Annotated in this window: 94 protein-coding genes and 2 tRNA genes (1 of these 96 cut by a window edge); 38 read left to right on the top strand and 58 right to left on the bottom strand. The window is 67.8% G+C overall.

Annotated elements, in window-relative coordinates; genetic code table 11:
- The 14 genes from K6142_RS00860 to K6142_RS16695 all read left to right on the top strand — a co-directional run.
- A protein-coding gene (locus K6142_RS00860; protein WP_190245213.1) for a tetratricopeptide repeat protein crosses the window boundary here: on the top strand, window positions 1-15 show its final stretch. It extends 351 nt beyond the left edge of the window; 15 of the gene's 366 nt are visible here — the last part of the coding sequence; its start codon lies beyond the left edge, outside the window; its stop codon occupies window positions 13-15.
- Between the two features lie 86 nt (window positions 16-101).
- Entirely contained in the window at window positions 102-857 is a 756-nt protein-coding gene (locus tag K6142_RS00865; protein ID WP_190245214.1) for a hypothetical protein, read from the top strand.
- 19 nt (window positions 858-876) lie between these two features.
- Window positions 877-1,710 (top strand): type III secretion system inner membrane ring lipoprotein SctJ, encoded by an 834-nt coding sequence (gene sctJ, locus K6142_RS00870; RefSeq protein ID WP_015946065.1) that lies wholly within the window; start codon window positions 877-879, stop codon window positions 1,708-1,710.
- Between the two features lie 9 nt (window positions 1,711-1,719).
- Window positions 1,720-2,457 (top strand): hypothetical protein, encoded by a 738-nt coding sequence (locus tag K6142_RS00875; protein WP_190245215.1) that lies wholly within the window; start codon window positions 1,720-1,722, stop codon window positions 2,455-2,457.
- Window positions 2,436-3,053 carry an HrpE/YscL family type III secretion apparatus protein gene (locus K6142_RS00880; RefSeq protein ID WP_190245216.1) on the top strand — a complete coding sequence of 206 codons (618 nt, stop codon included), beginning with the start codon at window positions 2,436-2,438 and terminating at the stop codon, window positions 3,051-3,053. The genes K6142_RS00875 and K6142_RS00880 overlap by 22 nt, the downstream gene beginning before the upstream one ends.
- Window positions 3,054-3,100: 47 nt before the next feature.
- On the top strand, window positions 3,101-4,417 hold the full coding sequence (gene sctN, locus K6142_RS00885) for a type III secretion system ATPase SctN (protein ID WP_015946068.1): 1,317 nt from the start codon (window positions 3,101-3,103) through the stop codon (window positions 4,415-4,417).
- A gap of 3 nt (window positions 4,418-4,420) precedes the next feature.
- Window positions 4,421-4,924, top strand: a complete 504-nt coding sequence (locus K6142_RS00890; protein ID WP_190245217.1) for a type III secretion protein — start codon at window positions 4,421-4,423, stop codon at window positions 4,922-4,924.
- Between the two features lie 11 nt (window positions 4,925-4,935).
- Complete coding sequence (locus tag K6142_RS00895) at window positions 4,936-5,709, top strand: type III secretion system needle length determinant (RefSeq protein ID WP_190245218.1); 774 nt, start codon at window positions 4,936-4,938, stop codon at window positions 5,707-5,709.
- On the top strand, window positions 5,702-6,922 hold the full coding sequence (sctQ, locus tag K6142_RS00900) for a type III secretion system cytoplasmic ring protein SctQ (RefSeq protein ID WP_190245219.1): 1,221 nt from the start codon (window positions 5,702-5,704) through the stop codon (window positions 6,920-6,922). Before K6142_RS00895 ends, sctQ begins: the two co-directional genes overlap by 8 nt.
- Window positions 6,919-7,569, top strand: a complete 651-nt coding sequence (gene sctR, locus K6142_RS00905; RefSeq protein ID WP_015946072.1) for a type III secretion system export apparatus subunit SctR — start codon at window positions 6,919-6,921, stop codon at window positions 7,567-7,569. The genes sctQ and sctR overlap by 4 nt, the downstream gene beginning before the upstream one ends.
- Window positions 7,570-7,598: 29 nt before the next feature.
- Window positions 7,599-7,934 (top strand): STAS domain-containing protein, encoded by a 336-nt coding sequence (locus tag K6142_RS00910; protein WP_190245220.1) that lies wholly within the window; start codon window positions 7,599-7,601, stop codon window positions 7,932-7,934.
- A gap of 14 nt (window positions 7,935-7,948) precedes the next feature.
- Window positions 7,949-8,365 (top strand): ATP-binding protein, encoded by a 417-nt coding sequence (locus tag K6142_RS00915; RefSeq protein ID WP_190245221.1) that lies wholly within the window; start codon window positions 7,949-7,951, stop codon window positions 8,363-8,365.
- Between the two features lie 682 nt (window positions 8,366-9,047).
- On the top strand, window positions 9,048-9,584 hold the full coding sequence (locus K6142_RS00920) for a lytic transglycosylase domain-containing protein (protein WP_223290385.1): 537 nt from the start codon (window positions 9,048-9,050) through the stop codon (window positions 9,582-9,584).
- Window positions 9,585-9,715: 131 nt separating this feature from the next.
- Entirely contained in the window at window positions 9,716-9,934 is a 219-nt protein-coding gene (locus tag K6142_RS16695) for a transposase (protein WP_223290388.1), read from the top strand.
- Window positions 9,935-10,382: 448 nt separating this feature from the next.
- On the opposite strand, the gene K6142_RS00930 is transcribed toward K6142_RS16695, so the two are convergent.
- From K6142_RS00930 to K6142_RS00955, 6 genes are all read right to left on the bottom strand, one after another.
- On the bottom strand, window positions 10,383-11,429 hold the full coding sequence (locus K6142_RS00930; protein WP_190245223.1) for an alginate O-acetyltransferase AlgX-related protein: 1,047 nt from the start codon (window positions 11,427-11,429) through the stop codon (window positions 10,383-10,385).
- Between the two features lie 9 nt (window positions 11,430-11,438).
- Window positions 11,439-12,821, bottom strand: a complete 1,383-nt coding sequence (locus K6142_RS00935) for an MBOAT family O-acyltransferase (protein WP_190245224.1) — start codon at window positions 12,819-12,821, stop codon at window positions 11,439-11,441.
- A gap of 568 nt (window positions 12,822-13,389) precedes the next feature.
- Window positions 13,390-13,465, bottom strand: a tRNA-Phe gene (locus K6142_RS00940).
- A 297-nt stretch (window positions 13,466-13,762) separates the two neighbouring features.
- Window positions 13,763-14,338 (bottom strand): hypothetical protein, encoded by a 576-nt coding sequence (locus K6142_RS00945; RefSeq protein WP_015946076.1) that lies wholly within the window; start codon window positions 14,336-14,338, stop codon window positions 13,763-13,765.
- A 6-nt stretch (window positions 14,339-14,344) separates the two neighbouring features.
- On the bottom strand, window positions 14,345-15,265 hold the full coding sequence (locus tag K6142_RS00950; RefSeq protein WP_223290386.1) for an SDR family oxidoreductase: 921 nt from the start codon (window positions 15,263-15,265) through the stop codon (window positions 14,345-14,347).
- Window positions 15,266-15,489: 224 nt separating this feature from the next.
- A complete protein-coding gene (locus tag K6142_RS00955; protein ID WP_190245225.1) occupies window positions 15,490-16,098 on the bottom strand; it encodes an HPP family protein in 609 nt (202 codons plus the stop codon).
- A gap of 471 nt (window positions 16,099-16,569) precedes the next feature.
- Between K6142_RS00955 and K6142_RS00960 the strand changes: the two genes are divergently transcribed.
- The 4 genes from K6142_RS00960 to K6142_RS00975 all read left to right on the top strand — a co-directional run bounded on the left by K6142_RS00960 (window position 16,570) and on the right by K6142_RS00975 (window position 21,606).
- Window positions 16,570-17,835, top strand: a complete 1,266-nt coding sequence (locus tag K6142_RS00960) for a phenylacetate--CoA ligase family protein (RefSeq protein WP_007526208.1) — start codon at window positions 16,570-16,572, stop codon at window positions 17,833-17,835.
- A gap of 188 nt (window positions 17,836-18,023) precedes the next feature.
- Window positions 18,024-19,490, top strand: coding sequence for a ChaN family lipoprotein (locus K6142_RS00965; RefSeq protein ID WP_411722681.1), 1,467 nt, complete (start codon window positions 18,024-18,026; stop codon window positions 19,488-19,490).
- A gap of 260 nt (window positions 19,491-19,750) precedes the next feature.
- Window positions 19,751-20,158 (top strand): type II toxin-antitoxin system HicB family antitoxin, encoded by a 408-nt coding sequence (locus K6142_RS00970; RefSeq protein WP_190246062.1) that lies wholly within the window; start codon window positions 19,751-19,753, stop codon window positions 20,156-20,158.
- 386 nt (window positions 20,159-20,544) lie between these two features.
- Window positions 20,545-21,606, top strand: coding sequence for an Fpg/Nei family DNA glycosylase (locus K6142_RS00975; RefSeq protein ID WP_190246061.1), 1,062 nt, complete (start codon window positions 20,545-20,547; stop codon window positions 21,604-21,606).
- 200 nt (window positions 21,607-21,806) lie between these two features.
- Here the strand turns inward: K6142_RS00975 and K6142_RS00980 are convergent, their stop codons facing one another.
- Together K6142_RS00980 and murA are read right to left on the bottom strand one after the other, a co-directional pair.
- Window positions 21,807-25,052: a ComEC/Rec2 family competence protein gene (locus tag K6142_RS00980; protein WP_223380715.1), complete on the bottom strand. Its 3,246-nt coding sequence runs from the start codon at window positions 25,050-25,052 to the stop codon at window positions 21,807-21,809.
- A gap of 127 nt (window positions 25,053-25,179) precedes the next feature.
- The gene (gene murA / locus K6142_RS00985) at window positions 25,180-26,433 is read right to left on the bottom strand and encodes a UDP-N-acetylglucosamine 1-carboxyvinyltransferase (protein WP_190245991.1); all 1,254 of its coding nucleotides are present in this window, start codon (window positions 26,431-26,433) and stop codon (window positions 25,180-25,182) included.
- Window positions 26,434-26,632: 199 nt separating this feature from the next.
- On the opposite strand from murA, the gene K6142_RS00990 reads away from it, so the two are divergent.
- Window positions 26,633-26,708 (top strand) — tRNA-His (locus K6142_RS00990).
- 393 nt (window positions 26,709-27,101) lie between these two features.
- Here K6142_RS00990 and K6142_RS00995 read toward each other — a convergent pair.
- Together K6142_RS00995 and murJ are read right to left on the bottom strand one after the other, a co-directional pair.
- A complete protein-coding gene (locus tag K6142_RS00995; protein WP_190245992.1) occupies window positions 27,102-30,725 on the bottom strand; it encodes an ATP-binding protein in 3,624 nt (1,207 codons plus the stop codon).
- A gap of 156 nt (window positions 30,726-30,881) precedes the next feature.
- Window positions 30,882-32,666, bottom strand: a complete 1,785-nt coding sequence (murJ, locus tag K6142_RS01000; RefSeq protein WP_223380716.1) for a murein biosynthesis integral membrane protein MurJ — start codon at window positions 32,664-32,666, stop codon at window positions 30,882-30,884.
- Between the two features lie 434 nt (window positions 32,667-33,100).
- Here murJ and K6142_RS01005 point away from each other — a divergent pair, with 434 nt between their 5' ends.
- The 3 genes from K6142_RS01005 to K6142_RS01015 all read left to right on the top strand — a co-directional run bounded on the left by K6142_RS01005 (window position 33,101) and on the right by K6142_RS01015 (window position 36,661).
- Window positions 33,101-35,092, top strand: coding sequence for a putative bifunctional diguanylate cyclase/phosphodiesterase (locus K6142_RS01005; RefSeq protein WP_190245644.1), 1,992 nt, complete (start codon window positions 33,101-33,103; stop codon window positions 35,090-35,092).
- A 149-nt stretch (window positions 35,093-35,241) separates the two neighbouring features.
- Window positions 35,242-35,697 (top strand): bacteriohemerythrin, encoded by a 456-nt coding sequence (locus K6142_RS01010; protein ID WP_190245643.1) that lies wholly within the window; start codon window positions 35,242-35,244, stop codon window positions 35,695-35,697.
- A 184-nt stretch (window positions 35,698-35,881) separates the two neighbouring features.
- Window positions 35,882-36,661: an exodeoxyribonuclease III gene (locus tag K6142_RS01015; RefSeq protein WP_015946088.1), complete on the top strand. Its 780-nt coding sequence runs from the start codon at window positions 35,882-35,884 to the stop codon at window positions 36,659-36,661.
- Window positions 36,662-36,917: 256 nt separating this feature from the next.
- Here the strand turns inward: K6142_RS01015 and K6142_RS01020 are convergent, their stop codons facing one another.
- Window positions 36,918-37,109, bottom strand: coding sequence for a hypothetical protein (locus tag K6142_RS01020; RefSeq protein WP_015946089.1), 192 nt, complete (start codon window positions 37,107-37,109; stop codon window positions 36,918-36,920).
- A 740-nt stretch (window positions 37,110-37,849) separates the two neighbouring features.
- On the opposite strand from K6142_RS01020, the gene K6142_RS01025 reads away from it, so the two are divergent.
- The 8 genes from K6142_RS01025 to K6142_RS01060 all read left to right on the top strand — a co-directional run bounded on the left by K6142_RS01025 (window position 37,850) and on the right by K6142_RS01060 (window position 46,935).
- The gene (locus K6142_RS01025; RefSeq protein ID WP_190245642.1) at window positions 37,850-38,503 is read left to right on the top strand and encodes a succinate dehydrogenase/fumarate reductase cytochrome b subunit; all 654 of its coding nucleotides are present in this window, start codon (window positions 37,850-37,852) and stop codon (window positions 38,501-38,503) included.
- Window positions 38,504-38,516: 13 nt separating this feature from the next.
- Window positions 38,517-40,340 (top strand): fumarate reductase flavoprotein subunit, encoded by a 1,824-nt coding sequence (locus K6142_RS01030; protein ID WP_190245641.1) that lies wholly within the window; start codon window positions 38,517-38,519, stop codon window positions 40,338-40,340.
- Window positions 40,341-40,354: 14 nt separating this feature from the next.
- A complete protein-coding gene (locus K6142_RS01035; protein WP_190245640.1) occupies window positions 40,355-41,098 on the top strand; it encodes a fumarate reductase iron-sulfur subunit in 744 nt (247 codons plus the stop codon).
- Window positions 41,099-41,831: 733 nt separating this feature from the next.
- Entirely contained in the window at window positions 41,832-42,671 is an 840-nt protein-coding gene (locus K6142_RS01040) for a fumarate hydratase (protein ID WP_190245639.1), read from the top strand.
- A gap of 404 nt (window positions 42,672-43,075) precedes the next feature.
- Complete coding sequence (locus K6142_RS01045; RefSeq protein WP_190245638.1) at window positions 43,076-43,603, top strand: Fe-S-containing hydro-lyase; 528 nt, start codon at window positions 43,076-43,078, stop codon at window positions 43,601-43,603.
- A 65-nt stretch (window positions 43,604-43,668) separates the two neighbouring features.
- Window positions 43,669-44,697, top strand: a complete 1,029-nt coding sequence (locus tag K6142_RS01050) for a hypothetical protein (protein ID WP_190245637.1) — start codon at window positions 43,669-43,671, stop codon at window positions 44,695-44,697.
- An 18-nt stretch (window positions 44,698-44,715) separates the two neighbouring features.
- Complete coding sequence (locus K6142_RS01055; protein ID WP_223290436.1) at window positions 44,716-46,014, top strand: hypothetical protein; 1,299 nt, start codon at window positions 44,716-44,718, stop codon at window positions 46,012-46,014.
- A 438-nt stretch (window positions 46,015-46,452) separates the two neighbouring features.
- On the top strand, window positions 46,453-46,935 hold the full coding sequence (locus K6142_RS01060; protein ID WP_190245636.1) for a FlxA-like family protein: 483 nt from the start codon (window positions 46,453-46,455) through the stop codon (window positions 46,933-46,935).
- A gap of 463 nt (window positions 46,936-47,398) precedes the next feature.
- Here K6142_RS01060 and K6142_RS01065 read toward each other — a convergent pair whose 3' ends face one another.
- Window positions 47,399-48,754 carry a LysR family transcriptional regulator gene (locus K6142_RS01065; RefSeq protein ID WP_223380717.1) on the bottom strand — a complete coding sequence of 452 codons (1,356 nt, stop codon included), beginning with the start codon at window positions 48,752-48,754 and terminating at the stop codon, window positions 47,399-47,401.
- A 239-nt stretch (window positions 48,755-48,993) separates the two neighbouring features.
- Between K6142_RS01065 and K6142_RS01070 the strand changes: the two genes are divergently transcribed.
- A complete protein-coding gene (locus K6142_RS01070; RefSeq protein WP_223380718.1) occupies window positions 48,994-50,556 on the top strand; it encodes an APC family permease in 1,563 nt (520 codons plus the stop codon).
- A gap of 73 nt (window positions 50,557-50,629) precedes the next feature.
- Here the strand turns inward: K6142_RS01070 and K6142_RS01075 are convergent, their stop codons facing one another.
- The 9 genes from K6142_RS01075 to tsaA all read right to left on the bottom strand — a co-directional run bounded on the left by K6142_RS01075 (window position 50,630) and on the right by tsaA (window position 60,560).
- Entirely contained in the window at window positions 50,630-51,151 is a 522-nt protein-coding gene (locus tag K6142_RS01075; RefSeq protein WP_190246115.1) for a hypothetical protein, read from the bottom strand.
- A 58-nt stretch (window positions 51,152-51,209) separates the two neighbouring features.
- A complete protein-coding gene (locus K6142_RS01080; RefSeq protein WP_223380719.1) occupies window positions 51,210-52,007 on the bottom strand; it encodes a dimethyl sulfoxide reductase anchor subunit family protein in 798 nt (265 codons plus the stop codon).
- Window positions 52,004-52,570 (bottom strand): 4Fe-4S dicluster domain-containing protein, encoded by a 567-nt coding sequence (locus tag K6142_RS01085; protein WP_190245576.1) that lies wholly within the window; start codon window positions 52,568-52,570, stop codon window positions 52,004-52,006. The genes K6142_RS01080 and K6142_RS01085 overlap by 4 nt, the downstream gene beginning before the upstream one ends.
- Before the next feature lie 11 nt (window positions 52,571-52,581).
- On the bottom strand, window positions 52,582-54,837 hold the full coding sequence (locus tag K6142_RS01090; RefSeq protein WP_190245577.1) for a molybdopterin-dependent oxidoreductase: 2,256 nt from the start codon (window positions 54,835-54,837) through the stop codon (window positions 52,582-52,584).
- Window positions 54,834-55,601 carry a molecular chaperone gene (locus K6142_RS01095; protein ID WP_190245578.1) on the bottom strand — a complete coding sequence of 256 codons (768 nt, stop codon included), beginning with the start codon at window positions 55,599-55,601 and terminating at the stop codon, window positions 54,834-54,836. Before K6142_RS01095 ends, K6142_RS01090 begins: the two co-directional genes overlap by 4 nt.
- A gap of 283 nt (window positions 55,602-55,884) precedes the next feature.
- Complete coding sequence (gene cydB, locus K6142_RS01100; RefSeq protein WP_190245579.1) at window positions 55,885-56,910, bottom strand: cytochrome d ubiquinol oxidase subunit II; 1,026 nt, start codon at window positions 56,908-56,910, stop codon at window positions 55,885-55,887.
- Between the two features lie 54 nt (window positions 56,911-56,964).
- Window positions 56,965-58,266: a cytochrome ubiquinol oxidase subunit I gene (locus K6142_RS01105; RefSeq protein ID WP_190245580.1), complete on the bottom strand. Its 1,302-nt coding sequence runs from the start codon at window positions 58,264-58,266 to the stop codon at window positions 56,965-56,967.
- A gap of 630 nt (window positions 58,267-58,896) precedes the next feature.
- Window positions 58,897-59,679 carry a molybdate ABC transporter substrate-binding protein gene (modA, locus tag K6142_RS01110; protein WP_190245581.1) on the bottom strand — a complete coding sequence of 261 codons (783 nt, stop codon included), beginning with the start codon at window positions 59,677-59,679 and terminating at the stop codon, window positions 58,897-58,899.
- Window positions 59,676-60,560, bottom strand: a complete 885-nt coding sequence (gene tsaA / locus K6142_RS16620; RefSeq protein ID WP_190245582.1) for a tRNA (N6-threonylcarbamoyladenosine(37)-N6)-methyltransferase TrmO — start codon at window positions 60,558-60,560, stop codon at window positions 59,676-59,678. The genes modA and tsaA overlap by 4 nt, the downstream gene beginning before the upstream one ends.
- A gap of 313 nt (window positions 60,561-60,873) precedes the next feature.
- Between tsaA and K6142_RS01120 the strand changes: the two genes are divergently transcribed.
- The gene (locus K6142_RS01120; RefSeq protein ID WP_190245583.1) at window positions 60,874-62,235 is read left to right on the top strand and encodes a TOBE domain-containing protein; all 1,362 of its coding nucleotides are present in this window, start codon (window positions 60,874-60,876) and stop codon (window positions 62,233-62,235) included.
- 319 nt (window positions 62,236-62,554) lie between these two features.
- On the opposite strand, the gene K6142_RS01125 is transcribed toward K6142_RS01120, so the two are convergent.
- From K6142_RS01125 to K6142_RS01210, 18 genes are all read right to left on the bottom strand, one after another.
- On the bottom strand, window positions 62,555-63,340 hold the full coding sequence (locus K6142_RS01125) for an ATP-binding cassette domain-containing protein (RefSeq protein ID WP_223290423.1): 786 nt from the start codon (window positions 63,338-63,340) through the stop codon (window positions 62,555-62,557).
- On the bottom strand, window positions 63,337-64,044 hold the full coding sequence (modB, locus tag K6142_RS01130; protein ID WP_190245584.1) for a molybdate ABC transporter permease subunit: 708 nt from the start codon (window positions 64,042-64,044) through the stop codon (window positions 63,337-63,339). Before modB ends, K6142_RS01125 begins: the two co-directional genes overlap by 4 nt.
- Window positions 64,045-64,436: 392 nt before the next feature.
- Window positions 64,437-65,645, bottom strand: a complete 1,209-nt coding sequence (locus K6142_RS01135; RefSeq protein WP_190245585.1) for an FprA family A-type flavoprotein — start codon at window positions 65,643-65,645, stop codon at window positions 64,437-64,439.
- Window positions 65,646-65,958: 313 nt separating this feature from the next.
- Window positions 65,959-66,117, bottom strand: a complete 159-nt coding sequence (rd, locus tag K6142_RS01140) for a rubredoxin (RefSeq protein WP_007526280.1) — start codon at window positions 66,115-66,117, stop codon at window positions 65,959-65,961.
- Between the two features lie 123 nt (window positions 66,118-66,240).
- Window positions 66,241-66,615, bottom strand: a complete 375-nt coding sequence (locus tag K6142_RS01145) for a desulfoferrodoxin (RefSeq protein ID WP_015946111.1) — start codon at window positions 66,613-66,615, stop codon at window positions 66,241-66,243.
- A gap of 428 nt (window positions 66,616-67,043) precedes the next feature.
- Window positions 67,044-69,065 carry a methyl-accepting chemotaxis protein gene (locus tag K6142_RS01150; protein ID WP_015946112.1) on the bottom strand — a complete coding sequence of 674 codons (2,022 nt, stop codon included), beginning with the start codon at window positions 69,063-69,065 and terminating at the stop codon, window positions 67,044-67,046.
- Between the two features lie 364 nt (window positions 69,066-69,429).
- Window positions 69,430-72,702: a response regulator gene (locus K6142_RS01155; protein WP_223380720.1), complete on the bottom strand. Its 3,273-nt coding sequence runs from the start codon at window positions 72,700-72,702 to the stop codon at window positions 69,430-69,432.
- A 360-nt stretch (window positions 72,703-73,062) separates the two neighbouring features.
- Entirely contained in the window at window positions 73,063-76,077 is a 3,015-nt protein-coding gene (locus K6142_RS01160; protein ID WP_190245937.1) for an AIR synthase-related protein, read from the bottom strand.
- 581 nt (window positions 76,078-76,658) lie between these two features.
- Entirely contained in the window at window positions 76,659-77,525 is an 867-nt protein-coding gene (locus tag K6142_RS01165; RefSeq protein ID WP_190245936.1) for a phosphate ABC transporter ATP-binding protein, read from the bottom strand.
- A complete protein-coding gene (locus K6142_RS01170; protein ID WP_223380721.1) occupies window positions 77,516-78,472 on the bottom strand; it encodes a PstA family ABC transporter permease in 957 nt (318 codons plus the stop codon). The genes K6142_RS01165 and K6142_RS01170 overlap by 10 nt, the downstream gene beginning before the upstream one ends.
- On the bottom strand, window positions 78,469-79,425 hold the full coding sequence (locus K6142_RS01175; RefSeq protein ID WP_223290458.1) for a PstC family ABC transporter permease: 957 nt from the start codon (window positions 79,423-79,425) through the stop codon (window positions 78,469-78,471). The genes K6142_RS01170 and K6142_RS01175 overlap by 4 nt, the downstream gene beginning before the upstream one ends.
- Before the next feature lie 23 nt (window positions 79,426-79,448).
- The gene (locus K6142_RS01180; RefSeq protein ID WP_190245839.1) at window positions 79,449-80,291 is read right to left on the bottom strand and encodes a phosphate ABC transporter substrate-binding protein; all 843 of its coding nucleotides are present in this window, start codon (window positions 80,289-80,291) and stop codon (window positions 79,449-79,451) included.
- Window positions 80,292-80,457: 166 nt separating this feature from the next.
- Window positions 80,458-82,968 carry an HDOD domain-containing protein gene (locus tag K6142_RS01185; RefSeq protein WP_190245840.1) on the bottom strand — a complete coding sequence of 837 codons (2,511 nt, stop codon included), beginning with the start codon at window positions 82,966-82,968 and terminating at the stop codon, window positions 80,458-80,460.
- Between the two features lie 201 nt (window positions 82,969-83,169).
- Window positions 83,170-84,165, bottom strand: coding sequence for a polyprenyl synthetase family protein (locus K6142_RS01190; RefSeq protein WP_190245841.1), 996 nt, complete (start codon window positions 84,163-84,165; stop codon window positions 83,170-83,172).
- A gap of 130 nt (window positions 84,166-84,295) precedes the next feature.
- Complete coding sequence (gene mqnB, locus K6142_RS01195) at window positions 84,296-85,015, bottom strand: futalosine hydrolase (RefSeq protein WP_190245842.1); 720 nt, start codon at window positions 85,013-85,015, stop codon at window positions 84,296-84,298.
- A 94-nt stretch (window positions 85,016-85,109) separates the two neighbouring features.
- Window positions 85,110-85,259 (bottom strand): hypothetical protein, encoded by a 150-nt coding sequence (locus K6142_RS01200; protein ID WP_015946122.1) that lies wholly within the window; start codon window positions 85,257-85,259, stop codon window positions 85,110-85,112.
- Window positions 85,260-85,295: 36 nt separating this feature from the next.
- Window positions 85,296-85,526, bottom strand: coding sequence for a hypothetical protein (locus K6142_RS01205; RefSeq protein ID WP_190245843.1), 231 nt, complete (start codon window positions 85,524-85,526; stop codon window positions 85,296-85,298).
- 37 nt (window positions 85,527-85,563) lie between these two features.
- A complete protein-coding gene (locus K6142_RS01210; RefSeq protein WP_190245844.1) occupies window positions 85,564-86,880 on the bottom strand; it encodes a nucleotide sugar dehydrogenase in 1,317 nt (438 codons plus the stop codon).
- 202 nt (window positions 86,881-87,082) lie between these two features.
- On the opposite strand from K6142_RS01210, the gene K6142_RS01215 reads away from it, so the two are divergent.
- A complete protein-coding gene (locus K6142_RS01215; RefSeq protein WP_167125086.1) occupies window positions 87,083-87,289 on the top strand; it encodes a DUF2065 domain-containing protein in 207 nt (68 codons plus the stop codon).
- Between the two features lie 161 nt (window positions 87,290-87,450).
- Here the strand turns inward: K6142_RS01215 and K6142_RS16700 are convergent, their stop codons facing one another.
- The 8 genes from K6142_RS16700 to ahbB all read right to left on the bottom strand — a co-directional run bounded on the left by K6142_RS16700 (window position 87,451) and on the right by ahbB (window position 96,484).
- Window positions 87,451-88,614, bottom strand: coding sequence for a ubiquinone/menaquinone biosynthesis methyltransferase (locus tag K6142_RS16700; RefSeq protein WP_190245845.1), 1,164 nt, complete (start codon window positions 88,612-88,614; stop codon window positions 87,451-87,453).
- Window positions 88,615-88,620: 6 nt separating this feature from the next.
- Window positions 88,621-88,827 (bottom strand): hypothetical protein, encoded by a 207-nt coding sequence (locus tag K6142_RS01225; RefSeq protein ID WP_190245846.1) that lies wholly within the window; start codon window positions 88,825-88,827, stop codon window positions 88,621-88,623.
- A 546-nt stretch (window positions 88,828-89,373) separates the two neighbouring features.
- The gene (locus tag K6142_RS01230; protein WP_223380722.1) at window positions 89,374-90,930 is read right to left on the bottom strand and encodes a hypothetical protein; all 1,557 of its coding nucleotides are present in this window, start codon (window positions 90,928-90,930) and stop codon (window positions 89,374-89,376) included.
- Window positions 90,931-91,315: 385 nt separating this feature from the next.
- On the bottom strand, window positions 91,316-91,708 hold the full coding sequence (locus K6142_RS01235; RefSeq protein ID WP_190246075.1) for a cytochrome c3 family protein: 393 nt from the start codon (window positions 91,706-91,708) through the stop codon (window positions 91,316-91,318).
- A gap of 289 nt (window positions 91,709-91,997) precedes the next feature.
- Entirely contained in the window at window positions 91,998-92,789 is a 792-nt protein-coding gene (gene cobJ / locus K6142_RS01240) for a precorrin-3B C(17)-methyltransferase (protein WP_190246074.1), read from the bottom strand.
- Window positions 92,786-94,123 carry a cobalt-precorrin 5A hydrolase gene (locus tag K6142_RS01245; RefSeq protein ID WP_223380723.1) on the bottom strand — a complete coding sequence of 446 codons (1,338 nt, stop codon included), beginning with the start codon at window positions 94,121-94,123 and terminating at the stop codon, window positions 92,786-92,788. Before K6142_RS01245 ends, cobJ begins: the two co-directional genes overlap by 4 nt.
- Before the next feature lie 157 nt (window positions 94,124-94,280).
- Complete coding sequence (gene hemL / locus K6142_RS01250) at window positions 94,281-95,558, bottom strand: glutamate-1-semialdehyde 2,1-aminomutase (protein ID WP_190245647.1); 1,278 nt, start codon at window positions 95,556-95,558, stop codon at window positions 94,281-94,283.
- A gap of 425 nt (window positions 95,559-95,983) precedes the next feature.
- A complete protein-coding gene (gene ahbB / locus K6142_RS01255) occupies window positions 95,984-96,484 on the bottom strand; it encodes a siroheme decarboxylase subunit beta (protein WP_190245648.1) in 501 nt (166 codons plus the stop codon).
- A gap of 448 nt (window positions 96,485-96,932) precedes the next feature.
- On the opposite strand from ahbB, the gene K6142_RS01260 reads away from it, so the two are divergent.
- Together K6142_RS01260 and K6142_RS01265 are read left to right on the top strand one after the other, a co-directional pair.
- Entirely contained in the window at window positions 96,933-97,925 is a 993-nt protein-coding gene (locus K6142_RS01260) for an NAD(P)H-dependent glycerol-3-phosphate dehydrogenase (RefSeq protein WP_190245656.1), read from the top strand.
- A gap of 19 nt (window positions 97,926-97,944) precedes the next feature.
- A complete protein-coding gene (locus K6142_RS01265) occupies window positions 97,945-98,331 on the top strand; it encodes a hypothetical protein (RefSeq protein WP_190245649.1) in 387 nt (128 codons plus the stop codon).
- Window positions 98,332-98,358: 27 nt separating this feature from the next.
- Here the strand turns inward: K6142_RS01265 and K6142_RS01270 are convergent, their stop codons facing one another.
- Entirely contained in the window at window positions 98,359-98,754 is a 396-nt protein-coding gene (locus tag K6142_RS01270; protein WP_190245650.1) for a secondary thiamine-phosphate synthase enzyme YjbQ, read from the bottom strand.
- Window positions 98,755-99,203: 449 nt separating this feature from the next.
- Between K6142_RS01270 and selB the strand changes: the two genes are divergently transcribed.
- Window positions 99,204-101,165, top strand: a complete 1,962-nt coding sequence (gene selB / locus K6142_RS01275) for a selenocysteine-specific translation elongation factor (protein ID WP_190245651.1) — start codon at window positions 99,204-99,206, stop codon at window positions 101,163-101,165.
- 193 nt (window positions 101,166-101,358) lie between these two features.
- Here the strand turns inward: selB and K6142_RS01280 are convergent, their stop codons facing one another.
- From K6142_RS01280 to rimP, 10 genes are all read right to left on the bottom strand, one after another.
- Window positions 101,359-101,622, bottom strand: coding sequence for a hypothetical protein (locus K6142_RS01280; RefSeq protein WP_190245652.1), 264 nt, complete (start codon window positions 101,620-101,622; stop codon window positions 101,359-101,361).
- 377 nt (window positions 101,623-101,999) lie between these two features.
- The gene (gene pnp, locus K6142_RS01285; protein WP_223380724.1) at window positions 102,000-104,270 is read right to left on the bottom strand and encodes a polyribonucleotide nucleotidyltransferase; all 2,271 of its coding nucleotides are present in this window, start codon (window positions 104,268-104,270) and stop codon (window positions 102,000-102,002) included.
- 229 nt (window positions 104,271-104,499) lie between these two features.
- Window positions 104,500-104,769, bottom strand: coding sequence for a 30S ribosomal protein S15 (rpsO, locus tag K6142_RS01290; RefSeq protein ID WP_007526356.1), 270 nt, complete (start codon window positions 104,767-104,769; stop codon window positions 104,500-104,502).
- A 23-nt stretch (window positions 104,770-104,792) separates the two neighbouring features.
- Window positions 104,793-105,719, bottom strand: coding sequence for a tRNA pseudouridine(55) synthase TruB (gene truB, locus K6142_RS01295; protein WP_035068149.1), 927 nt, complete (start codon window positions 105,717-105,719; stop codon window positions 104,793-104,795).
- Window positions 105,720-105,724: 5 nt separating this feature from the next.
- Window positions 105,725-106,717 (bottom strand): DHH family phosphoesterase, encoded by a 993-nt coding sequence (locus K6142_RS01300; RefSeq protein ID WP_190245654.1) that lies wholly within the window; start codon window positions 106,715-106,717, stop codon window positions 105,725-105,727.
- A 263-nt stretch (window positions 106,718-106,980) separates the two neighbouring features.
- Window positions 106,981-107,271 carry a DUF503 domain-containing protein gene (locus tag K6142_RS01305; RefSeq protein ID WP_190245657.1) on the bottom strand — a complete coding sequence of 97 codons (291 nt, stop codon included), beginning with the start codon at window positions 107,269-107,271 and terminating at the stop codon, window positions 106,981-106,983.
- 123 nt (window positions 107,272-107,394) lie between these two features.
- Window positions 107,395-110,658, bottom strand: coding sequence for a translation initiation factor IF-2 (gene infB, locus K6142_RS01310; RefSeq protein ID WP_223380725.1), 3,264 nt, complete (start codon window positions 110,656-110,658; stop codon window positions 107,395-107,397).
- The gene (locus K6142_RS01315; RefSeq protein WP_411722682.1) at window positions 110,655-111,005 is read right to left on the bottom strand and encodes a YlxR family protein; all 351 of its coding nucleotides are present in this window, start codon (window positions 111,003-111,005) and stop codon (window positions 110,655-110,657) included. The genes infB and K6142_RS01315 overlap by 4 nt, the downstream gene beginning before the upstream one ends.
- Window positions 110,914-112,245 (bottom strand): transcription termination factor NusA, encoded by a 1,332-nt coding sequence (gene nusA / locus K6142_RS01320; protein ID WP_190245676.1) that lies wholly within the window; start codon window positions 112,243-112,245, stop codon window positions 110,914-110,916. Before nusA ends, K6142_RS01315 begins: the two co-directional genes overlap by 92 nt.
- 23 nt (window positions 112,246-112,268) lie before the next feature.
- The gene (gene rimP / locus K6142_RS01325) at window positions 112,269-112,949 is read right to left on the bottom strand and encodes a ribosome maturation factor RimP (RefSeq protein ID WP_190245675.1); all 681 of its coding nucleotides are present in this window, start codon (window positions 112,947-112,949) and stop codon (window positions 112,269-112,271) included.
- A 443-nt stretch (window positions 112,950-113,392) separates the two neighbouring features.
- On the opposite strand from rimP, the gene flgF reads away from it, so the two are divergent.
- Together flgF and flgG are read left to right on the top strand one after the other, a co-directional pair.
- On the top strand, window positions 113,393-114,172 hold the full coding sequence (gene flgF / locus K6142_RS01330; protein ID WP_190245674.1) for a flagellar basal-body rod protein FlgF: 780 nt from the start codon (window positions 113,393-113,395) through the stop codon (window positions 114,170-114,172).
- Between the two features lie 349 nt (window positions 114,173-114,521).
- Window positions 114,522-115,304, top strand: coding sequence for a flagellar basal-body rod protein FlgG (gene flgG / locus K6142_RS01335; protein ID WP_015946146.1), 783 nt, complete (start codon window positions 114,522-114,524; stop codon window positions 115,302-115,304).
- The last annotated feature ends 39 nt before the right edge of the window (window positions 115,305-115,343 follow it).

The following is a 115,343-nucleotide window of genomic DNA, read 5'->3' on the forward strand; positions in this document are numbered from 1 at the left end:
GCGCAGGCAGGCTAGCCGTCCGGCTCCGGCGTTCGCGGTGCGCGCCCTCTTGATGGGGGGCGCCTCCGTGGGCGGCTCCGGAAGTGGATGCGGAGGCGCACGTGGACATCGCGGGCATTGGCGCATCGCCCAGCCGGTTGCTTGAGGCGCTGGAAAAGCTGGGAGTGTCGCAGGGGGCAGAACTGCGCAGCCCCGGTGGCCCTTCCGGCATGCCCGACGCCGAACTGGTGCGGGCTTTCCTGGAGGCGCTGGAAGGGCCGGGCGCAGGGCCGGGCGAAGGCCTGGGCGGTGACGCCGCCACCGGCGGCCAGCCGTTTGCCGAAAGCGGCGCGGGGCAGGGGGGCCAGCTTGGCCAGCCTGCGGTGCCGGGGGCGGAAGGCCCGGCCAGTCTGGCAGATCCGGATGCGGCTGTCCGCCTTGACGATGCCGGGGCAGCCATCCGTCCCGTGGACGATCCGTCCCGGGCAGCATCGCCGGACGGGACGCGCGGCGTGCCCGAGCGCATCGACGGCGTGCAGGATGCGCCCCCCGCCGAAGCAGGGGGGCTGCGCGACGGCGCGGGACAGGTGGAACGCGCCGGACGGGCGGAACAGGCGGGACAGATAGAACAGGCGGAACGGGCCGGAACATCCGGACCGGAGGCCGCGCGGGGCGCGGATGCCCCGGCCACGCCGGACGGGCAACTGCGCGAGGTGGCGCAACTGCTCGACCGGGTAGCCAGCGGGCAGGCCACGCCGACGGAACTGTACCGGCTGCAATACATGGTGGGAATGCTGCGCGTGCAGGCATCCAGCGGGGTGCAGGTTTCGCAGCAGGGTTCGCAAGGTATGGAAGCGCTGCTCAGACAGCAGGGATGATGCACCACGGAGAAAGGGCATGAACGGATGGCGCGGCATGTTACACCAGGCCCCGCGCGGGTTGCGCAACGCGGCACTGGCCGTATTTCTGCTCATGCTGCTGACGGGCTGCAAGGCGGAACTGTACAAGGGGCTGAACGAGGAACAGGCCAACACCATGCTGGCCACCCTGCTGCGGCACGGCGTACCCGCCGAAAAGCTGGCGGCGGGCAAGGAAGGCTACGCCCTTTCGGTGGAGCGCGACCAGATCGTGCGGGCGCTGGAAATCCTGCGTGAAAACAGCCTGCCCCGCGAGCAGTACCAGAACCTCGGCAAGGTCTTTTCCGGCGACGGCATGATCGCCTCGCCCTCCGAGGAAAAGGCGCGCCTTGCCTACGCCATTTCCCAGGAACTTTCCGATACCTTCTCGCGCATCGACGGGGTGCTCACCGCGCGCGTGCACGTGGTGCTGGCCAGCAGCGAAACGGCGTCCGAGACCAGGGTGCCCGCGTCGGCGGCGGTGTTCCTGCGCCACGGGCCGGAATCGCCGGTGGTCAATCTGATCCCGAAGATTCGTGAACTGGCGGCCAAGGCGGTGCCGGGGCTGGACTACGAAAGGGTTTCGGTCATGCTGGTGCCGGTGCGTGAAACCGTCACCGTGCCCATGCAGCAGGGGGCGACGCTGTTCGGCATGCCCCTGCCGTCGGAAAGCGGGCCGTCGTACCTGCTGGTTGCGGCGGGTGTGACCCTGCTGGCGGCCCTGGCCGGGTTGGCGTTTGCCGGGGCGCGCACCGGGCTCATCGCCTTTGGCGCGCGGCGTTCCGCGTCGGGCGATGCCCGCGCGGCCCGTGGGCCACAGGGCGGACAGGGCTAGGGCGCGACCATGCACAAGGGCTTCTTTCTCGACGTGCTGCGGCGCAAGCCCGTGCTGTTCGCCGCCATAATGGCGTTCAACGCGCGGGACGGCGCCGTTGGCGACGGGGATGCCCTGGGCCTGCTGCATGCGGCGGTTCCCGGCGCGGGGGACGGCCTGCTGCGTTCGCCGCGCGTGCGGCGCTGGCTGGATCGTTCATCCGGGCCCGAAAGCCCGTCCGGCCCCGCGCCGTTCTGGGACTTTGCCGAGGAATCGCGGCGCATGGCCCTGCTGGATGCGGACGAGGCGGCACGGCTGGCGCTGTTTTTCGGCACGGCGCTGCATGCGCCGGATTTCTCGCGGCTGGTGCGCCGCGACGACGTGCTGGCCCTGCGCGCGGAACTGGGCGCGGACCTGTACGCCTATGGCCTGCAACGGGGGCGCTACCAGCTTGGCGGCGTGCGGCGGCACTTTGCCCCGCTGCGCGAGGCGGAACGCACCGGGTCGGGCCTTGCCGGACGCATCCGCGAGGACGGCGCCCGTGCCCTTGCCCTGTGCGCCGACGCCTGGCCCGATGCGCTGCGCGCGCGCCTGACGTGGCCCGCTGACCTGCTGGTGCCTTCCGGCCCCGGTATTTCCCATGACTTCGGCGCGGCGGACGCGCCCGTGGACGACCATGGACAGGCCGCGTGGCGCGGCGTGTGGTTCGGCCTCAGGAAGCTGCTTTTGAAGGAGGTTGGACCGCAATGGGCGCCCTGTTTCGACTGAATGCCAACGCCGTGACCCCGGCACCCGGCCAACGCGTGTTGAAGGCCGCCGACGCGGCCCTGCTGCACGAGGCGCAGGACATCCTGGAAGCCGCCCGCGCGCGCGCCACCGAACTGGAACTGGCGGCACGGCAGGCCTACGACCGCCGGGTGGAGGAAGGCTACCGCGACGGACTGGAGCAGGGGCGGCTGGAACATGCCGAAAAACTGCTGGAAACGATCATGTCGTCGGTGGAATTCATCGAGGGCATCGAGGCAACCGTGGTCCGCGTGGTGACGGAGGCGGTGCGCAAGGTCATTGGCGACCTTGGCGACGACGAGCGCATCGTGCGCATCGTGCGCACCGCGCTGGTGGCCGTGCGCAGCCAGCAGCGGGTGGTGGTGCGCGTGGCCCCGGCGGACGAGCGCGCCGTGACCGAAGCACTTGGGGCCATGCTGCAATCCGCGCCCGGCTCCGCCAGCTTTCTCGACGTGGTGGCCGACCCCCGCCTGGAGCGCGGGGCCTGCCTGCTGGAAAGCGAACTGGGCGTGGTGGACGCCAGCCTGGAAACCCAGCTGAAGGCCCTGGAGAACGCGTTTCATGCCAAGATCCGCTAACCGCGCCCGCGTGGCGCGCGCCCTGCCTGCCGCAGCGGGAGGCCGCCATGGCCTTTGAGTACATCGGATCCCTGCTGGAAGAGGCCGTGCACAGCGGCCCCACGGTAGAGGTGCGCGGCCGCGTGGAGCAGGTGGTGGGCACCATCATCCGGGCCGTGGTGCCCGGCGTGAAGGTGGGCGAGTTGTGCATCCTGCGCAACCCGTGGGAAAACTGGACCCTGCGGGCCGAGGTGGTGGGCTTCGTCAAGCAGGTGGCCCTGCTGACCCCCCTGGGCGACCTGCAAGGGGTGTCACCGGCCACGGAGGTCATACCCACCGGCGAAATCCTGTCCATACCCGTGGGCGAAGACCTGCTGGGCCGCGTGCTGGACGGACTGGGCGAACCCATGGACGGCGGCCCGCCCCTGAAGCCGCGCACCCGCTATCCCGTCTATGCCCAGCCGCCCAACCCCATGCAGCGGCGCATCATCGACCGGCCCATCTCCCTTGGCCTGCGCGTGCTGGACGGGGTGCTCACCTGCGGCGAAGGGCAGCGCATGGGCATTTTCGCGGCGGCGGGCGGCGGCAAGAGCACGCTGCTGTCCAGCATCATCAAGGGCTGTTCGGCGGATGTGTGCGTGCTGGCCCTTATCGGCGAACGTGGCCGCGAAGTGCGCGAGTTCATAGAACACGATCTGGGGCCTGAAGGCCGCAAGAAGGCGGTGCTGGTGGTTTCCACCTCGGACAGGTCGTCCATGGAACGCCTGAAGGCCGCCTATACCGCCACGGCCATTGCCGAATATTTTCGCGACCAGCGCCGCAGTGTCTTGCTCATGATGGATTCCGTGACCCGCTTTGGTCGCGCCCAGCGCGAGATAGGCCTTGCCGCGGGCGAACCGCCCACGCGGCGCGGTTTTCCGCCGTCGGTGTTTTCCACCCTGCCGCGCCTCATGGAGCGGGCGGGCAATTCGGACAAGGGGTCCATCACCGCGCTGTACACCGTGCTGGTGGAAGGCGACGACATGACGGAGCCCATCGCCGACGAAACCCGGTCCATCCTCGACGGGCACATCGTGCTTTCGCGCAAGCTGGCCGCCGCCAACCACTATCCGGCCATCGACGTGCAGGCCAGCGTCAGCCGCGTCATGAACGCCATCGTGGACAAGGAGCACAAGGCCGCTGCGCAAAAGCTGCGCAAGGTGCTGGCCAAGTACGCCGAAGTGGAGCTGCTGGTGCAGATCGGCGAGTACAAGCGCGGGTCGGACAAGGAAGCGGACGAGGCGCTGGACCGGGTGGCCGCGGTCAACGCCTTCCTGCGCCAGGGACTGGACGAGCGCAGCGGGTTCGACGACACGCTGGCCGCCCTGCGCAAGGTGGTGGAATAGTTCGTGGCAACGCCCTATCCGTTGCAGCCGCTGCTGAACGTGCGCCACTTTCGCGAGAACGGGGCGCGCAACGCCCTGATGACGGCGGAAGGCGTGCTGCGCGATGCGATGCAGGCCGCGGAGGACCGCCGTGCCGAACTGGAGCGCTATCGCGCCTGGCGGCCCGGCGAGGAAGAACGCCGCTACGATGCCATCATGGGCACGTCCATGGCCATGGAGGACCTTGACCGGTTCAAGGCGGGTCTGGCGGCGCTGGCGCAGGCGGAATTGCGGCACGAACAGGCCGTGGCCGACGCCGACCGCCGCGTGGAGGAATGCCGCAAGGCCGTGGCCGATGCGCGCGCCGCCGTGGCCAAGGCCCGGCGCGAGGTGGCCAAGATAGCGGCGCACAAGGACATCTGGAGCGAGGAGATGCGCCGCGAGACCGAACGGCTGGCGGACATCGAAATGGAAGAGTTCAAGGCCGTGCCCGTGACCACGTCGGACGACGATGACGGGATGGCGTGACGGAGAGCACCATGGCCGATTTTCTGAAAGTGGATGCAGGCAGGCTGGCCGAGGCGGCCGCCGCCCAGGCAGGCGCGCAGGGTGCGGCCGGACGGCGTGATGCGCCGCCGCAGGAGCGCGACGTGGACGCCTTCGACCGGGCCATGGGTGATACCCGGGACGGTCAGCCCGGCTCCGGCGTGTCCGGTGACCGGGGTGACCGGGACGCATCGGGCGACAGGCGGGTTGCCGGTCGCAATCAGGACGACCGCAGGAATTCCGAACAGGGCGGCAAGGGCGGCGACGACATCGACCAGATGGACGACGGGGTGTCCGCATCGCCGTTCCAGTTGCTGGGCGGGGCCATGGAAGGGATGCTCCGCCGCGTCGGCCCCGACGGGGCCGATGGCGCACAGGCCGCCGCGCAGGCTTCCGCCCCCGCCGACCCCGCCGACATGGACGGGCTGACCTCCTCGCTGGTCGAGCGCATTCTGGTCTCCACGCCCGAATCGGGCGGCAACGAGGTGCGCATCCTGCTGGGCGACGCCCTGCCCGGCACCGAAATTCGCATGACCCGAGGCCCCGACGGCATGCTCATGGTCGATCTGGCCACCGACGACGCCAACTCGTTCCAGACCCTGGTGGCCGCCCGCGCAGAGCTGAAGGCCCGGCTGGACCAGCTGGAAAAGGGCGGCGTGCGGGTGGAGGTGACGGACAACGCCCGGCAGGACGACGGCAACGCCGACCGCAGGTCGGCGGGCTACATGGACTACGACCCGGACAACCAGAGAGGACGGCGTGGCTGAACACCTGCACCAACCCGAGGCCGCCGCGCCACAACCCTTTGCGGCCCACCCGCTGGCGCCGGGCGCGGCGCGGCTGCTCAACGTGCTGTGCACCCGCAGCCAGCCGTGGCCGGTTGCCGTGGGGCTGGCCGCCTGTCGCCTTTCCGTGCCGGTGCTGCCGCCGGAAGCCCCCGCGTCGGAGTACGGCCTGCGGGTACGCTGCGGCGGACATGCCTGGAGGCTGGACGTGGGGCCGGGGCTGCCGCTGGGGCTGCACCCGGCACTGGCGCAGGCCGCCGCCGCCGCCCTGCCAGAAGAGGTACGGCTGGCGGTGGTGGAACTGCTGGCCGCGCCGCTGGCGGAGGCGCTGGGGCGCTTTCTCGGCACGTCGGTGACGTGTGAGGCCCTTGCCGGTGACAGTGACGCCGAGGCCGCGCAACCTGCCGGGGATCTGCCCTGCCGGGTGGGCCTGCTGCTGGAGGTGCCCGGCGATGACGGCGGGCACACGCCCGTGCCCCTGACCCTGCATCTTTCCGACGCCGCGTCGGCCATGCTGGCCGAACAGTGCCTGCGCCTGCCGCAGCGGCACGAGGCGCGCGGCCACCTGCCGGTTGACGCCGTGGTGGAGGCCGGGCGCATGTGCCTTGCCGCCGCAGAACTGGCCGACCTTGCCCCCGGCGACATCCTGCTGCCCGACGACTATCCGGCCCACCGGGGCCGCCTGACCCTTGCCGTTACGGACCCCGCAGGTCCGGCCCAGGCCAAGGCCCCGACCCTGACCGTGCCGTGCGCCGTGGCCGATGGCCGGGCCACCGTGCTGGACATCGTGCGCAACGACGCAACCCCCATGGAGACCACCATGTCTGATACCACGCCCACCCCCCAACCCGACGGCACCCCGGCGGCGGATGCCGCCTCAGATGCGGCAGGTTCCGCAGCGGCAGCCGGAGCGCCAGCAGCGGAAGGGACCTCTGCGGCAGCCGCCACGTCCATCGACGTGAACGCCCTTGGCGTGACCGTGGTGTTCGAACTGGAGCGCCGCCCCATGACCGTGGGCGACCTTGCCGCGCTGGCCCCCGGCTACACCTTTGCCTTGGGGGCCGACCCGCTGGGCCCGGTCACCCTGACCGTGGGCGGCAGGGCCGTGGGCACGGGCCGCCTGGTGGACCTTGGCGGCACGCTGGGCGTGCAGGTGCTGCGCATGGGCCAGGCTGGGGAGGGTGACAGGCCGTGACCGGCACCATGCCGCTCTATTACATAGCGGGCATGGCGCTGCTGGGGCTTGCGCCGTTCTTCCTGATGATGGTGACCTCCTACGTGAAGATCGTGGTGGTCACCTCGCTGGTGCGCAACGCGCTGGGCGTGCAGCAGGTGCCGCCCGCCATGGTCATGAACGGCCTGGCCATCATCCTCAGCATCTTCATCATGGCCCCCATGGTGGAAAGCACCCTGGACATCCTGAAGACGGTGCGGGTGAGCGAACAGCCGGAGCCGCGCGAGGTGGTGGAACTGCTGGACAGGGCCTCGCCCCCCCTGCGCGACTTTCTTTCGCGCAATGCCGACGACAAGGTGATTACCGCGTTCATGGGCACGGCCAAGCGCATCTGGCCCAAGGAGCGGCACGACACCATCCGGCGCGAGAACCTGCTCATCCTCGTGCCCGCCTTCACCATTTCCGAACTGACCAAGGCCTTCCAGATAGGCTTTCTGCTGTACCTGCCCTTCGTGGCCATAGACCTGATAATTTCCAACATCCTGCTGGCCATGGGCATGATGATGGTTTCGCCCATGACCATTTCGCTGCCCTTCAAACTGCTGCTGTTCGTCACCCTGGACGGGTGGCTGAAGATCAGCCAGGGCCTGCTGCTCAGCTACAAGTAACCGGCGCCAGCGCGCCATACGGAGCACCGATGCAACATACCAGTACCGACCGGGGCGGGGTGACCGTTCTTGCCTTTTCGGGCCGCATGGACGCCACCACCGTGGCCGCCTTCGACGAGGCGTGGCGCGCGCGGCTGGAAGCCGGGGCCAACCGCCTGGTCATCGACCTGGGCGGCATAGAGTACATCAGCTCGGCGGGCCTGCGCGGCATTCTCGGACTGCTCAAGGCCTGCAAGTCGGGCGGGGTGGGGCTGGCCTTCTGCGGCATCGGCGAGATGGTGGGCGAGGTGTTTCGCATTTCCGGCTTCACGGGAATGCTGTCCATCCACCCGACGGCGGACGCCGCCGTGGCCGCCCTGGCCTAGGCGCGGAGGCTCGCATGGCCACGCTTTCGGTTCCGGCCAGCCTTGAACAACTGGGGGCCGTCAACGAGTTCATCGCCGGGCAGATGCCAGAGGGACTGGCCGCGCTGCTGCCGCAGGTGGAACTGGCGGCGGAAGAACTGCTGGTCAACGTGTTCAGCTACGCCTACCCCGGGGAGCCGGGAAAGGCCGAGGTGGGCTGCCGCATGGTGCGTCTGGACGGCGTTCCGTTCTTCTGCCTGGCCGTGCGCGACTGGGGCGCGCCCTTCGACCCGTTCAGCGAGGCGCCGGAGCCGGACACCGCGCTGGGCGTGGAGGACAGGCCCATCGGCGGGCTGGGCGTGCACCTCATCAAGTCCATGGTGGGGCACTACAGCTACAGCTACCATGACGCATCCAACTGCATCGAACTCTACTTCGCCCTGCCGGAATGACGTGCGGGGTGGAGGGTCCGGTGCCTTCGGGACCGGCCGCGCGCCCGCCCTTGCGGCGGCCCTCTTGCTTGTGGCCTTGCTGCTGGCGGCCCTGCTGCTTGCGGCCATCCCCGTGGCGGCGGCGGACCCGGCTGCGCCCGTCGGGTCGGGAATCCTGCAGGAGGAAGTGACCACCTCCGAACGCGCGGCGGTGCGCCTTGTCCCGCTGCGTGCCCGGCCCGGCCCGGCAGGGCCGGTTGGCGAGGGGGCGACGCTTGCCGTTCCACCCGCCGGGGGGCCTGCGCCATTGCCTGCCGCATCCTCTGGCAGGCTTGCCGCATCGCCTGAGAGAACTGCCGCATCGCCTGTAGCATCGCCCGTCGGTCCCGGGACCACTGACGACTCAGGGCCTGGCATCGGGTCCGGTGTTGGGCAGGGGGCCGCAAGGGACGCTATAGCAGCCTCCGCATCATCCCCCCAGGTGCCCGCCGTGGCGCCCCCCATGGAGTCCGCTATGCCGCTAGGCATACCGGGCGGGACACAGGGTGCGTATCCTGCCGATGTGCGTGCGGTGCCCGTTGCGGTGCCGCCAGCGGCAGAGTCCGCCCCGCAGGGTCCGACCGGGTCAGTTTCCCGTGCTGACGGGTCCATTTCCGGGGCGGATGCGGGCGCTGCCAAGGTGGACGCTCTTGGCGCGCGACCCGTGCCGCACCCCGTCGCCTTTTTGCCCCCTGCCGGGCACCCCCCTTCGGAAAACCTGCTGGACCGCATGGACGTGTATGCCCTGTCGCCGGACGCAGCCAAGCTGGCCCTGCCCCGCATGGTGCCGCTGGTGATGGTGGAGCGGGTGCGCGCAGGCAGGCTGCCCATGCCCGCCTGGGACGGAATCATTGCGCGGGCCAGCCGCCTGAGCGGGCTGGAAGAGCGCCTCATTGCCGCCGTGGTCCGGGCGGAATCGGGGTTCAACGTGGGGGCCGTGTCCCCCAAGGGGGCGCGGGGGCCCATGCAGATCATGCCCGCCACCGGACAGGAACTGGGGCTGGATGATCCCTTCGATCCGCAGGCCAACGTGGAGGCGGGCAGCCGCTACCTGCGCCAGCAACTGGACCGCTTCGGCTCGCTGGAACTGGCCCTTGCCGCGTACAACGCGGGCCCCGGCAACGTGGAACGCTTCGGCGGGGTGCCGCCGTTTGCCGAAACCAGGGCGTTCGTGAACAGGGTGTTGTCCGGGCTGGATTGATGGTGCGGGTGCGGGGCACCCGGAAAAGGCAGACGAAAGGCGGGAAGCGCAAGAAGGGAAAAGGCTACCGTGGTGAAACGAAACGACCGACAGGGGAAATGCTGAGGAGGCTGCGCGAGTGAATGGGGCATATGGTAGAGGCGGAGTGCTTCCAGGGTCACATTCATATGCGGATTGAAATGTCCAAGAAGATGAGCGTGTCCGGAATGGTGAGGAGCCTGAAGGGCAAAGATGCTTCAGTGCTGCATGGCCAGCTTGGCAATCTCAAGTTCAAGTGTAGAAACAAGGAATTCTGGTATCGTGCCTGTTGTGTTGGTGTAATAGGAAAGAACACCCCGCAATATTCATGAATGCATCAAGGATAAGCTAGATTCTGATAGGCTTGATGGCCATTTGTTCCTGCCCTATCCCGGAAGCCCGTTTACGGGCCGCAAGCAGCAGCTATGCAGCTGCCAGATCATAAATGCGCCTGCCAGGCGCTACGGGTAACAGGGCCTGCCAGGCACATATGAAATACCACCGGCTATGCTGGTGGATTTTTATTTTCTGTCGGTATTCTACGACTAGGTTGCCTTGGTCCTGGAGAATTCGGATGTACTGGAATAAGGACAAGCAATCAGTCGGGCGCGCGGTCTTCCGACTGTATATTCGGCGGGGTAAGGCTGGCGCGCCGTGTGTTCTGGTGGTTACTGCTGCGCAGTGCCCCAGCCTGCGACCTGGTCACGGTTTCGTCAACGTGATGACATGAGAGAGTCAGGCAATGGTGCAATGACGCAAAATTGCAAATATCTACAAATTTTATTGGGTAAAATTTCTTTCAACTATAACCCAAAGAATTATATCCGGCTTGGAAGGTTGAGAATAAAGCGATTCCTCGAACTCGGCATGTTTAAAGAATCGAACTTCTTTGAATTCTGCTGCAATGTACGGTTTGAGTGCTTCGGTGAATGAGTCCCCAAACACCCATGCCGTCTTGTTGCTGACGGCATTGATATTCTTGGTAAGTCCGCCTTCTTCCCGAAGTTCCGCAGGAACACTCCAGCGCAGTGTGAAGTTGTCCCCAGCGGACAGGGGAAAGCTTCGATACCCTCCGATGTCCACCAGGTCGCCGCGGTTCGGTGGGCCTTCTGCCAAGGAATAGGCTGGCAGGGCTGGCAGCCCGGCCCACTCTCTAAAGCCTTCAAATGCTACATGCGCCCCGCGGGTGTTCCAGTGGGTGTCCGTTCTGTAATAGAGGATGCCAGAGGTTTTTGCCTCATGCAGACGTGTCGTCGGATCGTAGACCTTGACCCCGGTTTCGCTCAGGGCATCCACAAGAGGGGAAATATAGCGCCGTTTGGCTGGCACGACTATCGGTGGCAGGTATTCAGGGTAGATGCTGGATTTGTTCGGCCCGATGAACAGGAAGAACTCTGCTCCGTATTTTTCCGCAGCGTCACGAATCTTCACATAGGTTTCAGTTTGCCTTTTCAGATTTTCTCCAGAAAGTTCAATCCTGCCTGTGAGTTTGTCCACACAGCGCCCGTAGCTGTTGCCAAGAAACAGCCAGTTTTCTTTGCCTCGATAGCCTTTGTCCATGTCCAGGGTTTCGCCGCCAAGCTCATGCAACGCCACTGAAAGCCCCAGCAAATGTGACCGTAAAGGAAAATGATCCGCAAAAAAGGAATCAATGCCCTGAAAGAACCGTTTGAATCGGCTGGGCCGAAATTGTGACGGCAATTCCGGAAATGTGGCAACCTTTCGGCGTTCACTTTCCAGATTGCCCGTTTCCGGCACGACAAAAGCGGCGACAGGAACAATAAAGAGGAGTGCGGCGAGCAGGCAGGACATAAAAAACTTGTTCATGGCCGTCATCTAGAAATCAAAGTAGATAAAAGGATTGCGCGCCCCTGTGAGAAGCAAGGCGATAGAAATTACCGCCAACAATGCCTGCAGCCAGTATGCGCTGGCGGGAAATGCCGAAGCCTTGTGGCTTGTGGGATCGGGAAGGAACTTGTCCGGCAGCAGACACAGAGCCCCGCCCACAGCCAGGGCCACACATGCCGCCGTGTGGTATGTCAAGGTAACCGGAGATAGAGAGAATGCGAACAACTCTTTCAGGTATGTCCAGGCGGCACCAATATTCTCTGCGCGGAAAAAGACCCACCCCACCAGTACAACGACCAGGGTGTAGGCGCGGGCAAGGAGCGTCGGCATTTTTCCAAGAAGGTGCCCGACGGGGAGCCGTTCAATGACCAGAAACAGGCCGTGCCATAGCCCCCACACAATGAAGGTGACGTTCGCGCCATGCCACAACCCACAGAGGAAAAAGACGATCAACAAATTTATGTAGGTAGCCTGCCTGCCTTTCTTGCTCCCTCCTAGGGGAATGTAAAGGTAGTCGCGAAGCCATGAAGAAAGCGAAATATGCCAGCGTCGCCAGAATTCCCGAATGCTGGTGCTGGAATACGGACGCCGGAAATTTTCCTCAAAGTGGAACCCCGCCATGGCGGCCAGCCCTATCGCCATGTCGGAATATCCTGAAAAGTCGAAATATATCTGTATGGCATAAGCTGCGATGCCAAGCCAGGCATCAAAGAAGTGCAGATTGCCAGGTCCGGACATGGAAAAGGCGGAATCCGCCATAACGGCAACCGAGTTGGCGATAATGACCTTTTTGTTGAGCCCCACAAGAAAACGGTAGAGCCCGAAGGAGAACAGCGCCTTGTCTGGCCCGCGTGCGGAAAGATCATCTTGCACCTGAGCATAGCGCACGATGGGTCCGGCGACCAGGTGGGGAAACATGCAGAAGTAGGTAAGGAAATCAAGCGGCGTCTTTGCTGGTTGAATATGGCGACGATATACGTCTGCAAGATAGCTGATGGCATGAAAGGTAAAGAAACTGATCCCCAGCGGCATGGATGCTTTTTTGCCGTCTAAGGCTGGCAGGATGAACGATAAAAGCCAGTGCGCATATTTGAAACCAATCAGTACGGCCAGATTGGCTGCCACAAAGAGCGCCATGCAGGCCCGTGGATTCTTGCTTCTATTCAGGTGAGTTGCGGCTACGTAATTGCCCACGCCAAGTGCAAGAAGCAAAAAGACATTGGCCGCTTCTCCCCATGTATAAAACACCAGACTGACGAAGAGCATTGCGGCATTGCGCAACGTTCCCGAGTTGGCGCTTCGGGCAGAAATGTCAAGGGCAAGAAAGAGGGGCAGGAGTAGGAAGATGAACGACAGGGAAGTGAAAATCATATCTTCGATCAATCCGCCTTGGCGGTATTTCGGGCAAATTGCACCTGCCCGCTGGGGCTAGGGTGTTACAGCGAAAATCATCGCGACTCAACCTCAATGGCGGTTTTCGTAACTGGCTTGTGGGGCTTGCAGGCTGAATGGGTAGCGATGTGTATTGGAATCCGTTCGGAGGTGGGTTGGCTGCCATTGCCCGCCGGGCAATACGGTACTCTCCCTTTTTCAGGCGGACTGGAAAGTGACGGATATATGGCGGATGTGTGGCGGACATCGGTTCCTGCCTCGGGGGGTATGCGCTGCAACCGGATCTGTGTCGCCAGGGCAAAAGGCTGCCTTCGAAGCCGGGGGTGCCACGGGAGGAGTCGGGTTGGGCGGCGAGAGCGGCCTTGGGCAGCTAAGGGCATTTTCTGGCCATCTGGCCGGGCATCGGCGCTTTGCGCGTTGGATGCGGCCTTTCTTTGTTCTGTCGAGCCCGAGGTGGATGGTCTGTAGGCAAAAGTGCGGGAAATGTGGTGGGAAAATTCGGCAAACGAAAAAGGCTTCAGCTGTTAAGCTGAAGCCTTTGAATTCGTGGTGCCGAGGGAGAGAATTGAACTCCCGACACGGGGATTTTCAGTCCCCTGCTCTACCAACTGAGCTACCTCGGCGTCGCGGAGAACCTGAATAGGCAAAATGGCCGGGCTTGGCAAGCACTTTTTGTCGCAAGGATGATTTTTTCGCCGGACGGGGAGCAGGGGGCTGAAAATCCCCGGTTCTGCATCCCGGTTCCGGTCCAGTGTCGGTCCCGCGCTGGCTCGGTCCCGGCCCGGTGTCGGCCCGGTGTCGGCCCGGTGTCGGACCGGTGTCGGACCAGTTCCTGCCCGGTTCCGGAAGGCAGGGCAGGCGTGCGCATCGCGTGCCATGCCGTGCCCGTCTGCCGTCTCTTTCGCCCTTCGCCTTTCCGCCTACAGCAGCATGCGCTTGGCCTGGCGCATGGCGTTGCGGCAGTCGCACACGAAGCGGAAGGCCGCCCGGTGCCGGGGGGTGGCGTCGCGCGGCAGCACGCCCGTTTCGGCCCACGCGAACAGTTCGTCCATGGGCGCGGCCACGCTGAACCAGAAGCCCTGTTCCATGGGCACCGGGCTGTGCGCGTAGTGGCCGAACAGGATGCGGTCATCCACGATGATGCACGGCGCGCAGGGCAGGGCGTGGGTTTCGTACACCTCCACCAGCCCTTCGTGCCGGGCGGCCAGTCGCACGATGAAGTCGCGCGAGGCGGCGAATTCGTGCTCCATCTGCACCGCCGTCAGGTCCGGGCGCAGGGCGTGCAGGAATTCGTCCACCCAGTTCCGGCGCGACGCAAGCGGCACGGTGATCATCTGCAAGCGGCGGAAGGTGGGCTGGGCCAGCGCGGTGCGCAGCGCCTCGGACAGCGCGGGCATGCGCCCGAATTCGGCGTACAGGGCCATGTGCAGCACGATGCGCTGGCGGGCTTCCGCCAGTACCTGCGGCAGGCTTGCGGTATGCAGGCCGACGTACATGCGGGGTTACTCCTCGTAGATCATCCGGCGGGTCATGCCGCCGTCCACCAGCCAGTTCTGCCCTGTGACGAACCCGGCGTCATCCCCGGCCAGAAAGGCCACCAGCGCGGCCACGTCGCGCACGGTGCCCACGCGGCCCACGGGGTGCTGGGCGCGGTCGGCATCCGTATGTACCGGCGTTTCACGGTGGGCCGCCTTGCGCAGGTGGCGCACCTCTATCCAGCCCGGCGAGATGCAGTTCACCCGCACCTCCGGGCCAAGGCTGACGGCCAGCGCATGCGTCAGGGCCACCAGTCCGCCCTTGGACGCGGCGTAGGCCTCGGTGTGCGGTTCCGACTGCACGGCGCGGGTGGAGGCGATGTTCACCACCGCCCCGCGCGAGGCCCGCAAATGGGGCACGGCGGCGCGCACCATGCGCATGGGGCCGGTCAGGTTCACGTCCAGCATGCGCTGCCAGCGGTCCATGTCCATGGCTGCCACGTCGGCGGGGCCGGAATGGGGATTGGCGATGCTCGCGTTGTTCACCAGCAGGTGCAGTCCGCCGAAGCGGGCCACCGTGGCGGCCACGCAGCGGTCCGCGTCGGCCTGGTCGGCCACGCTGCCGTGCAGGGTCAGCAGGGGGAATGTTGGGGAATCGGGCGTAGCAGAGGCATCCGGATGCGCGGGTAACGAAGCGTCGTTGTCGGCGGTCAGTTCGGCGGCCAACGCGGGGGACAATGCCCCGGCCAGTTCGGCCAGCGCCTCGGCGTCGGCATCCATGGCGGCCACGCACATGCCACAGGCCAGCAGATGTTCCACGATGCCCCGGCCAATGCCCTGCGCGCCGCCGGTGACCAGGGCCACGCGGCCCGCCAGCGGATGGGCTGCGGAGAGGAGACGGGCGGGGCCGGGGGTATCGGCGTTGGGGGGCGGGGCGTGATGTTCCATGGGACTCCTGCGGTGACGGGGACTCCTGCGGTGGCGGGGGCTGACGCGGTCAGGGAGCGCAGGCTTTTCAGTCTTGCCGCGACGCGCCATCGGCGCTCGGCCAGTCTAGCCCGCCCGCATCGCCGTGGCAACCGTGCGGCCCTTTGCCACCAGTCGCCGCCAGTCGTCTTCAGTCTCCACTAGCTCCGCGCGTTCCCCACCTCCTGCCCCACCGCCCCTGCCCTTTACCACCAGTGCCTGGGGTAGCGCCGCCCGCGCGGAATGTTGTTCACCAGCAGGGCCACCACCAGCAGGGCGGCGGCCCCGGCGGCCACGGGCACCAAGGCGTACTTGTAGCCCAGCGCCTGGATTTGCGGGCTGCCGGTGACGGCGATGAGCGCGGTGGCCCCGCCCGGCGGGTGCAGGGTGTCGGTGAGGTGCATCAGGGCGATGGCGGCGGCCACGGCCACGGCAGGGGCCAGCCATGCGGTGGAGAGAACCTGCGCCTCTGCCCCCGGCATTCCGGCCAGGCCCGGCACGCCCAGATTGCGCGCCACGAACACCCCCACCAGCGCGGACAGCACATGCCCGCCCAGCAGGTTGCGTGGCTGTGAAAAGGGCGCGCCCGGCGCGCCGTAGGCCAGCACCGCCGAGGCTCCGAACGAGCCGATGAGCACGAAGCCGTCGCCCGGAGAGGCCACCCGGTCGCACAGCCACGCCACCACGCCGATGCCGCACAGCGCGCCGATGAACGACCACAGGGTTTCGGAAACATCAGGTTTGGGCAGCAGGCCCAGCAGGCCGGGGCGGCAGTTGTCGCGGCCGCAGCCGCACATCTTGCGAAAATAGTCCATGGTGTGGTCGCAGGCAGAAGGGTGTGGGGTGGGCGGCGCCGCAGGACGAAACGCCGCACCCGGAAGTGTGCAGGCTACCGTAGGTCCGTAGCGCCCGTCGTGATCGGGGTCACATTCCCGAAAGAGAACACTGGTGCAAGTGCATCATGCTGTAATCATGATGGTTGTTATCATTTTTTTGGCCGCGCAATGGCGAGGCCCCGGCCAACACCCGGACATCTGCCGGACACTCATCGGTAACCTGCCGCAATGGTGTCTCTTTCATCGTACTGCGGCGAGAGTCGAATTTTCCACAAGCATAATCAACATGTGTAAAATTCTGTATCATGCAGGTATGAAAGGAGATAAAAAAATATTCTTGCCAACCCCATGCGCGCGGGCTATGGGCGAATCCTGCAAATGCATCGGGCGCAGCGTTCCTGTTCCGGGGGCCGCGCGCACCGCACGCCATGATACCAAGGAGCCCACCGCATGACCCGCAAGGACCGTACCGAAGGCATCTACAGCCGCCGCGAAGTGCTCGACGAGAGCGAACGCAGGCAATACTACCTCATCCAGCTGAAAGACCTGCTTTCCTACGCCTATCGCTATTCCGAGGACGTGAAGAAGCGCTTCGACCGCGCCCAGTTCAACGTGGAGAAGTTCAAGACCCTCACGGACCTCAAGCACATTCCCATTCTCAAGAAGAAGGAACTCATCTTCCTCCAGTCCATGGGGCCGCGCCTTGGCGGGCTGCTGACCAAGGACCTGGGCGAGTTGAAGCGCGTGTTCCTGTCGCCCGGTCCCATTTTCGACCCCGAAGACCGCGCCGACGACTACTGGGGTTACACCGAAGCCTTCTATTCCGTGGGCTTCCGCCCCGGCGACGTGGCCCAGATCACCTTCAACTACCACCTCGCCCCGGCGGGCCTGATGTTCGAGGAACCCCTGCGCAACCTTGGCTGCGCCGTGGTGCCCGCCGGCCCCGGCAACGCGGCCACGCAGCTCGAGATCATGTCCAAGCTGCGCGTGTCGGGCTATGTGGGCACGCCCAGCTACCTGCTGCACCTTGCCCAGAAGGCCGAGGAAAAGGGCATGAACCTGCGCAAGGACCTGTTCCTTGAAGTGGGCTTCGTCACCGGCGAAAAATTCTCCGAAAAGCTGCGCGCGCAGCTCGAGAAGAAGTTCGACCTCATCATGCGCCAGGGCTACGGCACGGCGGACGTGGGCTGCATCGGCTACGAATGCTTCCACAAGACCGGCCTGCACATCGCCAACCGCTGCTACGTGGAAATCTGCCATCCGGACACCGGCATTCCGCTGAAGGACGGCGAAGTGGGCGAAATCGTGGTTACGGCCTTCAACAAGACCTACCCGCTGATCCGTCTGGCCACCGGCGACCTGTCCTACATCGACCGTTCGCCCTGCCCCTGCGGCCGCACCAGCCCGCGCCTTGGCTCCATCGTGGGCCGCGTGGACACCACTGCGCGCATCAAGGGCATGTTCGTGTACCCGCACCAGGTGGAACAGGTCATGTCGCGCTTCGAGGAAATCAAGCGCTGGCAGATCGAGGTCACCAACCCCGGCGGCATCGACGAGATGACCCTGTTCATCGAGGCCAGCAACTTCAAGCGCGAGGACGAACTGCTCCACCAGTTCCGCGAGAAGATCAAGCTGCGCCCGGAACTGAAGATCCTTGCGCCCGGCACCCTGCCCCCGCAGATTCGTCCCATCGAGGACAAGCGGGTATGGGACTAGCCGGAACCCGGCATATGAGCGGACGCGGGGCGGGAAGTTTCCTGCCCTGCGTGCCGCTGCTTCTGCTCGTGCTGCTTGCGGGCGGCTGCGCCGTGGCGCGGCCGTCCGACAGCGGCGGCACGGCGCGTGCGCCCATTGTAGCACCGGCGAGGGCGACCGCGACCGCAACCGCACCGGGGGACGCGCGCATGGGCATGACCATCCCTCGCCTGCCCGACGGCACGCTGGTGACGGTGTCCCCGGCGGGCGAAATCCGCGCCATGGACCCGGCGGACGCCGCCCGGCTGGCCCTGCGCCACGACTACATCCTGCTGGGTGAATCGCACACCAGCGCGTGCGACCACCGGGCGCAGGCCGCGTTCATCACCGCCCTGCTGGCGGAGGGCGCGCGCCCGGCCATCGGGCTTGAAATGGTGCCCCGCGACGGGCAGCCCGCGCTGGACGAGTTTTCGCGGGGGGCCACCCTGCTGGACAAGCTTTCCGATGCCCTGGACTGGCCGAAGACCTGGGGCTACGACTTCGCCTTGTATAAGCCCGTGTTCGCCGTGGCCGACTGGGCGCGCCTGCCCGTGCACGGCCTGAACGTGCCGCAGCGCGTGGTGCGCCAGGTGAGCCGGGGCGGGCTGGAATCCGTGCCCGAGGCCGACCGGGGCTGGCTGCCGCCGTCCATCATCGCGCCCGCGCCGGAACAGCGCGCCACGCTGACCGCCATCTTCCGCGAGCACGCGGCCATGCGGGCGGGGCGGGCCGAGGGTGCGAAGGGCGTGACCAGGGATGCCGCGCCGCAGGGCGGAACCCCCGCCGCGCCGCAGGGTGCGCCAGCCACCAATCCGGCACTGGCCGTGCCCGCCGCGCCGCCTGTCGCGCCGTCTGCCCCTACCGTGGCTGGCCCTGTCGTGGCTGGCCCCGTCCCGGCAGCGGACAACGACGCCGCAGCCCTCGAACGGTTCCTGCTGGTGCAGTCGCTGTGGGATTCGGCCATGGCCCATCAGGCCGTGCGGGTGCGCGTGGCCCACGGTGGCCCGGTGGTCATTCTGGCGGGCGGCGGACATGTGGAGTTCGGCTGGGGCATTGCCCGGCGCATCCGTCTGCTGGACCCGGATGCCCGCGTGCTGCTGGTGATGCCGTGGCGCATCGCACCGGATGCGGCTGCCGGGCCCCCGGTGACCGACGCCAAGGGCGCGCCCGCTGGTGCGTCCGCGAATGTTTCCTCCCCTTCCTCCGCTCCTGTCGGCCCTGCCGCTCCCGTCCCTCCCGCTTCCGGACAGGGCGACACCCCGCCCGACGCGGCGCAGGCCGATATCTTCTGGGTGTGCCGGGCCGAGCCGGAACCGCCGCGCCCCATGCCCGGCATGCCCGGAACCGCCATGCCCGCCGCGGGCGGCCCCGCGCGGCCCCGGCTGGGACTGCTGTTGCAGCAGGAAGCGGACGGCGCGCGCGTGCAGCAGGTGGAGCCCGGCTCCGTGGCCGAGCGCGCCGGGTTCCGCCCCGGCGACCTCATCCTGCGCGTGGGTGACCGCCCGGTGGACTCCATGCGCGTGCTGCACGAGGCGGGCGCGGCAGCCGTGGCCGCCGGGCAGGACGTGCGCTTTACCGTGCGCGGCCCCGGCGATGCCGACGCGGAACGGGTGCTCACCGTACCCGGCCTGAAGTAGGAATTTTCCGCAGCCGCCCGCGCTGCCCCCGTCCCATGGCGTTTCGGCCACGGATGGCGACTGCGCAGGGGAGGGTTGCGTTGCGGAATCGGACGAATTGGAGTTTGATTGCGCCGCCCCGAATACCCCCAATGCGCCGGAGCAGCGGGACACGCCGTACCGGACTGCGCCCCCTTTGGGCATGGGAATCCGGGTGCCGACGCCACAAATCAGAAGCACAATCCGCGAGCATGCGCCGGATACCCCGGCCGGAGGATGGAATGCTGTATTGCGCCGTGCTGACCCCCCTTGGCGATGACGGATTCGCCGTGGACTTTCCCGATTTTCCCGACGCCGCCCCCGGCGACGTGGGTGCCGATACTCTGTGCGAGGCCTATGGCGTGGCCGAGGAAGCGCTGGCCGAGCACGTGCGCGGGCTGCTGGCCCGTGGCGAAACCCTGCCCGAACCCACCCCGCCGGACCGGTTGCCCGTGGCCCCGCCCGCCGGTGCCGCCCTGTTCATGGTGCCCGTGCGTCTGGAGCCGCGCCGGGTGGTCAAGGTAACCCTGACCATGACCGAGCAGGAAAAGGAAAAGCTGGATGCCGTGGCCGCCGACTGGAACATGAGCCGGTCGCAGGTGGTGGTGGCGGCGATTCGAGATCTCTGCGACCGGATGGGCTGCCCTTAGCGTTTGCCGCGTCTTCCGACCGATAGCTGCGTCAGGCGGCCCTGACGTATCGGGCGAATACGAGAAGAGCGCGCTGCGGTCGCCACTCGTAATGCTCGAAGACGCGCATAACGATTGCCGCTATGCGCCCTCACGTCAGGGCCGCCTTCCTTGCTCTCGGCACGAAATCCGCGCCAAACGCAAGGTCGCGCCTTGGGCTGGAAAGATGATGACGCCGGGACAAACGCCCTCGCGGGCTGTGCCACGCGGTGGGATGCGGCCTTCCCTGTTCCCTCGCCAATTCCGCCCCGTCATGCGCGGGCCTGCTGACAGGCCGCGTCGGCGTGCCTATGGTGTGCCGATGCGGCGTTTTTCGTTCATCGCACGCCAGTTACGCGGAGTTGCCCATGCCTGAGTTGCCAGAGGTGGAGACCATTGCCTGCGGTTTGCGGCCCCAGTTGACGGGGCGGCGCATCGTGTCCGTTTCGGTGCGCAACGAAGGGACGGTGCAGGGCGATGCGGCGGCGTTCGCCCGGTGCGTGCCGGGGCGTGTCATTGCCGGGGTGGGGCGGCGTGGCAAGTTGCTGCTGATGGAACTGGCCCCGCCGGGCGGCCCGGATGCCACGGGCGGTGGAGCGGGCGGGACGGATGCGGCACGGTCCGCCGGGAAGGGGACCGATGTTCCGCCCGATGCTCCGCCCGATGTTCCGCCAGACGCGGCAGACCTGATGGCCTGCCGCGACGCGGCGGGCAAGATGGCCGGTTCCGGCGCGTCCGGCGCGACAGGCGCGTCAGGCGCGACAGGCGCGTCAGGCGCGACAGGCGCGGCGGGCGGCAACCGCGAGCCGCATCTGCTGGGCGTGCATCTGAAGATGACCGGGCGGCTGTTTGTCTACGGGCCGGAGGTGGCGCCCAACACCCACACCCGCGTGGTCTTCGGGCTGGATGACGGCAATCGGCTGTTTTTCGACGATGCGCGCAAGTTCGGTTACGTGCGCACCCTGTCCGACGCGGATCTGGCCACGTGGGACTTCTGGCGGTCGCTGGGGCCGGAGCCGCTGGAGATTGCCGCGCCGGACTTCGCGGCGCTGTTCCGGGGGCGGCGGGGGCGCATCAAGGCGCTGTTGCTGGACCAGACGGTCATCGCGGGCATCGGCAACATTTACGCCGACGAATCGCTGTTCCGGGCGTCCATCCGGCCCGATGCGCAGGCCGGGGAGCTTTCGCCCGAGCGGCTGTGCGTGTTGCACGGGCATCTGGTGGACGTGCTGCGCGAATCCATCGCCGAGTGCGGCAGTTCCATCCGCGACTACCGCGATGCCCACGGCGATGCCGGGGCCTTCCAGAACCGCTTCCGGGTGTACGGCAGGTCCGGGCAGCCGTGCGTGGCCTGCGGGCGCACGCTGGCCACGGGCAAGGTGGCCGGGCGCACCACGGTATTCTGCGAACACTGCCAGAAGTTGAAATAGCCAGAAGCCGAAATAGCCGGAGAGGGACAGGGCGGGGCAGGGCAAAGGGCGTGCCGTGCAGGCCGTGGTCGGCATTACGCGATGTGGCCGCGCAGCCACCCGGTACGGGGGAATCGAAGCCACATTCCGACCCCGCACCTTCGGTATATTTTGCGTAGAGGGCAGAGGCCTGTTCGTCAAGGCTGGCCGTTTGCCTGGCGTTACTGTCCGCCGTCGGCGTCGCCGCCGTCCCCGTCGCGGGCGGTGGTGACGGTGGCCGGGCCGGGCCAGACGCGCGTTTCGGCCATGTCGCGCGCCTTTTCTGCGTCCTTCGTTCCCCTCGCATCCCACCGGGCCTGTATCTGGCCCGATTCCGCCGTCACCAGCAGGGGGATGTTCCGGGCCGCCAGCGCGGCGCGGGTGTCCGCCACGGGAAATCCCCAGCGGTTGCGGTAGCCCGCACTGGCCAGGGCCACGGAGGGACGCACCGCATCCAGCAGTTGCGGCAGCAGTTTGCGCCTGCCGCCGTGGTGGGGCAGCACCAGCACTTCCGCCGAAAGGTCCGTGCCCGCGTCCAGCAGGGCGCGGATGGCCGGGTCGCCCGCATCGCCGGGAATCAGCGCCAGGCCGCGCCGTCTACCACGTCCGTCCTGCCCATTTGGCCCGCCTTGTCCATTTGGTCCATCCGGTCCATTCAGTCCATCCGGTCGATTCGGCCCGTCCTGCCGATTGCTGTCGTCGCGCGCCGTCAGGCGCAGCACCAGCGAGGCGTCGTTGCCGTCAAAGGCGGGGCCAGCCGCCTCCGGCAGGGGTGGGTGCAGCACTTCCAGTTCCAGGCCGTCTGCAAGGGGAATGCGCTGCCCGGCATGCCAGCGTTCCTCGTGATGTCCGACCAGTCGGGCATGGCGCAGGATGGCGGCCAGCCGCGCGCCGTCCTCGCCGTGCGGCGGTTCGCCGTTGCCCGCCACCCGGCGCACGGCAAAGGCGTCGATGACGTACAGAAGCCCCCGCAAATGGTCGCGGTCCGGGTGCGACCAGACCACCGCGTCCAGCCGGGGCGGGCGGTTGTCGGTCAGCGCCGGGGCCACCACGCGGCGTCCGGTGTCCCACGAGCGCGAGGCCGTGCCCCCGCCATCCACCAGCATGCGGCCAGCGCCCCAATCCAGCGCCACGGACTGCCCCTGCCCCACGTCCAGCACGGCCAGCCGCACGGCAGGGTCCGTGGCGGCGGCAAGGCGCGGCCACACCGGCCCCAGCATCAGCAGCGCCCCGGCTGCCAGCAGCAGGGCGGCGCGACGGCGTGTGGAGCCTGTTGCCTGACCGGTCGCGCCCCCGGATGTCTGGTCCGATACCCGCTCCGATACATGCAGCACCGCCGCGCCCAGCAGCACCCACAGCCCCAGCATGGCGGCGGGGTGGGGGCGCAGCAACTGGGGGTTGCCCAGCAGGCCCGCGCCGTCCAGCCAGCGCAGCGAAACCAGCAACAGATCGAACGGCCAGCGGGCCACCAGCAACAGCCATCCGGCCACCTCCGGAGCCGCGGGGGCCATGGCCATGCCCGCAAGGCCCAGCGGCAGCGCCACTCCGTCGATGAGCGGCAGGAACAGCAGGTTCAAGGCGAACCACGGGCTGGACGTGCCGAATACCCGCGCGGACAGGGGCAGCAGGATCAGCTGGATGCACAGGGTCACCCACAGGGTGCGCGCGGCGTACACCATGAGGCGGGAGCGCCACGGGTGCGCGGTGCGCCGGTGCATGCGATGCGCCGGTGCCGTTGCGGTGGGGCCGCCGTATCCATCATGGCTGGCCGCACCGCCCCGTTCGGCCAGACCATCCTGTTCGCCCACCCCCCCCAGCCCACCCAGTTCACGCAGTCGACGGGGCAGCAGGGCGGCCAGCGGCCTGGCCAGGGCAATGCCCGCCACGGCGCAGGCGGAAAGCTGCAACGACAGGTCGTCCGCCGCGCCGGGGTCGAACAGCACGATGACGCACACCGCCCACAGCAGGCCGTCCAGCAGCACCTGCGGCCTGCCCCGCCAGTACAGCCACGACCAGAACACCAGCATCAGCGCCGCGCGCACCAGCGAGGGCGGCGCGCCGCCCAGCCAGACATAGGCCAGCGCGGGCGGCAGCGAGCAGGCCAGGGCCAGCTTGCGGCGCGGAATGCGCAGGTACACGCCGGGGGCCATGCGTCCGGCCAGCAGGGCGACTGCGGCGCCCAGCGCGGCGGCGGCGCACAGGTGCATGCCCGACAGGGCAATGGCATGGATCAGCGAGGCGCGGGCCACAAGGTCCAGGTCGCGGCTGTCCAGATGAAAGCGGTCGCCCAGCACCAGCGCGGGCAGAAACGCCCCCGCCGGGGTGGGCGGTTCGGGGGCGTGGCCGGGCTCGGCGGCAGCGGCGGATTCCGGCGCGGGCGCTCCCGGCCCGAATGGCTCCTGTCCTGACGCGCCCTGCCCCGACGGTTCCTGCTTGGGCCCCCCCGATGGGAATGTCCCCGATACCGGCGCCCCCGCTCCGGACGCCTCTGCCGTGGCCTTGCGGCGGAGCTTTGCGCCGGTGCCCTTTTTGGCGGGCGTCTCCGTGGCAGCGGCTGTCGTCGCGTCGCCGTTTTTGGCGTCCGGCCCGGCTGCGGCGTCCGATCTGCCGTTCTCCGGCGCGCCGTGCAGGGCAATGGCCCGCAGCATGGCGGTGCGCAGGTTCTCGCGGAAGCTCCATCCTGCGGATGGGGTTCCCTCCACGCGGGGCATCCCCTTGGCGTGGGTGGTCCAGGCGCGGAAGCGCACATCGCGAGAGGCCCAGAACGCCGCGCTGTCGTCGCCGCCGGGGTTGGCCAGCCCGCGCATGGGGGCCACGGCGGCGGTGACGGTCAGGCGGGTGCCTGGCGCGGGCCGCAGTGGCGGGCTTTGCCATGACAGGGCCAGCAGCCCCGGCAGTGCCGGGTGCTCCATCGGTTCCGTTGGGGCGGGCGATTCGGTGACGGGCAGCAGTGCTCCCGGCGTGTCATCCGGTGTCGCGCCCGGTGTCGCGCCCGATGCCGCTGCGGACGCTGTTGCAGCGGAGCCGAACGGCGCGGCAGGTCCGCCAGCGCCGTTCGCCTGCCGTGCGTTCGTCTCTGGCCGCACATCGCGCAGCAGCAGCCGGATGCGCCCGTCGGTGGTGGGGGTGCACTCGGCCACCGTGCCGCTGAAGCGCACCGGGCGGTCGGTGTCGGCCCAGGCGGGTGTTGGCGGGGGCGGTCCGGGTTCACGCAGCCATGCCGCCCCCAGCCCCACGCAGAAGCACAGCGCGTATACGGCCACCCGCGCCGCCCCCCGCGCCCGCGCGCCCATGCCCAGCCACAGCAGCGTCGCCGCCGTGACGGCCCAGACGGGTTCGCCCCGTGGCGGCAGCGCGGCCAGACCGGCCAGCGCCGCCAGCAGGCAGGCCTGCCGGAACAGCAGCGGCGGCAACAGTGGCGGAGCCAATGGTGGTTCCGGTCGGGGCTGAGGCTGCGAGGACGGCTGGTGCATGGCTGGCGCTGCCTGCGGGGTTTTCCGGGTGCAAAAAAAGGCGGGCCGCGCCGCGTGGCGGGCCCGCCCGGAAGGCGTGCGGCTATTCGGGCATGCGTGTGATGCGCGCGCCCACGGCGTTCAGTTTTTCCTCGATGCGCTCGTAGCCCCGGTCCAGGTGGTAGATGCGCTGGACGTGGGTTTCGCCCTGCGCGGCAAGGCCCGCCAGCACCAGCGAGGCGCTGGCCCGCAGGTCGGAGGCCATGACCGGCGCGCCGATGAGCTTCTGCACGCCGCGCACCATGGCGGAGTGCCCGGACAGCTTGACGTCCGCGCCCATGCGCACCAGTTCCGGCACGTGCATGAAGCGGTTCTCGAAGATGGTTTCCTCCACCACGCCCGCGCCGCTGGCAATGGTCATCAGGGCCATGATCTGGGCCTGCATGTCGGTGGGAAAGCCGGGGAAGGGGCGGGTGGTCACGTCGCGGGCGCGCAGGTGGCCGTTGTGGGTCACGCGCACGTCGCGGGTGCCTTCACGCTCGATGATCAGCCCCATGTCGCGCAGCTTGGCGATGACCGCCTCCAGTTCCTCGAAGGGGCAGTCGGTCAGCAGCAGGTCGCCGCCGGTGATGCCCGCCGCCACCATGAAGGTGCCCGCCTCGATGCGGTCGGGCATGATACGGTATTCGCACCCGCCAAGGCGCGGCACGCCCTGCACCTTGATGATGCTTGAGCCGTGCCCTTCGATCTTCGCCCCGCAGGCAATGAGGAAGTTGGCCAGGTCCACCACTTCCGGCTCGCGGGCAACGTTTTCCAGAATGGTCTCGCCCTCGGCCAGGGTGGCGGCCATGAGCAGGTTTTCGGTGCCGCCCACGGTGGGGAAGTCGAAGTGGATGTGCGCGCCGCGCAGCTTCTTGCAGCGGCCCTGGATGTAGCCGGAATCCAGGTCGAAGGTGGCGCCCATCTTTTCCAGTGCGGTCAGGTGCAGGTCCACGGGGCGCGCGCCGATGGCGCAGCCGCCGGGCAGGGCCACGCGGGCCTCGCCCAGGCGGGCCAGCAGCGGGCCAAGGCACAGCACCGAGGCGCGCATGGTCTTCACCAGGTCGTAGGGGGCTTCCGGCTTCAGGTCGCACGGGGTGACGGTGACGGTGTGGCCGTCGAATTCCGCCGGGCAGCCCAGGATGGCCAGCAGCTTGTTGGTGGTGAAGATGTCGCGCAGGCGCGGCACGTTGGTGTAGGTGATGGGTTCTTCGGCCAGGATCGAGGCCATCAGGATGGGCAGGGCGGCGTTCTTGGAGCCGCTGACGGCAATGGCGCCGCGCAGGGGCACGCCGCCTTGGATGACAAGCTTGTCCATGTGGTCGTGGGTATCCTTTACGGGTAGTCGCGGCGGAAATGTTCCGCGCGGGTGATGGCTTTGGCTGCGCCGCGTCGGGTTGTCCCGTGGCGGCATGGGGGCATGGTCGGAAACGGGCGTCAGTAACGAAAGGGGCCGAAAGGGGGCGATTGCCTCTTGACCGGTCCCCGCGCCGGGTGTATATGCGCTCTCTCTTACGGCGGATGTAGCTCAGTTGGCAGAGCACCTGGTTGTGGCCCAGGTGGCCGTGGGTTCAAGTCCCATCATTCGCCCCATTGATTCCGTGCCCCGCGAAAGCGGGGCTTTTCTTTTTCCGGAACCCGGCCCGACTTGTCCGGTGTGACTTGTCCGGGCGTGACTTGTCGGGGCGTGACTTGTCCGGGTGAGGACGCCCGGCGCGTGCCGGAGCTGATGGGTGGAATTTCCTCTGCGCATGTCGGGCGGACCATACCCCTACCGGCCCCGGAACGGAACCCCGTCCATGGGGGCAACCGCTGGCGTGCGGCGCGGCCTGCCGTTTTCCTTCACGAAATTTGTGACGGTGCGCCGTGCGGCGGTGGAGCAGGCAGCCCGGGCATGCCCGCGCGTGCGGTGCGTCGGCCTGCTCCGCCCGATTGGCCTGTTCCGCCCGTTTCGTTTGTCCCGCCGGTCCGCTCCCGTTGGCCCTGTCAGCCGCCGTGGGTGTCCAGCAGGGTATGGATGCTGCGGCAGGTGGTGCGAACCGCCGTGTCAAAGCGTTCCACAAGGTCATGCACGGACGCATGTCGTGCGTCCTCCGCATCCCCTTCATTCTCCGCGTCCGGGGGCAGGTCGCCCGCCAGCAGCAGCCCCAGGCGCTCCAGGGCGCGGGCGGCATCGTGCACCTCGTGGGCGGATATGCTGCCCGCCGCGCCCGCCATGGCGTGTGCACGCTCCGACAGGGCGCGCCAAGCGGCGGCGTCCGGTCCAATGGCGTTCGGTCCGGTCGTGTCTGGCCCAATGGTGTCCGGCCCGATGGTGTCCGGTCCCATGACGTCCGGCTTGGCGGTGGCCACCAGCCCGCGCATTTCCTCGCCCGCTCCGGAATAGGTATTCACAAAGCTGCCCAGCACCCGCAGGTACAGCCAGGCCTTGCCGTTCATGCGGCGCACGCCGCTGGCCACGTCCAGCCCCGGCAGGGATGCGGGCAGGTCTTCCGGCGCGGGGCGGTGCCCCGTGGGGGGCTTGCCGTTGCCCGTCTGCGGTCGGGATGGCGCTTGCGCGGGCCGTGCAGGGGCGGCAGCCGTCGGGTCCGTTTCCGCCTGCGGTTCCGCTACGTTCGCAACCGGCTTGGCGGGCAGGTGGTGGTGCAGGGTTGCCAGCAGTTCCTGCCGGTCCACGGGTTTGGGCAGCCTGCCGACAATGCCCGCCCTGTGCAGGGCCTCTTCGTCCTCGCCCTCCACCCGTGCGGTAAAGGCGATGACCGGCGCGCCGGGCCGCAGCCGCAGGCCGCCGGAGGCATTGCGCGCCCGGATGGCGGCAGCGGTCTGGTAGCCGTCCATGCCCGGCATCTGGATGTCCAGCAGCACCGCGTCGAAGGCAACGTCCTGCGTGTCCTTCTTGCGGACGTCCGCCCTGTCTGGCTTGTCTGGCCCGTTTGGCCTGTCTGGCCTGTCTGACCTGTCTGGCCTGTCTGGCCTGTCCGGCTCACCTGGCTCACCCTGCTCACCGGGCCCATAAGCGGGGCGGGCGCTGCGGGCCAGGGTGTCCAGCGCCGTTTCGCCCGAGGGGACCGCCTCCACCTCCACGCCTGCGGCATGCAGCATTTCGGTGGCCACGGCGCGGTTGATGGGGTTGTCGTCCACCAGCAGTACCCGCGTTCCGCGCAGGTCCGGAACCGGCTGGGCCGGATCGGACCCGACCTGATCGGGTCGGGTTGAATCAGGCCGAACCGGATATGATTGGACCTGATCTGGCCGAACCTGAGATGGCCGAACCTGAGATGGCCGGGCCTGATCTGGTTGGACTGGGGCGCTCCCGCCGGGGGGCGCGTGGCCGGTGGCGGCCTTGGCATTGCTGTTCCTGGCCGTGGCGGCAGCCTGCCCGGCGGCGGATTTCGCGCCGCGCGTGCCCGTTCCGGCGCATTGTTCCGCTGCGGGGCTGACGGCGCGCAGGGCGGCCTCGCGCAGGGCGCTCAACTTCACCGGCTTGATCAGCACGGCCAGCACGCCGAGGCGGGCGGCGGTTTCCGCATCCGGTTCGCGGCCCATGGCGGCGGCCACCAGCAGCGGCGGCACGGCCACCCCTTCCTCGCGCAGGTGCATGAGAATGGTGGAGGCCGCGCAGGCACTGGGTATGTCACCCGGTTCACCCGCGCATTCCGTTGTCACGGTATTGGACGCCCCGGCATTGGTGGCGCCGATCACCGGCAGGTACAGGCCGCAGAGCACGAAATCCCAGGCGCCCGGCGTGGGGCGGACATGCTGCCCCGTGTGCGGGGCTTGCTCCGCGTGGACCGCCGACCGGGTATCCATGGGGTCCGTCACGTGCTCAAGGGCGGTGACCGGCGTGGGGCCGTGATGCAGCGCCGTGCGCAGGGCGGCCACGTCGGGCGCCACCTGACAGCGTACCCCCAGTTGCGCCAGCAGCCGGGCCAGTACGCGCGCGCAGGCGGGGTTGGCCTCGGCCACCAGCGCCTGCTTTCCCGCCAGTTGCGGCGGGGGCGGGACGGGGGCTTCCTGCTCCTGCGGCAGTCCGAACCGGGCGGTGAAGCGAAAGGTGCTGCCCCGGCCCGGCTCGCTGTCCACACCCACGTCGCCGCCCATGAGCTGCACCAGCGCCCGCACTATGGACAGCCCAAGGCCGGTGCCGCCGAAGCGGCGCGACACCGAAACGTCGGCCTGGCTGTACGACTCGAACAGCCGTTCGCGCGCTTCCGGGGCGATGCCGATGCCCGTATCGCGCACCGAAAAGGCCAGTTCCACGCCGTTGCCGTGCGCGCCACCGGCCCGCGTGCTGTCCGTCGTGCCGTCCGCCGGTGCTGCCGGAATGCTTTCCACCCCGGCCCCCGCGTCCCTCCACATGTCTGGCTCCGTGTCGGCCCGCCCCACGCGGATGACCACCTCGCCCCGTTCGGTGAACTTGAAGGCGTTGGCGGCCAGGTTCACCAGCACCTGCCGCAACCGCAACGGGTCGCCCACCAGCACAGGGGGCACGCCGGTGTCGATGTCCACCACCAGTTCGATGTCCTTGATGGCCAGGCGGTCGTGGAACAGGTCGGTGACCTCTTCCAGCAGGTCGCGGGTGCGGAAGGGGATGGCCTCCAGGGCAAGCCGCCCGGCCTCCAGCTTGGAAAAGTCCAGCACGCCGTTCACCACGCCCAGCAGCGAACGCGCCGACGAGCGGACCAGATTCAGGTATTCCCGCTGCTTGGGCGCAAGGTCGGTGCCAAGGGTAATGTCCACCATGCCGATGACGGCATTCATGGGGGTGCGCAGTTCGTGGGTGACCCCGGCCAGAAATTCACTCTTGGCGCGGCTGGCGCGATCCACGCGGGCCTGCGCGGTGTCCAGCGCCGTGGTGCGTTCGCGCACCATGCGTTCCAGTTCGGCCTGCTGCACGGTCAACTGGCGTTCGTGGCGTTCCACCTGTTCGAGCATGGTGTTGAAGGCGTCCACCAGCCGACCGATCTCGTCATGGCCGTGTCGGGCGGCGCGCAGGGCGTAGTTGCGTTCTTCCGCCACCTTGCGGGCAACCTGGGCCAGCCCGGCCACGGGCACCACCACCGTGCGCCGCAGGATGAGGATGATCAGCACCACCAGCACGAAGCCCACCAGGGTCACGCGCACGGCGTTTTCGCGCACCATGGCGGACAGGGCGTCGTGGATGCCGCGCGGCGAGACCATCACCACCACGCTGCCGAGTTCTTCACCCTGGTAGGCCAGCACTTCACGCTCGGTGACGAAGTCGCCGCCTGTGGCGCCGCTCCAAGGCACGGGGCGCCAGTTGCCGTCGCGCTGCATGCCGCCGAGCAGGGTGGTGCCGTCGCGTTCGAACAGGGCCACCGCATACACCCGCTGGTCTTCCATTTCCGCCGCGATGACGGAGGAGATGGATACGGCGTCCAGGTTCCACGCGGGCACCTGAAGCTGGCGCGCCACGCGCACGGCCTGCCGCCGCGCGAAGTCCTCTATGTCGCGGTGCAGCTTGCCGCTGGCGGCGGTGTAGTCCATGACCATGAACACCACCAGCATGACGGTGGTGACCAGCGTGATAAGCAGGCCGAGCCGGGTCTGGATGCCGGTGAGCAGATGGCGTGGGGCCTTTTGGGGCATGCGGCGTCCCTTGTGCGTGCCTGGTGCGTGCCTTTCGTGTGCGCGCCATTCGTGCGCGGAAGGAGCGGCTGCCGGAGCGTTCCGGTTGCGTCGTTTCCGTGCGGTTGGCGCCTTCCGCCGCAAGGGGCGGGGCGCAAGGCGGGCATACCGGCCAGCCTAGCCTGTTTTCTTGCGTCGCACAACGCGCAGCAGCGCGCGGGCGTCCCGGCTGCGGCAGCACAGCGAAAGGGCCAGGTACAGCGCGGCGGCCAGGGGCACCCCCAGGGCCAGACGCACGGCGGGGTGCAGCGCGGGCGCGGCCCATGCCGCGCCTGCCCCGGCACCCGCCAGCCACCATGCGGGCAGGCAGGCCGCGCAGGCCAGCGCCGCGTGCAGCAGCGCGGAACGCGGGTACAGGTCCACGGGAATGCCGCCGCGCCGCAGGGCCAGGACCAGACAGGCGGTGTTGACCCATGCCGCGCAACTGGCGGCCAGGGCGGGTCCGGCGACCCCCAGCGGCTTCAGCAGCAGCGCGCCAAGGGCCAGCGTGACCACCACCGACACCAGCCCCGCCGCCACCGGGGCGCCCGTGGCCTGGCGGGCGTTGCAGGCGGCCAGCAGCGGGCGGGTGACGGCAAAGGCGGGGATGCCGGGGGCATAGGCCAGCAGCGCCGCCACCGTGGCGTCCACGGCCTGACGGTCGAAGGCCCCGTGCCCGAACAGCAGGGCCACCAGCGGCACGGCCACGGCGGCAAGGCCCAGGGCCGAGGGCAGGCTGATGAACAGGGAAAGGCGCAGGGCATCGCCCAGCACCCGGCGGAATCCGTCGTGCGGGTGCGCGGAGCCAGCTGAGCCAACTGAGCCAACTGAGCCAGATGAGCCGGATGCGCCAGTTGGGCCGGACGTGGCCGGTTGTCCGGCCTGTGCGGCCTGTGCGGAAAGGACGGGCAGGGCGGCCACGCCCACGGCCACGCCAAAGACCCCCAGCGGAAATTCCATCAGCCGCTCCGCGTAGTACAGCGCGGTGACGCTGCCCTCGGACAGGAACGAGGCCAGCAGGGTGCAGGCCAGCACGTTGAGTTGCTGGGCGGACGCGCCGAACACCCCGGCGGGCAGGGCGCGGGCCGCGTCACCGGCCTGCGGGTCGCTACGGGGCAGGGGGGCGCGCCAGCGCAGCCCCAAGGGGTGCAGGGCGGACAGTTGCAGGCCCAGTTGGGCCACGCCGCCCGCCAGCACGCCGCAGGCCAGCAGGGTTGCCGCATCGCCGAACCCGGCCAAAGCCAGTCCGCCGGTGGCCATGACGACCAGATTGAGCACCGCCGGGGCCAGCGCGGGGGGCAGAAAGCGACCGTGGGCGTGCAGCATGCCAGCGCACAGTGCGGCGCAGGTGGCGGCCACCCCGTAAGGTAGGCAGATGCGCAGAAGGTGGGCGGCCCGGTCCGTCATGCCCGGGGGGGCACCCTGCGCGCCAAAGCCGGGGGCCAGCAGCAGGGCCAGGGGATGGGCCAGGGCCATGCCCGCAAGGCACAGCAGGGCCAGCGGCAACAACGCGCGCAGCACCACCCCCCGCCCGAAGGCGAAGGCCCGCGCGTTGCCCTCGCCTTCGCGCAGGCGCACGTAGGCCGGGGTGAACGCCAGTGACACCGCCCCTTCGCCGAGCAGGCGGCGCATGAGGTTGGGCAGGCGAAAGGCCACGAAAAAGGCGTCGGCCCCGGCGCCCGCGCCCAGGATGTGCGCGGTCAGCGCGTCGCGCGCGTAGCCCAGCACCCGCGACACCAGCGTGGCCCCGGCCACTGTGGCGGCGTTGCGGGCCATGGAAGTGTTGTCCGGTGACGTGTTGCCCGGTGCCGAACCGTCCGGTGCCGAACCGTCCGGGGGCATGCCGTCCGGGGGCATGCCGTCCGGACCGGCGTTGGCGGAATGCGTGCTGGCCGGTGCGGCCTGGGCTGTGGGTGGCGTCATGCCGGATCCTTGCGTACGGGGCGACGTTGGTGATGGGGCGTGCGTAGGGGACGGGGCGCAACCGCCCGGCGCGCAGTGTAGCGCAGCGCCCCCGGCCTGGGAACCCGGCGGACCTTGCCGGAATGCGGGTGGCGGATACCGGAAAACCGTCCGGAAATTCCGGATTGCCATGCCAAGCGGTGAAGGCGGATGTGCGGTCTTCGTGAATACGTCATGAAACAAGCGTGTTGCGTGGCAAGGTGGGCGCGCCCCCGCCCATCTGCGGGAGTTGTTATTTCCGGCTGCTTGTATTACGCCCACGTGACGGGTCGTTGCGGCCCCGTCGAATAGTCGAACAGTCGAACAGACGAGCACTCATCCTTCGGCCGCCCGCGTGGTGGGCCGCACGCGCGTGGCACGCGCGGCAAGCTGGCAAGGCATAGGGGGTATGCCGCGTGAGCGACCAGAAGGGACAGGACTCTGCGGAAAGCGTGTGGCACGCCGCAGCCACCGGACACGGCCAGGCGCCGGGTCCGTCGAACAGGCACGACCCGCGCTCCGGCGGCACGCCGCCTGATTCCGGGCGGGACCCCCTGCCCGACCTGCCCCCGCCCGCCGCCCCTCTTTCCGTAGTGGCTTCCGCCCACGCCCCGCCCGCCTCGCCGCAGATTTCCCCGGAACCCGCACCGTACGACGACGCCCCCTCCCGCGCCCGCCACGCCGTGCCCTTTCCGCATGCGCCGTCCCCACTGCCCGATGGCGACACCGCGCAGAGCTTCCGCGTGCTGGCCGATCATCTGGCCGACTGGGAAAGCTGGGAGGACGCCGACGGCAAGGTGGTGTTCGTCACCCCCGCCTGCCAGCGCATCACCGGCTATTCCCTGGAATCGTTCCGCGCCAATGCCCGGTTCATCGAGGGCATCATGCACCCCGAGGACCTGCCCCTGTGGCGCAAGCACCGCGAGATGGTGGCGTCCGGCGCCGAAATGGTCGAGGTGGAGGTGCGCGTGCGCACCCAGGATGGCCGCGAACGCTGGCTGGCCTGCACCAGCCGCCGCCTGCACGACGCCGAGGGCACGTCGCTGGGGGTGCGTTTCAGCGGGCGCGATGTCACCGACCGCAAGATCATGCTTACCCAGATGAAGCACCAGGCCTGGCACGACCCGCTCACCGGGCTGCCCAACCGCGCCCTGTGCCTGGACCGCATCGACCGTTCGCTGCACCGCGCCCGGCGCGGGGTCGACAACGTGTGCGCCGTGGCCTTCCTGGACCTGGACCGCTTCAAGGTGGTCAACGACTCCATGGGCAACTCCGCGGGTGACCAGGTGCTGCGCGAGGTGGCCCGGCGCCTGGCCGAGAACACCCGCACCATCGACACCGTATCGCGCCTTGGCAGCGACGAATTCATCCTGCTGCTGGACGAGGTGCGCTCTGAGGAAGAGGCCCTGATCACGGTGCAGCGCATCTGCACCTCGCTCGAGCCGCCGCTGGAGGTGGCGGGCCGCCAGATCCGCATTTCCGCCAGCGTGGGCGTGGTGATGAACCGGGGCGGCGGCAACGCCGACGAGATGCTGCGCAACGCCAACATCGCCATGCACCACGTGAAGGAACACGGCGGCGACGGCATGGCGGTGTTCCAGCCTTCCATGCTCGAACAGGCCATGAACCTGATGCAGCTGGAAATCGACCTGCACCGGGCGCTGGACAACAACGAATTCTTCCTGGTCTACCAGCCCATCATGTCGCTGCACGACCGCAGGCTGACCGGGTTCGAGGCGCTGGTGCGCTGGAACCACCCGGACCGGGGCATCGTGGGGCCGTCGGAATTCATTCCCGTCTCCGAATCCACCGGGCAGATCCACCAGGTGGGCCACTGGGTGCTGGCAGAGGCGTGCCGCGCCCTGGCCGCATGGCGCGAACAGCAGCCCTCCATGCGCGGCGTGATCATGCACGTGAACCTTTCGGCGCGGCAGCTTTCGCAACCGGGCCTTGTGGAGCAGGTGGCCGCCGTGCTGCGCGAAACGGGCCTGCCCGCCAGGTGCCTGAAGCTGGAAGTGACCGAAACCATGCTGATGGAAAACCCGGACTACGCCAATCTGGTGCTGCGCAGGCTGAAGGAAATCGGCGTGCGGCTGTGCATCGACGACTTCGGCACCGGCTATTCCTCGCTCAGCTACCTGCAACAGTTCCCCATCGACACCCTGAAGGTGGACCAGAGCTTCGTGGCGCGCATGTGCCGCGAGCCGGGGCACTTCAAGATCGTGCAGGCCGTTGTGGCGTTGGCGCACAGCCTTGGCCTGGACGTGGTGGCCGAAGGCGTGGAGGAAGAGGAACAGCGCATCATGCTGTCCGAACTTTCGTGCGAGGGCGGCCAGGGCTATCTGTTCTCGCGTCCGGTGCCGGGCGAGGACGTGCCCGGCCTGTTCGTCGATCGGTCCAGACACTAGGGGCTGCCCCGGCCCTGCCGGTACCGCCACGGGGCGTTTCCCCCATGTGCTTTCGTGACTAACCCCCTTTCGCAGCGGCTCTTCCGCAGTGTATGCTGGCCGGACGCGGGAAGGAACTGTACCCCGCGCCACGCATCCAAGGAGCCGTCATGCGTCATGTGGAGTGGTCGAACCGGTTCAGCGTGGGCATTACCGAGCTGGACGCCCAGCATGCCCGCATCATCGAACTGCTGAACGACATGGCCGAGGCCGCCGCCAGCCCGGAGGACGGCAGCCGCCTGCGCGCCGTGCTGTCCGGCCTGAAGGCCCATGCCGCCGCGCATTTTTCGGCGGAAGAAGCCGTGGTGGGCCAGGTGGCGCCGGAGTTGCTGACCTTTCATCAGGGCGAGCACCTGAAGTTTCTTTCGCGGGTGCGCGAATTCACCCTGGCGCTCGACGCGGACGCGCACCCGCCCATGCTGCCGCTGGAGATGTTCCACTTCCTGAAGTCGTGGTTCGAAGACCACATCCTGGGCGTGGACATGCAGTACGCGGCGCGGTTGCGCCACGGATTCGACGAGGCGCACGAACCCGCCACGGGGACGGATTCCGGCCCGTCGGCATAGCCGCCCCGCCTCGCGCTGTCCGCACCGCATGCGCCCCATGTGTCCATGCGCCCCATGAGCCGGAAGGGCGCATGAACCGGAAGGGGCCATGATCCGGAAGGGCCGTGCTGGCGGTGCAGAGCGTGCCGCCGCCCATTCGTCATCTCCTCACCACATCCGTCACGTCCGCACGCAGGGAGGCCCCGTGCTGCTCAAGCTGTATTCCTGGAACGTCAACGGCATCCGCGCCCTGAGCGGCAAGCCGGAATGGAACTGGTTCGCCGGGTGCGACGGCCACATCGTGGGCTTGCAGGAAACCAAGGCCGAGCCGGAACAGGTGCCCGCCGCCCACCGCGATCCGGAGGGCTGGAAGGCATGGTGGCTGGCCTCGCGGGTGAAGAAGGGCTACTCCGGGGTGGCCGTGTTCAGCCGGGTGGAGCCGCTGGCCGTGCATCTGGACATGCCGGACCCCGCCTGGCAGGGCGAAGGCCGGTGCATCCATCTGGAATTTCCGGCCTTCCACTACTTCAACATCTACTTTCCCAACGGCGGGCAGGGCGAGGAGCGGCTGAACTACAAGCTGGGCTTCTACGACGCCTTCCTGAACCACGCCGAAGACCTGCGCCGCCACAAGCCCATCGTGGTCTGCGGCGACTTCAACACCGCGCACCGGCCCATCGACCTTGCCCGGCCCAAGGACAACGAGGACATTTCCGGCTTTCTGCCCATCGAACGGGCATGGATGGACCGCTTCACGGCGGCGGGCTACGTGGACACCTTCCGGCTGGTGCAGGGCGACACGCCCCACGCCTATTCGTGGTGGTCGTACAAGACCCGCGCCCGCGAGCGGAACGTGGGCTGGCGCATCGACTATTTCTTCGTATCCGAGGAACTGCGCGGCGCGGTGCGCGACGCGTGGATAGACATGCACGTCATGGGGTCGGACCACTGCCCGGTGGGGCTGGCGCTGGACGTGGACATGTAGCGGGCGGGATTGGCGACGGAACTGGCGGCACGGTTGGCGGTGCGTCTGGCCGTGGTCTGGCCGTGGTCTGGCCGTGCCCGGTCGGCTGGCCGCATGGCCTCCGGCCTGCGGGCGCACTGACGCGCACGACGGACCGACGCGGGGCGCACCAGTGCGGCGCAGCCCGTGCGCCGTGCGCAAGGGTGCGGATTACACGAGAAAAATCAAGGGGCATGCCCGTCATGATGGCGACGGGCATGCCCCTTGTTTGCGTGCGCTATTTGCAGGCGGCGGGAACGGCAACCCCGCCGAGCCCGGCGAGGATGTGGTTCAGCGCTTCGCACAGGTCGGGCGACAGGTGCGCGTCGCTGCCCAGCAGTTGCACCACCTCGGTCACCGAGGCGTCCACCGGCACGGGCAAGCCCGATTCACGGGCCAGCCGGATGAGTTCTTCACGTATTTCGCGCATTGAGGCCCCCCTCAAAACGATATCTCCGACGGATGCGGACCGCAGGCGAACCGCAGGCGAACCGGGCGGCGTCGGGGCAGGCCGTGGCGGTCTGCGCATGCTGGCCATGTCCTGCTGTTGCGGCCCGCTGGTGTCGGGAAATTTCCCCCCTATCCGCAGCCGCCGCGAATTGCAAGTGCCCGTGATTTTCGGGCCGTGGCCGACAACAACTTTTTCCGGGGCCGGGGGCTTGCCTGCCTTCCGTTCGCAAGCACCCCGCCCCGGCCCGCGAGCGCCCCGGCCTTATGGGGTGCGCGGCAGCGTTGCCGACCGGTGCATCTCACATGCGCCCGGCACCGCCCGTCAGGTACCGCCCGTCAGGCAACCTCTGGCGGGCACAGTCCGCCCGGCACCGCCCGTCCGGTACCCGACGACGGCAGGCGGCAAACAGGCCACATCCTTCCATGCCCCCCGCATGATTTGACATGCACGGGCGCGTCGGCCATAGTCCAGCGCACAGGAAAAGGTATGGAAATTGGGTGGTTGGGCAGTCAATCCGCCGCATTGCAGTGGATGCTGTCCGACCCGGTCGCGCGCGCTTCGCCGCTTGTCCGCCTGTACCGCGCGCCCGGCATCGGCATCCGTTTCCCTGCCCCGCCGCCGTCATCCTCATGTCCGGTCCTGCCCGGCCCTGCCAAGCCTTGCCCCGCGTTGCTTGGTATTGCCCGGCGTCGACCGTCTCAGGTTCGCAAGGAGGCTCAATGGAAACGGACTGCATCGCCCCGGCCCGGCCACGCTCCCGTGCCGACGGCTGGCTCGACTGGGTGCAGATGGCCACGGGGGCGGCGCTGGCGCTGTTCGCCTGCATGCACATGATCTTTCTTTCCAGCGTGCTGTTCGGCCCGGGTGCCCTGAACGGGCTGTCCGGCGTCATGGACGCCCTGCACCTGGAAACCGTGGGCGGCGTGCTCATCGCCATCGTGTTCTGCGTTCACGCCACGGTGGCCGCCCGCAAGATTCCCTTCAAGGCCGCGCAGGCCGCCACGGCCTGGCGTCACGCGCGCCTGCTGCACCACCCGGAAACCTGGGCCTGGGTCGCGCAGGTGGTTACCGCGTTCATCCTTGCGGTGTTCATCACCATCCACATCTGGACGGGCCTTACCGACCTGCCGGTGCAGGCGCTGAAAAGCGCGGTGCGCGTGCAGCATGGCGGCTGGTTCTGGGTGTTTCTGCTGGTGCTGCCCGCGCTGGCGCTGCATCTGGTCATCGGGGCGTGGCGCGCCGGGGTGAAGTGGGGCCTGATTACCCGCGAAAACCGTGCGGACATCACCCGCAAGGGCCTGTACCTGCTGGGCGGGTTCCTGTGCCTGTCGCTGCTCACCCTGCTGCGCTTCCGGCTGCTGCCGCTGGAATAGGAGACCCACGCCAATGCAGATCATCCACACCGATCTTCTGACCATCGGCGCGGGCCTTGCCGGAGAGCGCTGCGCCATCGAAGTGGCGGGCGCGGGCTTTTCCGTGGTCTGTCTTTCACTGGTGCCCGCGCGGCGCTCGCATTCCGTGGCCGCGCAGGGCGGCATGCAGGCGGCCCTCGGCAACGCCATCATGGGCGACGGCGACAGCCCCGACGTGCACTTTCTGGACACCGTGAAAGGCTCCGACTGGGGCGCGGACCAGGAAGTGGCCCGCATGTTCGTGGAAGCGGCCCCCATCGAAATGCGCCGCCTGGCCCACTGGGGGGTGCCGTGGAACCGCGTTGTCGCGGGCACGCACACCTACTGGAAGGGCGGCAAGCCCTTCGACGCCACCGAAAAGGCCGAAAACCACGGCCTCATCCACTCGCGCGCCTTCGGCGGCACGGCCAAGTGGCGCACCTGCTACGCATCCGACGGGGCTGGCCACGCGGTGCTGTACACCATGGACAACCGCGCCGCGCAGCTTGGCGTGACCGTGCACGACCGGTCGGAAGCCGTCTCGCTGATCCACGACGGCGAAACCTGCCACGGGGCCATCGTGCGCTGCCTGCGCACCGGCGAGTTGCGCGCCTACCTCGCGCGGGCCACGCTGATCGCATCCGGCGGGTACGGGCGCATCTACCGCGCCTCCACCAACGCCATCATCTGCGAAGGCACGGGCCTGTCGCTGGCGCTGGATACCGGCGTGGCGAAGCTCGGCAACATGGAGGCCGTGCAGTTTCACCCCACCGGCACCGTGCCCACCGATATCCTGGTCACCGAAGGGTGCCGGGGCGACGGCGGCACCCTGCTGGACCGTGACGAATACCGCTTCATGCCCGACTACGAGCCGGACAAGGCGGAACTGGCCTCGCGCGACGTGGTTTCGCGCCGCATGATCGAGCACATGCGCACCGGCAAGGGCGTGCAAAGCCCCTACGGCGAGCACCTGTGGCTGGACATCCGGCACCTTGGCGAGCAGCACATCCGCACGAAACTGCGCGAGGTGGACGAGATATGCCAGAACTTCCTGGGCATTGATCCGCTGCACCAGCTCATCCCCGTGCGGCCCACCCAGCACTATTCCATGGGCGGCGTGCGCACCGACAAGACCGGCGCGGCCTATGGCCTGAAGGGCCTGTTCAGCGCGGGCGAATCCGCCTGCTGGGACCTGCACGGCTTCAACCGGCTGGGCGGCAATTCGCTGGCGGAAACCGTGGTGGCGGGCGGCATCGTGGGCCGCAACATCGCGGAATTCTTGCAGGGGTACGACACCGCCTTTTCCACGGCGCACGTGCGCGAGGCGGCAACACGGGACGAGGCGCGCATCGGGCGCATCGTCTCTGGCGCGGACGGCAAGGAAAGTGTCTACGCCGTGCGCGAGGCCATGTACGACATCCTGGAACGGGCGGCCTACGTGTTCCGCAACGGCAAGGACCTGACGTGGGGCGTGCAGGCCCTGCAAGAGGTGCACGAGCGGGCGCAGCACATTGGCCTTGCCTCCGACGGGGTGGGGGCCAACGCGGAACTGGCGCTGGCCATCCGCATGCCGGGCATGGTGCGGCTGGCGCTGTGCGTGTGCCACGGCGCGCTGATGCGCACCGAAAGCCGCGGCTCGCACACCCGGGAGGACTTCCCGGAACGCAACGACCGCGACTGGCTGAACCGCACGCTGGCCTCGTGGCGTCCGGGGGCGGATTTGCCGCACCTCGACTACGAACCGGCCACCAGTTACGTCGAGTTGCCTCCCGGCGACCGGGGTTATGGCGGCGGCAAGATCATTCCGGCAGCTTCCTGAGGGGGACCACGCACATGCAACGCTCGCTGACCTTCAACATCTTCCGCCACAATCCGCAGGACCCGGCGTCCGTGCCGCACATGGACACCTACCGTCTGGACGAGACGGACAGCATGACGCTGTTCATCGCCCTGCACCGCCTGCGCGAGGAACAGGACCCCTCGCTGAAGTTCGACTTCTGCTGCCGCGCCGGGGTGTGCGGCTCGTGCGCCATGGTCATCAACGGGCGGCCCGGCCTGGCCTGCCACACCAAGACGCGCGACCTGCCCGCCACCATCACCCTGTTGCCCCTGCCGGTGTTCAAGCTGGTGGGCGACCTGGCGGTGGATACGGGCACGTGGTTCCGCGCCATGTACCAGCGCACCGAATCGTGGATTCACACCCGCGCGGAATTCGAGCCCGCCGCGCAGGAAGCGCGCATGGAAAACGAGGTGGCCAACGCCATCTACGAACTGGACCGCTGCATCGAATGCGGCTGCTGCGTGGCCGCCTGCGGCACCGCCAACCTGCGGCCCGACTTCCTGGCCCCGGCCGGGTTCATCCGCGTGGCGCGCTTTGCCGCCGACCCGCGCGATGAACGCACCGACGCGGATTTCTACGAGATCATCGGTTCCGACGAGGGCATCTTCGGCTGCATGGGCCTTCTGGCCTGCGAGGATGTCTGTCCCAAGCACCTGCCGTTGCAGAACCAGTTGGGGTATCTGCGGCGCAAGATGGGGCTGACCGTGCTGAAAAAGCTGCTGCCGTTCGGGGGGTAGCAGGACGTAAGGGGAGAAGGCGGAAAAAGAAGGGAGCGGGTAGTGCCCTGTCGGACGGGCTTCTACGAATGCACGCCAGCAGATAACTTGCCGCTTGATTTCGTTATATTGCGAGGGGCTGCCAAGGGGAACCTGCGGTTCCCCCTGCGAGCCAGCGTTGCTATCGTCATCCGTAAGATTCGCGCGTTGCGTTCATCTAACGGCTGACGTCCTCGCGCTCCCCGCCGCCCCCCTCCCTTTGGCCTCATGCGCGCATTCCCCGTGCCGGGCAGCTTCCCTGCGGCGCAGGGCGCCTTCGGGTGATCTGACCGGCGGGAATGCCATGCGCGCGGTGCTCCCGCCGCCTTGGCCCCGCGCGTGCGCGTGTCTTGTCCGCAGCATTGTTCCCGGTGCGCCCGCCACGCCGGAGCTTCCGCCGCTTGCGCGGCGGTGATCTCCGGCGGCGGGCGCAATCCGTTCGGCGGTTGGCGCTGCCGGGTGACGCGGGAAAGACCGCATACCCGCCACTGCTTGCGCTGCTGTGCGGTTGCGGTGGTTGCTTCGGCCCGTACCGTGCGCGGACGTCCGGGGTGCTGCGCAGCCTTGTTGCGGTGGGCACTCAAGGCTTGCTAGGGTGGCGCGGCGGCAACAGACAGGGCCGCATGGACGCAACGTCCGCAGCCGAATCGAAAGTATGGAGGCACGGGGCCATTCCCCGGTTCTCCCCCGTTCATACCGGACAAAGGAGCCAGACATGCGCCGCATACCGGCGACACGAGTTGTGGAGGAAGTGGCGCGGCTGTGCGTGGAGTGCAACCGCTACCTGCCCAAGGACGTGCGGTGGGCCTTCTGCCGCGCGCAGGCGGAAGAGGAAAGCGACGTCGCCAAAGAGGTGTTCCGGCAACTGCTGGAAAACGCCGACCTGGCGGCCACCACCGGCCTGCCGCTGTGTCAGGACACGGGGCTGGCCGTCTTTTTCGTGGAGCTTGGCGAGGACTGTCGCGTGGACGGCATGACCCTGCGCGAGGCCATCACCGAGGGCGTGCGCATCGGCTATGCCGAAGGCTTTCTGCGCAAGTCCGCCTGCGACCCCATGACCCGCAAGAACACCGGCGACAACACTCCGGCGGTCATCCACATGGACCTTGTGCCCGGCGACCGGCTGCGCATTGCCTTCATGGCCAAGGGCGGCGGCAGCGAGAACATGTCGCGCGTGACCATGCTGGCCCCCGCGCAGGGGTGGCAGGGCATCAAGGACTTTGTGGTGCAGCGCGTGCGCGAGGCGGGGCCCAACCCCTGCCCGCCCACCATCATCGGCGTGGGCGTGGGCGGCACCTTCGACTACGCGCCCATCCTGGCAAAGAAGGCGCTGCTGCGCCCGCTCACGGACATCCACCCCGACCCGGACATGGCCGCCAAAGAGGCGGAACTGCTGGCCGCCATCAACGAACTGGGCATCGGCCCCATGGGCCTTGGCGGCAAGACCACCTGCCTTGGCGTGAAGATGGCCTTTGCCCCGTGCCATCTGGCCAGCCTGCCGCTGGCCGTGAACGTGCAGTGCCATTCGGCCCGGCACGGCGAGATAGAGTTGTAGCAGAGGCGACGAGCCGGGACGTGGGCTGGGCGGAAAAGTCGGGCGGAATAGCCGGGCAGAGCAACCCGGCGGACGCTTTCCGGCAAGTGCTCGGCAAGCTGCGCAACTGTTGCGGATTTGTTGCGGCACATGGCGCAGCACGGTCGTAAGCCGGTTGCGGTGACGTTGCGGCAGGGGTTCGGGTCACCTGCGAGTGAGCTGCGGCCCGGTTGAGGCCCGGTTGTTGTCCAGCCATTACCGGATGGCGCGGGATTGCGAACCTACCCGACGCGGGTGCCACGCACGGTGCGGATGCCCGCACCTCGCTGACCGATGCGGCGTGCGGCAACGCAATCGTCAGTCATCCACAATAGCCTCATTGCGGTCCCGCCTCGGGACATGTACGGAAATACAAGGAATCAGATATGGCTACCCACCACCTTACCACCCCCCTGACCGATGAGGCCGTGGCACAACTGCGCAGCGGCGACGTGGTCTTTCTGTCCGGCACCATCTACACCGCGCGCGATGCGGCCCACCGCCGCCTTGCCGAATCGCTGGACCGGGGCGAAGACCTGCCCTTCGACCTGCGCGGTGCGGTGATCTACTACGTTGGCCCCAGCCCGGCCCCGCCCGGACGTCCCATCGGTTCCGCCGGTCCCACCACCAGCTACCGCATGGACAGCTACGCCCCCCGCCTGCACGCGCTGGGACTGAAGGCCACCATCGGCAAGGGGCGCCGCAACACCGAAGTGCGCGACGCCCTGAAAGAACATACCGGGGTCTATCTGGGGGCCACCGGCGGCGCGGGCGCGCTGCTTTCGCAGTGCATCACGGCCGCCACCGTCATCGCCTACGACGACCTTGGCCCGGAAGCCATACGTGAATTGACCGTGAAGGACTTCCCCCTGCTGGTCATCAATGACTGTGTGGGTGGGGAGTTGTATGTATAATTTTGAGAACTATTATAGTGTGTGCGTTGCCAGGAGTTGTTTAAGAAATAGTACGTGGGATAACTATGGAAAAAAATATTTCTCAAGCTTTGAAAAGAGTGCATGAATGTGTTGAAAGTGATGATGTTGAAGGCGCTACAATGGTCTGTCTTAGGATTGCGCGGTATATAAATGATTACTTGAACGCTGCTGTGTTTATGCAGGAGCTGTGTTTTGGGATGGAAGATACGGTGAGGGCGATATGCGATATGGCTCCGCAAATAGAAAAGGAGACTCAAAAATTTATATGGGAAAGATCGAAGGCGCGATGGAGGGAAATACATGACATGGGTTATCTCTTAACAGGAAGGCGCTCTAAAGAAGAGGATTGTCAGGTGCTTGCCGTTGCAGCGGGAGAAATTGAGTCTGAACTTAAATGCTATCAGGCAATGATTGATGATATGACTCCTCCGCAAGGGATGCATCACTTTGATGTTGCAAAATTTTATCATGAAAATGTAGGGCCAAAAGTACAGCTGAGGCAGCGCATGCAAGCGCTTAATAGATTAAAATCAAGGATAAAAACGCGTTGTTTAAATTATGCGATTCTCGTTGAATCGCACCAGCAGCCAAAAAAAATAAACGCATCTCCACTTTGGAAACTCCAGGACAGTGTGGATGCACATTTCAAACAAAATTCAAGGGTTGTGTTTGAAAAATTACAAAAAGTATCGGTGCTTGCTTCTTCGCAGGAAGGAGAAGACTGTGCATTGCTGCTCACCGAGGTTAGGCGAACTTTGAGCGCTGTGGCAGATATGTATTATCCAGCGTCACGAGACACGATCGTCTGCTCTGACGGTCAAGTGCGGAAACTCACAGAGGATAGATGTCTAAACAGGCTTGAAGAATATTTGCGTACAGAATGTCTGTCCACAACATCTACAGAATTAGTTCAAGCAGAGTTGAACCTGTTGGCTAATTTTATGCGTAAACTTTATGGCCTAGCTTCGAAGGGAGTCCATGCCGATGTAACTCAAGAAGAAGCACACCAAGGCTTTGTCGGAATGTATCTCTTTTTATCCACCTTCATTCGACTAGCAAAGAAAACAGGCTAACCAACACGGAGGGGCATAGTGTCTGTCGTTTTGGCTAATTGTCCCGCCGACGGCGTAGCCCCCGACAACTACCACGCCACGTCCATCTATCCGGAGTTCGTGCAGGTGGAACCGGGGCGCTGGGTGCTGCTTGCGGAGTCGCGCATGGATTGCGTCATCCGCAAGAACCCGGACGGCACGCTGGAGGTGGTGGAGTTCCGGCGGCTGAAAAAGGGCGATCTGGTGGCGGTGGGCCGGGGCGAAAACGGCGAGGACGGCATCTATGTGCATGCCGGGCCGCTGGACCGGTTGCCGGACTTTCTGGCCGGGTGGACTCCGGCCAACGTGTCTGGTCGCATGTCTGGCCCCATGTCTGTCGATGCTCAACCGTCAGCTTCCCAAGCTGACACTCAACCGGCAGACAACTTCGCCACGACTTCCGCTGGGCATCTTGCGGACGGTGCCGCCGCGTCTGGCGCACCCGGCTTACCCGGCACATCGGGCGCATCCGCCTCATCGGGCACTGTCACCGCCCCATCCGCATCATTCGCCTCGCCTTCCCCTGCCGCTACTGCCGACAAGTTCGCCTTCCGTACCGGCGTCAGCCGCGAAACGTCCTTTTCGCTCGATTACGACACCCTGTACGAAGTGCTGCGCCACGACAGGGAGCACGGCCACATCGTGTGGGTGGCCGGGCCTGCCGTGGTGTTCGATGCCGACGCCCGCCGCGCCTTTGCCGGGCTGATCGACGCGGGCTACGTGCATGGGCTGTTGGCGGGCAACGCCCTTGCCACGCACGACCTGGAGGCCGCCCTGTACGGCACCGCGCTGGGGCAGGGGCTGTACGACAAGCGGCAGGCCCCGCGCGGGCACTACCATCATCTGGACGCCATCAACACCATCCGGGGCTGCGGGTCCATCCGCGCCGCCGTGCAGTCTGGCCGCGTGCGTGACGGGGTGATGCACGCGCTGGAAACGCGCTCCGTGCCCTACGTGCTGGCCGGGTCCATCCGCGACGACGGCCCCCTGCCGGAAGTCATCGCCGACGTGTACGCCGCACAGGACGCCATGCGCGCCCATGTGCGCCGCGCCACCACGGTGGTGGCGCTGGCCACCGCCCTGCACACCATCGCCACCGGCAACATGACCCCCTCGTATCAGGCCGGGCCGGGGGCCAGCCTGCGCCCGGTGCATTTCTTCATCGCGGACATTTCGGAATTCGCGGCGGGCAAGCTGGCGGATCGTGGATCGCTGACCTCGCGCTCCATCCTCACCAACGTGCAGGACTTCGTGGTCAACGTGCACCGGGCGCTTACCGGTGCGTGCCGCACGGAATAGCCAGGTATTCCAATATATTCCAGGGTGTTTCGGGCGATGATCCGCCCGGTGCATGCCTGTTGCGCACTGATTGCGCATTGATGCCGGGTGTGCAGGCTGCCGTCATATTTGCCGTCCCGCCCCCGTCACGCCTGTCTTCCTTCCTGTCGTCCCACCCAGCCGCGCTGCGCTGCGCCCTTGCCGTGAATGCGGGGTGGCGCGCACGTGAAGCGGTCGCGTCCTTCCCTTCCGCCGCTTTGCGCGGTTACTCGGCGTAGTCCTTCAGCGCCGTGCTCGCTGCCGTCCGTCCCCTTCCTTCCGCCTTCCGCCGTCCGCCTGTCATGCAATCTTCGGCAATGACAGTGCCGCGTAAGGAAATGTGAGCGGTTGCTGTAAACTCTTCAGGCAAGCCGTCGATAGGTTGACTGAAGGTCGCGCATCCGCGCGAAAGGAGGTCCCATGGTCGAAGCACTGGACGGAACCCAGGTCGGCATCGCCTACAGCACCTTGCAGGTGCAGGCGGGCACGGAACGCACCGGCACGTTGCGCACCGCATCCACTGAGGGCGCGGAAAGCGGCGGCGACACCGTGACCATCTCTGACGAAGGGCGTCAGAAGGCGGCGGGGATGGCCAGCAGCGGCGCGGGCGGCGCCGCGTCCACCGAGGAGTCGGACTCCAGCGAGGAACTGGCGTCGCTGAAGGAGCAAATCCAGAACCTGCGCGAACAGATCAAGGAAAAGCAGCAGGAAATGGAGGAAGTCCAGCAGGACGCCAACCTGGACGACGAGCAGCGGCAGCAGCAGGTGGCCATGAAGATGTCGGAAGTGACCATGCTCCAGAGCCAGCTGACGGAACTGCTGGAACAGAAGAGCAAGCTGGAATCCGCCAGCGGATCTTCCGGCTCTTCCGGCGGGGCAGCGGGCGTCAGCATCAACGTGTAACGGATGCTGGTCATGACGGGGCGCGAGCACGGCGCGCCCCAGAGGGTGAGGGGGGCCTGACGGGGTGCCCGACGTGTCCCCGGCAGCGTGTCCCGGCATCATTGTATCGTGTGCGGCTGTGGCCGTACGGAATGAACGCGGTTTTCGCCTTGGCGGGGGCCGCGTTCGGCGTTGCGGGGGCACGCAGCGCGCGACGCCGTGAGAGGCGGGGGCGTTACGGAGTGAGCGTGGCTGTGGAAGCGGGGTGAACAGGGTGCAGGGCGACGCGGGGGAAGGCACCGCGCAGGGCATCATGCCTTGGCGGGTTCGGTCGGGCCGGAACTAGTTGAGCCGGGTTGAGCCGGTGTGGACCGGGTTGAGCCGGTGCGGATCAAGGGGGCGGGGTGAACAGGGGCGACGTGCTGAACAGGGGCAGCGCGGGGAAAAGAGGGAGAGACAGGTGCCCCCGCGTCCGGCGGCGCGTCTACTTCCACACGGCGCGGGCGGCCTCCACCAGCGCGCGCAGGGCCGGGTCGTCGCTGCGGTCGATGCGGTGGGCGATGCACAGCGGCACGGACAGCGGCTCCGGCCACACGTACACCCCGTGGTCGCGCACCATCTGGGCGGTTTCGTCGGCGCGCAGCACGGCCACGCCCTTGCCGGTGGCCACCAGCTGCTTGACGATGGGTTCGTCGATGGCAACCGCCGCCGTGCGCGGACGCAGGCCGTAGGGGGCCATGCGCGCGGCCACGGTGCGGTGAAAGGGGCAGTCGCAGGTGGGCCAGATCCACGGCAGCTGCGACAGGGCGTGCCAGGCGTTGGCATCGTGCACGGGCAGGCGAGGCAGGTCGGACGGTGCGTAGTCCGGCCTGGGCGCGGGCATGCCGCCGTGGCGGGCCAGCAGCGCGGCCAGCAGGCCGGGGCCGTTCTCATTGGACACATTGGACGCATTGGGCGCAGCGGGGGCGCCGTCCGCGTCATGCTGGTCGGAACCGGTGCCGAACGGCATGTCCGGTCCCGAGGTGCCCAGAGCGGATGTGCTGGAGCCCGGCACGCGCGCATCCGTGGCCTCAGCGAGCTGCGGCGCGCCGTGGCGACGCACGGCGGCGGACCATTCCGGGCGCTCCGGCGGGGGGTGCGATTCCGCGCGGGCACGGCCCTTGCGCGGGGCGCGGACGGAGGCGGCAGCAGCCGCACCCGGCATGGCGGCACCCATGAGCGGGGACGGCACGGGCAGCGCGGGCAGCATGCCCGCCGGAACCACGATGCGGATTTCCACATCGCGCAGGGGGTGCTCCACGATGTCGGGCGAAAATTCCTGTCCGTAGCGGTAGCCCGCGTCGATGGCCGATTCGCGCAGCAATTCCGGCGTGGTCATGGTCTGGGTCATGGTGAATTCCAGCGCCACGTCGGGGCAGGCCGCACCAAGGGCTTCGTGCAGGGCCACCATGCGCAGGAAGGGGGGGTCGGTGTTCAGGCCCAGCACCAGTCGCCCGGTGGGCTGTGCGCGCAGGCGTTCGGCCTTGCGGCGCAGAGCCGTGGCGGCATCCAGCGCCTTTCTGGCCAGGGGCAGCAGGTCGGTGCCCGCGTCGGTCAGGTCCATGCCGCGCGCGCGGCGGCGGAACAGGGTCACGCCCAGGGCGTCTTCCAGCGCGCGAATCTGCCCGCTGAGGGCCGACTGGCTGAGGTGCAGCTCTGCGGCGGCGCGGGTGAGCGTGCCGGATGCGGCCACGGTGGCGAAGGCGCGGAGCAGGTGCAGTTCCATAACGGTGCGCGGGGTTGCGGACGCGGGGGAAAGGCCGGTGACGCCGAAGGCCGAGGGGAAGGGCGGAAGCGCCATGTGATCGCCGGAGAAACCCGGCACATCCAGCCAGACCGACTCACACCGACTCACATCGGGTCACATCGGGCCACATCGCCATATCGGGCCATGCCGGGCCATATCGGGCCAGGCCCGGCCATATCCAGTCGGATCGGGCGGGCATTCGCCCACGCCGAACGCTGCCTTCGGGAAATACCGTTGGATTTCCGGGCGCTATGGGGCCAAGGATGGCACGGAAACAACAGGAGGGCAACCCCATGCGCAGCGCGCAACTTGGACCGTGGCTTCTGGCGGGATTGATCGTGGGGCCGGTATTGGGTTCGGGCATCATCATCCTGCCGCCCGTGGTGCTGGGCGTGGCCGGGGCGTGGGCGCTGCCCGCGTGGCTGGTCATGATCGCAGTGGGGGTGGTGTTCGCGCTGGTGTTCGGCGAGCTTTCCGTGCTGTTCCCCGGCGACGGGGGCGTTTCCGTGGCCGTGGGGCACGCCTTCGGCCCGCAGGGGCGTCGGCTGGCCTCGCTGTACCTGGTGGTGGCGGTGCTGTTCGGCCCGGTGGCCGTGCTGCTGACCGGGGTGCGCTACCTGCCGCTGGGCGGGCTGCCGCCGGTGGGCGTGGCCTACGGGCTGCTGGTGGTGTGCGCCGGGCTGTTGCTGCGGCAGGTGGCCTCGCTGGGCCGGGTGGCGCTGGTGCTGTCGTCGGTGTCGGCGGGGGTGCTGTTCGCCGGGGGTGTGGTCACACTGGGCGATGCGGCGTCCGTGCTGTGGCGGGGTACGGGCGGGGGCATGGCGGCCAGCGCAACGCCGGGTGGGCCAATGTCCGGGGGAATGTCGGGCGGCCTGTCGGGGGGCATGTCGGGGGCGGAAATCCTGTCCGCGTTCGCCCTGCCCGCGCCCGACTGGGCCATGCTGGGGCACGCGTTGCTGCTGCTGTTCTGGATCGTGGTGGGCTGGGAAGTGGTGGGCAACTACAGCGCAGAGGTGCGCAACCCGCGCCGCACCATCCGCAAGGCGGTCATCCGTGCGCTGGCCGCCGTAACGGCTGTGGACCTGGCCGTGGCGGGGGGCATGCAGTGGCTGGCGGTGCGTGGCGCGGCGTCCCCTGTCCTTGGGGCATCTGGGGCATTGGGTGCCTCTGGGGCACCGGGAACATCGGCTAGTGCGGGGGTTGCCGGGACGATGACGGTGACGAACGCGGCTGGCGCGGTTGGCGGCATCGTCGTGCCGCCGGACGGGGTGGCCGCGTTGCTCACGCCGCTGCTCGGCGCGTGGGGCGGCCCGGTGCTGGGGGCTCTTGCGCTGGCCCTGTGCGCCACCACCTACCTGATGTTCGTGGGCGGGGTGGCGCGGTTGGGGGCATCGCTGGGGGCGGACGGCATCCTGCCGCGCGCGGTGGGGCTGCGCGCCCGTACCGGCGCGCCCGCCGGGGGCATAGGGCTTTTGTGCGGCGCGCACGTGGTGGTGCTGGCCGCCGTGGGCCGGGGCGTCATCGACGTGACCGGGCTGGTGGCGCTGGCCGACGGCTTTCTGCTGGCCAATGCCCTGTGCGGGGTGCTGACCGGCGTGCGCCTGCTGCGCGGCCCGCTGCGCTGGGGGGCGGCGATACTGGCGCTGGTGCTGGGCGGGGTGCTGGCCCATGCCGCGTGGTGGGTGCTGGGCGTGGTGGCGGGGCTGGCCGTGTGGATGTACCGCGTCCGCATCGGCAACTGGCTGCGCGCCCTGTGCATGGCGCGGGGGCTGCGCCGCGTGTGCGACCGTGTACTGCCCGACCCGCGCCGCGCGCCGCTGCACGATGCCCGCTCGGTGGAGCGTTCGTTGAAATGAAAAACGGTCCCGCTCAGCGCGGGACCGTGATTTCGATGCGCTCCCCGAACACCTGTTCGGGTGGTGCGCCGCCTCAGGAAATCGGGCCTTCGCGCATGCCGCGCACTTCGATGACATAGGCCCCCGGCTGGCGGGGCACCATGCGCACGGTGCGACCGTCCACGGTGATGTCCGCCGCGTCCGTCTCACGCGGCACGTCCATCTCCTCTGGCACATCCGGCCCATCCGGCCCATTTGGCCCATTGGGCAGGACCTTGCCGGGGCCGGACAGCAGTACCGCCTGCACGGTGTAGGTTCCTTCGGCGGAGCCGCCTTGGGCCACGGGGATGACCAGTTCCTTGCCCACCGCGCCGCGCAGGGGGCCGGGCGGGGTGTGCCGGAAGGCCGTGGCGACAGATGCTGCGGCCTGCTCCGTCTTGATCGCCTGGTCCGTCTCGATCGCCTGCGCTGGCTGAGCCGCCGTGACGGACGGCAGCGTCGCCGCCGCCAGCATCAGGCACAGGATCAGCACCAGCGTGACAGGCCGCGCGCCGGGTAGCGCGCTGGCCGGAACCGTCGGCCATGCGGCCTTCGGGCACGGACTGCGTCCGTTCATGGTCGTGTCCTCGCATCCCCGCCCCGCGTGCAACGGGGCACGCGGGGCGGGGCATTGGTCAGAACGGGTTGCCGATGTTCACCGAAGCGTGCACCGGCAGCATGAAGAACAGCGCCCGGCCCAGCAGTTCCTGCGCGGCCAGCAGCGGCAGCATCCACGCGGGCATGCGCCCGCCGCGCGCCAGCGCGTACGACGCGCCCAGCAGGGCCAGGCGCAGCCAGTACAGCGGCGCGGTCAGGAAGGCCTCGCCGGTCAGGCGCATCACCGTGCCGCCGGAAAGCCATACGCACGGCACCACCAGATTGATGACCAGCGACACCAGCAGGGCCGCGCGCAACGCGCGCATGGCGGCGGGCTGGTGCGCATCGGGCAGGAAGGGGGCCGCCAGCGCCGGTCCCAGCACCGCCGCCGTGAGCAGGAAGAAGACCCCCGGCAGCGCGTTGTTCAGGGCCGGGAAGCCCGCAGGGGCGTAGGTCATGCTGGTGACCAGCACGGCCGTCACGCCCAGCACGGCGGCCACCGTGGTCGCGCCGCGCGCCCGCAGCCCGGGCGACAGGTACCCCGCCAGCAGCAGCGCGCCGGTGGCGCCAAGGGCCAGCCCTTCACGGCTGAGCCACGCCGATTCCAGGTTGGCCAGGGTGCGCACCGCGCCGCCCATGTGGCCCAGATGGAACATGGCGGCGAACGCGCCCAGCGCCAGTAGCGCCACGGCTGTCAGCCATGCCGTGCGCGGGGCCTGGGCCATGCCGGACCCGCCATCGCTCGCCCATTGCCGGGCCGCCGTCAGGGCAACCAGCCCCACGGCGCCCTGGCTGAGCACCGTGAAGATCACGAGGGGAAGTTCCATGGAGTTCATGCGTCGTTCCTCCGTACCTCGCGCGGCTGGCGCGGGGCCTTGAAGCGGGTGGAGGGGTTGAGCCGCCTGGATTCGGGGTAGCCCGCCGGGTACTGCACCCAGCCGTCCAGCCGGGCGGTGGAGATGTCCGCGATGGACAGCGCCCCCACCGGGCAGCTGTGCACGCAGGCCGGGTCCAGCCCGGCGTCGATGCGCTGCCAGCACATGCTGCACTTTTCGGCGCGCTTTTCCACGGGGTTCATCCTGGGCGCGCCGTACGGGCACGAACGCACGCAGTTGCCGCAGCCGATGCAGGCGTCCTGGTCGTGCACCACGATGCCATCCTCGCGCTTGGTGTACGCCTTTACCGGGCACTGTTCGAGACAGACCGGGTTTTCGCAGTGGTTGCAGGCCAGCGAAAGCCACGCCCGTTCGCGGTGGGGGTAGATGGATTCACCCATGGGGTGCACCTGCCGCCACACGATGCCCTTCTGTTGGTGGTACACGTTCTTGCATGCCATGGCGCAGGTGAAGCAGCCGATGCACTTTTCCGTATCCACGAGGAAACCGAGTTGCTTTTTCATGATTCCCGCTCCTAGACGCGCGCCACGTCGGCAAACTGGTCATGGATGGCCACGCCGGGCGCCCCGGTCTTCCACGCGCCCATGTCGGCGCTCTCCTCGTCCACCAGGTTCTGGCAGTTGTACGTGTTGTTCCGGAACCACGCCTCGTACAGCAGGATGTGGTCGCGCGGCATGTTGCCGGTCAGCCGCGCCCGCAGCCGGGTGGCCCCGGTGCGCGCCTTGACCTCGACCATGTCGCCGTCGCGGATGGAGCGGGCCGCCGCCGTTTCCGGGTGGATGTACACGATGGGTTCTGGGTTGAAGTCTTCCATCCATTCCAGGTTGATGAACTGCGAATGCAGGCCGAACTTGGCGTGCGGGGTCAGCACCCGCAGCGGGCCGAAGGGCTTGCGCCCGGGCACGTACACCGGCAGGGCGTTGAAGCCGTTCTTGGCGCAGATGTCCGACTTGAACTCGTACCTGCCGGAGGGGGTCAGGTACTTGCCGTCGGACCACGCCGGGCCGGGCTTCCTGGCCTTGGCCGGGGCCTTCAGCAGGTCTTCCATGGAGGCTATGCCGAAGTGGTCCCTCATGGCCTGGCCGCATTCGGCCATCAGCAGGGCGCGCGGGTCCGCGTCTGCCGGGAAGGTGCAGAAGCCGGGCGACAGCTGGTTCAGCCGCGTGGTGAGCAGTTTGGCGATGTCCACCTGGCACTTGGCCTCGTGCAGCGGCTCGATGGCCTTTTCGTTGATGCCCACCCAGCGGTGCCAGTAGCCGGCGTTGGCGTTCCATTCCTCGAACAGGGTGGTCACGGGCAGCACGATGTCGGCCTGTTCCACGGTCTGGTTGAAGAACAGGTCCACCACCACGGTCATTTCCATGCGCGCCAGGGCCTTCAGCATCTTCTGGTGGTCGAATATCTGCGAGACGGGGTTGCACCCGGTGACCCACAACAGGCGCACGGGCGGGTTGTCCGCCGTCAGCAGCATTTCGGCCATCTTGTTGATGTTCAGCATGCGGCGGGCGTTTTTCACGCTGCCGTCGGGGGCGGTGGTCTGCACCCCCACGGACCCTGCGGGCGGCTGGAACGCGCCGTGCGCCCCGGTGAACACGTAGTTCAGCAGACTGCCGTAGCGCGCGCCGCCACCGGTGACGCCGATGTTGCCGGTCATGGCGCACAGGGCGTCGATGCTGCGGATGGTGGCCCCGCCGTTGGTGTGGCGTTGCAGGCCGTAGCCCATCCAGATGGTGGCGGGTTTCGCCGTGGCGAATTCCTCGGCCACGGCGCGGATCTTGTCCTCGGGGATGCCGGTTTCCTTGCTGGCCCATTCCACGGTGACGTTGTCGCGCAGGTAGGCCACGAATTCGTCGTAGCCGCTGGCGTTGGCGGCCAGCCAGCTCTGGTCGGCCAATCCCTTGTCCAGGATGTGGCGGCACATGCCCAGCGCCAGCGCGCCATCGGTACCGGTGCGTATCTGCCAGTATTCGTCGGCCTTGGCGGCGGTCTGGGTGAACACCGGGTCGATGCACAGGATCTTGGCCCCGCGTTCGCGGGCGGCGTAGACGTACTTCATGGAGTGGATGGAACAGTATGCCGGGTTGCCGCCCCACAGGATGACGTAGCGCGATTCCGGCATTTCCTCGGGGTCGTCGGCCAGCATCTTGCCCATGTCGTACGACTGGGCGTCGATGCCCGCGGGCCAGCACGGGGTGCCCACCAGCCGGGTGATGTAGCCCATGGAGGCGAACATGCCGTCAGCCACGTTGGGGGTGACGCCCTGGTGCCCGGAGAGGCGGTTCAGCCCCACGCCCAGCAGCGAGCCGTCCTTCTGTTTGCACTCGACGATCTTGCGGGCGATCTTGTCGATGGCCTCGTCCCAGCTCAGGCGCTTCCACTTGCCGGTGCCGCGCCCCTGCTGCTCCATGGGATACTTGATGCGGTCGGGGCTGTAGGCGCTGCCCACGTACGAGTTGCCCTTCACGCACAGCCCACCCCCGGTGAAGGTGCAGGCGGTGTCGCCTTCCACGAACTCCACCCGCCCGTCCTTGACGTGGGACAACATCATGCAGGTGTCGTAACAGTTGCGCGGGCACACCTGCCGGTGCACGGCATAGCCGCCCGCGTAGCCGCCGCCCTTCAGCGGGGCCGCCTGCGCCGGCCGCAGCAGGCCGCAGGGGCCGGAGCCCAGTGCGCCCAGCGCGCCCAGCGTACCCATGGCGGCCGTCCCCTTGAGGAAGAAGCGCCTTCCGTTGTCGCAGCCGCGTGCTGCCCGATCGGTCTTGTTCATGCTGCTCCTCGCTTGGTGACCGGTTGTTCCGGTTGAGCAAAGGCCCCGCACCCCATGGACACGGCGTCGGCAAGCCAGCGGGCCAGGTCGTCGCCCGCGCGGCCCATGACGGCGGACGTTGCGCCTGCCCGGCGCAGGGCATCGAGAAATGACGGCACCCACACGGCCATGTGCCCGGCCACGAAGGCGTCCCACCACGGGGCGAGGTCTTCGGGGGCGGGCTTGCGCGCGCCAGGGCCGGATGGTGCGGACGGTGCGGATGGTGCGGACGGTGCGGATGTGGCGGATGTGGCGGGGGCCGGGGAATCCGCCGGGCCTGCCGCATCCGGCTGCAGGGCGGCGAACACGGCCAGGACGGCGTCCAGTTCCAGGCCGATGTGGTCGTCGGGCAGCGACCCCTGCCACGGCGAGGCAAGGCCCAGCGCCGCGTAGGCTTCGCGGGCGAACAGGGTGGCCTCGCCCATCAGGCGGCGCTCCGTCTCCAGATAGACGGAGGCATAGGGCGGCGCGGCCACCGGGCCCGGACCCACGAACAGCCGGTTGAACAGGTATTCCTCTTCATCCCACGCAGGCACGGGCGGCAGGGGCGGGGAGCCCGGCAGGGCCAGTGCCTCGAAGGCCCGGCGCAACGCGGCGCCGGCGGTGGCGAAGAAGAAGTCGCGCAGGGCGGAGCCGCGCCGCGCGAAGGCCTCGGCGTCCGTCATGCGGGTGCTGGCCGGGGCGGGCGCGGGCGGGGAGGGGACGGGAAAAATGGTGGGCGACATGGCATTCCTGCTGCGATGTGCGGTTCAGGCCCCGTTGCTGGCGCGCGGGGGCCGCCACCGGAGTGGCTTTAATTTGCGTAATACCATGTCGATTGGGGCGTGCAATGATTGTCGGATGCTGTAGGAAGTCTGTAGGACGCGTCCTACATGCGGCGTTGCGGTGACGTTGGCGCCGTGGGCCGGAAAACGCCATTGATGTCCGGGAAATAAAACGGGGAGCCCTTGCGGGCTCCCCTGTGCATCCGATGTGTTGCGTGCGGCGCGTGTCGCGCCGCTTCACCGTCTAGTAGGCGTGCTCGTCTTCCAGGTCCTCGTCGGTGATCTTGTGGGTGAACACGGAATACACCCACGCCTGATACGCCAGCACGATGGGCACGAAGATCGCCACCACGGTGAGCATGATCTTCAGCGTCAGCGGGCTGGACGCGCCGTTGGCGATGGTGACGCTGAAGGCCGGGTCCATGCTGGACGGCAGCAGCGCCGGGTACATGCCGAACACCCCGAAGAAGGTCACGCACACGATGAACACCGCGTTGCACACCCAGGCCATGCCCACCGAGTTGGAGGCGATGAAGAACCGGGTGGTCAGCAGCGAGGCCACGGCCAGGATGGGGAACACCAGCAGCGGCGGGAACTTCATGTAGTTGACGTACAGGCTGGTGTACACGGCGGTGGCCGTCAGGAAGGCCAGCGCGGCGCACAGCAGCAGCGGCCAGATGCCGCGCGCCAGGGCCACGGCCCTGTCGTGCAGGTCGCCCGTGGACTTGATGGCCATCCACAGCGCGCCGTGCAGGGCGAACATCAGCACGAAGAACACGCCGCCCAGCAGGCCGTACAGGTTCAGCAGCTTCAGCAGGTTGCCGTGGTACACGCCGTTGCCGTCGACGGGAATGCCCATGAACAGGTTGGCGAAGGCCACGCCGAACAGCAGCGCGGGCACGAAGTTGCCCAGGAACTGGAACACGTCCCACACCTTGCGCCAGCCGGGGCTGTCGATCTTGTTGCGGAACTCGAAGGACACCGCGCGGAAGATCAGCGCGAAGAGCAGGATCAGCAGCGGCGCGTACAGCGCGCTGAACATCACCGCGTACGCCTTGGGGAACGCGGCGAAGGTGACGCCGCCCGCGGTGATCAGCCACACCTCGTTGCCGTCCCAGAACGGACCGGCGGCATTGTAGATGGTACGGCGCTCGGCTTCGTTGCGCGCGGCGAAGGGCAGCAGGGTGCCCAAGCCGAAGTCGAAGCCGTCAAGGACGAAGTATACGGCCCACAACAGGCCCCACAGGACGAACCAGATTGTCTCCAACATGTTTCCGATCCTCTCGGTTAGCTGTTCATGCGGCTATGCGGCACGTCGTGCGGGCTAGGCTGCGGGGCCTTTGCGCGCGTACTTGCGAAGCAGGTAGATGTCGAGCACGCCGAGCAGGGTGTACACCGCCCCGAACGCCAGCAGCGATACGGCCACGGACGAGGCGGGCACCGGCGACACGGCGTCGGTGGTGCGCATCATGCCGTATACGATCCACGGCTGGCGGCCTATTTCGGCCACGGCCCACCCGGCCATGATGGCCAGGTACGGCAGCGGGATGGCCCAGGGCAGCGCCTTCAGCAGCCACGGCTTGTCCTGAAGGCGGTTGCGGAACAGGAAGGCGGCGCCGGCCAGCAGCGGGAACAGCGTGCCAAGGCCCACCATCACGCGGAAGTTCAGGAAGGTCAGCAGCACGGGCGGGCGGTCTTCCTTGGGGAAGTCCTTCAGGCCCTTCACTTCGGCGGAGGGATCGTTGAAGGCCAGCAGGCTGAGCACGCCGGGAATGCCGAAGGCCTGGATGGCGTTGCCTTCCGCGCTTTCGTTGGGCACGGCCAGCAGGTACATGGGCGCGGACTTCTGGGTTTCCCAGTGCGATTCCATGGCCGCCAGCTTGGCGGGTTGCAGCCTGGCCACGGTGTTGCCGTGGTTGTGGCCCTGCAACGCCACCAGAAGGGCCAGCGCCAGGGTGAACCCGGCGGCCAGCTTGAACGAGCGGTTGAAGAAGTCTTCCTCGTTGCGACGCAACAGGTGCCAGGCAGAAATGCCCAGCACGAAGAAGCCCGCCAGCATCCACGAGGCGAACATGTTGTGGAAGAACTGGCCCCATGCGTAGGGGTTGCTGAGCACGGTGAAGAAATTGTCCAGTTCCGCGCGGTTGTTGCGGATCACGTAGCCCACGGGGTTCTGCATCCAGCCGTTGGCCAGGATGATCCACAGGCCGGACATGTTGGAAGCAAACGCCACGGCCCAGATGGCGAACAGGTGCATCTTTTTCGAGACGCGCTCCCATCCGAACACCCACACGGCCAGGAAGGTGGATTCCAGAAAGAAGGCCAGGGTGGCTTCAATGGCCAGCAGCGAACCGAAGATGTCGCCCACGTATTCCGAGTAGCGCGACCAGTTGGTGCCGAACTGGAATTCCAGGGTGATGCCGGTAACCACGCCCAGGGTGAAGTTGATGAGGAACAGCTTGCCCCAGAACTTGGCCATGCGTTTGTAGGTTTCGTTGCCGGTGCGGTAGTAGATGGTCTGCATGACCGCGATGAGCACCGAAAGGCCCAGTGTCAGCGGCACGAAGATGAAATGGAAAAAGACGGCTACCGCGAATTGCAGCCGTGACAGCATGACGACATCCATGCTTTCCCCCTTTGCAGCGGGTCCGGCGGTGTGGCCGCCCGTAAGCCCGGCAAGGTTAAACGGTGAAATAGGCGCGTTGCCCGGTCTGCTTCCGCCGAAGGCCGGCAACGTGTGTGCATCAAGCGATAATGGTTGCTACTACCATTTTTCCGCCAATATGCAAGCATGGTGGAAGATTGCAGCCAGCGATAACGGAGGGACTGTGCGTAATCTAGCACGGTTGCGGAGAAACTGTCAGCAAAAAATGCATGGCGGCGGCAAGTTGGCGCTGCGGGCCGTTTTGCGGGGGAACCGGCCCGGACAGGGGAGCAGGACGGGGCGAGCGGGATGGGTCGAGTTGGACGAGTCGGGCAGGACGGGCCGGACGGGATGAACCGGACGGGATGACTCGGGCGGGATGGGGTGGCCAGCATGGTCGGACAGGGCGGGTCGGGCAGGACGGGCCGGAGGGGGGAGCTGGCTAGGCCGGGCCGTGCGCATGCACGGGAGCGGAGTGTGCGGATCTGCCCGTACTGCCCGCATGGGGCAGGGACCGTTTGGGGCGCACGCCGTGCACCCACGCGCAACGGGCGTCGGCCATGTGGTCGGCGCCCGTTGGTGTTGGCGAGGGAATCCGGGGGGATGCTGCCGCTACGGCTTGCCGAAGCCGTACTTGTCCAGCACGGCCATGCCTTCGGGGCCGGTGACGTACTTGATGAACGCGGCGGCGGTGGCCTTGTCCCTGGCCCCGGACAGGACGGCGATGGGGTAGGTGATGGGGGCGTGCCCCTTGACGGTGGCCACCACCTTCACCTTGTCGCCCGCGATCCTGGCGTCGGTCATGTACACGAAGCCCGCTTCGGCTTCGCCGCGCGCCACGTAGTCCAGGGCCTGGCGCACGCTTTCGGCCAGCACGGACTTGCCGGAAAGGGCATCCCACGAACCGGCGGCGGTCAGGGCGGCCTTGGTGTAGCGGCCCACGGGCACGGAGTCGGGGTTGCCCACGGCGATGCGGTGCACGTCGGCCTTCTTCAGGTCATCCACGGAGGCGATGGCCAGCTTGGAATCGGCGGGCACGATGAGCACCAGGCTGTTGGACACGAAGTCGATGCGGGTGGCCACGTCGATGAGCTTGCTTTCCACGGCCTTGTCCATGGTGGCCTGGTCGGCGGAGGCGAACACGTCCACCGGCGCGCCTTCCTGCATCTGCTTCAGCAGCGGGCCGGACGCGGCGAAGTTGGTCTGCACCTTGCTGCCGGGGTTGGCCTTTTCGAACATGCCCTTGATGTCGGTGAAGGCGTTGGTCAGGCTGGCGGCGGCGGACACGGTGATCTCGCCCGCCTGGGCGGCAAGGGGAGCGCAGACCAGCGCGGCCAGAACCAGTGCGGCAAGAACGCGGCGGCCGGTGCGAAACGGACGGAATCCGGAAATCATGAGGCGCCTCCTGTCTGAGGTTGAGTGGTGTCTGCGGGGACGAAACGGTCGTCGGCCCTGCACTGCACGGCGTTGTCCGCCACGGTGGCGAACCAGCCCGTCCTGTCGGCGTCCCAGACGTCGAAGGTGGGGACGTACGGCTTGATGTCCAGCACCGGGGTGCCGTCCAGCATGTCCACGTTTTCCACGTGCAGCCTGTTGCCGGTCACGCCGGTAAGCCGCAGGACGGAAATGCCGATGGGGTTGGGCCTGCGCGGCGAGCGGGTGGCGAACACGCCGTGCTCGTCGTTGTCCAGAAAGGGCTTCACGCGCAGGGTGAAGCCCTTGCATTCGTGCAGGTGGTAGATGACGAGGAGGTGCGAGAAGCCCTCGATGTCGGCGAGGCCTTCGGCGAATTCGGGCAGCACGTCGATGCTGCCCGCAACCCCCTGCGCGCCCACGGGCTGGATGGGCATGCCGCGCACGTTGGTGAACGGGGTGCGCATGTGGGCCACCGGGGCGTAGGAAATGTGCGGGGTTTTCGGATCGGCTGCCTGCTGCGGGGGCGAATGGGGCGCGGCATGGGCGGCGGCGGGGCCGCGCAGCAGGTGCAGCGCCGTGGCCGTGGCCAGCAGGGCCACCCCGGCTTCCGGTTCCGGCCACAGCAGGGGCACGCCCAGTCCGGCCAGCATCAGGGCCAGCGGACCGCCGCACAGTTCACGCAGGCGCAGGCGCATGGCCGCGTCGCGTCCCGTCGTCAGCCCCAGTTCGCCGTCATGGGCGTTGCCGCGCGGCGCGCATCCGGTCTCGAAGGCCAGCAGCACGGCCAGGGCGGCCAGCGCGAGCAACAGCACGGGCAGCACGGGAACAAGCACGGCGGGCAGGAAGGAGGCGAAGGGCATGGGCATCTCGTCGGTGGCGCAGGGAAGCCGGGAAACAGGCCGCCCGGTGGATGCCGGTGGCATTCCGGGGGCGATGAAGGCGGCACGGGGTGCCGGCCCGGTGCGCATTCCGGGCCGGACCTCGTCGGGGCACCGGCGCGGCAGGCACGTGCGACCGGGGCCCCTTCCATCTTCCGGGTAGCTGCTGCCCGCACGGCAGGCAATACGGTCACCTGGGTTGTTTTTTTCGTGACTGTGTTCCCTTTCCGGCCAAAACCGACCAAGACTTCCGGCAGGGTGGCGGCGGCAACGACACTGCGGAGGCAGATCGACCATGCATGCTCCTTTGGCCGGTATCGTCGGCGCACTGGACGAGACACAACTGGAACTGATGCGGGCCTGCATCGAACGGGAACTGGAGGCGCGGCTTGGCGGTGGCGTTTCCGGCTTGCCCGTGGAATCCGGCGCGTCCCCACTTGACCCCGCAGCCGATCACGCGGGCGCGGACGGCCTTGGCGCGGCAACCTTGCACTCCATCGTCACCGCGTTGTCCGGCGTGCCGGGCATGGGCGGCGGTGGTGCCTGCACGCGTGGCGCGCTCCGTGAAGGGGCTGGCGCAGATGGCGCGGGCGCATGCCCCCGCCCAGCACCCAAGGCAGCGGACGTGCCCTGTCCTGCCCAAAGCTTCGAGGTGCCGGAAGGGGTCAAGCACCTTACGTCGGAACAGCTCGACGAACTGACGGCCACCTTCCTTGCCTGGTTCGGCGCGGCGTCCACGCCGGTGCAGCGCCGTTCGCGCGGGCGGCTGTGGGTGGCCTTCCTGATGATGCGCCACGGCGCCCTGCGCCTTGGCGAGGTGCTGGCCCTGGACGATGCCGCCGACCTTGACCCGGTGCGCCAGCAGGTCATCGTGCGCGGGCACGGCGGGCGCGAAATCCAGCTGCCCGGCCCGGTCATGCGCGAGGTGCAGCGGGTGCTGGACGACCCCATGATGTTCGGCCTGCGCGGGCGCGTCTTTCGCATGGATCAGGGCTACGTGCGCCGCAAGTTCTACGAGCGCGCCGCGGAATGCTCCATCCCCAAGGAATACCTGAACCCGCGCGTCATCCGGCATTCGCGGGCCGTGGAACTCTTGCGCGGCGGCGTGCCGCTGAAGATCGTGCAGGGTATCCTGGGCCACCAGAGCATGAACCAGACGGCCAGCTACCTGCGCTTTTCAGACGATGACGTGCGGCGTATCGTGCATCATTACCTGAACAAGGAGACCCGGATGAAGACCAGCGCACGCAACGCGTTCACCGGCAGGGTCACGTCCGTCGTCAGGGACGGGCTGCTGGTGGAGGTGGAACTGACCACCAACAGCGGGCTGAAGGTGGTTTCGGTGATTACCGAGGAAAGCGCCCAGAACCTGGGCGTGGGCACCGGCAGGGTGATGACCGCCACGGTGAAGGCGCCGTGGGTGATCCTGGCCCGCGAGGAAAACCGGCTGAAGACCAGCGCGCGCAACCGCTATGCGGGCAAGGTGGCGCGGGTGAACCTTTCCGAGATCGCCGCCGAGGTGGTGGTGGACCTGCCCGAAGGCACCACCGTGTGCGCCCTGCTGACCGTGGAAAGCGTGAAGGCGCTGGACCTGGCGCCGGGCACGGACATTCTGGTGATGTTCAAGGCGTTCTCGGTGATCCTGAACGTGGAATAGCGCGGTGGAAAACGCCCGGATTTGCGGGCATGGCATGTGAGCATGACGTGCGGGCGCATGCCGCCCGCCTGCGGAAAGAGCCGCCGTCTCCCGAGGGGACGGCGGCTCTTTCACATGGAGGGGCGGACGGGCGGATGGCGGTCTCCGAAGGCCCGTGGGAAACCGGACGCGCGAGGCGGCGCGTCGGCAAGCCCGCCCGGAACCATGTTGACGCGCATGGCCCGGCGGGAAAGGAAACGCGGGGAGCAAAAAGCGGGCGTCGGGTAATTACCCTGAAGCGTTCAATGCATCTTCGCCTGGTTCGTCACCGGTTCGTCACCTAGTTCATCAGGGCCATGAGCAGCCCCAGCGCAGGCCTTCCTTCCGCCCGCAGTTCGCGGAAGTTCAGGCGGTGGCGGATGCGTCCGTCCTCGTACAGCACCAGGGTGTCGGCAAATGCGTCCACGTCGTCCGGGTCGTGGGTGATGATGATGGCCGGAATGTCGAAGTGGGCGAACAGCCGGGTGAACTCCTTGCGCATGCGCACCCGCAGCAGCGGGTCCAGGGCAGAGAACGGCTCGTCCAGCAACAGCGCGCGCGGGTTGGTGGCCAGGGCGCGGGCCAGCGCGGTGCGCTGGCGCTGCCCGCCGGAAATGTTGCCCGGCAGGTTGTGGGCCACGTGGTCTATCTCGAACAGTTCCAGCAGTTCGTCCACGCGTTGCTTGCCGCTTGCGCCGTCGGCCCCGCTTCCCTTCCCGGCTCCTGACTGCCCGGCAACGGACGCGCGCCGCCCGGCCCCCAGGCCGAACTCCACGTTCTTGCGCACCGACAGGTGCGGGAACAGGGCATAGTCCTGAAACACGTAGCCGATGCCCCGGTCGCGCGCGGGCATGTCGATGCCCGCCGCCGTGTCCAGCAGGGTGGTGCCGTTGATGACGATGCGCCCCTCGCGCGGGTGCATCAGCCCGGCGATGGCTTGCAGGGTCAGGGTCTTGCCCGAGCCGGAATGGCCGAACAGCACCAGGGTGCGGTCTTCTGTGGCGAAGGACACGTCTATCTTGAAGCCCTTGCCGCCCGCGCCCCGGGCCGGAGGCAGGCGGTGGGTGATGGAAACGTCTATCATCATGCCCCCCTGCCGAAGGAAAGCCCGCCGGTGGCCAGCTTGTCCGCAAGGATCAGCACGCCCATGCACAACAGCGAGGTGGCGATGACCAGCGCCAGCGCCTGTGCGTCGTCCCCGGCCTGAAAGGCGGAATAGATGGCCAGCGACAGGGTTTGGGTGCGGCCCGGCAGGTTGCCCGCGATCATCAGCGTGGCGCCGAATTCGCCCATGCCCCGCGCAAAGGCCAGCATGATCCCGGCCAGTATGCCGCGCCACGCAAGGGGCAGCGACACCCGCAGGAACACCTTCCATTCCGATGCGCCCAGGGTGCGGGCCGCGTTTTCCAGGTTGTGGTCCACGGCTTCCAGCGCGGCGCGGGCCGATTTGTAGATGAGCGGAAAGACCACCACCGTGGCCGCCACCACGGCGCCTTCCCACGAGAACATCAGGTTGATGCCGAATTCGGCCAGCCACGGCCCCAGCAGGCCGCGCCGCCCCACCAGCAGGATGAGGTAGTAGCCGATGACCGTGGGCGGCAGCACCAGCGGCAGTGCGCACAGGGCATCCACCCAGGTGCGGCCCGGAAAGGGGCGGCGGGCGATGCACCACGCCGTCAGGATGCCGAGCACGGAGGACACCACCGTGGCAATGCCCGCCACCTTCAGCGTGAGCAGGATGACGGAGATTTTCAGCGTGTCCGCCGTCAGCAGGGGGGAAAGGAAATCCATGGCCCGACTGTGGCGAAAAGGCCGGGGGGCCGCAACAGAGGCACGAAAACTTTCGTCTTGGTGACCGTGGCACGGGGCAGTGACACGAGCCGCCTCGGCGGGTTGCTTTGGTCATCTGTCGATGCACCAGCCAAAAAGGGGAAGGACCGTGTGGCCCTTCCCCGTGTGTCATCATGGCGTGAACATGGCGTCAACCCGGCTTGCTCCGTGCGGCGTGACCGTGGGCGTCGCCATTCCTTCTTCTCTCAGGGGCTGTTTCCAAATTAGGATTTTCGTTCGTTGGCGAGGAAAACGAGCCTGCCATGAGGGAGTATACTCTTCTCGTATTCGACCGACATGGCAGGCGAAGTTTGACGACGCCAACGGGCGAAAGGACAATTTGGAGACGGCCCCTACCCTTCGCACTTGGCGGTCAGCGCGGCGGCCACGGTCTTGCCCAGTTCGAAGCACTTTCCGTAGGTGTCGTGGGTGGGCACGTGCTTCACCTTTACCGGTTCGGCGGGCAGTTCCATGCCCATGGATTCCAGCCATTCGGTGATGGCCTTCACCGATTCGCCGGACCAGCCGAACGAACCGAACGCCGCGCCGATGCGGTTTTGCGGACGCAGGCCCTTCATGTAGGTGAGCATCTTGGCCACTTCGGGCAGGATGCCGTTGTTGTGGGTGGGCGAACCCACGATCACCGCGCCGCAGTCGGCCAGTTCGGTCATCACCGCGCTGTGGTGGTTGGCCTTCAGCCACATGATGCGGGTGGGCACGCCGCCCGCCTCCAGCCCGTCGGCAATGGCGCGGGCCATCTTTTCGGTGGAGTGCCACATGGTGTCGAACACGATGACGGCGCGCTTCTGCGGCTTCTGCTCGGCATAGCGGCGGTAGGTGTCGAAGGCGAACTGCACTTCGTCATGGCCGCGAAAGATCAGCCCGTGGTCGGGGGCCAGCATGTCGATGTCCAGCTTCAGCTCGGCGATGGCGTCCAGCGTCTTCAGCACGATGGGCGAGAAGGGCAGCACGATGTTGTGATAGTACTCCTTCATGGCGTGCAGCAGCGCGGAGCGGTCTATCTCGTCGGCGTAGCGTTCTGTGCTGGCGATGTTCTGGCCGAAGGCGTCGTTGCAGATCAGCAGCTTGTCTTCGGGAATGTACGACACCATGCTGTCGGGCCAGTGCAGCATGCGCGTTTCCACGAAGGTCACGGTGCGCTTGCCGAGGCTGATGGAGTCGCCGGTCTTGACCACCTGCACGGGCCAGCCGGTGATGTCGAAGTGGGCTTCCATGGCCTTCAGGCCCATGGGCGAGCAGAATATCTTTTCGGGCTTGCAACGGGCCACCATTTCGGCCAGGGCACCGGCGTGGTCGGGCTCCAGGTGGTTGCAGACGATGTAGTCGATCTTCTCGGGCTCCACCACCTGGGACAGGCGGCAGAGCAGGGTGGGCAGGAATTCGTGCTTCACCGTGTCGAACAGGGTGACCTTTTCGTCCATGACCACGTAGGCGTTGTACGTGGTGCCCTGCGGCGACAGGGAATAGCCGTGGAAGTCGCGGCTGTTGTGGTCGACGACGCCGACCCAGTGGATGTCCTTCTTTATTTCAAGGGCGTGCATGTTCTACCTCGCGATGCGGGTGCGGTGGGTGTGCGCGGGGGGCGCGGCATGCCGGCGAGCATGCGCAAGAGGGCTGACCAAAGGAGTAAGTAAATTCCGTGGGTGGGGCAAGGGGGGCGATGCCTGATGCGTGGTGCGGGCTGGCGCGCGGGCATCCGGGTGCCGGGCTGGCCGCCATTCGTGTAGCCGTCTGGACTGCCTGCGGGCGGCACCGGCGTGTCGCCTCTGCGGAACCCGAGGGCGCGGACGCAAAGGGGAGGCGCACCGCCCTGCGGCGGTGCGGCCTCCCCTGCCGGTCGGAAGCCGGAACCCGCTAGGCGGGTTCGAATTCGGACTTGGGCGCGCCGCAGATGGGGCACACCCAGTCGGCGGGCACGTCTTCGAAGGCGGTGCCGGGCTTCACGCCGTTGTCGGGGTCGCCTTCGGCGGGATCGTACTCGTAGCCGCAAACGGTGCAGACGTACTTTTTCATGATGCGTTCCTCGTTGTCGGGTGGTTGCGTTGCGGGCGCGCGCCGCGCCCTGTCACCAGGCTGCCGTCCGCCGGGTGCGGCGGGTGGGCGGTTGCCCGTCGGGCAAGGGCCGCGCGGACCGGCCTACGCCTTCCAGTGCCCGTGCAGGTTGCAGTATTCGCGGGCGGAAACTTCGGTGGCCTGGATGCAGAATTCGGCCTCGGGGGCGTCGCCGGGCTTCAGGAACCTGGTGTAGCTGCGACCGTCGGCAATGAGTTCGATCCACTCGATCCAGTGGGTTTCCTCCATGGGATGGGCCACGGAGCCGACCTTCACCTTGTAGCCGGTGGCGGTCTTTTCGATGACCGGCACGTGCTTTTCCTTGGCGCCGTCGCTGGTGCCTTCCTTCATGAACTTCATGGGTTCGCCGCAGCAGACCAGGTCGCCGCCGCCGGCGTGCATGACTTCGACGATGTTGCCACAGTGAACGCACTTGTAGACTTCGAGCATGTTCGGCACGGGATGCCTCCTTGAAGGGCCTTTGGGGCCTGTATCGGCCCGGTGATGTTCGTGCGGTGCCGGGTGCCTGCGCTGGTGCTGGCGGTCCGGGTGACCGTGATGTCCGCTTGACCGTGATGCCCGTTTGACCATGATATCCGGGTGACCGTGATATCGGGGTGACCGTGATATCGGGTGTACCGGGGTGTCTTGTCGCTCCCGCGCGCTCGTGCTCCGTGGTGTTCCGTGCCGCCCCGCAGGGGGCTGGGCCGCCGGTGCGGGTGCGCCGCCCGGGGCGTGCCGCGGGACGGAACGGAGGGAACACGCGGTATCGCCATCTATACATCAGGTCGGTGGACTGTTCAATCATTCTCCGCGAACTGGCGGAAAGATTGCGCGAAATTCCGCCCGCACCCGGACTGCGGGCGCGATGTGGCGCGGCCCGGAACCTACTGGCGGAACCGTTCCACCAGTTCGCCCAGCCGCCGGGCCATGCCGGACACCTCGTTGATGGAGGCTTCCGCCGTGTGGATGCGCTCGGCGATGTCGCGCGACAGGTCGTTGATGCGGGTGACGTTGCGGTTGATCTCGTCGCTGGTGGCCGATTGCTGTTCCGACGCGGTGGCGATGTTGCGCACCATGTCGGCAATGTTCACGGCCCGCCGCACGATGCGCCCCAACGCCTCGCCTGTGCCTTCGGCCTTGTCCGCCGTGGCTTCCACCTGGCCGCGCGTGCGGGTCATCTCGTCCACGGCCTGGGCCGTGCCGGTCTGGATGTCCTTGATGGCGTGCTCCACTTCCTTGGTGGCGGTCATGGTCTTTTCGGCCAGTTTGCGCACCTCGTCGGCCACCACGGCAAAGCCGCGCCCGGCATCCCCGGCGCGTGCCGCCTCGATGGCGGCGTTCAGCGCCAGCAGGTTGGTCTGGTCAGCGATTTCGTTGATCACGTCGATGACCCGGCCAATGTTGTCGGCCCGCGCCGCCAGGTCGTTGAGCGATGCGGCAAGCCCGGCGGCCCGTTCGGCCACCTGGCGGGTTTCGGCCACGGTGGCCTGCATTTCGTTGCCGCCCTGTTGAGCCTCGTTGTTGGCAAGGTCGGCGGCCTCTGCCGTGGCCGAGGCGTTGCGGGTGACTTCCACCACCGTGGCGTTCATCTCGTCCATGGCCGTGGCCACCTGGGCTGTCTCGTCGGTGGATTCCACGACGTTGCGGGCCAGTTCGCCCATGCGCACGGAAAGCTCACCGGCGGCGTCGGACAGGGCGCGTGCCACCCCGGTCACTTCCTCGGCCACCTCCAGCAGGTTGCGGCGCTGGGTCTCTATGCGGACCTTGTCCTCTTCCTCCTGGGTCAGGTCGATCATCACGGTGATGGCCCCCACGGCCTGCCCGGCGGTGTCGCGCAGGGGCGACGCCTCGTAGTGCAGCGGAAAGCCCACCCCGTCCCGCCGCACGAAGCGCAGCATGCCGCTGGTGCTGGTGCCGGTGGACAGCACCTGGGTCACCGGGTCGCATTGCAGGGTGCAGTCCTGCCCACCCTTTTCCAGTACCTCGCGCAGTGAAAGCCCCATCAGGTCCTTGCAGGCGGACCCCAGGATGGCGCACATGGGCTGGTTGGCGAACTCGATGCGCCCCGCCTTGTCCATGACCGCCAACGGCACGATGATGCCGCCAAGTACGGATTTGTTGTATTCCAGCTGGTTGCGGATGGTGGATACCATGGACGCCAGGTTGGCGGACAGCACGCCCAACTCGTCGCGGGACTCGTCGGTGAAGGACACGGCGTAGTTGCCGCGTTCGATCTCGCTGCTTACCCGGGCGATGGTGCGCACCCGGCCCACCACGGCGCGGCGCATGAACAGCGAGAGCACGGCGGTAAGGGCCAGCATGCCCGCCAGCGAAAGGGCCCCGCCCTGCCACTGCCGGGTGCGCAGCAGGGCCGCGTCGGCGGAGATGTCCTGCAACATGACCATGGCCCCCAGGATGGGCTGGCTGGCGCCGTGGCAGTGATGGCATTCCGGCGCATTGGGGATGGTCTTGAGTTCGGTGTAGTACGGCACGCCGCCCAGTTCCAGCAGTTGCCCCTCGTCCACCGGCTTTTGCAGCGCGGTAGTGAACAGCGCGGCAAAGCGCGGATCGCGGACCACGTCCTGCATGGGTTTGCGGGTGGCCTCGTGCCGGGTGGAATAGGTGATGGAGCCCCGAAAATCGGTCAGGTGCACGCTGATGGTGGGATAGCGCGCGGCGATGGCGCTGAACTTTTCCTCGGTGCCTTCGTCGTTGCCCTTGGACATGGGGTCGTTGATGGCCTCAAGCAATATCTGGGCGGTACGGGCGGAGGAATCGTGGATGAGGTGGAGGGTGGTTTCGCGTTGCCAGTAGGAGTTGGCGAGGAACAATGCCGCAAAGACGATGACCGCGGTGCCCACGACGAGCATTTGCACCTTGGCGCCCAGCGAACGGGTGAACAGCATGCGACCCCCCCCGGTTTGTCCTGCGGCGTGAATGCGCAGGGTGCCCGCCCCCGTGTTCGGGGCGGCGTGCCAATGGGTGTCGACGCGCGTGCGGCGGGCGCTTGATGCAGCGCGCCGCGCATGGGGGGGCAGGCTGTGCCCGACTTCAGACCGTCCCCCGCCGCGAGCCGATAAGACCCGGTATGGCGCCGTTCTTGTTTGCTTTCGCTGTACCCAAGGGGAGGGGTTGCGTCAAGCGGGTGAAGGAAAAAACGCAGGTTGTGCGTACAGTTGGATTATGCTTGGCTCGGCATGTTGCAGGACGCGCGAGGTCGGTGCGCACCAGAGGGGATGGGCGGGCAGGCGCCTGCCCGCCCGCAAAGGGTTATGCATGACTGCGCGGCGGGCTGTTCAAGTGGGCCCGCAACCGGGCGTCCAACTGGTCGATTTCGATGGGTTTGGCCAGGTAGTCGTTCATGCCCGCCGCCAGAAAGCGTTCGCGGTCGCCCAGCATGGCATGGGCGGTAAGGGCCAGCACCGGCACCCACGGCGGGGTGGTGCCGGGGGGCACGGCCTCGCGCATGCGAATGTGCCGGGTTACCTCCATGCCGTCCATGTCGGGCATCTGGATGTCCATGAGCACCGCGTCGTAGCGGTCGCGCCCCAGCATTTCCAGGGCCTGCCGCCCGGAGGCGGCGCGGTCTGCGATATAGCCCAGCCGGGTCAGCAGCCGCTGCGCGGTGATCAGGTTCACCTCGTCGTCATCCACCACCAGGATGCGCGGCGGCGTCCCGGCGGCGTCTGGCGTCCGGTTCGCTGGCGCCCCGGGCGTTGCGTCTTCCTTTCCCGCCGCTGCGTCCGCCACCGGTGGCGTTGCCGCCTGGGGGTGGGGCGGGGCAACGTTCGGGGCCACGCCTGGGGCCGCGTCTGGGGGGCGGGCTGCCTGCGCGACCCCGGCGGCTTGCGGGGCAGGGCCTGCCGTGCCCGGTGATGCGCTTGGCGATGCGGTCCGCCGCGCCGCTCGGCTTTCCCTGGGGGGCTCTTCTTCCGCGCGCAGGGGCAGGGTGATGTGGAATTCCGTGCCCTCGCCGGGGGCGGTGGCCACGCAGATGGTGCCGCCCATGAGCAGGACGAGCCGCCGCACGATGCCGAGGCCCAGGCCCGTGCCGTCGGGCCGGGCCGTGGCCGCGCTGCCCGTGGCGTAGTTTTCGAACAGGGTGCGCAGCCGTTCCGGCGCGAAGCCGATGCCCGTGTCGATGACCGCCATGTGGATGCAGGTGCGCTCTGCCTGTCCGCAGCGCGGCAGCGGGTACATCTCCACGCGGACTCCGCCCGTGTCCGTGCACTTGACCGCGTTGGACACCAGGTTCACCAGCACCTGGCGGATGCGCCCGGCATCGCCCGCAAGTTCCGGGGGCAGGTCCGGGGCGACCTGCATCTCGAAGGTCAGGCCCTTGGACCGGGCCTGGGGGGCCAGCATGGCATGCACGGGTTCGGTCACCTGGGCCACGGTGAACGGTTCTTCCACCAGCGGCAGGGCGCCCGCCTCCATGCGCGAGATGTCCAGAATGTCGTCGAGGATGCGCAGCAGGTTGCGGCTGGCGCCCAGTGCCGTGTCCACGCAGTCTTCCTGGTCGCCGGAAAGGTGGCTGCCGCGCAGCAGTTGCAGCATGCCCATGATGCCGTTGATGGGGGTGCGCACCTCGTGGCTCATCACCGCGATGAATTCCGACTTGGAACGGTTGGCCTTTTCCGCCGTATCCCTGGTCTGGCGCAGTTCGTCCTCGGCGCGGGTGCGCCGGGTGACGTCGGCGAACATCACCGCGATCTGGCGGTTGCCGGTGCGGAACACCCACAGGTCCACAAAGGCCCATCCGGCGGGCAGCCACCCGGCGCTGGCATGGGCCGTGACGCTGAATTCCCCGCCCTTGCGGGCGATGCCGCCGAAGATGGTGGGCAGGTTGGTGGCGGCGATGCCGGGCAGGGCTTCGGTCAGCCGCCGCCCCAGCATGCCCCGCCCGGTGACGTGCAGGGCCGTGTCGGCCGTTGGGTTCACCGCCTCTATGCGCAGGTGCTCGGCCTGGTCCAGGGCAAGCAGCAGCAGGCCCAGCGGCGCGCCTTCGACGATGGAGCGGAAGCGGGCCTCCACCTCGCGCAGCTGCTGCTCCGACTGCCTGCGCTCGGTGATGTCGTGGATCATGGCCACGGCCACCTCGCGGTTGCCCACGCGCAGTACCTTGGCCTTGACCAGCATGTCGCGTTCGATGCCCGTTCTGGTGCGCATGGGCATTTCCGCAGGAATTTCCAGGGGCTGTTCGCGCAGGGTGTTGAAGCGCCCGCCGAAGCCGTTGCGGTGCGTTCGGTCCGGATGCAACTGGCGCTGGTGCATGCCCAGCAGTTCGTCGCGGGTATACTCGAATATCTGCTGGGCCGCCCGGTTGGCGTCCAGGATGATGCCGGTATCCGCGTCGGCCAGCAGAATGGCGTCCATGGCGTTGTCGAACACGGCGCGGTAGCGGGCCTCGTTGTCGCGCAGTTCGGCGGTGAAGGCCTCTCGTTCGCCTTGGCGGCTGGCGAGTATGGCGGCCATGGTGTCCACGCTGAAGGCCAGCTGGCCGATTTCGCCCATGTCGTGGCGGATGCCGGTGCGTGCGCCCAACTGTCCCTCGCCGATGCGGGTGGCCGTGGCGGCGATGTGCGACAGGGGCCGGGCCACCAGTCTGCCGCCGATGCTCCAGGCCACGGCCAGGGTAACGGCCATGGCGCCGCCGAGCAGCAGCAGGGCATGGTTGCGCGCGGCCCGCATCGGGGCCAGCACGGCATCTTCGGGAATGCCTACCATTACATTCAGATAGGGGGCGGATTCCGGGTGCAGGCGGATGCGGGTGAAACCGTACAGCCGCACCGCGCCGTCGGAACTTACGCGGGTGAACAGCCCCTCGTCGGGCATGGTGCGCAGGATGTTCAGTATTTCTTCCCGGATGGGCTTGCCCACGGGATTGGCGTCGTTCTGCGGGTGGTAGGCCAGACGAACGCCGCGATGGTCGGACACGCTCAGGACCGAGCCGGGGGGCAGGTTCAGCTTGTCGAAAAGAGGGTCGTACTGGTCCAGCCGCAAGGGGGCAGCCAGCACGCCGTATACCCGGCCCTCGCCGTCCACCAGCGGCAGCGCGAAGTGAAAGGTGGACTCGTGCAGGGTGCGCGCCACCACGTATTCGCCGTTGGAAAAGCGCTTGTCGCGCACCGCCGCGCGAAAGTAGAGGCGATCCGCAAGGTTGAAGGGCGCCTGGCCGGGGGGGGACATGGTCTGGCGGCCCGAGGCGATGAGGTCGCCATTGGCGTCGAGGGCCATCAGGTTCAGCAGGGTGGTGTTTCCGGCCAGCACCTCGCGGAATATCGCTTCGCAGGCGGTGGGATCCAGTCGGCGCACGTCGGGCAGGGCGGCCAGGATGGTCAGGGTCTGGCGGGCGTCGCTGCCCACGCGTTCCTGCAGGGCGGCGATGCTGCGGACAGCCCGGGTGACCGAGGCCTCCGCCTCGACCTTCAGTTGCGAGGCGAGACGGTGGGAGTCGTACAGGATGACCCCGAACGAGGGCAGGGCCGCCAGAAGGGCGACCCAGACCAGGGTGACGCGGATGGAGAACATGTGCGGCCGCATGGCGACTCCGGGCACGGACGGCTTTACGGCCAGGCTGAGGCCGTGGGAAGCAGTACGATCATGGCACGCTTTTTTTCCGTGCGCCACCGCAAATCATGCGGCGGACACCAGGTGACACGGCGGCCCCGGGGAGCGGGCCGGGCCAACGCAACCGGGGCGGGCCTTGCGGCCCGCCCCGTCGTGGATACGTGTGTTTTCAGCCTGTCGTGCCTCAGCGGCGATCCCCAACGCCGGACTTTTGACTGTTGGCGAGGAAAACAAGCCTGCCATGAGGGAGTATACTTTTGTCGTATTCTACCGATATGGCAGGCGAAGTTTGACACTGCCAACGGTCAAAAGGACAAGTTGGGGAACTCCCGGCTACCAGTTGAAGGTAGCCTTGAACGAACGGGCCAGCCCTTCCACGCCTTCCGCCAGCAGGGGCGCGCCCTGAGCGGTGACGGCAAGGACCGCGTCCGCCGTCACCTCGCCGATGCAGGCGCAGGCGGACCCGGCAAACCGCGCCTCGAAGGCGGCGGCGTTGCCCGGCTTCACGGTGACCAGCAGGCGGCTGGCCGATTCGGAGTACAGCAGTTCCGTGGCGGTCATGTCGCATACGGCGGGCACTGCGGCGATGTCGCAGCGGGCGCCCAGCCGACCGCCCACGGCCATTTCGGCCAGGGCAACGGCAAGGCCGCCGTCGGACAGGTCATGGCAGGCGGTAACCAGGCCCGCGTTGATGGCCCCGTACAGCGCGCGGTAGCGGGCCATGGCGGCCAGCGCGTCCACCTGTGGCACCTGAGCGCCCACGGTGTTCAGCTGGTCGGCGATTTCGCTGCCGCCCAGTTCGCGCAGGGTGTCGCCCAGCAGGTACACCTTGTCGCCGGGCTGCTTGAAGTCGGAGGTGACGGCCCGGTTCACGTCGTCCATGACGCCCAGTACCGAGTACAGCACCGTGGGCGGGATGGATATCTTCACCCCGCCGCCGAAGTAGTCGTTCTTCATGGAGTCCTTGCCGGAAACGCAGGGCACCCCGTAGGCAAGGCAGAAGTGGGCCAGGGCCTGGTTGGCGCGCACCAGCTGGGCCAGCTTGTACTGGCCGTCGGGCGTCTTTTCCGACTGCACCGGGTCGCACCAGCAGAAGTTGTCTGTGCCGGCCATGCGGTCGGGGTCGCCGCCCACGGCCACGGCATTGCGCACCGCCTCGTCGATGGCGTTGGCCATCATCCAGTAGGTGTCGTAGTCGCTGAACTTGGGGCAGATGCCGTGCGAAAGCACGATGCCCGCCTGGCTGTCCAGCAGGGGGCGCACCACGGCGGCGTCCGCCGGGCCGTCGCGCTTGACGCCCACCAGCGGCTTCACCACGCTGCCGCCCTTCACCTCGTGGTCGTACTGGCGGATCAGGTATTCCTTGCTGCAGATGTTCAGGCGGCCCAGCATGGCGTGCAGCAGCGGGCCCTGTTCGGCGGGGGCCGGGTTCAGCCTGCATTCGCATTCCGGGGCGAAGGACGGGCGTTCCCACACGGCGGAAAGTTGCATCTGGGGCACGCCGTCATGCAGAAAGTCCATGTCCAGACAAGCCACATGCTTGTCGCCGTAGACCACGTGGAAGCGGCCCGATTCGGTGAATTCGCCCAGCGGGGTGAGCTCCACGTCCATCTCTTTGGCCAGGGCCATGAAGGCGTCCAGCTTTTGCGGCGGCACGGCCAGGGTCATGCGTTCCTGCGCTTCCGACAGCAGGATTTCCCACGGGCGCAGGCCGTCGTACTTCAGCGGCGCGCGCGAAAGGTCCAGGCGGCAGCCGCCGGTATCCTGGGCCATTTCGCCCACGGACGAGGACAGGCCGCCCGCGCCGTTGTCGGTGATGGCGTTGTACAGGCCCATGTCGCGGGCGCGCATGATGCAGTCGTACATCTTGCGCTGGGTGATGGGGTCGCCGATCTGCACCGCCGTGGCCGGGGAGCCTTCGTGCAGTTCTTCGGACGAGAAGGTGGCGCCGTGGATGCCGTCCTTGCCGATGCGCCCGCCCGCCATGACGATGACGTCGCCGGGCAGGGCCTTCTTGTACCAGCCGGGACGCCCGTGGATTTCCCGGGGCAGCATGCCCACGGTGCCGCAGTACACCAACGGCTTGCCGAGGTAGCGTTCGTCGAACACGATGGAGCCGTTGACGGTGGGGATGCCCGACTTGTTGCCGCCGTGCTCCACGCCTTCACGCACGCCTTCCATGACCCGGCGCGGGTGCAGCAGGCGGGGGGGCAATTCACCCTCGTGGAAGGGCGAGGCAAAGCAGAACACGTCGGTGTTGCACAGCAGTTCCGCGCCGAGGCCGGTGCCCATGGGGTCGCGGTTCACGCCCACGATGCCGGTCAGCGCGCCGCCGTAGGGGTCCAGCGCCGAGGGGCTGTTGTGGGTTTCCACCTTGATGCACACGTCGTGGGTGTCGTTGAAGGCGATGACCCCGGCGTTGTCCTTGAACACCGAACGGCAGAAGTCGCGCTCGCCCAGGCGCTGGCGGATGGTCTTTGTGGAGCCCTGGATGTACGTCTTGTACAGGCTGTCCACCACCTCGCGGCGGCCCGTTTCGCGGTTCTCGTAGTCGATGCGGGCAGAAAATATCTTGTGCTTGCAGTGCTCGGACCAGGTCTGGGCCAGCACCTCGATTTCCGCGTCGGTGGGGTCGACGGGCAGGCCGAGGGTGGCGCGGTCGGCGCGCACGGCGGGGTCCGCGTAGTAGGCGCGGATGGCGTGCAGTTCTTCCAGGCTGAGGGCCAGGGTGTTCTCGCGGCTGAAGGCCAGCATGGCCGCATCGTCCATGGAGGACAGCGGGATTATGGCCACCTCGTCGCTGGATGCCCCGGTCACCTGCGCGGCCTGCGGGACGAAGCCGGGTTCGGCGGCCCATTCGTCGCGGCTTTTCAGGGCAAAACGCTGGATAAGCTCGTTGGCCAGCAGGTCGCGGGCGATGTGCTCCATGTCCGCGCGGGACAGGGGCGTGTCCGCGGCGCAGGTCACGTGGAACTGGGCCGAGGTGTACACGGCGATGGAGCGGCGGTCGGCCCCCAGCACCAGGGCCAGGGTGTCGCGAGCGGTGCGGCCCTCGTTGTCGGTGACGCCGGGGCGAAAGCCCACTTCCAGCACCCAGTCCGCCGGGGCCGTGCCCTGCGGGGCGGGCAGCAGGTCCAGCGCGGCGTCCTGCAGCACGGGGTCGTGCAGCACGCCCTGGGCCACCATGCTGGCCAGTGCGTCTTCGGAAAGGCCATCCACGGTGAACACCCTGACAAGGCGCACGGATTCAACGTTCAGGCCCAGCGAGGCCCGGATCTTGGCGGCGACGTTGCGGCCCACGGTATCGGTGACCTGCGGCCGAAGGCCAACTTCTATGCGCCGAAGCATGACTGACTCCTGAGGGTGTTTTGGGGTGCGAGCGGTTGGCTCTCCATAAAGGCAAACGCCGCGCTTTGCAAATACGTGAAGGGGGTGGGCGGCGGGGCTGGCGGAGCGGGGGGAGGGAAGGTAGCAGCTTGATTGAAGGCGTTTTCTACGGAAAATCTCCAGTACGTTCGGAGACGCTCGATTTCGTTATGCCTCCGGCGGGCAGGGGGCCGCTGAGCGGCAGCCCCCTGCACCCCCGCGCTCCAGGGGGGCTTCGCCACAGCTCTGCTATTTTCATCCGTAAGACTCGCGCTTCGCGCTCGCCTAACGGCAGAAGTCCTGGACCCCCGGCGTTTCTTGCGCCGCATTCCTAATGCCGGGCAGCTTCCCTTCGGCGCAAGGCGCCTTCGGGTGATCTGCCCGGCTGAATGCGCATGCGCACGCGGCTCCTGCAGTTTTGGCGGTAGCGGCCTTTGTCGCGCTGGTCGTGAGCACTTCAGCGCCATTCTCATGGGGATCAGGCGTGTGCACGGTTGGCCGCAGCGCGCCGCAGGCCATGACGTGGCAGAAAATCAAAACCGGAGCAATGTTCCCATGGGGGGCTACAGCAACGCCTGCATCAGGGCTTCGCGGCCCGCGTCGCCGCCAAGGTCGGCGGGGGTGAATTCCCGCTGCGGCCTGCCGTCGGCGAATATGACCACCCGGTCGGCCAGGCGCATGGTCTGGCCCAGGCTGTGCGACACCATCAGCACCGGGCGGTCGGTCGCCAGGCGGCGCACCAGTTGTTCCACGTCGCGGGTGGTGGCCGCGTCCAGCGAGGCGGTGGGCTCGTCCAGCAGCAGCACGTCCGGTTGCAGGATCAGCATGCGGGCCAGACACAGCCGCTGCTGTTGCCCGCCGGAAAGCTGCGCGGCGGGGCGGTCCAGCCGCTGGCGCACGTCGTCCCACAGGCCCACGTCGGCCAGCACGGCCTGCATGCGGGCCGGGGCGTCGGGCAGTGGCCCGCGCACCAGTTCCAGCGGCAGCAGCAGGTTGCGGCGGACGCTCATGGGCAGCACGTTGGGCGTCTGGAACACCATGCCCACCCGGCGGCGCAGTTCGGTCAGGGCCGGGCCGTCAGGCCCCAGTACGTCGCACGGACCGTCAGGCCCCAGTACGTCGCACGGACCGTCAGGCCCCGGCACGTCGCACGGGGTGCCGGGGGTGCCGTCCGCATGCCGCCCACCATGGGGGCCGCCGGGGTACAGCAGGATGGAGCCGGTAGTCTCGCAGCCGGGAAAGCATTCGTTCAGGCGGTTCAGGGCGCGCAGGAAGGTGGTCTTGCCCGAGCCGGAGCGGCCCAGCAGCACGGTGACCCCGGCGCGGGGCAGGTCCAGCGAGGCGTCTTCCACCGCCGGGCGGCCATGGAAGGACACGCGCAACCCGGTGACCCGCAGGCTCGGCTCGGGATCGCGTATGTTCAGTTCCATGCATCCTCCCCCTTGTGGCGGCGCGCCATCACCCGCTGCAAGGCCCCGGCACCCAGCATCATGGAGCCGGAAAGGACCAGCAGCACCAGCGCCGCGCCAAAGCCGCGCGCCAGTTCGTCCTCGGTCTGGTACTGGGCGGCGGTGTAGTAGATGGTGAAGGGCAGGGCCTCGAACTTGGCCAGCAGCCCGGCGGGCAGCCCGGCGTTGGCCACCACCCCGGTGAGCAGGATAACCGCCGTGTCTTCCGCAGCGCGGCCCATGGCCAGCATGACCCCGCCCAGAATGCCGCGTCCGGCCTCCGGCAGCAACACCCGGAACACGGTCTGCTCGCGGGTCAGCCCCAGGGCCGCCCCGGTCAGCCGCAAGCCGTGGGGCAGCGATTCCAGCGCGGCGCGGGTGGACACCACCAGCGGGGGCAGCACCAGCAGGGCCAGGCACCCCGCCGCCAGCAGCAGGCAGGTGTTGGCCTGCGGCACGAAGGTGCGGCGCAGCACGAGGATGAGCGTGAACCCGAACAACCCCATGACGATGGACGGCACCCCGGCCAGCAGTTCCACGGCCAGCCCCAGGTGGCGGCGGGCGCGCGGGCCCGCGTATTCGGCAAGGTAGATGCCGCAGCCCACGCCCGGCCCCAGCACCAGCAGGGTGGCCAGCCCCACAAGGTACAGGCTGCCCGCGCAGGCGGGCCATATGCCGTCCCACACCGGGCGCAGCCCGGCCATGGCCAGCAGGGGCGGCGCATCGCCGAAGAACAGCGCGCGGCCCAGTGTGGGCACCCCGCGCCACAGCAGGTAGCCGCAGCCGACGGCGGCCACGGCGGCCACCAGTAGCGCGGCCAGCCAGGCCGCGACGGTGAGGGCATGTTCGCGGGTGCGGGGCCGGGCACCGGGCGGGATGCGCCGGTCCGGCAGATGCCGGGGCTCTGGCGAGATCGGGCGTCCGGTCATGGCCGCCACTCCGCGTCGGAAAGGGATTCCTGCCCCGTGCCGCGCAGGCGGCGCACGGCCAGGCTGACGCCCGCGCTCACCGCCAGCAGCAGGATGCCCGCCGCGAACAGCGAATGGTAGGCGGTGCTGCCCGCATCGGTGGACATGACCAGTGCCATGTGCGCGGTAAGGGTGCGCAGGGCGTCGAAGGGCGATGCGGGCACGCCGGGCGCGTTGCCCGCCAGCATCAGCGGAATCAGCGTGTCGCCCACGGCCCGGCCAAAGCCGAACACCCCCGCCGTGATCAGCCAGCGCCGCGCCCCCGGCAGCATGACGTGGGCAAATACCTGCGCGGGCGAAAGGCCCAGCGCCGCGCCGGTAAGCCGCAACGACCGCCCCTGTTCCCGCAGGGCGGCATCCATGATCACCACCATGGTGGGCAGCACCAGCAGGGCCAGCACCAGCGCGGCGGACAGCCAGCACAGGCCGGACCCCTGTCCCGCCTGCCGCACCAGCGGCACCAGCAGGAACACCGAGACGAATCCGTAGACCACCGTGGGCACAGCCGCCATGCCGTGCACCAGTTGGCGCAGGGCGCGGGCGGGCCGGGCGGGGCCAAGCCCGTGCATCCAGCCGCACAGGCAAAGGGCCAGCGGCCAGCCCAGCAGCAGGGCCGAACAGGCCAGCAGCACCGAGCCGCAGACCATGGGCAGGATGCCGAACTGCCCGGCGGCGGGCAGCCAGCGCCAGGACAGCACCGCAAGGCCCTGCCCGCTCAGCAGCACGGGCAGGGCATACACGGTGACGAAACCGAACACGGCGGCAATGCCCAGCACCGTGATGGCGGCGGCGCACCGCAGCGCCGGGGGCGCGCTTGCGTCATGCCCTGCCGGAACCGACGGGCGGGCCGGGCCGGTCAGGCGGGCCGGGCGGGCCGGGCGGTTTGGACAGGACGGGCGGGATGGGCCTTGCACGGCGGGGTTCTGCTTCACGGAACCTAGCGGTCGAGAGGGATGTAGCCGCTGGCCTTGGTGATCTCCTGCCCTTCGGGGCTGAAGATGTAGTCGATGAAGGCCTTGGCCAGGCCCTGCGGCGCGCCCTTGGTGTTCATGTACAGCTTGCGGGTGACGGTGTACGCGCCGCTGGCGGCGTTTTCCTGCGTGGGCACCATGCCGTCGAAGTGCAGGCCCTTGATGCTTTCGCCCAGGTGGCCGATGCCCACGTAGCCGATGGCGTTGGGGTCCTGGGCGATGGCGGTCTTCATGGCGCCGTTGGAGTTCACCACGTTGGCCGTGGCGGCTTGCGGACCCTTCTTCAGGGCCTTTTCCACGAACACCTCGCGGGTGCCGCTGCCGTCCTCGCGGGTGTACAGGGTGATGGGGGCATCCTTGCCGCCCACGTCCTTCCAGTTGGCGACGGTGCCCGCGAAGATGTCGGCCACCTGCTTGCCGGTCAGGCCGTTGACGGGGTTGGCCGGGCTGACCACCACGGCCACGCCGTCGATGGCGAAGGGAAAGGACACCAGGCCGTACTTCTGCACTTCTGCCTCGGTGAGCGGGCGACCGGTATTGCCGATGGCCACCAGCCCTTCACCCACCTGCTGCACGCCCACGCCGGAACCGCCGCCCGCCACCGAGATGCGCAGGGCCGGGTTCACGGTCATGATGCGTTTGGCGGCTTCCTTCATGACCGGGATGTGCGCGGTGCCCCCGGCGATGTCGAGGGAACCGGTGAGGCCGGATTGGGGCGCGAAGGCATCCAGCGGCGCGGCGGTGGCGGCGGTGGCAAGGCCAAGAGCCAGAACCACGACCAGGGACAGAACGGCACGAAGACGGCGCATACACCCTCCTTGCGGTGATCGGGATGAAATGATGTGTGAGCGGATGCTAACAGCGTCGGGAGGTTACGTGAAATAGGCTGTTTGAATGAAGCAAGGCCGCATGCATAGATTCTGTCTATGCATGCGGCCTGAAATGGTCGCGGGGGGCGTTGGTGATGTGCGCGCCCTACTCGGCCCAGCGCACCTTTACCCCTTCCAGCTTCTTGGCGGCATAACTGGCCCTGTCCGCCCGCTGGACCAGGTTTTCGCCCGTGTCCGCCGGCGCCAGCAGGGCCAGGCCCATGCTCAGGTCCACGGCGCCCTTGCAGCTGGTCACCACGCCTTCGCGGATGCGCCGGGCAAGGCCTTCCATGATCTCGGGGGTCACCTCGGTGACCACCACGGCAAATTCGTCGCCGCCGTAGCGGCAGGGAAAGTCCATTCCCTTGCGCACCACCGCGCTGATGCCCGCCGCCACCCGGCGCAGCACGGTATCGCCCGCCTGATGGCCATAGGTGTCGTTGATGGCCTTGAATCGGTCAAGGTCGAAGAAGATCAGCCCCAACTGGCGGTTGGTGCGACGGCTGCGCTCCATTTCGCGTTCCAGGATCATGTGGAACTGCGAATGGTTGAACAGCCCGGTCAGGCCGTCGTACATGGCCTGCTGCTTCACCTTTTCCTCCAGGCGGCGGATGCTGGTCAGGTCGCGCCCCACCACCAGGAAGGCCGGACCCTCGTGCTCGCGCGAGTCCAGCGCGGAAAAGACCAGTTCGAACAGGCCCATGCTGCCGTCGCCCAGCTCCAGTACCGCCTCCACCGGGGCAGCCGGTGACGAGCCGGACAGGTAGGCCGCGTCCCAGGTATCGGTAAAGGTGGCCGAGGGGCGCGACGAGGCGAACAGGTTCTTGCCCCGCAACCCGGCGCAGCGGCGCGAGGCCCACGATATCTGCCCCGTGCGGTCCACGGTGAGCACGATTTCCTGCATGGAATCCAGCAGCCGCTCCAGAAAGTCGCGCTGGCGCAGGCTCTGCACGTCCACGTCGGAGATTTCCGTCACGTCCTCGATGAGCAGCAGCACGTCATCGTGCGAGGCATCGCGGCGGCGGTGCAGCGAAACGTAGGCGCAGGGCGCGCCCATGCGCTGGCCCGCCGCGTCGGTGGGGCAGAACAGGCGGCTGATGAACGAAGGGCCGCCGTCGTCGGTGAAGGCCTGCCACTCCGGGCCGAAGTCCAGCCCCAGCGATTCGGACAGCAGGGGTCGCACTGGCGTGCGGGGGGCCAGGTCGTCGCGGCCCACGTAGTCCAGGAAGCGGCGGTTGGTTTCCACCACCAGCCCTTCGCGGTCCAGACGGGCCACGCCCAGGGGCAGGGCGTCCAGGGTGTCGGCCTTGGCCTCCAGCACGGCCTGCTGGTGATAGTAATTCTCCAGCGCCATGGCCATGAAGTGGCAGTACACCAGCAGGGCCGACTTGCGGGCCGGGGCCAGGGCGTCCTTGGGCAGGCGCAACTGGCCCCAGTCGGTGCCCGAGGCGGACAGAGGCACCCGTTCCTGGCCGGTCTGCCAGGGCAGCCGCGCGAAGGGGGCGGGGCCGGACTGCCGGGGCGTCGGGGTGGTCTCGTCGCCGCTGAATAGCAGGTACTCTTCGCTGCCGGGCACGCGCAGGGCCACTTCCCAGCGCTGCACGTTCCAGTACCAGCGCAACTGCCGCCCCAGGGTGGCCGCCAGCGAGGGCAGGCCGCCCGCCACGTGCGACAGCTCCGCCCCCAGGAAATAGAAGGATTGCAGGGTTTCCAGCGACTGCTCGTACAGCCGGGTGCCTGCCGGACGGTCCTGGATGGCCAGTTGGGCCAGCATGGACTTGAAGCGCTGGGCGCAGGCCTCGCGCAGGTTTTCCAGCCCCTGGTCGTCCAGTGAAAGGCGGGTGCGCAGCAGCATTTCGAACTGGATGATCAGCGCGGGATGGGTGGCCTGTCCGTGCAGCAGGTCGGCCCACTGGGTGCCCAGGATTACCGCCTGGGTCAGCGGCGTATGGTGGGCCACGCCGTCCAGGTCGTGATGGCTGGCGATGGCGTCGGCGATGGCCTCGGGCAGGCCCCAGCGGTGGATGATGTTGCGGGCCATGGCCGCGTGGTCGGCGCCCCAGCAGGTGTTTTCCAGCGACAGCTGGTCGCGTTCCAGGCTGGTGATGCAGGCCTTGCCGCGCAGCACCGGGTCTTCGTCGGCGGAGCACAGGTGCATGAACAGGGCAAGGTCTTTCAGCAGCGAGGCCAGATAGGCCAGGTGGGCCGTGTCGGGCTGCACCCGCAGGGCGATCTGCTCCGCCGCGATGGACGACCAGACCACCAGCCGCCAGTCCTGGTACATGGCCTGCTGGGGGCGCTTCAGCTCGTTGCTCACCCGCTTCTGGAACGACAGCGACAGGGCCAGCTTGAGGATTTCGCGGGTGCCCAGCACCGTGGCGGCGCGTTGCAGGTCGGAAACCTTGGTGCCCAGCCCGTAGTAGGGCGAGTTGACCAGGCTCAGCACGGCGGCGGCCAGCATGGGGTCCATGGCCAGGATGCGGGCGATGGTGGAGAATTCGGGAAACGGCGCCACCAGTGCCTGCACCAGTTGCACCATGACCGGGGGAAAGGTGAGTTGCAGGCAGCGGTTGATGGCTTCTTCGTCGGCCATGTGCCGACCCTGCGGAACAGTCATGCGCCCCTCCGGTGTGGGGGATTGCGTGGTGCATGGCGCCGCGGAAAGCCCGTCTGCCGCCTCTGGGCCGCGTGGTTTCGGGCTTCTTCCGGGTGCTTCCGAGCGTCTTCCGTGCGTGTGGCGTGCGTGTGCCGCGCGTGTGCCGCGCGTTTTCAGGCCATGCCCTGAATCCGCACGGCGCGGCGGAACCGCGCCCCGGTGCTACGTGCCGCGATTGAGAACGTAGTCGATGCTTTGCCGCAGGATACGACGTTCCGACGTATCGGGCAATGCATCAAGGCAGGCCGATGCCTTGTCCAGGTAGCTTGCGGCCAGTTGGCGCGTTTTCGCGTCGCAGCCGCGCGCCCGCAGGTCTGCCGCCACCTCGGCCACCGTGGCGTCGTCGAAGGTGCCTTGCCGGAAGCGCGTCACGAATGCATCGCGTTCCTGCGGCGTCAGCGTTTCAAGGTAGTAGATCAGCGGCGGAGTCAGCTTGCCTTCGCGCAGGTCGCCGCCTACGGGCTTGCCGGTGTCCTTGGACGAGGCGGCGAAGTCCAGCGCGTCGTCCACGATCTGGAAGGCGATGCCGAGGTTCAGGCCGAACCCGGCGGCGGCCTGCACGGCCTCGTCCGGGGCCTGCGCGGCCAGTGCGCCCAATTCGCACGAGGCGCGCAGCATCCACGCGGTCTTGCCGGTGATGATGTCGATGTAGGTGTCGTGCCCGTGGTCGGTGGAGCGCTGGTGGGCGATTTCCACGATCTCGCCGGTGGCCGTCTGCACGATGGCCTCGGCAATGGTTTCGGTAAGCCGGGCGTCGCCGTAGCGGGCCACGATGCGGTTGGCCAGGGCCAGCAGGGCGTCACCGGCCAGCACGGTTTCCGTCTGGCCGAACATGGTGTGGGCGGCGGGCAGGCCGCGCCGCAGGTCGGCGCCGTCCAGGATGTCGTCGTGCAACAGGGTGGCCGAGTGCAGCAACTCCACGGAGCAGGCCAGCGGGTACAGGTCCGGGCCGGAGCTTTTGCGGAACAGCCCCCCGCCTTCCGCGCCAAGCGCCCGTGCGGTGAGCAGGGTCAGCAGGGGGCGCAACCGCTTGCCGCCCGCGCGCAGCACGTGTTCGGCCACGGGGCGCACCAGCGGGTGGAGTACGGCCACCTCGGCGTCGAGCGTCTTGTTGATGCGTGGCAGTTCCGTGGCCAGATAGGCTTTGAGCTTCAGCATGGGAATGTCCGTAGGGCTTGCGACCGGGCGTGTCCGGTACCGGCGTGTATGGGCCTGCGTGTACCGCCCGGGTGTGTCGTGCGGCGCTGCCGCAGCTACCCGAAACGTCCGAGTGTCGGAAAAGGGTGTGTCAGTCGGTCAGGAAAAGTTCGCGGGCCAGTGCGCCCAGTGCGTCCAGCGCCCCTTCCAGCGCCCAGTCCTCCGCCGCGCGCGAGCCCACGATGTTGGACATGGTGCGCGCCTCGGCAAAGGGCAGGTTGTGGCGCAGGCAGGCCAGGGCCAGGGAAAAGCCTTCCATGTTCTCCATCAGCGGTGCGTGGCGGCGGCACATGGCCCGCGCCCGCGCCGGGGTGCCGGAAACTCCGGCCACGGTCAGCGCAACGCCGCTGCGGGCCGCCGGGGGCATGGCAAGGTGCCATTGCCCGAACAGCACCTCGGGCGCAAGGTCGATGCGGTCCCACACCGGGCCTGCCGGGCCTTCCGCCTGGGGAAAGGCGATGCCTTGCGGGTCCACGCCATCGTCGCCCGCCAGGCCGTATTCGGGCCATACTTCGGCGGACGCCAGCACGGCGCTGCCCAGGGGGGCGCGCAACACGTCGAAGGTGCCCGCGACGCCAAGGTTCAGCACGCCGCGCACGCCCCGGTGCGCGCCCAGTACCCGGCCCAGCGACAGGGCCGCGTTGACCGGACCCACGCCGGTGACCAGCAGCAGACAGTTGCGCCCGTTGACGGGCGAGGGGCAGGCCTCGCCCGGTCCGGGCAGGGCGCAGCCCACGCGGCCCCGCCCGTTGAAGCCGGTGAGCACGGCCTTCATTTCACGGGTGGTGGCGGTGGCGATGACGAGACTCATGCGTGAAGGCTGTCCATGAACGGCGCGGGTGCGCCGGATGCGTCGTTGTTTCGATTCCGGCGGATGGTGTTCCGGCGGAAACCGTCTTGAGGTCTTACCGCTTTCGCAGCAGCAACCGCAAATGCCCCTCGGCGGTGGCGCAGGGCATGCCCACCACGTCGGCCTGCCGGATGCGGGCGATGTGCCGCGCGCTGCCCATCTGGTTGGGCGCGATGTCCAGCAGCAGTTGCCCGCCCGCAGGCATGGACCGCAGAAGCGAACTCGCTTCCTGAAGGCCCCGTCAGCAGTCGTCCCAGCACAGCACCACCGGCACGTCGCGCGGGGGCAGTTCGCACAGCAGGGTGCCGCGCGGAATGCCCGGCATCAGCGAGCAGGCGGGGCCGGTGCGCGGGTCGTCCGCCGTGCCCTTGTCGTCGGCCTGTTCCCTTTCCGCCGTGCGGCGCAGGGCCGCGCGCAGCGTGGCGTCGTCGGGGGCGGGGGGCAGGCGTTTGCGTCGCTGGCTGGAGAGCATGGCGTTCCAGTCCTTTGGGGCCGGTGCGTGGTCCCCGTTACAATCGCCAGTAGGCGAAGAATCCGGCTTCCTGCGCGGCCTGCGCATCGTGCAGGCCCTTCAGGTCCAGCAGCAGGGCGCGGTCCGGCGTGGCGAACCAGCCGCGCATGGCGGACAGGGGCACTTCGCGGTAGGCCTTGTGCCCCACGGCCAGGATAAGCGCGTCGAGCCGCGTGAAATCGTCCAGCGAGGCAAGGTCCAGCCCGTATTCGTGCCGGGCCTCGGCGGCTTCGGCCATGGGGTCGTGCACCAGCACCGTCACCCCGTATTCGCGCAGTTCTGCCACCACGTCCACCACGCGGGTGTTGCGCAGGTCGGGCACGTCCTCCTTGAAGGTCAGCCCCAGGATGCCCACCCGTGCGCCGTCCACGCGGCAGCCCGCCTTGATCATCTGCTTGACGGCGGTTTCGGCCACGTGCTTGCCCATGCCGTCGTTGATGCGGCGGCCCGCCAGGATGACCTGCGGGTGGTAGCCCAGTTCCTCTGCCTTGAAGGTGAGGTAGTACGGGTCCACCCCGATGCAGTGGCCGCCCACCAGGCCGGGCCGGAAGGGCAGGAAGTTCCACTTGGTGCCTGCCGCCTCCAGCACTTCCAGGGTGTCGATGCCCAGGCGGTCGAAGATCAGCGAAAGTTCGTTCATCAGCGCGATGTTCAGGTCGCGCTGGGTGTTCTCGATGACCTTGGCGGCCTCGGCCACCTTGATGCTGGCCGCGCGGTGCACCCCGGCGGTGACCACGCTGCCGTACAGGCCGGCCAGCAGGTCCAGGGTGGGGGCGTCGCTGCCGGAGACCACCTTCATGATGGTTTCCAGGGTGTGCACCTTGTCGCCGGGGTTGATGCGCTCCGGCGAGTAGCCCACGGTGAAGTCGCGCCCGAAGGCAAGGCCCGATTCGCGCTCCAGGATGGGCACGCAGACGTCCTCGGTGACGCCGGGGTACACGGTGGACTCGTACACCACCACGCAGCCGCGCGACATGTGGCGGCCCACGGTGGTGGAGGCCTTTTCCACGGGGGTCAGGTCGGGGTTGCGGTGGTTGTCGATGGGCGTGGGCACGGCCACGATGATCACCCCGGCGGCGGCCAGGGCGGCGCCGTCGCAGGTGAAGCGGGCGGTGGTGGCGGCCAGGTCGGCGTCGGCCACCTCGCCGGTGCGGTCGTGCCCGGCGGTCAGTTCGTCCACGCGGCCGCGCGAGATGTCGAAGCCGATGACGTCGAAGCGGCGCGCCAGCGCCACCGCCAGAGGCAGGCCCACGTACCCCAGGCCCACTACGGCCACGGGTGATTCACGGCGGGCGATGGCATCAAAGGTGGTCATGTCGTTCACTCTGTTGGATATCCTGTGTCCGGCCCCGGGGGCCGCTTGCTGCCGATGGCGTGCCGGTCGTTTTCCGGCTGGGGTCTGTCTGGTCCTGTCGCGGATGCCCGCCCGGACCGGGCATGCCGACGTGCCTGTCGGCGAAAATCCGTGTTGACGAAGGGGGTTGCCACGGGCGGTGCCCCCGTGTGAGAAGGCTTTCATGCATATCGACTGGAATACCCTGCTCTGCGCCGTGGGCCTTGCCTTCGTCATCGAAAGCATTCCGTACGTCCTGTTTGCCGAACGGATGCGACCCGTGTTGCGGTCACTGTCCGACCAGCCCCCGGCCATGCTGCGGGGCATGGGCATCGCGGCCATGTGCGTGGGCGTGCTGGTGGTCTGGCTGGCCCGGCGCATGCTGGTCTGACGCACGTCGGTTGCACGTGCCGATCGTACGCGTGTCGGCCTGACGCCTGCCGACATGACACCTGCCGACCTGACACGTGCAAGGCTGCTACGTGTCGGTCCGCTACGTGTCGGCCAGACGGCTCCGCCCCCAATCTCCGCTCCCCGCGTTGCCGCGTGCGGCTAGCGCGCCTTCTTCCCCGCCTTGGCACCGCCAGCGGCGCGCTTCTTTTTTGTCGTTCCCTGCGTGGTTGCGCCGGGCAGGGTGGCCTGCTCCGCGCCGCGCGCGCCGGTTCTTGTCGTCTTGTCGCCCTTTGCCTGTCGGCCAGCCCCGGCTGCCGTTTCCGCGACAACGGTTTCCGGGACAACCATGTCCGGCACAACCGGTGCGGGGGCTGACGTTTCCGCGACGGCCGATGCCACAGGTGCGCCAGGCTTGTCGGGTGCGGTTGTGCGCGGCCTGGTGGCGGACCGTTGCTGCGTGGTGGTTTCCGTTCGGTCGTCTCCGGTTTGCGCCGCTTCCGCCGGGGGCGTTTCGGCCTGCGCCAGTCCGGCCTGCTGCTGCCCGGTCACCGGGGCAAGGGGCTTTTCGGCCACGTGCAGCCGCACGATACCCGAGGTCAGTGGCAGGTGGAACACCCGGCCAAAGCCTGCCGCCGCCATTTCCCCGGCCAGTTCGTCGGCGGTGGGAAAGGCCATGATGGTGTCCGCCAGGTAGCGGTAGGCGCCGGAATCGCCGGAAACGGCCTTGCCCACCATGGGCAGCACCCGGTTGAGGTAGAAATTGTACAGCCCGCGCCACACCGGGGTCTTGCCGGTGCCGAATTCCAGCACGCACAGCCGTCCGCCGGGCACCAGCACCCGCAGGATTTCGGCAAAGGCTTCCGACCGGGGCAGGATGTTGCGGATGCCGAAGGCGATGGTCACGCAATCCACGCTGGCATCGGCCAGGGGCAGGCGGCGTCCATCCGCCGTGGCGGGCCATATGGCGCGCGCCGTTTCGCCGAACAGCTTGCCGCGCCCGCGTTGCAGCATGGGACGGCAAAAGTCCAGCGCGGGCACGCGGGTGCCGGGGTGCTGGCGCACGATTTCCAGCGAAACATCCAGGGTGCCCGCCGCCAGGTCCAGCACGCGGCCCGTGGGGCCGGGCACCACGTGGCGCACCAGGCGATAGCGCCAGTACTTGTCCAGCCCGCCGCTGAGCACGCGGTTCAGCAGGTCATACCAGTCCGCGATGCGCCCGAACATGCCGGAAACGCTGCGGGCATGCCCGCACGGATCGGGCTGGCGGGCGCCGTCGGTGGGCGTCGTGGCGGCATTCGGGCAGGCGGTGGCGGAGCGGTCCATGCGCGGCTACTCCCGCTCGGCGCCAGCGGACGCCGCGGGAGCCACGGGGGGCTGCCCGTCGCGCGCGCCGTCGGTGGCGATGGATTCCAGCACCACGCGGTAGATGGAGGGGAACACCTCGCCCAGGCTCGCCGGGGAAACCCGCTGGGTTTCGATGAACTTGACCACGATTTCCTTGGTCACCTGCAGGGCTTCCTTGCGAATCTTGTCCATGTGGGATCCTTTGGGTGCGGTCCTTTTGAAAGCGGGCCTTTCGAGTGCGGCTGTGCCGGCGCGTTTCCGGGCTGCGGTCCGCCGGGTGCCGGACGGAGGGGCATCGGGGCGCCCCGCGACTATCCCGCCATTATCCTGCGGCTCCCCCACCACGGGCCGTGCCCGGTGACAGGCCGTTGCGCGCCACCGTCCGGTGCCCAGGCCTGCTGCCGACGACGTCCGGGCCGGTGCATCCGGCTGGCAGGCGGGCCGCCGCGCAGCCGTGAAAAAAGAGAAAACCCGCCCGTGGGGGAATGGTCTCGACCACAGCGGACGAAGACCGGACGGGTAAAAGAAGAATAACCGGTGAGCCATCCCTCTTTTTTCAGGCGTCTATAGCATTGCGGCCCGCGCCCGTCGAGGCCCGTCAGGGAGGGCCTTCCGGCGGGGGGCGTGACGAAGGCCGCACGCGCGAAAGGGCGGAGCCGGATGATCCGGCCCCGCCCTTGGCGATGTTGCGCAGGTATCCCGCAGCCCGCATGGCAGGCTGCCGTGCGTGGCGTGGCGCTACAGGGCTTCGGCCAGCGCGGCGATTTCCTCGCGGATGATCCGCGCGGCGGCGGCAGCGGCGGCCTTGTCCGTCTCGGCCTGCAACGTGGCGCGCAGGTCTGCGGCCAGCATGTCCAGGTCGGCATGGGTGATGCCTTCCGCCCCGGCGTCACTCGTGGCGCCAGTGCCTTCAAGGCGTTCGCGCAGGGGGGCCAGGCGTTCCTCGATGCGGGCGTCCAGGTCTTCGGACAGGGCGGCGCGCACGCGGTCCACCAGCGGGGCGAACGGACCGTCCTCCCGCGCCAGCAGCGGTTCCAGCAGTTCGGCCAGCGTGTCCTCGGAAAGTGCGGGTGCGGCGTCGGCCAGCGATTCCATGGCCGTCAGGCGCGTTTCCAGCGCCTCGCGGGCGGCGCTTTCTTCGGCGCGCTGCTCGGCAAGGCTGGCCAGGGAAGCTTCCAGCGCCTCGATGCGCGCGGCATACCCGGCGGGGCTGTCGCCAACCTCGGCTTCCCCGGGCACATCGGGCAGGGGCGCGTCCGCGGGAATTTCCGGGGAAATTTCCGGCAGATCGTCTGCGGGCTGCGCGGGGGCGGCCTTGGGCGCGGGGCGGGGCGGCTCCGGCTCGGCCATGGCGGCAGCCGTGGCGGCGGCGGCCAGGGCTGCCTCGAAGGGGTCGCCGTCGGCCGGGGGCTCATCGGGCGGTGCCACGGAGGGCTGCGCCGCGCTGGCGGCCAGGGCTGCCTCGAAGGGGTCTGTTTCGTCAGGCAGCGGGGACTGCGCAGGCGCCTCCGGGGCCGGTTCCGGCTCCGGTTCGGGCGCGGGCGCGGCGGCCTTGCCGCCTGATCCCAGCATGTCTTCCAGCAGGGCGTCCAGATCCGCCACGTCCACGAGGTCGGCGGGCTTCTGCGGGGCGGGGGCTGCTGCGGGCGGCGCCTTGGCGTCCAGCCCGGAAATGAGGTCGTCGATGTCGTCGTCGCCCAGGGACGAACCGGAACCGCCCGACGTCAGGTCGGCGGCGCTGGGTGCTCCCAGATCGCCGAGCAGGGCGTCCACGTCGGTCATGTCGGGCATGGACAGTTTTTCGTCCGGATCGACGGGACGACCGGTAATGGCCGAAGGCGTGGACGAGACGTGCTTGGCGGCCATGGAGGGAGCCTCCTCTGCGTCGTGGTGGGCGGCGGTGGCCTTGGGGGCGGCGGGCGCCTGGGCCGGAGCGGGGTCCGGGGTGTCCGGCAGGTCGCCGATGCTGTTCAGCAGGGCATCGATGTCGGCGTCCATGCTGGCGTCCATTTCGTAACCCGGTCCGGCATCGCCATGGCTTCCGTCGTCGTCCGGTGTCATGGGAACTGCCGGGGACGGAGCAGGGGGCGGTGGGGCGATGTCGGCGTCCAGGGTGTCGAACCCCGTCAGCGATTCCAGGCCGCCGCCGTCGGAAAACAGGTCTTCGAGTTCCTTCTCGAAGCTCGCGGCATCGGAGCCGGACTGCGCCTGCGGCGCGTTGCCCTTCTCGATGATGTCGGTAAGCTCGATGATGTCCTCGTCGGCCGTCAGGTGGGCATCGTCGGTGGGAGACATGACAGACCCTTGGGCAAACCTTCGGTAACGGTTGCGGCGCTCGCGCACCTGTCCGGCAAAGTGCCGTTGCGAGACGGCGGGCGCTTTGCGTGTTTCAAGACATCAATACTACACACAGGAGCGGGCATGGCGCAAGCGCGTGCGGCATGCCACATGGCGCGTACCCCTCCCGCTCCCGAAACGCGCCGTCCGGCTGGCCCGCCTGGTATGGAATGTCCGGCGCGGCCCGACTCGCTACGGCCGGGCCCGGCTCGGCCCAGTTTGGTCCGGTCCAGTTCGGTCCGGGCTGGTCCGGCCTGGTACGACCAGGCCGGATTCGGCCCGGAAACGCAAAGGGCCGCCCCCGAAGGGACGGCCCAGAAAGCCGGGAAAATGACGGCAGTGCCTAGCTATGGCACTTGGAGCCCTTGCAGCCCGTCAGTTCCTTTTTCTTGGCGGCGTCGGCGCCGGCGGTTTCAAGGTGGCAGCCCACGCAGCTCTTGAACTTGGTGCCCTTGTCATGCATGGCGTGGTAGTAGCCCTTGGCGGACTTGTCCTTCTTGTCCATGTTGTCGTGGCAACCGGCGGTGGCGCACTTCTGGTAGTCTTCCTTGCCGTTGACCGGGTGGTGACATTCGCCACACTTCACGGCCTTGTGGGTCGAGTGGTTGAAGACCACGGGCTGCTTGGTCTTGTCCATCTTCAGACCGTCGGCAGGGGCCTTCGGGGCGGCGGCAAGGGCGGGCATGGCGATGGCAACGGCCAGCGCGAGCACACCGGTGAGGAACATCTTTTTCATCGCAGAAATACCTCCTTCACAAGGCATGTTAAGGATTTCCCAAGCGCCATGGTAGTAGGTCGCGTTCGCGGTGTCAAGACGGGCCGGGAAAATGCGGCGAACTCTGGTGGGTTAGGGGTAAACGTTGCCTCATTCCGAAGGCGCCGCGTGTGCCGTGCCGCACAAGGTGGCGCGGATGTCCATTAGAATGCGCATTGGCGGCAAATATGGCGGGGTACTGGCCGCAGGGCGGATTTCTGCGGATTCCCGCGCCATTGGACGTCGCCGGGCAGGCGGCGGCGCCGCATGATTATTCGCTGCCTCCCCGCCTGCGGGTGCCGTCGGGGGCGTACTTGTCCATGTAGCCGCGCGGGGTGACCATGCGCCCCCCCACCATGGTGGTGGCCCCGTTGCCGATGATGACGATGGACAGCATGTCCACGGTGGCCGGGTCGAAGGCCGAAAGCGGCGTGACCGACACCTGCTGGTCGGGTCGGTAGGCCTGGCGCACCAGTCCCACGGGCGTGTCCGGACCCCGGTGGCGGGCGGCGATGGCCAGGGCCTTTTCCAGATGGTCGGCCCGGCGGCGCGAGCGGGGGTTGTAGATGACCACCACGAAGTCGGCGCCAAGGGCGGCGTCCAGGCGGCGTTCGATGACGGGCCACGGGGTCAGCAGGTCGCTCAGGCTGACCGAGGCGAAGTCGTGCATCAGCGGCGCGCCCAGCAGGGCGGCAGCCCCGCACAGGGCGGGCACGCCGGGCACCACCTCCACCGCGTGGGCCAGGCGGGCAAGGCCGCGCTGGTCCAGCAGTTCGAACACCAGCCCGGCCATGGCGTACACGCCGGGGTCGCCGGAGCAGACCACGCAGGTGGCGCGGCCCGCCAGGGCGGCGTCGATGGCGGCATTGCAGCGTTCCATCTCGGCCATCATGCCGGTGGCCAGCACCTCGCGGCCATGGCGCAATTCTTCCGGCACCAGTTCCACGTACAGGGTGTAGCCGACGATGCAGTCGGACGCGGCAATGGCGGCGCGGGCCTGCGGGGTGAGCAGGGCGGCGTCGCCGGGGCCAAGCCCGATGACGCGCAAGGGAGCGATGGTCATGGTGTGGTCTCGTCAGTCGGTGTGGTCTGGCCAGCAGAGGGTGTCTGGCCAATTGAGGATGTGGGGCCCGTAGAGGGTGCCGGGGGGCATGCGCGGGTGGCGGAAGGGGCGGGGGCGATGGCCACGGCCACGGTGACGCCCCGCGCGGCGGACTTGGGCACCAGCAGGACGGCGGCATCGCCTGCCTGCCGGGCGGAAAGCAGGGCGGCGGCCTCTGCCACGCCCACTTCCGTCACGCCCAGCACCTCTGCCGCCTTGGGGGACGGGTGCGGCACGGGCACGGCGGCCAGGCTGGCCGCGTCGAAAAAGTGCAGTTCTGCGCCCAGCGCGGCGGCGGCGCGGTGCAGGCCCGGCTCGTCGGCCTTGATGCTGACGGAGGCCAGCGCCGCCACGCAGGCCGGGGCAAGGCGGGCGGCGGCCAGCGTCTCGCGGATGCGGGCTTCGATGATCGTGCCGTCCACACCGCGCTTGCAGCCCGTGCCCACGTGAAGCACGCGCGGGTGCAGCACAAGGCGGCGCGGCGCGGTCAGATGATCGTGCGGGGTGACCAGCACCGAGGGCGCATCGGGCGGAAGGTCGGCGGGGGCATCGACGAAGCGGAAAAGGGACGCTGGGTGGGGGGGGACGCCAGCCCCGTCGCCGGAAGACCCCGGAGCATCGTTCGTTTCGGGGGCACCCCTCCCTGCCTCATCAGCCGTGGCGCATGCGGCGCGCAGCCCCAGCGCGTCGCCGGGGTCGCAGATCCACACCGTTTCCCCGGCCAGCAGGGCGCCGTTGACGTGGCGGACCATGGCGATGTCGGCCATGGCCAGCCCTGCCCGCGCGGCCAGCAGGTCGAACGAGGGCAGTCCCTCGGTGTCCGTGGCGGTGGTGATGACCGGCGCCCCGCCGGTGATGGCGGCCACCTGGCGGGCCAGGTCGTTGCCGCCGCCCAGATGGCCGGACAGCAGGCTGATGGCGAAGGCACCGCGCTGGTCGCAGACCACCACGCAGGGGTCCTGCGCCTTTGAGGCGACATGCGGGGCGATGCAGCGCACCACGATGCCCGTGGCCGCCACGAAGACATGGCCGGAATACAGGCGGAAGGTGCGCGCCACAAGGTTCGCCAGCGAGGCGAACGGTTGGGCGGTCGGCATGTCCGCCGTGCCCGGCATGCCGTCCGACCCGGCCCCCGGTGCATCCTTCTCGCCCGCAACCGCCGCGCACAGCCGTTCCGGCAGGTACAGCGCGCCGTCCAGTTCACCGGCAATGCGCCGTGCCAGCGCGGCCCCGCCGGGGGTCAGCGCGTACACGGCCATGGGCCGCGTGGATGGGGGGGCTGGCGTGTGGGGCATGGCGGTCGGGACCGGGTTGGGGTGGTGCGCGGGGCGGTTTGCCGGAAGCGTCCGGCCGGGTATGAATGATGCCGCAACGCAGGCGGGGGCGGGGCCGTTCCGGCGTCCGCCCCCGTGTCGTTGCGATGGTCCGGGGCAGGGCCCCGGCGCGTGCGCGCTACGCCGAAAGGGTGATGGCCCGGGCGGCGTCCAGCAGGGCGGCGAGGTCCGCGTCGGTATGGGCGAACGAGACCATGGCCGCCTCGAAGGGCGACGGCGCAAGGTAGATGCCCTTGTCGCGCATCTGCTTGTAATAGCTGGTGTACAGTGCCGCGTTGGCGGTCTTGGCGCTGGCGAAGTCGGTGACCGGCTGGTCGGTGAAGAACACCGTGAACATGGAGGCGATGGTGTTTACCCGTACCGGCACGCCCTTGGCCGCCAGAATGGCTTGCAGTTCCGTGGCCAGCGCGGCCACGCGGGCTTCCAGCGCGTCGTAGTCGGATTTCTTCAGCTCCGCCAGGGTGGCGATGCCCGCCGCCATGGCCAGTGGGTTACCGGACAGGGTGCCCGCCTGGTACACCTCGCCGCAGGGGGCGATGCGGCGCATCAGGTCGGCCCTGCCGCCGTAGGCGCCCACGGGCAGGCCGCCACCGATGATCTTGCCGAGGGTGGTCAGGTCAGGCGTGATGCCGAAGCGCTTCTGCGCCCCGCCGTAGTTCACGCGGAAGCCGGTGATCACCTCGTCGAAGATCAGCAGCGCGCCGTGTTCGGTGCACAGGTCGCGCAGGCCCTGCAAGAAGCCGTTCACCGGCAGGACCAGGCCCATGTTGCCCGCCACAGGTTCCACGATGATGGCGGCGATGTCCTTGCCGTGCAGGGTGAACAGTTCCGCCACGGCGGTCAGGTCGTTGTAGGGGGCCAGCAGGGTGTCGCGCACCGTGGCCTCGGGCACGCCGGGGGTGCCGGGAATGGACAGGGTGGCCACGCCCGAACCGGCGCTGGCCAGAAAGGCGTCGGCATGGCCGTGGTAGCAGCCCACGAACTTGACCACCTTGTTGCGGCCGGTGACGCCGCGCGCAAGGCGCAGGGCGCTCATGGTGGCTTCTGTCCCCGAATTGACCATGCGCACCATTTGCACGCCGGGCAGGGCGTCGATGACGGCTTCTGCCAGGACCACCTCGTCTTCGCAGGGGGCGCCGTAGCTGGTGCCCCGGTCCACGGCGGCGTGGATGGCGCTGGCCACCACGGGGTGGGCGTGGCCGAGCAGCATGGGGCCCCATGACTGCACGTAGTCGACGAAGGTTTCACCGTCCACGGTGGTCAGGTGGCTGCCCTTGGCGTGGGCCACGAACAGGGGGTCGCTGTCAACGCCCAGGCAGGCGCGCACGGGGCTGTTGACCCCGCCGGGGATGAGTTGCTGGGCGCGTTCGAAAAGTTCCTTGGAGCGGTGGTCCATGCTGCGTTCTCCGTGGCGTGCGTGAGGTTCCGGCGGAAACCCGCGCGGGGCGGGTATGTTTCGGCGTTGGCTGGGCGGGGCCCGGTGGTGGCGGCCTGGGGGTAGCGCGAACGCGTTGCCGACGGAATCCTACGCGTTGCGGTCGCTATCCGTAAGGTTCGCGCGTTGCGCACGATGGCCGTAGGGCTCACAAGCTCGCCCAACGGCCACGCCTTGCGCCCTTTGGGTCGGTCTACGTGCTCACCTAACGGCTACCGCTTTGTCGCCGGGCAAGGCGGACAAAACCCGTAATTCCTCGCATCGCGTCCGGACCAGCCACCCGCAGCGGAAGACCGTCGCGGGCATAAGGAAGAAAGGCAGGTTCCGGATGAAAAAATGGGCGCCTGAAAGGCGCGGCGCAGGGGGCGCGTCTTCCGGTATCGCGCCTATTCCGGAAAATAGACCATGGAGGTCTTTTTCAGCTCGCGCAGCGATTCGAGCACGGCGTATTCGTCGAGCACGGTTTCGCGACGTAGTTGTTCGATGACTTCCAGGTGTTCCGTTTCGTGGCGGCCATGGATCATGGTGTACAGTTCGTACGGCCAGTCGGGCGCGGACGAGGGGCGGTAGTAGGCGTGCGAGATCAGCGGGTGTTCGGCGGCCTGCTTGCCCGCCTCTTCGGCCTGCTGTTCGGTGACGCGCCAGGCCACCATGGCGTTGTGGGTCCACCCGGCGCGCTGGTGCTTGATGCTGGCGCCGAAGCGGCGGATGGAGCCGTCTTCCTTCATGCGGCGCAGCAGGTCGAGCACGGTGGCTTCGTCGGTGCCCACGGCGGCGGCGATGTCTGCGTAAGGGGTGGCGCTGTCGGGCAGGTTCTTCTGCACGATGGTCAGGATGCGGCGCTCGGTGTCGGTGAATCGGGGCGCGGTGTCGTCGGGACGGCTCATGCGGGGTCCTCGTTCGGTTGCGGTTCGACACACGCTGATACCCCGTCCCACCGGACGACGCAACCCGCAGGGGAGGGGAGACGGGCGGGTGCTGTGGTGGGGCGGGGCCCGTGGCGATGGAGCGCCCGGGCATGTGCGTTGCCGGGACGGAGCGCCCCGTGCGAGGTCGAACGCCCCGTGCGTGGTGGAACTGCCCTTGACCAGATGTGGGGCCGCCTCGCGCGGGGTGCCCGCCATCCGCCCGTCATCCACGCGTCACTCCCCCGTCCGTCACCCATCCGTCACAGGCTTGCCGTATTGAGGTCGCGGCGCGCCTGCCTTGTGGCGGGCCGCGCTTTGCCATATCCTTTCGCACCATTGATGCACTGGGTGCGTCGGCACACTTGGCACACCAGACACAGCACGCGCCGCTTGCGGCCACGGAGTATACGACATGACCAGCGACGCCATGCGCATCGCCGTCATCGGGGGCGGCAGCTGGGGCACGGCCCTGGCCCACCTGCTGGCGGGCAAGGGCTACGATGTGCGCCTGCTGCTGCGCGACGCCGATGTGGCGCGGGCCATCAACACCCGGCACGAAAACCCGCGCTATCTGGCGGGGCTGGCCCTGCATCCCGGCGTGCGCGCGCACGTGGTCGCCGCCGAGGCGCTGGAAGGCGCGGAGGTGGTGCTTTCCGTGGTGCCCTGCCAGCAGGTGCGCGGGGTGCTGCGCGGGTTGCGGCCCCTGCTGCCGCGCGAGGTGGTGTTCGTCAGCGCCAGCAAGGGCGTGGAGACGGGCAGCATGCGCACCATCGCCGAGATGGTGGCGGAGGAACTGGAAGGGCTGGACCCGCGCTACGCCGTGCTTTCCGGGCCGTCCTTCGCGGCGGAGGTGGTGCGCAACCTGCCCACCGCCGTGGTGCTGGGCTGCACGGACGCGGACCTTGGCGCGCGGCTGCGCGAGGTGTTTTCCACCCCCGGCTTCCGCACCTATTCCAGTACGGACGTGCGCGGGGTGGAACTGGGCGGCGCGGTGAAGAACGTCATCGCCATTGCCGCCGGGCTGTCCGACGGCCTCGGCTTCGGCAGCAACGCGCGGGCCGGGCTGATCACGCGCGGGCTGGCGGAAATGTCCCGCCTGGGCGAGGCGCTGGGGGCGCGGGCATCCACCTTCATGGGGCTTTCCGGTCTGGGCGATCTGGTGCTGACCTGCACGGGCGACCTTTCGCGCAACCGGCAGGTGGGGCTGCGTCTGGCCGAGGGGCGGGCGCTGGCCGACATCGTCACCGAGATGCGCATGGTGGCCGAAGGGGTGAAGACCACAGAGGCCGTGCACGACCTTGCCGCCGCCATGGGCGTGGACATGCCCATCACCGACGCCATGTACAGCGTGCTGCACGACGGCGCCAACCCGCACGACGCGGTGCGCGAACTGATGACCCGCGAGCTGAAGGAAGAGTAAGATGGACTAGGAGGCTACTGTGCAAGATCAGGATATGCTTAAGGCCGTTCTTCTGTGTTATGAAGTAGCGAAGAGCGTTTTTGTTGCGTTTTCCATAGGATGGTTGCTTGCTGACTTGCTAGAGTTCCTTCGGATTTTGCGGTTTGGTAAGGGGTATTATTGGGTGTTCAGGGAGGGGCAAGACAGGACAAAAGCGGTTAGCGCGTTTCTTAATGAAAAGTCTCATGGTTTTACAAATTTTGGCATAAAATTTTGCGTAGGTGGTTCTTTTGTGCCAGCAGTAAGTGCTTTTTATGAAAGTATGGTGATCCGTGTCGTGCTCTTTTTGATAGGTGCTGTATTCGTTTTTTATGGTCTGTTGATTAATTCTGGTTCGGGTATCTTGGTGGGTGCCAATCGGGAGTGACCGTGCCGCTGTAGCTGTTATATTTTGCTACCCCGGCAGCCACTGCACCCACAGCCTGCGCTCGCGCGGGCCGTCGAATTCGCAGAAGTACACCCCCTGCCATGTGCCAAGGCGCAACCGCCCGCCATCCACGATGAGCAGCATGGACGGCCCGAACAGGCTGGTCTTGATGTGCGCGTCGCTGTTGCCTTCGGCGTGGCGGTAATCACCGCGCCGGGGGACGATGGTGCCCATGTTCACGGCGATGTCGCGGGCAACGTCCGGGTCCGCCGCCTCGTTCACGGTCACCGCGCCGGTGGTGTGCGGGCAGAACAGCACCAGTGCGCCTTCGGTCCAGCCTTTGCGGGCCACCAGTTCCTGAAGTTCTTCGGTCACGTCCAGCAATTGTTCGCGCGCGGTGGTGCGCAGGGACAGCGTTTCCATGGGGTCTCCTTGGGGGATTCTTCTGTGAGACTGGGGCGGCCGGGTTGCGCCGCGCCGGATGCCCGCGCGGGGCGCCCTTGCTGGTCCAAGTTGGGCTCGGGACGGCGCATTTTCGTCGTTTCGTCAGTGGGGGCAGCGTGTTGCGGGTAGCTCTGCCGTCCGGCCAGCTTGAGTCCGTGCTGTTTTTTGCCTACAACCACATGACGATGCGAGGCAAGTGAGGTTTACGTCGGGGTGCTGTTCCCGTGTCTGCCTGCCTGCGTCTGTGCCGCTTCCATGCAGTCCCTGCGTTCGCTTCGCAAAGAACATTCAGGGGTGCAGGGGACAGCGTTCCCTGCCCGCCGGAGGCGCAATAAAAATATCCGGCATTGGGCGCAGCGGATACAACCGCCCGCCGGAGGCGTCTACAAACGCTCTCCGCCGAAGACACAACAACCGGGAGTACACGCATGCCTGTCGTCATGGGCACCGCAGGACATATCGACCACGGCAAGACCTCGCTGGTTCGCGCGCTGACCGGCATCGACTGCGACCGGCTGGAAGAGGAAAAACGCCGGGGCATCACCATCGAGCTCGGCTTCGCGTTCTGCGACCTGCCGGGCGCCGGGGCTGGAGTCGGACGGCTGGGCATCGTGGACGTGCCGGGGCACGAACGCTTCGTCAAGAACATGGTGGCCGGGGCGTCGGGCATCGACTTCGTCATGCTGGTCATCGCGGCGGACGAAGGGGTGATGCCCCAGACCCGCGAGCATCTGGAAATCTGCTCGCTGCTGGGCATTCGCCACGGCCTTGTGGCCCTGACCAAGGTGGACATGGTGGACCCGGAATGGCTGGACCTTGCGCAAGAGGACGTGGCCGGGTTCCTGGCCGGGACGTTCCTTGAAGGCGCGCCCATCTTTCCGGTGTCGTCAACCACCGGGCAGGGGCTGGACGCACTGCGCGAACACCTGGCGATGCTGGAGCGCGAACTGCGCCCGGTGCGCCGCAGCGACCTGTTCCGCCTGCCTGTGGACCGCGTGTTCACCATGAAGGGGCATGGCACGGTGGTCACCGGCACCATGGTGTCCGGCAGCGTGAAGGTGGGCGACGAGGTGGTGCTGTACCCCGGCGGCACGCAAACGAAGGTGCGCAGCCTGCAAAGCCACGGCGGCCCGGTGGACGTGGCCCCTGCCGGGCGGCGCACCGCCGTCAACGTGCAGGGGCTGGACGTGGAGGACGTGCAGCGCGGCGACGTGCTGGCCCACCCCGGCACGCTGTTTCCGTCCCTGCGCTGGATGACCCGGCTGACCTGCCTGTCGTCCGCGCCCACGCCGCTGAAGAACCGCACCGAGGTGCACTTTCACCACGGCGCGCGCGAGGTGCTGGCGCGGCTGTACTTCCCCGACCGGGACAAGCTGGCCCCCGGAGAAACCGCCCTGTGCGAGGTGCGCTTTACCGAGCCCATGGTGGGCGTGGCGGGCGACCGCTGCGTGGTGCGTTCGTTCTCGCCGCTGCGCACGGTGGCCGGGGGCGCGGTGCTGCACCCGCTGGGGCTGGATCTGCGCCGCAAGGACCCCGAATTCGCGGACAAGCTGGCTCTGCTGGAGGGGCTGCCCGACGTGCCCGGTGCGCATGACACGGGTGATGCCGCCACGCAGGAGGCGGCCACCCAGTCCCTGCTGCGGCTGGCCGGTTCCGCCGGGGCGCGGCTTTCCCAGCTTTCGGTGCTGACCAACCTGGAATCGAAGAGGCTGGACAAGGCCCTGCAAGCCCTGGGGGCCAAGGGGCAGGTGTTCTGCTTCGACCGGGACGAACGCGCCTACGTGGACGCGGAGACGGTGCGCCGCCTGGGGGCGGGGTGCCTGGCCCGCGCGGCGGAATACCACGCCCGCGAACCGCTCAAGCCCGGCATGGCGCGCGGGGCGCTGTCCGCCGGGTGGGGGCGCGGGCTGCATCCCAAGCTGGTGCATTTCATCGTCGAGCGGCTGCTGAAGGCGGGCGAACTGGTGGCCGAAGGCGACGTGCTGCGCCTGCCGGGGCACAAGGTGTCGCTGGCCTCGGACCAGGAGGGGCTGCGCGCCAAGATTCGCGCCGCCTACGCGGAAGGGGGCAGCAGCCCGCCCAACGTGAAGGACGTGCTGGACCCGCTGGGGCTGGAATTCAAGGAAGCGGCGGCGGTGTTCAAGCTGTTGCAGGACGCCGGGGAACTGGTGAAGGTGAAGGACGGGCTGTACTTCCCCGGCCCGGTGATGGCGGACCTGAAGGCCCGCGTGACCGCGTGGTTCGACACCCACGACGACCTGGACCCGGCAGGGTTCAAGGAACTGTCGGGCGGCCTTTCGCGCAAGTACGTGATTCCGCTGCTGGAATACTTCGACAAGGAACGCGTGACCATTCGCGTGGGGGACAAGCGACAGTTGCGGGGGCGGTAGCCCGCGCGGCGGCACCCGGCCCCGTCCATCTGATCGTCAAGATAGTCCTACAAGACTGCCTGCGAACGCGGATTGGGGAGGGGGCGTGCCTTCGTGCTGCGTCAACGTGCACGGCGGGTTACGGATGCCATGAAAACGCGCCGCCACCGGAGGGTTCCGGTGGCGGCGCTTTGCGTCCCCGTGGGGCAGCAAATCAGAACAGCAGTGCGCGCAGGCTGCCCAGCAGGCCGCCAAGGGTGCCCTGCGAAGGTCCGGCCATGCCGGGCGGAGGCGGCAGCACCATGTTCCCGGCGTCGGGATCGGGCTGGGCGGAAAGGCGCTGGCGCAGGGCCTCGTAGGCCTGGTCCATGCGTTCCTCTTCGCTGCGGCGTTTGCGTTCGGCCTCGCGCATGGTGCGCTCGTGGCGTTCCATGGCGCTCTGGTGCCGTTTCAGCAGGTGTTCGACATTGTCGTGCATCACGAACCTCGCTGTGACCGATTCTCGCATGCAGGCCCCCGGCAATGACGTTCAGGGGCATTCTTCCTGTGCGCAGATCGTGAATATCTTTAGAAAAATTACGCCTAAGACTATAGCGCCGCCGTGCGTTTTCTGTCAATCGCACGAGATTCGCGGGTAAAGAAAAACCTGCGGTCCGGCTGGCGAATCGCAGGTTTTCATGTCATGTCGCGGGGATTTGCGGGCGGAACGGCGCGGGGCCCTTTCGGGGTTTCTTTTTGGGCCGTGCTATTCCGCACGGAAGGTGTTCGGTGCAGCACCGCGCGGCAATGAAAACGGGCGCGGGGATGTCTCCCCGCGCCCGTCTGTATTGCGCTCTGCTGTGTTGCGGCGTGCGCCTAGCGGCGGTCGCCGCCACGGCCACGGTCGCCGCCACGGCCACCGCGATCGCCGCCACGGCGGTCGCCGCCGCGGTCGCCACGGCCACCGCGATCGCCACGGTCGCCGCGGTCACGCGGCGGGCCGGAGGGGCGGGCGGTGTCTTCGGGGTTCCATTCGACGCCCTGTTCTTCCAGCAGCACGGCCTTGCGGCTGGCGCGGATGCGGTCGCCGTTGATCTCGATGACCTTCACGGTCATGTCTTCGCCAAGGCGCGCCACGTCGCCAGCCTGTTCCACGCGGTTGGTGTCCAGCTGCGAGATGTGCACCAGGGCTTCGAGGTTGGGCAGGATTTCGACGATGGCGCCGATTTCCAACACCTTGCGCACCTTGCCCACGTAGTTCTTGCCCAGTTCCGCGCGCTGGTCGTAGTACTGCACCATTTCGCGGGCCATTTCCATGGCTTCGTAGGTGGGCGCGAAGATGGAGACCTTGCCGCTGTCCTCGATGTCGATGGACGCGCCGGTGGCGGCGGTGATGGCCTTGATGTTCTTGCCGCCGGGGCCGATGATGATCCGGATGACGTCGGGGTTGACGAACACCTCGGCATGCTGCGGCGCGTACTTGGACAGTTCGGTACGGGGAGCTTCCAGCACCTTGGCCATTTCGGCCAGGATGTGCAGGCGCGCCTCGCGGGCCTGGGCCATGGCGCGGGCCATGACGTCGGTGGGCAGGCCGGTGATCTTGATGTCCATCTGGACGGCGGTGATGCCTTCGGCAGTGCCCGCGATCTTGAAGTCCATGTCGCCGAGGGCGTCTTCATCGCCAAGGATGTCGGTGAGCACCAGGTACTCGCCCTCTTCCTTGATAAGGCCCATGGCCACGCCGGCCACCGGGGCGGTGACGGGCACGCCCGCGTCCATCAGCGAAAGGCTGCCGCCGCACACGGCGGCCATGGACGAGGAGCCGTTGGATTCCATGGTTTCCGCCACCACGCGCAGGGTGAAGGGGAAGGAATCGTCCTGGGGCAGCACCGGCTTCAGCGCCTTTTCGGCAAGGGCGCCGTGGCCGATTTCGCGGCGGGACACGCGCGACATCTTCACTTCGCCCACCGAGTAGGGGGGGAAGTTGTAGTGCAGCATGAACTTCTTGGTCACGTCGCCCACCAGCGAATCCATGCGCTGGCTGTCGGTGGAGCTGCCAAGGGTGGCAACCACCAGCGACTTGGTTTCGCCGCGCGAGAACAGGGCGGAACCGTGGGCGCGGGGCAGCAGGCCCGCTTCGATCAGGATGGGGCGCACGGTCTTGGTGTCGCGGCCATCGATGCGGGTGCCTTCCTTCAGGATGCGGCGGCGCACCAGCACCTTTTCCAGCGAGCCGAGCATGTCGCCCACTTCGCGGCCAAGGTTGGTGTTTTCGGCCAGGGCCGGGTCGGCCAGCAGGGCTTCAAGCACCTTTTCCTTGACGGCCTTGCGGGCGTCCTTGCGGGCCATCTTTTCGGGGATGCGCAGGGCGACTTCCAGCTCGGCGGTGGCCAGTTCGGCCACGCGGGCCTTCAGCTCGGCGTTTTCCACCGGCGGGGTGACGGCCATCTTGGCCTTGCCCACCAGTTCCATCAGCTTGAGCTGGGCGTCGATGAGCGGCTGGATTTCCTTGTGGGCCCATTCCAGCGCGGCCACGATGACGTCTTCGGGCACGAAGTGGGCTTCGCCTTCGACCATCACCACGGAATCGCGCGAGGCGGCGATGACGATGGCAAGGTCGCTGGCTTCCATTTCCTTCATGGTGGGGTTCAGCACGAACTCGCCGTTCACACGGCCGATGCGCGCGCCCGCCACCGGGCCTTCGAAGGGAATGGGCGAAATGGACAGCGCGGCGGAGGCGCCGGTAACGGCCAGCACGTCGCTGTCGTTTTCCTGGTCGGCGGAAATGACGTTGGCGAGAATCTGCACTTCGTCACGGAAGCCCTTGGTGAACAGCGGGCGCACCGGACGGTCGATGAGGCGAGAGACCAGGGTTTCGCGTTCGCTGGGGCGACCGATTTCGCGGCGGAAGAAGCTGCCGGGAATACGGCCCGCGGCGTACATCTTTTCAGAGTAGTCCACGGTCAGCGGGAAAAAGCCCATGTCGCGTTCCAGGGGCTGGGTGCACGCGGTGACCAGCACCACGGTGCCGCCGCACTGCACCCAGACCGCGCCGTGCGCCTGATTGGCGAGGCGACCGGTCTCGAGGATGATTTCTTTACCGCCGACAACGGCGGAGACGCGGGTAGCGTTGAAAACGCTCTGCATTGTTGCGTACCTCTTCGGTTCAGCGAAGGGGATTCCGGGGAGAAGGCCATGCTGCACCATGACGTTGCAGCCGGAGTGGTCATGGCGGGGGCCGGAGCCTGCTGTTGCGGCTTCCGGCATGGCGCTCTTCCCGGACCCCCCTTCACGCTGCGTGTTGGGGGCGACTCGTCGCCCGTGCGCATCGCGCAGGGCCCGCCGTCACGCGACGGCGGGCCCTGCCGATGGCGGATTACTTTCTGAGGCCGAGCTTTTCGATCAGCGCACGGTAGCGCTGAACGTCCTTGGCCTTCAGGTACTTGAGGAGCTTGCGACGCTGACCGACCATCTTCAGCAGGCCGGTACGCGAGTGAAAGTCCTTCTTGTGCGTCTTGAAGTGCCCGGTAAGCTGTTCGATACGGGCGGTGAGCAGCGCAACCTGCACTTCGGGCGAACCGGTGTCGCCTTCATGCTTGGCGTGCACATCAATGATGCTCTTCTTCTGATCGACGTCCATGACCACAGCTGTATCCTCCAAAGTGGATGTTATTGACTCCACAGTCCCCGAAGCACGGTCCAGACCGGCTGCGCGTTCACGATGCGCGTTTCGGCCAGGGCCACGGGCGTGTCGTCCGGAGCGAGCATGATGGCCTTCAGCCCTTCGGCAAATGGCAGTTGCGCCATGGCCTCGGGCTCGTAAGGCAGGGCCGTCCCGTTGCGTACCGCCGCCTCCTGCGCCGCGCCGATGCGCAGCTTGGGCCAGTGGGGCAGGGCTCGCGTGACGGGTATGACCCGCTCCGGCAACCGCTCGGGCTCGGCCAGCACGGCATCTAGCTCGTGCGCCTCGTCAATACCGAACGGGTGACTGTACTCCCGGGTCAGTTCCGTAAGCATGGCGCCGCACCCTAAACGCATCCCCAAGCTGTGGGCCAGGGACCGTATGTAGGTGCCGGAACTGCATGTTACCCGGAAGGTCGCGGACGGCAGGTCGCACGATACGACCTGTGCTCGCGAAATTTCGACGGTCTTCGTCTTTACCGGCGTCTCGCGCCCGGCCCGGGACAGCTTGTAGAGGGGCTGCCCCTGGTGCTTGGCGGCGGAGTAGGGCGGCACCTCCTGTTCGGTGCTGCCCAGCCAGTTTTCCACCTCGCGCCGGATGTCGTCCGGGGTCACGTGGTCGTACGGGGCGGTGGCCGTCACGCTGCCTTCCGCGTCCCACGTGTCGGTGGTGGTGCCAAGGCGAAGGGTGCCAAGATACACCTTTTCGCCGTCGGCCATCAGGTGGCCGGAAATCTTTGTGGCATGCCCCAACAGCACAAGGAGCACCCCCCTCGCCATGGGGTCGAGGGTGCCCGCGTGCCCGATCTTTTTCTGGCCAAGCCGCTTCACCCTGGCGATGCACTGGGCCGAGGTGGGGCCCTGGGGCTTGTTCAGCACCAGAAGGCCATGCTGCTGTGCTGGCAGAACAGCCATATACCTTATGCCTCTTTGCCGCAGGGCGCAAGCTGGGCGGGAATGGCCGCCAGTACGGCCCGCGCGGCCTCGTGCGGCTGCATGTCCAGTTCGGCCCCTGCCGCATTGCGATGCCCGCCGCCGCCAAAGGCCGCCGCCACCACGCGCACGTCGTCCGTGCCGCTGGAGCGCAGGCTGATCTTGCTGCGGCCCGCGCCGTCTCCGCGCACCATCAGCGATACGCGCACCCCGGCAAGGCGGCGCAACTGCGAGGCATACCCCTCCAGGTCGTCCTTGTCGGCCCCGTGCAGGGCGAACATGTCGTCGGTGATCACCGATACCGCCACGGCGCCGCCGCAGTGCAGTTCTATTCCCTGCATCAGCGCGCCCCACAGCCGCATGCGGCCAATGGACCAGTTGTTCTCCAGCCGGTCGTGGAACAGCCCGGGCTTCAGCCCCAGCCGCACGATCTCCGCCGCCAGTTCCAGCAGTTCGCCGCTGGTGCTGCCGTAGCAGAAGTTGCCGGTGTCCGTGCAGATGCCCAGGTACACCGCCTCGCCCAGCGGGCCGGAAAGCGGCACGCCAAGCTCGCGCGCCAGCATGCCAGCCATCTGGCAGGTGGCCGCCAGATGCGGTTCCACCCAGTTGCCCACCGTGCCGAACATCGGATTGCCCTGGTGATGGTCGATGTTCACGCTGCGCAGCTCCGGCAGTTTGGCTTGCAGGTCGCCGCCCACGCGGTGCGCGTCGCCGCAGTCCAGGATAAGCGCCAGGCGCGGGGTGAAATCACCCAACTCCGCCCAGGTGCGCGCCACAGGGCCGCCCATGTCCACCCAGCCGTACTGCTGCGGCACTCCGCTGGTGTTGTACAGCCGGAACCGCTTGCCCAACGCGCGCAGCACGTGCGCAACCGCCGCCATGGACCCCACGGCGTCGCCGTCCGGGTTGGCGTGGCTGGCCACAAGGATGTCGTCCTCCGACCGTATGATGGCGGCGATGCTGGCTGCGGTATCTGTCATGGTGGGGTTCCTGCGGAGCTAGTTTTCAGGGGAAGAGCCGGGGAGGGGACCCTTTGAAAAGGGTCTCCCTCCCCGGCCCCCTCCCCCCCAAACTTTTCAAAAGGGGGCGACGTTGCCCCAGTGGGGCACCTGTCTTTAGCGCGGCGGGATTTTCGTTTGCTGGCAAGGAAAACAAGACAGCCGGGAGGGAACGTACTCTTTGGTACGTGACCGATCCGGGTGGCGACGTTTGACGCAGTCAGCAGGCGAAAGGCCCGTCGCGCCTATTCGGCGGCGAAAAATTCAATATCGCTGTAGGTCATCTCTTCGGGGCACACGGCTTCCATCATGGCCAGGCACTTGTCGAGCCGGCTTTGCAGGTGCCGCTCGCTGTTGCTTACCGAAACCACGGCCAGCGACAGCCGGGTCAGGGAATCCTGGTTGCGCACCTCTGCGATGGACACGTTGAAGGTATTGCGCACCTTCGTCTTCAGGCTGTTGGCGATGCGCCGCTTTCCCTTCAGGGAATCGTTGCCGTGCAACTCGAATTCCACCGTGAGCACGCCGATGATCATGGGGGTGCCGCGCCGCGTGGCGCATCGTTGACGAAACACGCGGGCAAATCCCGCGCCAGTAAATCGGCAGGGCAGGAGGCTTGCGCCCCCTGCCCGCCGGAGGCAATCGTTGTCTGTCTATCCCTACAGCGTGGCGGCTTCTTCGACCATCTCGAAGGCTTCGATGATGTCGCCGATCTTGATGTCGTTGAAGTTTTCAAGGCCCACGCCGCATTCGTAGCCCTTCATGACTTCCTTCATGTCGTCCTTGAAGCGCTTGAGGGACGTGATCTTGCCGGTGTAGACCACCACGCCGTCGCGCAGCAGGCGTACCCCTGCGTTGCGGGTGATCTTGCCGTCGGCAACGTGGCAGCCCGCGATGGTGCCCACCTTGGGCACGCTGAAGGTCTGCCGCACTTCCACCTGGCCCAGGTACACTTCGCGCTGCACCGGGGCGAGCATGCCTTCCATGGCGCTCTTCACTTCATCCACAAGCTTGTAGATGATGTCGTAGAAGCGGATGTCCACGTTCTCCTGCTCGGCGATGTCCTTGACCTTGGCGGTCGGGCGGACGTTGAAGCCGATGATGATGGCGTCGGAGGCCGATGCCAGCAGGATGTCGGATTCGGAGATGGCCCCGGCACCGCCGTGGATGATGTTGATGCGCACCTTTTCGGTGCTGAGCTTGCGCAGCGCCTCGGAGATGGCTTCCAGCGAGCCCTGCACGTCGGCCTTGACGACAAGGTTGAGCACCAGGGCTTCCTGGTCGTCGGCGCGGCGGGACAGGAACGTTTCCAGGGTAACCTTGGATTCGCGGGCCAGTTCCTTTTCGCGCTGCTTCACGGCGCGGGTTTCCGCGATGCGGCGGGCGAGCTTTTCGTCCGTCACGCACACGAATTCCTCGCCCGCTTCGGGCACGCCCTCGAAGCCCTGCACTTCCACCGGCATGGCGGGGCCAGCTTCCTTCACCTTCTTGCCCTGGTCGTTGAACATGGCGCGCACGCGGCCACTGAACACGCCGCACACGAAGGTGTCGCCCTGGCGCAGGGTGCCTTCCTGGATCAGCACGGTGGCCACGGGGCCACGGCCCTTGTCCAGCTTGGCCTCCACGATGTGGCCGCGGGCGGGCTTGTCGGGGTTGGCCTTCAGCTCAAGGATTTCGGCCTGCAGGGCCAGCAGTTCCAGCAGTTCGTCAAGGCCCTGGCGGGTCTTGGCCGACACGTGGCTGAACACGGTATCGCCGCCCCAGGCTTCGGACACCAGGCCCATTTCGGCCAGTTCGCGCTGCACGCGTTCCGGGTTGGCGCCTTCCTTGTCCATCTTGTTGACGGCAACCATGATGGGCACGCCGGCGGCCTTGGAGTGGTTCACCGCTTCGCGGGTCTGCTCCATGACGCCGTCGTCGGCGGCCACCACGAGCACGACGATGTCGGTCACCTGCGCGCCTCGGGCACGCATGGCGGTGAACGCTTCGTGGCCGGGCGTGTCGAGGAACACGATCTCACCCTTCTTGGTGGTCACGTGGTACGCGCCGATGTGCTGGGTGATGCCGCCCGCTTCGCCCATGGTGACGTTGGTCTTGCGGATGGCGTCGAGCAGCGAGGTCTTGCCGTGGTCGACGTGGCCCATGATGGTGACCACGGGCGGCCGGTGCTGCAAGGTCTCGGGCGTGTCTTCTTCCTTGGGGATCAGGTAGTCGTCTTCCGAGAAGCCCACCTTTTCCACTTCATAGCCGAATTCCGAGGCCACCAGGGTGGCGGTTTCGATGTCCAGCGACTGGTTGATGGTCGCCATGACGCCGAGGCCGAACAGCACCTTGATGATTTCGGTGGACTTCAGGCCCATCTGGTGGGCCATGTCGGCCACGCGAATGGCTTCCTCGACCTTGATCTTGCGCTTGGCTGCCTTCAGCGGCTGGGTGGCGGTGGCGGCCTTCATGTCGCGGCCCTTGCGCCCCTTGCCGCGGCGGGCGCCGCCACGCGGGAAATCGTCGTCCTCGCGGCCACGCGTGGCGCGATCTGCACCGGGCTGGAAGTCCACCGTGCGGCGGCCCTTCAGGCGCTTCTTCTTGCTCTGGCCTTCGTCGCCGCCCGCCGGGGGCTGGCCCATGCCGGGGCCGCCGGGGCCGCCGGGACCACCAGGACGGGGACCGTAGCCGGGGCCGCCGGGTCCACCGGGACGGGGACCGCCGGGACCACCCGGACGATAACCGCCGGGGCGATCACCACCGGGGCCGCCGGGGCCACCCGGACCACCGGGACGGGGACCGTAACCGGGACGGTCGCCACCGGGCCCACCGGGACGAGGGGCGTAGCCGGGCCGATCGCCGCCAGGACCGCCGGGGCGGGGCGCGTAACCGGGACGGTCACCGCCGGGGCCACCAGGGCCGCCGGGGCGGGGCGCATAGCCCTGCCGGTCGCCACCGTAGCCGGGACGGTCGCCGCCGGGGCCGCCGGAGCGGGGCTGGTAGCCCTGCCGGTCGCCGTAGGCGGGGCGGTCGCCCCTGTCCGTGCGGTCGCCTTGCGGGTAGGGGCGCGGCGCCGGAGCGGAAGGATCGGGACGGGAAATGACGCGGACCTGCGGTCCGGGCACGTCGGGCGTGCGCTTCTTTTTCCTGCGGCGGTTGCCGTCGGCGTCGTCCTCGTCGCCGTCCACGCCTTCACCGCGCGGGGCGGCGTCAGCCGCCACGGGGGGCAGGATGGAGGGCTGGGGGGTGGCGTCGGGCATGGCCGAAGCGTCGGGCCGGGCCGGGCGGATGATGCGCGCGGTGGGCGTGGCGGGCTTTTCGGCCTTGGCCTCGGCAGGCTTTTCGGCCTGCTGGGCAGCAACCGCCGGGGCGGCTTCCGCCTGCACATCGGCGGGCTTGTCCGCACTGGCGGGCGCGGGCGTCGCGGGGGCAGCCGGGGCCACGGGGGCCACCTGCACGGGCTCTGCCGGTGCTTCCGCGACCGGTGCGGGCTCGTCGTGGCGGCGGATGATGCGCGCGGCGGGCGTGGCAGGGCGTGCCTCGGGCGCCGCGGGGGCTTCGGCGCGGGCGGCACGGGCGGGCCGTTCGTCAGCTGCGGGCGGCACGGGCGCTTCGGCCTTGGCGGCGGGCGCTTCGGCGTCGGCAATGCCGGATGCGGCTTCGCCCTCATCGGCACGACGACGCACGGGGGCTTCGCCCTCTTCGCCGTCGCGGCGGCGGCGGCGCACGATGACGCCGGGCTGCACCACCTTGCGGTCAACGCCCGCTTCGGCGGTCTGGCCCTGATGGCGTTCGCGCACGCGGCTGACCTCGTCGGCGGTAAGCGTGGTCATCACGCTCTTGGCCGGGATGTCGAGGTCGCGCAGCGTGTGGAGCAGATCTTTGGTGGACACGCCCAGCTCCGTGGACAGGTCCTTCACCCTGGTCTTGTCGTCGGTCATTCCTGAACCCCCTTGCGCTTCCTTCTCCAGCCGCCGAACTTCCGGAATCGCTCCCGGCATTCGGGGCTTTCGCATACGTAGAACCCGCGTCCAGGCAGTATCTGCCTTTCGTCCGGAACGGGGGCTGCCCCCGCCCCGGCGGCGTCCGTCGGGGGGACGTACCGCAGAAGCTCGCGCTTTGCAAAGCGGCGCCTGCATATGACGCAGGTGCGTAATGGTATGTGCTTCCCGCGGATGGCTTCATCCATCCGCGTACTATTCCTTCGCTTCGGCTTCGGTTCCTTCGCCCGCGCCATCGGCTGCCTCCGGAGCGGGCTCCGCATCCGGTTCGGCAGTCGCGTCGGCATCGTCCTGCACCTGGGGCGCAAGGAAGTTGATGGCCGCGCGCAGGTCGGCGATCTTGCCCGGCGCAAGGCCCAGCGCCGAGGCAAGTTCCTCGTCGTCGGCTTCACGCAGGCGCTCGATGGACTGGAACCCTGCCGCGATGAACTGTTCGATGGAGATTTCGGCGACGCTGGCGATCTGCTCGAGCCCGCGTCCGATGGCGTTGGCCTCGTTGTAGCGGGTTTCGGTGTAGATATCTATCTTCCAGCCCAGCAGCTTCGCGGCCAGCTTCACGTTCTGGCCCTTGCGCCCGATGGCGTTGGTCAGCTGGTCGTCGGGCACGATGACTTCGAGCAGGTTCTCTTCCTCGTCCACCACGATGCGCGAGATGACCGCCGGCGACAGGGCGTTGCGGGCGTAGGTGGCGATGTCCGGGCTCCAGACCACGATGTCGATGCGCTCGCCGCGCATTTCCTGCACGATGTTCTGGATGCGCGAACCGCGAATGCCCACGCAGGCGCCCACCGGATCCACGTCGCGGTCGCGCGACATGACGGCGGCCTTGGCGCGGCTGCCGGGATCGCGCGAGACGCCCATGATCTGCACGGTGCCGTCGTCCACCTCGGGCACTTCGCGGCGGAACAGGGCCGCCATGTAGTCGCGGTGCGCGCGGGACACGATGACCTGCGGGCCACGGCCTTCCTTGCGCACGTCGATGAGGATGGCCTGCACCCGGTCGCCGCGCTTGTAGTGTTCGCGCGGGATCTGTTCTTCCTTGGGCAGCAGCGCTTCGGTGCGGCCAAGGTTGATGATCCACCCGGCCTTGTCGCGGCGCTGGATGATGCCGCTGACGATTTCGCCCCGGCGGTCCTTGTATTCCTCGTAGATGATCTCCTGCTCTGCGTCGCGCATGCGCTGGATGATCACCTGCTTGGCCGACTGGGCGGCGATGCGGCCAAGGTCCTCGATCTTCACGCGGAAGCCCATTTCGTCGTCCAGCTGCACGCTGGGGTCGTGGGTGCGCGCGTCCTCGAGCGAAATTTCGCTGTTGGGGTTCTCGACCTTCTTCACGACGATCTTGAACTGATAGACGTCGATTTCGCCGGTTTCGTCATTGTAGCTGACTTCGGCGTCCATCTCGTCGCCGAACTTGCGGGCCACGGAGGTGCGGACGGCTTCCTCCAGGGTGTCGATCAGCATGTCGCGGTCAAGGCCCTTGTCCTTGCTGATCTGGTCGATGGCCTTCTTGAGTTCCAGGCTCATGGGTACTCCTCCGGATCGGTGGCCTAGTCCGTGGTGTCGTCGTGCGGCGCGCCGCCGCGTGCGGGCTTTTTGGGCTGCGCCTTCTTGCGCTGGCCGGTCTTGCCGCCGGGCTGGGGCCGGGTCGTGTCGGGAAAAACGTGGATGAGGTGCGCCTTTTTCACGTCGTCCCACGCCACGCTGATGGGGGCGGGGTCTTCGTCGGGGCGGGGCGCGGTGTCGGGCAGGAAGGTGAGGGTGTCGCCTTCCACCCGCACGATGTCCGCCCGGAACTTGCGGCGGCCCGGCCATTCCGGGTGGGGCACCGCAAGGGTGAGTTCGATGGTGCGGCCCACGTAGGGAGCCGCCTGGGCGATCTCGAAGAAGGGGCGTTCCAGCCCCGGCGAGGACACTTCGAGCACGTAGGCGTCGCGGACCACGTCTTCCACGTCCAGGGCAAGGCCGAGCTGGCGCGAAAGGCGGGCGCACTGGTCAATTGTCACGCCTTCGGGAGTGGCAACTTCGGGCGTGGCGCCTTCGGGCGTGGCGCTTTCGGCCGCTTCGGCAGTGTCGGCGGGGGCGGGCATGCCGGGCCTGGCGTCCACGTACACGCGCAGCACCATGCGTCCCCCGTCGATGATCTCGATGCCCCACAGGGCAATGCCCAGGGCGTCGGCCAGGGGCGTGGCAATGGCGGCGACGGCGTCGCGGAGGGGATGCGTGCTCATGATGCGGGGTAACGTCCGTTGTCGTGGGCGGCGGAGCCGCAGCAAAAAAAAAGGGGGCCGAAAGGCCACCCGGAATGGCCGCGTACGGCCCTCAGGATGTCGAAGCGGCGTTGCCGGGGAGCGGTAAGGCGTGGCGCTCCGTGAAGCGATTCCAGAGGAATATCGGCAGCCGCTTCTGTCAAGACGCGAATATATAGTATGCGGCCCGAGGTCTGTCAACAGGAGATGGCGCGGGGAATGGTGCGGACCGCGCGCGGATGCGGGGCCGGGGACGGCGCGCGGGGCAGGGGCATGACCGTCGTTGTTCCGTCGGTTTGGCCCGCGCGCGGTGCGCGCCGTGTGGCGGCGTGCGTTGCCACGCACCGGAATGATGCAGGTTTGTGGGTGTGGCCCATGCCTTGCATTGCCACTGGCGCGGGCAGCATGCCCGCAAGGAGGCACGCATGCAAGAAGGCATGTTGTCGAGCCTGTTCGGCGCGCTCACCAACGAGCACCGCATGAACAACATCTCGAACAATCTCGCTAACGTGAATACCACGGGCTACAAGCGCGACGTCATATCCTTCAAGGATACCATGCAGCTGTTCGCCCATGACCAGATCATGGAGCCCATCGCCAACGTGCGCTCGAAAAAGCTCTTTCCGGAGCCCATGCACGTGGCCCGGCCCCGCATAGCCGTGGCCCACACCGACTTCGAGCAGGGCAGCATGCGTTACACCGGCAACCCGCTGGACGTGGCCATCTCCGGCAACGCCTTTTTCAAGGTGCGCACGCCTGAAGGCGAATTCTACACCCGCAACGGCAACTTCATCCAGACCGCCGACGGCCAGCTGGTGACCGCCATGGGTCACGCGGTGCAGGGCGACGGCGGCGACATTGCCCTGCCCCCCGGCGAGCAGGTGCAGATTTCCGACGACGGACAGATATTCGCGGGCGGCGCCCTGGTGGGCCAGTTGAACATGGTCACCGTGAACGACCTGACCGCCCTGGAAAAGCTGGGCGGCAACATGTACCGGCTGCGGCCCGGCTCCAACGCGGGCGAGGTGCCCGCCGAGCGTGCCTACGTGGCCCAGGGCTACCTGGAGGCGTCCAACGTCGAGGTGGTCTCCGAAATGGTGAACATGATCGAAGCCCAGCGGCAGTTCGAAGCCTACCAGAAGGTGATGCAGACCACGGACTCCATTGACCGGGAGGCTACGCAGAAGGTGGGCAAGAAAGTCTAGCGGGTGGCGGCATGAGTGTCTTTTTGTCCTCTGCCTTCGTCAGAATAACTTTTTATTCCGGTCAAATACCATCAAAGCGCGCTGCGGTCCTCATCCGTAAGGCTCACAAGCTCGCCCAACGGCTGAGGCATATTCCCTTCATAAAAAGCAATTCTTCCTTGGCAGAGAACAAAAATCCTACTCATGCCGCCACCCGCAGAAGAAGCCAATCGTCTGACTCACTGCCAACCGCCGCGGCGCGGGCATGCGTGCCCGGTGCATCCGGCATCCGGTTTGCAAACGCCTGACTGGCGGGCAATCACCGCCGGACAACTGACGGAACCAAACTCCTCGCAAGGAGACAACGACCATGATGCGTTCACTCTGGACGGCGGCCACCGGCATGGTGGCCCAGCAGCTCAACATCGACGTGATCTCCAACAACCTCGCGAACGTGAACACCACGAGCTTCAAGAAAAGCCGCGCGGAGTTCGAGGACCTCATGTACCAGAACATGCGCATCGCCGGTGCCGCCACCGAAGGGGACAACCGCATTCCCACCGGCATCCAGGTGGGCATGGGCGTGCGCCCCACCACGGTGCACAAGTTCTTTACCCAGGGCGACTATTCCAACACCGGCAACTCGCTTGACCTCGCCATTGAAGGCGACGGTTTCTTTCTGGTGCAGGTGAACGGCGAGGACGCCTACACCCGCGCGGGCGCGTTCAAGCTGAACCAGGACGGGGTGGTGGTGACCGCCAACGGTTACACCCTGCAACCGGAATTCACCGTGCCCGCCGAAACCAAGAACATCACGGTGACGGAAAACGGGCACATCTCGGCTCTGGACAGCAACGGCGCGGCGCTGGCCGAGGCCGACATCCCCCTCTACACCTTCATCAACCCGGCGGGCCTCGAAGCGCGGGGCCGCAACCTGTACGTTCCGTCCGAGGCATCGGGCGAGGCGGTGGAAGGCGTGCCCGGTGAAAATCAGGTGGGCACCATTGCCCAGGGCTTTCTGGAAATGTCCAACGTCGAGGTGGTGGACGAAATGGTGAACATGATCGTGGGCCAGCGCGCCTACGAAATGAACTCCAAGGCCATCCAGACGTCGGACACCATGTTGCAGACCGCTGTTCAGCTGAAGCGTTAAGGGCATCCCTGCTGCGGGCTTTTCATCCCCTGCCAGCGT

This window comes from Nitratidesulfovibrio sp. SRB-5, from assembly GCF_019931275.1.
GTDB lineage: Bacteria > Desulfobacterota > Desulfovibrionia > Desulfovibrionales > Desulfovibrionaceae > Cupidesulfovibrio.

Excerpts from the sequence above, each read along its gene's own strand:
- sctJ (WP_015946065.1), top strand. The coding sequence starts at position 877 with ATGAACGGATGGCGCGGCATGTTACACCAGGCCCCGCGCGGGTTGCGC.
- K6142_RS00875 (WP_190245215.1), top strand. The coding sequence starts at position 1,720 with ATGCACAAGGGCTTCTTTCTCGACGTGCTGCGGCGCAAGCCCGTGCTG.
- K6142_RS00880 (WP_190245216.1), top strand. The coding sequence starts at position 2,436 with ATGGGCGCCCTGTTTCGACTGAATGCCAACGCCGTGACCCCGGCACCC.
- sctN (WP_015946068.1), top strand. The coding sequence starts at position 3,101 with ATGGCCTTTGAGTACATCGGATCCCTGCTGGAAGAGGCCGTGCACAGC.
- K6142_RS00895 (WP_190245218.1), top strand. The coding sequence starts at position 4,936 with ATGGCCGATTTTCTGAAAGTGGATGCAGGCAGGCTGGCCGAGGCGGCC.
- K6142_RS00910 (WP_190245220.1), top strand. The coding sequence starts at position 7,599 with ATGCAACATACCAGTACCGACCGGGGCGGGGTGACCGTTCTTGCCTTT.
- K6142_RS00915 (WP_190245221.1), top strand. The coding sequence starts at position 7,949 with ATGGCCACGCTTTCGGTTCCGGCCAGCCTTGAACAACTGGGGGCCGTC.
- K6142_RS16695 (WP_223290388.1), top strand. The coding sequence starts at position 9,716 with ATGGTAGAGGCGGAGTGCTTCCAGGGTCACATTCATATGCGGATTGAA.
- K6142_RS00930 (WP_190245223.1), bottom strand. The coding sequence starts at position 11,429 with ATGAACAAGTTTTTTATGTCCTGCCTGCTCGCCGCACTCCTCTTTATT.
- K6142_RS00935 (WP_190245224.1), bottom strand. The coding sequence starts at position 12,821 with ATGATTTTCACTTCCCTGTCGTTCATCTTCCTACTCCTGCCCCTCTTT.
- K6142_RS00945 (WP_015946076.1), bottom strand. The coding sequence starts at position 14,338 with ATGTACGTCGGCCTGCATACCGCAAGCCTGCCGCAGGTACTGGCGGAA.
- K6142_RS00950 (WP_223290386.1), bottom strand. The coding sequence starts at position 15,265 with ATGGAACATCACGCCCCGCCCCCCAACGCCGATACCCCCGGCCCCGCC.
- K6142_RS00955 (WP_190245225.1), bottom strand. The coding sequence starts at position 16,098 with ATGGACTATTTTCGCAAGATGTGCGGCTGCGGCCGCGACAACTGCCGC.
- K6142_RS00960 (WP_007526208.1), top strand. The coding sequence starts at position 16,570 with ATGACCCGCAAGGACCGTACCGAAGGCATCTACAGCCGCCGCGAAGTG.
- K6142_RS00965 (WP_411722681.1), top strand. The coding sequence starts at position 18,024 with ATGGGCATGACCATCCCTCGCCTGCCCGACGGCACGCTGGTGACGGTG.
- K6142_RS00970 (WP_190246062.1), top strand. The coding sequence starts at position 19,751 with ATGCTGTATTGCGCCGTGCTGACCCCCCTTGGCGATGACGGATTCGCC.
- K6142_RS00975 (WP_190246061.1), top strand. The coding sequence starts at position 20,545 with ATGCCTGAGTTGCCAGAGGTGGAGACCATTGCCTGCGGTTTGCGGCCC.
- murA (WP_190245991.1), bottom strand. The coding sequence starts at position 26,433 with ATGGACAAGCTTGTCATCCAAGGCGGCGTGCCCCTGCGCGGCGCCATT.
- K6142_RS00995 (WP_190245992.1), bottom strand. The coding sequence starts at position 30,725 with ATGCCCCAAAAGGCCCCACGCCATCTGCTCACCGGCATCCAGACCCGG.
- murJ (WP_223380716.1), bottom strand. The coding sequence starts at position 32,666 with ATGACGCCACCCACAGCCCAGGCCGCACCGGCCAGCACGCATTCCGCC.
- K6142_RS01010 (WP_190245643.1), top strand. The coding sequence starts at position 35,242 with ATGCGTCATGTGGAGTGGTCGAACCGGTTCAGCGTGGGCATTACCGAG.
- K6142_RS01020 (WP_015946089.1), bottom strand. The coding sequence starts at position 37,109 with ATGCGCGAAATACGTGAAGAACTCATCCGGCTGGCCCGTGAATCGGGC.
- K6142_RS01025 (WP_190245642.1), top strand. The coding sequence starts at position 37,850 with ATGGAAACGGACTGCATCGCCCCGGCCCGGCCACGCTCCCGTGCCGAC.
- K6142_RS01030 (WP_190245641.1), top strand. The coding sequence starts at position 38,517 with ATGCAGATCATCCACACCGATCTTCTGACCATCGGCGCGGGCCTTGCC.
- K6142_RS01035 (WP_190245640.1), top strand. The coding sequence starts at position 40,355 with ATGCAACGCTCGCTGACCTTCAACATCTTCCGCCACAATCCGCAGGAC.
- K6142_RS01040 (WP_190245639.1), top strand. The coding sequence starts at position 41,832 with ATGCGCCGCATACCGGCGACACGAGTTGTGGAGGAAGTGGCGCGGCTG.
- K6142_RS01045 (WP_190245638.1), top strand. The coding sequence starts at position 43,076 with ATGGCTACCCACCACCTTACCACCCCCCTGACCGATGAGGCCGTGGCA.
- K6142_RS01050 (WP_190245637.1), top strand. The coding sequence starts at position 43,669 with ATGGAAAAAAATATTTCTCAAGCTTTGAAAAGAGTGCATGAATGTGTT.
- K6142_RS01060 (WP_190245636.1), top strand. The coding sequence starts at position 46,453 with ATGGTCGAAGCACTGGACGGAACCCAGGTCGGCATCGCCTACAGCACC.
- K6142_RS01065 (WP_223380717.1), bottom strand. The coding sequence starts at position 48,754 with ATGGCGCTTCCGCCCTTCCCCTCGGCCTTCGGCGTCACCGGCCTTTCC.
- K6142_RS01070 (WP_223380718.1), top strand. The coding sequence starts at position 48,994 with ATGCGCAGCGCGCAACTTGGACCGTGGCTTCTGGCGGGATTGATCGTG.
- K6142_RS01075 (WP_190246115.1), bottom strand. The coding sequence starts at position 51,151 with ATGAACGGACGCAGTCCGTGCCCGAAGGCCGCATGGCCGACGGTTCCG.
- K6142_RS01080 (WP_223380719.1), bottom strand. The coding sequence starts at position 52,007 with ATGAACTCCATGGAACTTCCCCTCGTGATCTTCACGGTGCTCAGCCAG.
- K6142_RS01085 (WP_190245576.1), bottom strand. The coding sequence starts at position 52,570 with ATGAAAAAGCAACTCGGTTTCCTCGTGGATACGGAAAAGTGCATCGGC.
- K6142_RS01090 (WP_190245577.1), bottom strand. The coding sequence starts at position 54,837 with ATGAACAAGACCGATCGGGCAGCACGCGGCTGCGACAACGGAAGGCGC.
- K6142_RS01095 (WP_190245578.1), bottom strand. The coding sequence starts at position 55,601 with ATGTCGCCCACCATTTTTCCCGTCCCCTCCCCGCCCGCGCCCGCCCCG.
- cydB (WP_190245579.1), bottom strand. The coding sequence starts at position 56,910 with ATGTTGGAGACAATCTGGTTCGTCCTGTGGGGCCTGTTGTGGGCCGTA.
- K6142_RS01105 (WP_190245580.1), bottom strand. The coding sequence starts at position 58,266 with ATGGATGTCGTCATGCTGTCACGGCTGCAATTCGCGGTAGCCGTCTTT.
- modA (WP_190245581.1), bottom strand. The coding sequence starts at position 59,679 with ATGATTTCCGGATTCCGTCCGTTTCGCACCGGCCGCCGCGTTCTTGCC.
- tsaA (WP_190245582.1), bottom strand. The coding sequence starts at position 60,560 with ATGCCCTTCGCCTCCTTCCTGCCCGCCGTGCTTGTTCCCGTGCTGCCC.
- K6142_RS01120 (WP_190245583.1), top strand. The coding sequence starts at position 60,874 with ATGCATGCTCCTTTGGCCGGTATCGTCGGCGCACTGGACGAGACACAA.
- K6142_RS01125 (WP_223290423.1), bottom strand. The coding sequence starts at position 63,340 with ATGATGATAGACGTTTCCATCACCCACCGCCTGCCTCCGGCCCGGGGC.
- modB (WP_190245584.1), bottom strand. The coding sequence starts at position 64,044 with ATGGATTTCCTTTCCCCCCTGCTGACGGCGGACACGCTGAAAATCTCC.
- K6142_RS01135 (WP_190245585.1), bottom strand. The coding sequence starts at position 65,645 with ATGCACGCCCTTGAAATAAAGAAGGACATCCACTGGGTCGGCGTCGTC.
- rd (WP_007526280.1), bottom strand. The coding sequence starts at position 66,117 with ATGAAAAAGTACGTCTGCACCGTTTGCGGCTACGAGTACGATCCCGCC.
- K6142_RS01150 (WP_015946112.1), bottom strand. The coding sequence starts at position 69,065 with ATGCTGTTCACCCGTTCGCTGGGCGCCAAGGTGCAAATGCTCGTCGTG.
- K6142_RS01155 (WP_223380720.1), bottom strand. The coding sequence starts at position 72,702 with ATGCGGCCGCACATGTTCTCCATCCGCGTCACCCTGGTCTGGGTCGCC.
- K6142_RS01160 (WP_190245937.1), bottom strand. The coding sequence starts at position 76,077 with ATGCTTCGGCGCATAGAAGTTGGCCTTCGGCCGCAGGTCACCGATACC.
- K6142_RS01165 (WP_190245936.1), bottom strand. The coding sequence starts at position 77,525 with ATGGAACTGAACATACGCGATCCCGAGCCGAGCCTGCGGGTCACCGGG.
- K6142_RS01170 (WP_223380721.1), bottom strand. The coding sequence starts at position 78,472 with ATGACCGGACGCCCGATCTCGCCAGAGCCCCGGCATCTGCCGGACCGG.
- K6142_RS01180 (WP_190245839.1), bottom strand. The coding sequence starts at position 80,291 with ATGCGCCGTCTTCGTGCCGTTCTGTCCCTGGTCGTGGTTCTGGCTCTT.
- K6142_RS01185 (WP_190245840.1), bottom strand. The coding sequence starts at position 82,968 with ATGACTGTTCCGCAGGGTCGGCACATGGCCGACGAAGAAGCCATCAAC.
- K6142_RS01190 (WP_190245841.1), bottom strand. The coding sequence starts at position 84,165 with ATGCTGAAGCTCAAAGCCTATCTGGCCACGGAACTGCCACGCATCAAC.
- mqnB (WP_190245842.1), bottom strand. The coding sequence starts at position 85,015 with ATGAGTCTCGTCATCGCCACCGCCACCACCCGTGAAATGAAGGCCGTG.
- K6142_RS01200 (WP_015946122.1), bottom strand. The coding sequence starts at position 85,259 with ATGCCTGCGGGCGGGCAACTGCTGCTGGACATCGCGCCCAACCAGATG.
- K6142_RS01205 (WP_190245843.1), bottom strand. The coding sequence starts at position 85,526 with ATGCTCTCCAGCCAGCGACGCAAACGCCTGCCCCCCGCCCCCGACGAC.
- K6142_RS01210 (WP_190245844.1), bottom strand. The coding sequence starts at position 86,880 with ATGACCACCTTTGATGCCATCGCCCGCCGTGAATCACCCGTGGCCGTA.
- K6142_RS01215 (WP_167125086.1), top strand. The coding sequence starts at position 87,083 with ATGCATATCGACTGGAATACCCTGCTCTGCGCCGTGGGCCTTGCCTTC.
- K6142_RS16700 (WP_190245845.1), bottom strand. The coding sequence starts at position 88,614 with ATGGACCGCTCCGCCACCGCCTGCCCGAATGCCGCCACGACGCCCACC.
- K6142_RS01225 (WP_190245846.1), bottom strand. The coding sequence starts at position 88,827 with ATGGACAAGATTCGCAAGGAAGCCCTGCAGGTGACCAAGGAAATCGTG.
- K6142_RS01230 (WP_223380722.1), bottom strand. The coding sequence starts at position 90,930 with ATGTCTCCCACCGACGATGCCCACCTGACGGCCGACGAGGACATCATC.
- K6142_RS01235 (WP_190246075.1), bottom strand. The coding sequence starts at position 91,708 with ATGAAAAAGATGTTCCTCACCGGTGTGCTCGCGCTGGCCGTTGCCATC.
- cobJ (WP_190246074.1), bottom strand. The coding sequence starts at position 92,789 with ATGACCATCGCTCCCTTGCGCGTCATCGGGCTTGGCCCCGGCGACGCC.
- K6142_RS01245 (WP_223380723.1), bottom strand. The coding sequence starts at position 94,123 with ATGCCCCACACGCCAGCCCCCCCATCCACGCGGCCCATGGCCGTGTAC.
- hemL (WP_190245647.1), bottom strand. The coding sequence starts at position 95,558 with ATGGACCACCGCTCCAAGGAACTTTTCGAACGCGCCCAGCAACTCATC.
- ahbB (WP_190245648.1), bottom strand. The coding sequence starts at position 96,484 with ATGAGCCGTCCCGACGACACCGCGCCCCGATTCACCGACACCGAGCGC.
- K6142_RS01260 (WP_190245656.1), top strand. The coding sequence starts at position 96,933 with ATGCGCATCGCCGTCATCGGGGGCGGCAGCTGGGGCACGGCCCTGGCC.
- K6142_RS01270 (WP_190245650.1), bottom strand. The coding sequence starts at position 98,754 with ATGGAAACGCTGTCCCTGCGCACCACCGCGCGCGAACAATTGCTGGAC.
- selB (WP_190245651.1), top strand. The coding sequence starts at position 99,204 with ATGCCTGTCGTCATGGGCACCGCAGGACATATCGACCACGGCAAGACC.
- K6142_RS01280 (WP_190245652.1), bottom strand. The coding sequence starts at position 101,622 with ATGCACGACAATGTCGAACACCTGCTGAAACGGCACCAGAGCGCCATG.
- pnp (WP_223380724.1), bottom strand. The coding sequence starts at position 104,270 with ATGCAGAGCGTTTTCAACGCTACCCGCGTCTCCGCCGTTGTCGGCGGT.
- truB (WP_035068149.1), bottom strand. The coding sequence starts at position 105,719 with ATGGCTGTTCTGCCAGCACAGCAGCATGGCCTTCTGGTGCTGAACAAG.
- K6142_RS01300 (WP_190245654.1), bottom strand. The coding sequence starts at position 106,717 with ATGACAGATACCGCAGCCAGCATCGCCGCCATCATACGGTCGGAGGAC.
- K6142_RS01305 (WP_190245657.1), bottom strand. The coding sequence starts at position 107,271 with ATGATCATCGGCGTGCTCACGGTGGAATTCGAGTTGCACGGCAACGAT.
- infB (WP_223380725.1), bottom strand. The coding sequence starts at position 110,658 with ATGACCGACGACAAGACCAGGGTGAAGGACCTGTCCACGGAGCTGGGC.
- K6142_RS01315 (WP_411722682.1), bottom strand. The coding sequence starts at position 111,005 with ATGCCGACGCGACTGCCGAACCGGATGCGGAGCCCGCTCCGGAGGCAG.
- nusA (WP_190245676.1), bottom strand. The coding sequence starts at position 112,245 with ATGAGCCTGGAACTCAAGAAGGCCATCGACCAGATCAGCAAGGACAAG.
- rimP (WP_190245675.1), bottom strand. The coding sequence starts at position 112,949 with ATGAGCACGCATCCCCTCCGCGACGCCGTCGCCGCCATTGCCACGCCC.
- flgF (WP_190245674.1), top strand. The coding sequence starts at position 113,393 with ATGCAAGAAGGCATGTTGTCGAGCCTGTTCGGCGCGCTCACCAACGAG.
- flgG (WP_015946146.1), top strand. The coding sequence starts at position 114,522 with ATGATGCGTTCACTCTGGACGGCGGCCACCGGCATGGTGGCCCAGCAG.